The organism is Thalassotalea fonticola, assembly GCF_032911225.1.
GTDB classification, from domain to species: Bacteria; Pseudomonadota; Gammaproteobacteria; order Enterobacterales; family Alteromonadaceae; genus Thalassotalea_A; species Thalassotalea_A fonticola.
The window spans coordinates 3,229,603-3,344,945 of sequence record NZ_CP136600.1; the positions used below are offsets into that span (position 1 = coordinate 3,229,603).

Sequence of the window (115,343 nt, forward strand, 5' to 3'; positions counted from 1 at the left end):
TCTGAGCTGCTACTCAATTCAGCTTTGCGAAGTTTGCAGTCATCCCATAGTTAAACATTGTAATAATTTCATTTCCGGTTTGTGGCATATCTTGACCTAACCAATTGTACGACTAGGTCAAAACTGATAGGTAAAAGTGTCAGCTCAAATATGAGCTGCTACATTTGAATATATGGGCGAATTGTAATAAAGCTTATTTCTAATAATTGATTTTTGTCTAATTTTATAATTACAATAAATTCAAACTAATTATTAAGAGTTCAATGTTTATTAATTCCAACTAAACAACTTGCCCTGCCGCCCAGCCGCTCGACCAGGCCCATTGGAAATTGTAACCACCAAGCCAGCCGGTTACGTCGGCTACTTCACCAATAAAATATAAGCCAGAGGCCTTTTTACTTTCCATGGTTTTTGAGGATAGTTCGTCAGTATCGACGCCGCCTAAAGTGACCTCAGCAGTACGATAACCTTCGGTGCCATTAGGTTTTATTTGCCAATGATGAAAGTAATTAGCAATGTCTTTAAACTCATGATGGTTTAATTGATTCATTGGTTTATCTGGCAGTTCCTCTGCGTCATATAAACGTTCAATTAATCGCTTAGGCAACAAGTGGCTTAACACTGTTTTTAATGCTCGTTGTGGGCTTTCTTGGCGAATATCTTGCAGTCGCTGCTCTAAATCAAAATCAGGAATTAAATTGATACTCACTGATTGGCCAGCTTGCCAAAACGATGAAATTTGTAAAATTGCCGGGCCAGATAAGCCACGATGGGTAAATAAGATGTTTTCTCGAAAGCTAGTGCCATCTTCACTGCTAACAATGCTGTCGACACTGATGCCTGATAAGCCATCGAAGCGTTGCTTGTCTTGCTCATGCAAAGTAAAAGGCACTAAGGCTGCACATGTTGGTAAAACCTTTAAACCAAACTGCTCGGCAATTTTATAACCAATTGGGGTTGCACCAAGCTTCGGCATGGTTAATCCACCAGCAGCAACAACTAATGACTGACAGTGAAAATCTTTGCCATTAGTGGTAACAATATAACCATCATCAGTCTTGTTTACTTTATGCACTTCAGATTGAAGGTGAATACTTACTCCGGCCCAGTCGCACTCAGTTAAAAGCATATCAACAATATTATGTGCCGAGTCATCACAAAATAGCTGGCCTAAAGTTTTATGATGATATTCAACACCATGGCGTTCAACCATATCGATAAAATCGTATTGGGTGTAACGGCTCAGCGCCGACTTTACAAAGTGGGGATTAGTACAAAGGTAGTTATCCGGCTCGGCATTTTGATTGGTAAAATTACAACGACCGCCACCACTAATGATGATTTTTCGGCCGGGCTTTTTACCCATATCAACTACCGCAACGCTGCGGCCACGGTAGCCGGCATTAATAGCACACATTAGGCCGGCAGCGCCGGCGCCAATAACAACTACATCTACTTTTTCAAGTGCCATTTACATGCCTGGTTCAGGTACTGCTGAAGTTGAGCCTTGCTTAGCCATTTCAGCTAAATCCTTATCAACAAAGAATAATGCGTGACCATCGTTACCAACCAATTCAATTTTATCAATGATGCTTTTAAACAACGTTTCTTCTTCATGTTGTTCAGAAACAAACCATTGTAAAAAGTTAAAGGTTGAATAGTCTTGGTTTGTAAAAGCAAAATGCGCTAATGAGTTAATTTTCTCAGTAATTAAACACTCATGCTCATAAGTCGCCTGAAATACATCAACAAGAGATTTAAATTCATGCGGCGGAGCTTCGATAGCACCTAAAATTGGCATCGCGCCAGTTTCACTAACATAAGTGAAAAGACGGTTCATATGTTGCATTTCTTCAATAGCATGCTTATGCATGAATGCCGCAGCACCTTCAAAGCCTTTGTCTTCACACCAGGCACTCATTTGCAGGTACAAATTTGATGAATAAAATTCTAAATTAATTTGGCTGTTTAATTGCTGAACCATTTCTTTTTTTAACATAATAATCTCTTTACTATTTTTTATTAAAGTACGGCAAGTATGCTTTCAGCGGTACTTACTTCAAATTCTTTCGGTGCTTCTACATGAAGATGCGTAACAACACCGTTCTCAATTACCATGGCGTAACGTTGAGAACGCAAACCGCCAAAGCTTGCTGTATCCATTGTTAAGCCTAATGATTTGGTAAAGCTACCATCGCCATCAGCTAACATCATTAAGTGCTCAGCATTTTGAGCATTTCCCCATGCTTCCATTACAAAGGCATCATTTACCGATAAACATATAATTTGATCTACACCTTTGGCTTTAAATGCATCAAAGTTAACCACATAGCCAGGTAAGTGAGATACTGAACATGTTGGCGTAAATGCCCCCGGCACCGCAAACATCACTGTTTTTTTATTGGCAAATAATTCATCGCTGTTGTGATTTTCCATACCGCTAGCAGTGAGCTGTTGTAATGTGCCTGCTGGAATAGTGTCGTTTACTTTTATCATGAGAAACCTTTCTACTGTGTTATGAAGATGGGTATTGATTCAATTTTTTACATCAAGATTATAAGACGAATATTGTCATTTGTCTGAATTAATGTAATTAATCGCGTAAACTAATAGCAAAATAACTTTATAGATTAAATATTTCATGCCTGAAGCCTCTGGAAAAACCGTAGCAATTTTCGTCGATGTGCAAAACATTTATTATACCTGTCGCCAAGGGTTTAATCGCAGCTTTGACTACAATACGTTTTGGGCTTATGCCGGTGCTAATCATCAAATTATTAAGGCTAATGCCTATGCCATAGATTCAGGCAACGAAAAGCAGCGACAATTTCAAAACATTCTTCGGGCTATTGGTTTTGAGGTAAAACTTAAACCTTACATTCAGCGTAAAGACGGTAGTGCCAAAGGTGATTGGGATGTTGGCATAACATTAGATGCCATTGAATATGGGCCAAAAGCAGATAAAGTCATTTTATTGTCAGGCGATGGGGATTTTGATTTACTGGTAAATAAACTGCGCAGTAAATACAAATGCGAAGTTGAAGTAGTAGGAGTTGAACAATTGACAGCCAACTCACTACTAATAGCGTGTGATAAATTTACCCCTATCAAAGCCGATTTATTACTGTAGTTGCTATTTATCCCGAACTCAGTCTATTTACTCAAGAATGCCTGATAAGCTGGGTTATCAGTTTCTTCTTTATAGTTGAAACCTAAATCTTTTATGTGACGGAAAAATGCCAACTGATTTTCATTGTTCACTTCAATTCCGGCCAGAACTTGACCAAAGGCTGCGCCATGGTTTCGATAATGAAATAGCGATATATTCCACAGCTCACCCAAGGTATCTAAAAACTTCTCTAACGCACCTGGATATTCTGGAAATTCGAATCTAAATAATCGTTCATTTTGTGGTGCTGTCGCTTGCCCGCCAATCATATAACGTACATGCAGTTTAGCCAGTTCATTATCGGTAAAGTCACTGACTTGGTAGCCTTGCTCAGTTAAGTGCTGAATAAGCTGTTCAAGCTCAGCCTTACCTTCACTCAAACGCACACCAACGAAGATGTGTGCTTGTGATGCATCGGCATATCGATAATTAAATTCAGTGATCGCCTTGCCATTCAGAGACTGACAAAAACGGCGGAAACTGCCCTTTTCTTCTGGAATAACGACAGAGAGCACCGCTTCTTTTTGTTCACCTAACTCACAACGCTCTGAAACATAACGCAGTGAATGAAAATTCATATTAGCGCCAGACAGTACTGCCGCTAACTTTTCATTGCCAGAACTGGTTTGGCAATATTTAGTCAACCCGGCCAAAGATAAAGCTCCGGCGGGCTCGGCAATAACTCGAGTTTGCTCAAAAATATCTTTTATGGATGCGCAAATCTCATCACTGGAAACAGTAATAACTTCATCACAAAAATTCTTAATAAGCGAAAAGGTATTACTGCCAATACGCTTTACTGCCACACCATCAGCAAATAGGCCTACATGGTCTAAATCAACCGGTTTTCCAGCTACCATTGCCGCGGCTAGACACGCTGAATCTTCAGCTTCAACACCAATAACTTTAGTGTTTGGTGATAACTGCTTTAAATAAACCGCCATCCCGGCAAGCAGACCTCCGCCACCAACAGGAATAAAGACAACATCAGCATTGGGTAATTGTTGCATTAATTCTTTGGCAACAGTTCCTTGTCCGGCAATCACATCTGGATCATCAAATGGGTGAATAATAGTTTTATTTTCTTGCTCAGCATATTCCATTGAGGCCTGCTGAGCTTCGTTAAAACTTTTACCAACTAAACGTACTTCCGCGCCAAAGCGGCGAACATTGTCGACTTTGATATCAGGCGTAGTGATAGGCATAAAAATAGTGGCTTTGATGCCTAGCTTTTTAGCCGCTAACGCTAAACCTTGCGCATGATTTCCTGCAGATGCGGCAATAACACCATGCTGGCTTTGCTCTTTCGGCAATTGCGCAAGCTTATTATAAGCACCGCGCAATTTAAATGAATGAACAGGTTGTTGATCTTCACGCTTCAAATAAATTTCGTTACCAAGTTTGGTAGATAGCTTTGTGCAACTGGTAAGTTCAGTTTCAACGGCAACATCGTAAACAGGAGCCATTAAAATTCGACGTAAATATTCTAAACCAATATCTCTCATCGCCTGTTCTCCTTTTTTAATAAGCGCATCTACCGCAGTATTGGTCGCCATGATTTCACCTATCCAACCTTAATAACCTAGCTGGTCTAGCAATTCACGATTTCTAACCGCACCTTTGTCAGCACTGGTTGCTAACATTGCATAATTCTTTAACGCATAACTAATTGGACGATCTCGATTCACCGGTGTCCAGGCATCTCTACCTTTTGCATCCATCGCCACACGACGTGCTGCAAGAACTTCTTCAGAAAGTTCTAATTTAATCGAACGGTTAGGAATATCGATATGAATAATGTCGCCTTGCTCAACTAAGCCAATAGTTCCACCGGCTGCAGCTTCTGGCGACACATGACCAATTGATAAACCTGACGTACCACCAGAGAAACGACCATCAGTTAACAACGCACATGCCTTACCTAAGCCCATCGATTTTAAATAAGTCGTTGGGTAAAGCATTTCTTGCATACCAGGACCACCTTTAGGGCCTTCATAACGTATAACAACTACTTCGCCAGCCACTACTTTGCCATCTAAAATACCCGCTACGGCAGCATCTTGGCTTTCAAAAATATGTGCCGGACCAGTAAAAGTCAGGTTATCGTCTGACACGCCAGCTGTTTTAACAACACAACCGTCGACAGCAATATTACCTGAGAGTACTGCTAAACCACCTTCTGTAGAAAAAGCATTTTCTAGATTACGAATACAACCATTTTCTCTGTCATCATCTAAGGTATCCCAGCGACAATCTTGGCTAAATGCTTTTGTGGTACGAATACCAGCAGGTCCTGCGCGGTAGAATTTTTTAACGTCTTCATCGTCTGTGACCGTAATATCATATTTAGCAATTACATCAGCTAATGTAGTACCTAATACATTTGGCACATCGGTAGTTAATAAATTAGCGCGTGCTAATTCACCTAAGATAGCGATTACCCCGCCGGCACGATGCACATCTTCCATATGATATTCAGGCGTTGATGGCGCAACTTTACATAACTGCGGCACAATGCGTGATAATTTATCCATGTCCTCCATGGTATAATCTATTTCAGCTTCTTGTGCTGTGGCGAGTAAATGCAAGATGGTATTGGTTGAACCGCCCATCGCAATATCGAGACACATGGCATTTGCAAAAGCAGCTTTATTGGCAATATTACGTGGTAGTGCTGACTCATCGTTATCTTGGTAGTAACGCTTAGTTAATTCAACGATCTGCTTACCGGCCTTTAAGAACAGTTTTTCACGATCGGCATGAGTGGCTAACATAGAGCCGTTACCCGGAAGCGCTAAACCTAATGCTTCGGCTAAACAGTTCATTGAGTTAGCGGTGAACATACCAGAGCATGAACCACAAGTTGGACAGGCTGAACGTTCTACTTGGTCAGATTGTGCGTCAGATACTGTTGGATCGGCACCTTGGATCATCGCATCAACTAAATCGAGTTTAATTATTTGGTCGGAAAGCTTAGTTTTACCGGCTTCCATTGGACCGCCAGAAACAAAAATAACAGGAATGTTAAGGCGCATCGCGGCCATCAACATGCCCGGGGTGATTTTGTCACAGTTTGAAATACATACCATGGCATCAGCGCAATGGGCATTTACCATATATTCTACAGAATCAGCTATAAGATCGCGCGACGGTAAACTGTAAAGCATACCGCTGTGTCCCATAGCAATACCGTCATCAACAGCAATGGTATTAAACTCTTTAGCTACACCACCTGCTTCTTCAATTGCGCCTGCCACTAACTGGCCCATGTCTTTTAAATGTACATGACCAGGAACAAATTGAGTGAATGAATTCACTACAGCAACAATTGGCTTGCCAAAGTCGCCATCTGTCATACCGGTAGCGCGCCATAAAGCACGTGCTCCCGCCATATTACGACCTTGGGTAGACGTTGCTGATTTCAATTTAGGCATTGTATTTCCTTTGTTTCTCTTTAAATTTAAGTGATTATTTAATCGGTTACTTAACTGGATCTAACCAGTTATCTGCAATCTCTGTTGTTCCATCGAACATACCAAAGAATGCATCTTGAATTTTCTTAGTGATTTCACCACGTTTACCACAACCAACTTGCATACCGTCAACAGTACTTACCGGTACAACTTCAGTTGCTGTGCCACACATAAAGAATTCATCGGCAAGGTATAGCGCTTCGCGAGCAATAAGTTCTTCGCGAACTTCATAGCCCATTTGTTTAGCTAAAGTAATTACCGTGTCGCGAGTCAGGCCGGGTAAAATTGAACAAGAACCTGGCGGTGTGTAAATGATACCCTTGCGAATTAAGAATAAGTTTTGACCGGCGCCTTCACTTACATAATTGTTAACATCTAATGCAATACCTTCTGTGTAACCATGACGAGCTGCTTCACGAGAAATTAGTTGCGATGATAAGTAGTTACCGCCGGCTTTAGCGGCAGTAGGGATTGTATTAGGTGCTATGCGATTCCATGAAGAAACACCTACGTTTACACCATTTTCCATAGCATCGGCGCCAAGGTACGCTTCCCAACTGAATGCTGCAACCATTAAGTCAGCTTGTGCATCATCAGCCGGTCGTAAGCCCATACCAATATCACCTAAAAATGCTAAAGGACGTAAATATGCAGAATCTAAACCGTTTTCAGCAACAGAATCTCGACATGCTTGCATTACTTCTTCACGCGTAAAAGGAATGTTCATTCGATAAATTTTCGCCGAATCAAACAAACGATCAATGTGCTCTTCTAAGCGAAATATACAAGTGCCCTTATGGGTTTTATATGCGCGAATACCTTCAAATACAGATGAACCATAATGCAATGCGTGACTCATTACATGTACTGTAGCGTTTTGCCACGGCATTAATTCTCCATTAAACCAAATTTGTTCAGCGTTAACTTTAGCCATTTCTCTTTCCTAATACTTTAATAATTGGTGATATTGCATGCAATAAAACCATAAATGAGTGTTGAGCCTGATCTTCAACGTTTATTTCTACAAAGTCGATACTTTAACTAAATTGACAACTCAGAAATTAACCAAATTGTCACAAAGTGCTGACACTTGCCTAAATAATGACTACACATCTCAATGAATGCACTGAGTTTAGCATAGCCACAGGCGGTACATTAAACCTTTAGTGTTATATATCTGTACTAAGATATAACGGTATTTATGCGCGAGCATTTTTTTGCAGCATAAACCTGCTGCGCGGTTGTCCGAATTTATTCGGACGATATAATAAAAAACCCCCCGGTTTTCTCAAAGCGGGGGGTTGATATTTGATTATTTAAACTAACTCAACGCCAAACCCGCAATGATTTATAAATCACTACGACAATATGGTTAATCAGAATCAGGTTAATTTTATTCATTATTTTTTGCTTTTTAATACGCTATTTTTGCAAGTCCCTAAGTTTTAACACAGCAATTGCAGCGCTACAAGCTTTTTGTTCGAATAATTACACTAATATTTATTCTTATTTACTGCATAACATTGCAAAACTGTATTTAAAAATTATTTTCACCTTATTTTTAAATGAAGACTAAACTTAAGTAACTAATGGAATAGTTATCAAACTAAATGGATTTAATATGACTCTCGCTTCTATATATACTCGCGCCCGAATTGGCCTTGAGTCTCCCCTTGTTTCAATTGAAATACATTTGAGTGCCGGTTTACCAGGTTTTCAAATTGTTGGTTTAGCGGAAACATCAGTTAAAGAATCAAAAAACCGGGTGCGAAGTGCAATTATTAATTGCGGCTTTGAATTCCCTTCGAAAAAAATCATTGTTAATTTAGCACCCGCCGATTTACCCAAAGAAGGCGGGCATTTTGATTTACCCATTGCCGTAGGAATTCTTGCCGCCTCAGATCAAATTCCTGGCAATGAACTAGATCACTATGAATTTGCCGGAGAGCTAGCGTTATCGGGAGAGCTCAGAGCAATTATCGGTGAAATACCGATCGCCATTGCCAGCAGAGATAGTAAGCGTACATTAGTACTACCTGAAGCCAACGCACAACTTGCAAGCAGAGTCGAGCAAGCAACAATTATCGCCATGCGGCACCTGGAACAATTGTTTCCACATTTTGCTCGTCAGCAACCATTGCCGTTAATAAGCTATGAAGCTCCTGAATCAACAAATGATGATCAGCATAAATCAATAAAAGATATCGCAGATGTAATGGGGCAGCCATTAGCAAAACGAGCGTTAGAACTAGCTGCTGCAGGCAGCCATAATTTACTATTTATAGGCCCTCCAGGGACCGGTAAAACCATGTTAGCAAGTAGATTGCCCGGCATACTCCCACCGATGACCACCAGTGAATCTCTTGAAACTGCAGCCATTCATTCTATTTGTACTACCGCAATTAACAATCAACATTGGTTGAAGCGCCCGTTTCGCGCTCCTCATCACACCGCCTCGTCAGCTGCGCTAGTTGGGGGTGGAAGCCAGCCTGTCCCCGGGGAAATATCACTTGCTCACAATGGCGTATTGTTTCTTGACGAATTGCCCGAATATGACAGGAAAGTTTTGGATGTTTTACGTGAGCCAATGGAGTCTGGTGAGGTAACGATATCAAGAGCCATGCATAAGACTACTTACCCAGCTAAATTCCAACTTGTTGCAGCAATGAATCCAAGCCCTACCGGATTTTATTTAGATAAACGCAGCACGCCTGAGCAAATATTACGTTACTTAAATAAGTTATCTGGCCCTTTTCTCGATCGTATTGATATTCAACTAGAAGTAAGTCGCTTACCGAAAGGCATGTGGAACAATAGCGAACACAATAATGAAACCAGCAGTACTATCAGAAGTAGAGTTCAAAACTGTCGCGAAATACAATTAGCCAGACAAGGAAAAGCAAATGCCTATTTAACCAGCCCTGAACTCAAACTGCATTGCTACTTAAATGACGCTGATTGTGAGTTTTTAGAGCTCGCCGTTGAAAAGCTAGGCCTGTCAACCAGAGCACATCACAAGTTATTAAAAATTGCCCGCACCATCGCTGATTTAAAAGCTGAACCGAAGATCAAACGTGAACACCTAATTGAAGCGTTGTCATATAGAGCAATGGACCGACTAATCCAGCACCTAACAGAGAGTATCTCTTGCTAGTGCCAGTATGAAAACTACTAACTTTCTAAAACAGTCGCCATAAATGCACTGATCACCGATTCATTCATACGTTTTTTCAAACAACAAATGCCAAGTTCAAATGGTTTCATTGCCGATGGCACAGTAAGTCTTTGTACTCGGTCTTTCACCGGGCTATTCTCTAATACAACTTCCGGCGCAACACCAACACCACAACCTAAAGCTACCATAGACACCAATGCTTCATGGCCAGAAACTGTGGCGTAAATATTAGGCTTGCCCTGGCCCTTTTGTCGATACCATTTTTCAAAGCGATTGCGAGCAGCACCATGCTCTGGCAATATTATCGGAATGTCATGCCAGTTAATTTGTCTTTGCTCAAGCTGCTGCTTCACTTTACAGTCTACTACGGGGGCAATAACCGATACCGGGATCTGTGCAATGGCATGAAAATAACAACTTTTTGCTAACGACTCAGGATGAGCTGCAATAGCAAAGTCTACTTGGCGGTCAATGACTTTACTCACCGCATCTTCGGCATTACCAGTTTCAAGCATGATTTCTATTTGTGGATACAAACGTCGAAAGCCATCTAATAATTGCGGCAAATGTGAGTAAGCCGCAGTTACTGAACAATAAATACTGAGTTTTCCGGTTAGCTGTGGTTGCTCAGCTAAGATATCGCCCTGAAACTCACGCCACTGCACCAGCTGTTGATTAGCATATTGCTCAAATTTAACCCCTGCTTTAGTTAAAATAACCGTACGATTATCTCGCTGTAATAACTTACAGCCAACCTCATCTTCAATACGTTGGATCATTCTTGATAACGTTGATGGACTCACATGATGTGCATGCGCAGTTTGGCCAAAATGCAGACTGCTCGCTAAATGGGCGAACACCTGAAAAGATTTTATATCCATATCCTTGCTATACCTAAGTTGGAGTTACATTGTTTCACATTATGCAACATAGTAATGCATATATATCACTTTAAGCAACCATCATGTTAGCGTAGTATTCAACCATCGCTACGATAAACACGTAGCACCAAAATTTAGGAGCGCCTCATGGCTAATTATTTCAATACATTAAGTTTACGCGAGCAATTATCGCAATTAGGCAAATGCCGTTTCATGCAACGTGACGAATTCAGCGATGGCTGTAATTTCATCAAAGGTTGGAATATCGTGATCGTAGGTTGTGGCGCACAAGGATTAAACCAAGGTTTAAACATGCGTGACTCAGGTTTGAATATTTCTTACGCATTACGTGATGCTGCTATTGCTGAGAAGCGTCAATCTTGGCAGTGGGCCACTGAAAACGGTTTTACTGTAGGCAACTACGAAGAATTAATTCCTCAAGCTGACTTAGTTTTAAACCTTACACCGGATAAACAGCATACTTCTGCGGTATCTGCGGTTATGCCATTAATGAAGCAAGGCTCAACGTTAGCTTATTCTCATGGTTTCAACATTGTTGAAGAAGGTATGCAAATTCGTAAAGACATTACTGTTGTAATGGTTGCACCTAAGTGTCCAGGTACGGAAGTACGTGAAGAATACAAACGTGGTTTTGGTGTACCAACATTAATTGCTGTTCATCCAGAAAACGATCCACAAGGTAATGGTTTTGCCATCGCTAAAGCTTATGCTTCAGCAACCGGTGGTGACCGTGCAGGTGTACTAGAGTCTTCGTTTATTGCTGAAGTTAAATCAGACTTAATGGGCGAGCAAACTATTCTATGTGGTATGTTGCAAACCGCTGCAGTTCTAGGACATCAACAACTAATTGCTCAAGGTATGGACGCAGCTTATGCTCGTAAATTGTTGCAATACGGTTTAGAAACTACAACTGAAGGCTTAAAGCACGGCGGTATCACTAACATGATGGACCGTTTATCAAACCCTGCAAAAGTTAAAGCGTTTGATATGGCTGAACAGTTAAAAGAAATTTTACGTCCATTATTTAACAAGCATATGGATGACATCATCGAAGGTGAATTCTCTGCAACTATGATGGCAGATTGGCATAACGATGACGCTAACCTATTAAAATGGCGTGCAGAAACAGCAGAAACTACATTTGAACAAGCTGCTGATTGTGATACTGAAATTACTGAACAAGAATACTACGACAAAGGAATTTTCGTTGTCGCTATGATCAAAGCCGGTGTTGAATTAGCGTTTGAAGCTATGGTTGCTGCCGGTATCATCGAAGAGTCTGCATATTACGAATCACTTCATGAAACGCCACTTATTGCGAACTGTATTGCTCGTAACAAGTTATATGAAATGAACGTAGTAATTTCTGATACTGCTGAGTACGGTAACTACTTATTTACACACGCTGCAGTACCTTTACTTGCTGATTTTGCTAAAAACCTAACTCTTGAAGAATTAGGTGAAGGCATTGCTTCTACATCGAATGGTGTTGATAACGTACGTTTAATCGAAGTAAATGATGCAATTCGCAACCACCCGGTTGAAATTGTAGGCAAAAAACTTCGTGGTTACATGACTGACATGAAACGTATTGTTGAAGCGAATCTGTAATAAGCAGTTAACTATTTAAAAGTTTACTCCTTGGCCTGCAGTTGTTGTTTTTTGACGCTGCAGGCAGTTTTTATTCCCCTCAAATTTAATTCTTTACAAAATATCTACTCTTATCTTTAGCTTGAACTCATACCAAGCCCAATAAAAAATTGATTTGCTCTATAATTCACTTAGAATGTGCGCCAAGCACGAATTAAAGTAAAGATATGCAAATGAACAATCCTATTAATAAAATTCTAGTGATCAACACTGGTGGCACGATCACCATGGCAGCAAAAGCGACAGGCGAATTGCAAGCCAGTAAAGGCGAAGTCCTTGTTGATCTTATTAAAGATTTAACCAGTGATTTATGTTCAACCATAGAAGTAAAACCATTAACGCTAGCCAACGGCGATGTGCTTGGCACCAGTGACTCTAGTGAAATTGGACCAAAGCATTGGGATGCGATGGCAAGCATGATCATTACTCTTAACGATGATTATGATGGTTTTGTTATTTTGCATGGCACCGATACTATGTCGTATACCGCTTCTGCGTTATCTTTTTGCTTGGCGCAAAATACCAAGCCTGTTGTTGTTACGGGTGCGCAAGTACCATTAAGCAAGCCAGGAAGTGACGGCTTACAAAACTTACGCTTAGCGCTTTATGTAGCAGACCAAGCTGGAAAATCGTTGTCACCTTTATCGGAAGTAATGATTTGTTTTGCCGGGCAATTACTGCGTGGCAATCGTTCGAGAAAATCGTCTACTCGTTCTGCTGTTGGCTTTTCGACTCCTAATGCACAAATATTAGGAGAGTTGTTTCCTGTACCAACCATATTTACTGAGCAACTTCGTCCATTGCCAAATAGCTACCCACCATTAAATACCAGCTCATTAGGCTTTAGCGATAAAGTATTGAGCATGAATTTAAACCCTGGATTCACCGGCGAATTATTATTAAAAATTATCATTGGTAGTGACATTGAAGGATTAGTATTGCGAGTATTTGGCAGTGGTACGGCACCCGATGATTTCAATTTGGCAAAGGTAGTCGCAGAGGCGCAGCAACAAACCAACAATCGCTTTAAATGTGCCATGATTGTGACCGATGTTTACAATGGCAGTTTAGATATTCACCGTTATGAAGCGGGTAAAAACTTGCGTTCTAAGTCTATTATTGATGGTAGAGATATGACACCCGAGGCGGCAAGTACCAAGCTAATGTGGGCATTAGGCAGTGAAGAGCGTCAACAACAGTTAGTGAAACTGTTAGGATCTGCGGTTTGTATGGAAATGACCGCGACTCGATAACCGGCTTAATCCCCACTTTTCGACAGTAGCGTTCGAATAAATGAGCCCTTCGGGGATACCGTCCGAATAAATTCGGACCAACCCATTTAATCTGGTTGATCTGAACTTACCTGCACGAGTATCGCTGTAAGGATTGCAAAAATTATTTAACGCGCGACTATCTTCGCTAAAAAGCTTCCTCTAGGAAGCTTTTTTTGTTTATAAAACATTATTTTATCGCTTTCGATTGTTGTAAATGAATACGTATGCAAAACCATCAAAATCAGCACTGTAACTTATGAATACGTATGTAAAAAACGTTAATTTGGATAAAAATAGACTAGGTTAGAAAGGTTAATAAAACAACAACAAAGGGTTTACCAAATGTTACCTACAACAATGAAAAAGCTGCTGATAGTAACCTCACTCTCCTGTGGTGTGCTTGCTTGTGACGGCTCTGATACAAATAATAATAATCCAACAGCAACATCTACCAACAACCAAGCACCAACGGTTGCCGAATTTACTGCATCGGTCGATCCGTCAGCTCCTTTGGTATACACCTATTCATGGTCAGTTTCCGACCCCGATGGTGATACTTTAACTTGTACATTAAATCCAGGTGATGGCCAACAAACACCAATAATTAATGATTGTGCTAATAATAATTCCATTGAAATTACTTATGAATCTGCAGGTGATTTCACCCCAAGTTTTCGTGCTAATGATAATGAAAATGCTTACGCTACGGCAGATATCGATATAAGTGTCTCTACAGGCATTGTTATGCCAGATCCGGTAATAGTTGCAAGTGCAAACCAATTGGTAGTTTTTTATAATCGCCCTGACAATACCTACACTGATTGGGTTTTGCATTTGTGGAACAATAGTGATTGTGAAGCATATGCTGATTTCGCCATAGATGGCGGAACTGATTGGAATACCGGTCAGGCACAAACAGGTATTGATCCTAATTATGGTGCTTACTGGGTCTTAGATCTAAAAGATAGTTATGGTGAATGTGCCAATTTTATTGTTCATAAGGGCGATGAAAAAGATTTAGGAGGTGGTGATCTTCGAGCTGACTTAACCGGCGAAAGAACATTTTGGACGCTATCAGGTAAAAGCTTCTTATACAATCAACCTACTTTGTTCCCTAAAGGTGCACAAATCGAAGATATTGCAGCTCATTGGGCAAACGTAAATACTATGTACTGGAATGTTCCAGCAGCAAACACTGCCAAGGTAAGAATTTACAGTTCTGCGTCTGATGACATGGGATTTGACAGTGCTGCAGGTATTGATGGTGATAATTACATCGAATACATGCCAGATATGTCAGAGACTCACCCAGCGACCACCTTGGGTATGCCTAGATACTCAGGACAAGCTGCCTTTACAACTAGCAACGCCAATGACACCAAAGCCAAGCAAATGCTTATGGGTAAATTATTAGCGATTGCTTATGACGTTACAGATAAACCTATTGCCGCAACTCATGTTCAAACACCACGCATTCTTGATGCGCTATATACCTCAGGAATGATGGATGCGGATGAAGCAGAGTTGGGCTTAGTGTACGATGGTAATGACATTATTAGTAATTTGTGGGCACCAACGGCTCAGAGCGTTATATTAAACGTTTTTAATGCTGATAAAATATTACAAACAAGCCACGAAATGAGCCTAAATACAGATACCGGTATTTGGTCATTCTCCGTGCCAAATACAGTTGATCGTTCTTTCTATCGTTTTGAGTTAACGCTATATCACCCACAAAACCACCGCTTTGAAACCGTACACGTTACTGACCCATATTCAGTGTCACTGTCAACCAATGGTATGTACTCACAATTTGTTAATTTAACCGACAGCGACTTAATGCCAACTGGTTGGGAAGAGCACATGATACCAACCGTTATGGATCCAGAAGATGCAATTATTTACGAAGGCCATATTCGCGACTTTAGTGTTCGAGATGCAAGTACCTCAGAAATAAACCGTGGTAAATATTTAGCCTTTACCGAAGAAAGCTCAGTTCCTGTTACGCATTTAAAATCTCTGGTTGCTGCTGGTTTAACGCATTTTCAAATGTTGCCAGCAAACGATATTGCCAGCATAAATGAAGACAGTTCAACTCGGGTAAACATTACCGATACCGTTGCAGATTTATGTGCACACAACAGCTCTGCACCTGTTTGTGGTGTTGAAGATAATGCCGCTACATTATTGTCAGTATTTGAAAGTTACGATGCCAACAGTAATGATGCACAAGCCTTATTACAAGCAATGCGTAAATTAGACAGCTTTAATTGGGGTTATGACCCAAAACATTACACCACCCCAGAGGGCAGCTATGCCTCTAACTCAGATGGTGCAACACGAATTTTAGAAATGCGCCAAATGAACCAAGCTCTACATGAAATGGGTTTACGCGTTGTGTTGGATGTTGTGTATAACCACACAAATTCCTCTGGTTTATTCGATGATTCAGTATTAGATAAAGTAGTACCTGGATATTACCATCGCCGTGATTTAGTAAGCGGAAATGTGATAACCGACACTTGTTGTCAAGATACCGCACCAGAGCACAAAATGATGGACAAGTTAATGTCTGATTCATTAATGACTTGGACCCAAGCTTATAAGTTTGACGGTTTCCGCTTTGATATCATGAGCAACAATTCAGTTGATTCAATTTTAAATGCTCGTGCAAGAGTACAAACAGTCGATGCTGATAACTACTTTTACGGTGAAGGTTGGACACGTGCAGACCAAGGTTATATCCAGGCCCAACAAAACAATATGGCCGGCACTGAAGTTGCAACCTTTAACGATCGCTCTCGCGACATTATTCGTGGTGGTGATTTATTTAATGGCTCTAGCAATTTAAATAATCTCGACATCATTCGTCTTGGCCTTGCTGGCACATTAGAAAACTACGAACTACAAGATAAAAACGGCATTAAAAAGCTGGGTAAAAATTTCTCTCAATCTGCCTATGCAAAAGACCCTGCCGATGTGATTAACTACGTTTCAAAACACGACAACGAAACCTTATGGGATCAGTTGCAATATGGTTTAGCCAGCGACATGTCGGTAAGCAACCGAGTTCGTGCGCAAAACATCGCCGCAACGTTACCATTAATCAGTCAAGGTATTCCATTCTTCCAACTTGGTGGTGATTTTATTCGCTCAAAGTCAATGGATCGTAATACTTACGATGCTGGTGATTGGTTTAACTATGTTGATTTCACCAAGTCTACCAACAACTGGAATGTAGGTTTGCCATTAGCCGAAGATAACAAAACCAAATGGGAAGATATTTCTGGTTTGATTAGCAATAGTGAATCAAGTGTACAAAGCAGTGATATTGAAATGGCCAGCATGGTGTTTAATGAATTTTTAAGCATTCGAAAAGCAAGCAAGCTATTTCGCTTAACCAGCGAAGCGGATGTCCTGCAACGTGTTGGTTTTCACAATACCGGGTCAAGCCAAACTCAAGGTTTGATTGTGATGAGCATCGACGATGGCTTAGGTTTGACTGATTTAGACGCTAATAACGACGCCATTGTGGTTATTGTTAATGGTTCGCCGCAAGAACAATCACATACTGTCGCAACTGCTGACGGTTTTGAGTTGCACGCTGTGCAACAAAATTCAGCCGACAGCACCGTGCAAATGGCTAGTTTTATCGCTGACATTGATTCAGGTACTTTTACTGTTCCAGCATTAACCACTGCGGTTTTTGTTAAACCTCAAGGTGATATGCAAAGCACGGGGTTAGCCGCTGATGCTACATCAAATCAACCAGACGTTGCCCCATATGGTGATGTTGTTGTGTACTTACGTGGTTCGATGAATAACTGGGGCAATGATGGTTTAACTGAAGCAGACAGTTTTGTCTATGAAGGCAATAATACTTATAGCTTAGACGTTACCTTAAGTGCAGGTCAGCAAACCTTTAAAATTGCCTCTAATGATTGGTCAGCGGTTAACTTAGGTTACAACGAAATGACTTACGCTGCAGATTCAGTAACAGTGTCAGATGATGGCGGTAACCTTACCTTTAACGTTGCATCCGACAGCTTATATACCTTTACCTTAGATGCCTCAACGACCACTCCGGTACTGGGCATTGTAGCTAAAAGTGAGACTGTTGATTGTACCGCACTCATTGACTCAGCCGATCCTGCACCGTTCACCATTGCCGGCAGTGGACAATTATATGTGCGCGGTTCGCACTCAGGTTGGAATGCAGAAGCCGATTACCAATTACACTACAAGGGTGATAATAAATACCAAGCCGTTGCAAACTTTGATGGTGAGTTCCAATTTAAACTGGCTTCTGATGATGGCAGTTGGACCACGCAATTATGGGCACAGGCTCCGGGGACTACTGACTTAAACGCTGAAAGCCTAGATCTTGGTGTAAGCTATGCAGTAGCTTATGATGATGGTGGTTTAGGTAATAATCAGGCTAACTTAGCTGCTGGACAATACAGTATATTATTGACGTTAAATTCAGAGAATCCAAGTAATGGGTTTGATATAGGCAGTATGATCATTCAGCAATGTCAAACTGAGTAATTAAGCATAAGAAATTATGCAGAAGATATGTTTCAGGCCATTCGTTAGAATGGCCTTTTATTATTCTCTGTAATTTAAGCAAAGTTTGCAGTAACAATTTATCGATAGTCGTCAATATTTCAATTATCGATAGAGCATACCCTTAATCTTATTTTCTTACCGCACCTTCACCAAACACAACAAACTTTTCTGTAGTTAAAGCTTCTAAGCCCATAGGTCCATAAGCATGCAGCTTGCTGGTAGATATACCAATTTCAGAGCCTAAACCCAGTTCGCCGCCGTCAGAAAATCTTGATGAAGCATTTACCATTACCACTGAAGAATTTATTCTGCGCACAAACTCATTAGCCCGAGAATAATCCTGAGTAACAATAACTTCAGTATGATCTGAGCTAAACTGTTGGATATGTGCAATCGCATGCTCATAATCACTCACTTGTTTTATCGCAATTTCTTGCGCTAAATATTCCGCATCATAATCATCATCTGTAGCTAAAATGGCGCCAGTAAATTTACCAAGGCTTTGCTCACACGCGTGTACTTTGACGCTAAATTCAGCCAAGGCGGTTGCTGCTATAGGTAAAAATTCCTCAGCAATATCTTGATGCACTAATAACGTTTCCAAAGAGTTACAAGCGCTTGGTCTTTGAGTTTTTCCATTGACCAAAATATTAACGGCTTTGTTGATATCTGCATACTTATCCACAAAAAGGTGACACACACCTTTGAAATGTTGAATAACTGGGATACGAGAATTATCACTTACATAACGAATTAACCCTTCGCCACCACGAGGAATAACCAAATCGATATCTTGATTCAAGGTTAATAATTTGGCAATTACATCTCGATCAGGGTCTGGCACTACACACACCATATCAGGCTGTAATGAGAACTCTTTTAATGTATCGTGCAGGATTGTGGCAATCGCTAAATTACTGTGTAAAGCCTCGCTCCCCCCTCTTAATATCACGCCATTACCTGACTTTAAGCAAAGTGCGGCGGCTTCCGCGGTAACATTTGGCCGCGCTTCATAAATCATCGCGATCACCCCTAGCGGGATACGCATTCTACCAACTTCAATTCCCGTTGGGCGATTAGTCATTGCTGAACGACTGCCTACTGGGTCTGGCAGGTTGACAATATCAATAATGGCATCGCTAATGCCCTGAATGCGCTCAGGAGTTAATAACAAACGGTCAAGCATGGCTGTGGATAAGCCTTTCGCTTCACCAGCGCTAATATCTTTGCTATTTTCAGCAATTATGGTGTTCTGCTCGGCAATGATATTGTTTGCCATTGCCGTTAATAACTTATTCTTTGTTTCACTATTCAATTGCGCCGCTTGCAAGGAAGCTTGTTTTGCTTTTTTGGCAAGACTGACAATATCGAACTTTGTATCATTACTCATAAATTTCTACTTACTTAATGTACTTACTTAATCACTTAAAATAGATTTAAGCATTAACTTCCAACAAAACTAAATCGTCTCGGTGAATAATTTCTTTACTTGGACAGTAACCTAAAATCTGATCGAAATCTGATGATTTCTTACCTTTAAGTTTAGCCAGATCTTGACTACTGTACTGACATATACCTTTTGCCAATACCCGCGTACCACAATGGGCGGTAATATTTACTGATTCGCCTTTGGCAAAATCGCCCCAAACTTCGGTAACGCCAGTAGCCAGTAGCGATGCTCCTTTGTTCAATAATGCATTAATCGCTCCTTCATCAATGACAATTGAACCATGGCTTTTCAAGGTATGTTTTAACCAATTCTTTTTTGCTTTTACCGCAGAGCTCTTGGCAATAAAACGAGTACCGGGGTTTTCATTTCGTAATAATTTATCAAAAACATCAGACTTGCTGCCATTTAAGATGTACGTTTCAATACCATGCTCAGTGGCTTTTTCTGCCGCTTGAATTTTAGTTTTCATACCGCCAGTAGCAATATGATTGGATGTACCACCTGCCATGTCATATAACGCATCATCAATGGTATCAATTTCACTAAAGAGTTTAGCATCTGGATTGGAGCGTGGATCGCAATCAAATACGCCATCAACATCACTTAAAATAAAGAAACAATCAGCATCGCTCACCATCGCAACTAATGCGGCTAAATTGTCGTTGTCACCCACTTTTAATTCTTGCGTTGCAACGGTGTCATTTTCATTAACGATCGGCAGAATGTTGTTCTCTAATAACATTCTTAAAGTGTTTTTAATATTGATATAACGCTTTCTGTCTTTTAAGTCACCATGAGTGATCAGTAGCTGTGAACAGGCGGTATCAAAAAAACGCTGCCAATTGGCCATCATTTGCATTTGACCTACTGAAGCCATTGCTTGTTTGGCTGCAATAGAGGGGTTGGGAGAGCCATGATGGATTAATTGACGACCGGCAGCAACACTGCCAGAAGAAACTAAAATAACTTCTTTGCCTCTGCTGTGGCATTCGGTAATAAAACGGGCAATAGCCAGTAAATATTTACCACTACAGCCCTTCCCATCAGGAGCAACTAAAGCGCTGCCTACCTTGATCACAACTCGTTTAAAATTCATTCCTCAACCCGTATATCTATTAGCTCCCCCTAAGAAAACAGATTGCGCCCTGAAGATCAAATAACTTTTTGAAAATGCGTAGATTAATTAACAATAAATTATAAAAAAACATGAAAAAATGCCGCTAAAGCTATTTTTATTGCCTAGCGCCACAATCAGCGCTAATCTGAACCATTATTAAATAGTTGTAAGATTACGAGAATATATGTCTGAATTGATCCAACAGTGGCTAACAATAAGCGGTATTAGTGAGTCTCTTATCCAACCAGTTTCGGCCATGATAGGCCTGATATTATTGCTGACTATTTGTTGGATTAGTTATTACATAACCAAACACCTAGTGCTTAAATTTGTGCATAAAATAGTCACTCGCACTACCAATGAATGGGATGATTTATTAATCTCACAAAAAGTGTTTGATCGCATATCCTGGTTAATCCCAGCAGTATTATTATTGGCTTTCATGCCATTTTTTATCAGTGCTAACCCACAGCTGGTTGATGCTTTAACAGTATTTGCCAAAATAGCCATAGCATTACAAGTAGCGCGTAGTTTAAGTTCATTATTAAATGTTGCGAATAATTTATTTCAAGAATCGAGTAAAGAAAAATACTTGCCGCTAAATGCCACCATTCAACTACTAAAGCTCGCCATCTACATAGTGGCAATAATACTAGCTATTTCAATACTTATTGATCGGTCACCAATTTATCTACTCAGCGGTTTGGGTGCTTTAACCGCCGTTTTATTATTAGTATTTCAAGATACCATTAAAGGTTTAGTCGCCAGTATTCAAATATCGGCCAACAAAATGGTCGCGCCAGGTGATTGGATTGAAATGCCGCAATACGGTGCCGATGGTGACGTGCTGGAAATAGCCTTGAATACCGTAAAAGTGCAAAATTGGGATAATACGGTTACGACCATTCCGACTTATGCGTTAATTAGTGAATCATTTAAAAACTGGCGCGGTATGTCCAGCTCAGGTGGAAGACGGATAAAACGCAGTATCAGTATCGACATTTCCAGTATTCACTTTTGTTCAGCTGAGTTAATGGAAAAACTGCAAAAATTTGAGTTTCTAAATGAATATTTGAATAGCAAAAATAATGATATTAGCGCATTTCATCAGCAAAAAGGTATTAACGACATTACCGATCCTAATAGCAGACGTTTAACTAATATTGGCACATTTAGGGCTTATATCTCCGCATATTTGCAGCAACATCCAAATGTGCATAACGATATGACTTGCATGGTTAGACAATTAAAACCCACTGAGATTGGGGTTGCGTTAGAATTATACTTTTTCAGTAATGATATTAATTGGGTAAATTATGAAGCTATTCAAGCTGATATTTTTGATCACTTATTTGCCATAGCACCACTGTTTGAATTAAGAATATTTCAAACTCCAACTGGCCATGATTGGCAAGCACGAGCGTGAGTCAGGCAAACACTAAAAATTCTGGCAGTATTTACTTAAATAACTAATACTGCCTAATCACGCCTTCTTGTGCGGTAGAAGCAACAAGCTGACCTTGTTGGTTATAAATTTTGCCACGTACCAAACCTCGACCACCGCTTGCTGAAGGGCTATCAATATCGTACAACAACCAATCGTCAAATCTAAAATCTCGATGGAACCACATAGAGTGATCAATGGTCGCTATTTGGAAGTCTTTAGACCAAACACTACGCCCGTGCGGGTGTACTGCAGTTGGTAAAAAATTATAGTCCGAAGCATACCCCAGAACGTATTTATGAATACGTAAATCATTGGGCAAGTCACCTTTAGCTTTCATCCAAATTTGATTTTTTGACGATGATTTTTTGGGATTTAACCAGTCGTATTCTTTCACTGGGCGAAACTCAATGGGTCGCTCAGCAAAAATAGTGCTGTGCATAGCAGCTGGAATTACATCCTTATGCTGTAATTGCAATTCCTGAATAGTGGCAAGACCTTCAGGACCAACAACAGCAGGCATATCATCTTGGTGCTCAAAACCAAGCTCTTCAATTTGAAATGATGCCGTTAAATTAAATATAGCTCTGCCATTTTGCATCGCCTGAACGCGTCTGGTACTAAAACTTTTACCATCGCGAGTAATTTCTACAATGTAGGTAACCGGCTTTTTTGCATCGCCTGGACGCAGAAAATAAGAGTGAAACGAGTGTAGTTGTCGCTCTTGCGCTAATGTTTGTTTAGCTGCCGACAGAGCTTGACCAATAACTTGACCACCGAAAAGTGCTTTAAAACCTAGATCCTGGCTTTGACCAATAAATAAGTTTTCATCTAATTTTTCTAACTCTAATAGGCCTAAAAGCTCATTCAAAACTTTACTCATTAACTTTCCTAATCATTTTAAAACCTATTCAGTATGCCATGATAAAGCCATAAGCCCCTATAAATAAACGAAAACAACCTAAAATCCGATTAAATTTATGTTAAAAGGTTTACAGAAACGTTAATTTGACTATAATCACTGTTAGGGCTACTTAGCTCGTCCAAGGCAAACCTAGTGAAAACTAGGGACGCAAAGTTACCGGTCTAAAGATATTTTTGTTGTTTAAAAATATTTATGACAGCGGGACTGCCGACTAAGATATTGCGGGGGCTTATCTTTATTTGCAATCCTTGTTACGATCGATTCTTTGCGTGCCTTGTCTTATCTTCCTTATTTTATTCTCAGCTTCCTTGCTTTAAATTCAAATTTACACCAATTCCATTAATTATCTGCTCATTTTTACTGTTCTGTATAATCTCTAATTAATTGCTCAAGGGTAAGCTCACTATAGACAGCAATACCATGTTCACTAAGTAATTTAGCGGTTACGCCTTGGCCATCAACTTTAGTGCCATTAAAGTGACCGTTATATATTTGACTGCTGCCACATGAAGGACTGTATTCTTTTAAAAGTGCGAATTTAATTTGCTGTTTTTGGCATAGCTCAAGAGCATAACTGGCCCCTCGTTGAAATTGCTCTGTTACATCAACAGCAAACTCATCGATAACTTTACTGCCCACTTGTTCTGCCCGAGCTCTAGGTACAGGTAAACCACCAGACATTTCAGGGCAAATAACAACTAAGCAACCTTGTTGCTGCCAAGTGGTTATTTGCGGGTCAACCAGTACTTTAGTTTGGCCATCATACCTAACTTTATTGCCTAAAAAGCAGCTACTGATTAATATTTTATTCATCATGATCTCGTTTAAACAGGGTTTCCAGTTCAGCTCGACCTTGATGACTTATTTTTATTAACTCTTTCATATCAAATTTATTATTCGCCAGATAAGACTTTTCAAGCATTTCTTCATCATGGGCTTTAAACACTTTAACCATATGCTCGGCTTTAGCTTGATCAAAGCCATATTCTTCGAGCAAAATTTTTGCCGCAACAAGACTACTGTCAAACATTTCTCGCACATTAGTATCTACCCCAATATCTCGATACTTGAGTACACTTAAGCGACTTTTAGCACGGGCAATTATTTTAATATGAGGGAAATGCTGTTTAACCGTTTTTGCGATATCAAAGCCATGTTTATCAGAATCGGCGGCAATAAACATAATACGAACATGCTCAACCCCTGCAGCTTTTAGTAGCTTCAAATTAGTGGCATCACCAAAAAATACCTTATTGCCAAATTGCTTTAAAAATTCAATGTGCTCAGCATTATTGTCAAGCGCAGTAAAATGAATATTATTAGCAGTTAAAATTCGACCCGCAATTTGACCAAAGCGGCCAAAGCCGGCAATTATAACTTCCGGTTCAAGTACGTCTGATTCAGTGTCATATTCAGGAACTTGTGTTTTACGCTGCTGTAATTTTTCATATAAAATCACCAAGGGTGATGTTAATGCCATTGAGATACCAACAATCAGGGTTGCTTTGCCTGCTAAGTCTCCAGGTAATAAAGAATCGGTAACAGCAACGTTAAATATAACAAAGGCAAATTCACCGCCTTGAGACAACATTAGCGCCAGTCTTAAGGGATGAGTATGGGGTTGATTGTTAAACCTTAATAAACCATAAATAATGGCACTTTTAATAGCAATTAAAGCTAAGCTTGCACCAATGATCATTACCGGTTGAGCAATCAGTAAATCCAGTTCTAAATTCATTCCAATAGCGATAAAGAATAAGCCAAGCAACAACCCTTTAAATGGGGCTATCTCAACTTCCAATTGGTGTCGAAAGCTAGAGTTAGCCAGTAATACCCCGGCAAGAAAAGCTCCTAGCCCCATCGATAAACCAACTAACTGCATAACCAATGCAGTGGCAATCACAATTAATAGCACTGCCGCAGTCATTACTTCAGAACTGCCATAACGGGACATAATTCTTAACAAAGGGTTGACCAAATATCTGCCAGAAATTAGCACACCAATAATAACTAAAATACTAATATACCAGGCTGGATCATTGGGATTACTAGAACCCGACAAAGTAGCCACTAACAGCAATATAGGGATCACAGCTAAATCTTGCATCAGTAAAATTGAGAAGCCTTTTTGCCCTAAAGGTGTGGTAAGTAAGCGTTTTTCTTCCATCAATTGAATTGCAAAAGCGGTTGACGACAAACCGAACGCTAAACCGAGAACGAGGGAAATTTTCCAATCAAAAGAAAGCAGCAATAAAATTGCCGTGATCGCTAACGCACAAAATAGTAACTGCCCACCACCAATAAATATGATTTGATTGCGCATTCTCATCAACTTATCGGGATCTAATTCTAAACCGATAACAAACAATAAAAATACCACGCCCAATTCAGCAAAGTGCAGTATTTGTACAGGATCATTAATTAAGCCTAATACAGATGGGCCGATAATTAAGCCAGCAGCCAGATAGCCTAAAATAGCCCCGAGCTTAAAACGAGTGAAAATGGGAACTGCAATAACAGCAGCGCTTAGAAAGATAACACCAGAGGTGAGGGCGCTCATCAGAAATCCTGTTTATGAATGAATTATATAGCTACATGTATAATATATTATTTTAAAGAAATGTTTTTCAATAATCCTAGGTCTATCAAAATAATACCATTTAAAATTAATTTATATAGAGAGTGTAACGTGCAAAAAATATTAACATTTATAGCATTACTAAGCATTAGTCTGAACGTGCTAGCAAAACCGATTGCTGAAACTCAAGATTTGGTTTCACCTTTACTACCTGGGCAATCAGTACCTAGCACCATAACTACAACGATTAACAATGAAAAAGTTGATTTAGTTAAGTTAATAAAAGGCAAACCAACGGTACTCTTTTTTTATCGTGGCGGTTGGTGCCCATTTTGTAATGTACAAATGGGGCAACTACAAGCAATTGAGGGTGATTTAAAAAAACTCGGTTTTCAGTTAATAGGTATTTCAACTGACTCACCAAATGATTTGCAAAAAAGTATTAACAATAAAAAGCTCAGTTACCAGCTTTTTTCTGATTACAACAGTACCGTTAGCCAAACGTTCGGTTTAGCTTTTTATGCCTCACAAGAAGTCACTGATCGCTATTTAGCTAAAATGAACTTGCAAAACCCTTTGCAAAAGAATGCTGCTGGCGACGAACGCTTAGTACTGCCAGCCCCGGCAGTGTATGTAATCGACGCGAAAGGCTTGATACAGTTCCAATATGTTAACCCAAATTATAAAACCCGCTTAGCGCCAGAATTATTATTACACGCAGCAAAACTCGCTAAATAAACAAAGCTACAGGCTCAAGAGTCTGTAGCTTTTCCTTTATACGAATCAAAGGTTATTAGAAAATGTACGAATAAAGGTAACCCGCGCCAACTGCCATAGATAGAATTACCGTTAAAAATGCTATAACCATTTCATTCTTGAAAATAGATTTAAGTAAGACTACTTCCGTTAAACTAGCTCCTGCACTACCAATGATTAACGCCATTACCGCACCAAGTCCCATACCTTTCGCTGCTAATGCTGCACTAAGAGGAATAACAGCTTCAGCTCTTATGTATAAAGGAATACCAATTACCGCTGCAATAGGAACTGCAAATGGATTTTCTTCACTCGCAACATTGGCAACAAACTCTGTTGGCATAAAACCATATATAAATGAGCCAAGAGCAATACCACCAATCAGATAAGGTAAAACCTTTTTAAAGTCACTCCAGGTACTGTTCCAAATGCGAGTCCATTTGCTTACTGGGTTACCATTTTTTCCACAACTACTTGCGCAGCTACTAGCTTCTGGCTCAAAGTATGCCTCAGGTTTAATGTATTTCTCAAACCCAAGTTTCTCTAATAAGTAACCAGCAGCAACAGACACTCCCATTGCAATGGCAAAATAAAATGCAGTCACTTTTAAACCAAAGGTTATCGAAAATAAACCAATGATAATTGGGTTCAGCAATGGACTTGCAAATAGGAAGACCATCATAGTACCAAAACCCGCCTTTGCTCTTAGTAAACCTTTTAAAAAAGGAATTGTTGAACATGAGCAAAATGGCGTGATAGACCCTAATAACCCAGCAATGACATAGCCTTTGCCGTTTTTACTGCTTAATATTTTTTGAATTTTTCTAGGTGGAATATATTCCTGTAAAACTCCGACAATATAACTAATTAGTAAAAATAGTATGGTTAATTCAATTGCTAAAAAAGCAAACATGTTAAAGGTATCGAGTACCATTTGTTGTGTAATAGACATAATTCAAATCTCTACATTTCTAGATTTGTCGAATTATATAGAAAAAACTTTCCCCGTCAACATATTTCTAGTAATATCGAATTATCTATTATATTGTGATTAATTAAAGAGAGCGTTATGGATATTGAAATTATAGCTAAAGCTTTAAAAGAGCTAGGCCACCCAACTCGGTTAGCTATTTTTAAACGTTTAGTCAAATCAGGTGAGCAAGGAGTTGCTGTTGGTGTAGTGCAGGAAGAACTAAAAGTGCCAGGTTCTACATTATCGCACCACATTTCTGGCTTGGCTTCAGCTGGTTTAATCAAACAACGACGAGAAGGAAGAGTACTTTATTGTGTTGTTGAATATGAAAAGCTCTTATCTGTTATTGCCTTCCTTCAAGACGAATGCTGTATTGATGAACAATAAAAGAAGGCTGCATTGCTGAACAGGAAAGTTAATCATCTCGGTAAAATATGCTCATATATTATCGGAGTGCTCATGTTAACCTCATTGCTGATTTGAACCGAATTTAAGTAACTGTTTTTAGCTGCAGCCATACTTTCATTTGAATCTGCGTGAACTCTTCCGATAACATCACCAGCGTTAACCTTATTGCCCACATGAATGATTTGATCAAAGCCGACACTATGATCTATTTCTTGTTCATTTGATAATCGCCCTCCACCTAAAGTAACTACGGCCATTCCAATATCACGAGTTTGCATAGCACTAATAACACCACTTGTTGGTGCTTTGATATCTTCAATAACGTTAGCTACTGGCATGTATTTATCGGGTACTGAAAATAAATCATTCGGCCCGCCCATCAGGGCAATCATTTTGGCGAAGACTTCTGCCGCCTGGCCGTTCGATAGAACATTACTTACAAGTTGTGTAGCGTCTTGTTTATTTTTAGCTAGCCCTGCATCAATCAACATTGCACAAGCTAACGCATTCACGACTTCGTGCAGTCTAGGCTCTTGATACTCACCACTTAAATAATCCAACGTTTCTTTGATTTCAAGAGCGTTACCTGCGCTATTTCCCAGCACTTGATTCATGTCAGTAATTATTGCCTGGGTTTTAACTCCTGCACCATTGGCTACATCAACAATGCTTTGTGCCAACTCTTTTGCTGCTTTCATCTCTGTCATCATGGCACCATTTCCTACTTTAACGTCCATAACTAACGCATTTAAACCAGCAGATAACTTTTTCGATAAAATGGAAGCAGTAATTAACGGTACTGATTCAACCGTCGCAGTAATATCGCGAATTGAATATAAGCGTTTATCGGCGGGGGCAATATTGCTAGTTTGGCCAATAATTGCCATACCGACATCTTTTACTATACGTTTAAACTCTTCCTTGTTTGGCTGTACATTAAAACCAGCAATACTTTCTAATTTGTCTACCGTACCGCCAGTATGACCTAATCCTCGTCCAGAAATCATCGGGACATAGGCGCCATTCGCGGCAACGATTGCCGCCAACATAAAGCTTACTTTATCGCCAACACCACCAGTTGAGTGCTTATCTACAATTGGCCCATCAAGATCAGGCCAATGCAGCACATCACCAGAATTCATCATTTGTTGTGTTAAGGCGACGGTTTCATCAACGTTCATCCCCTGTTGCACAATTGCCATTGCCATAGCCCCTACTTGGGCATCATTAAAGCTACCATCGACCAAGCCAGTCACAAAGCCTTGAATTTCAACTGCAGATAGCGCTTTTCCATCACGTTTTTGACGAATAATTTCCTGTGGAATAATCATAGTATTCTCTACACTAAATCTTTAGGGGTAAAAGCGTCGGGCAATAACTGCTTAACGGTCCAGCTTATTTGTTGCTCAAGGTGATTAACGACTGTAACTACAGCAGATTGCTCTAAGAATTCAGCAATAACTTGTCTACATGCACCACAAGGTGGGGTTAACTTTTCTTGCTCGGTATAAATGACTAAAGTCTGAAACTCTTGCTCGCCATTGATAATCGCTTGCGCAATACAATTTCGTTCAGCGCAAACAGTTAATCCATAAGAGGCATTTTCAACATTACAGCCACTAACAATGTTGCCAGCTTTTGTTAAGGCTGCAGCACCAACAAAAAAATTACTATAGGGAGCATAGGCATTGTTATATGCCTTTTTCGCGGCCAGTTTAAGGGCACTAATTTTTAGTGTTTGCTGTACCTTCGGCAATAGATATCCTTAGTTAAATTAATTTATTATCAACAAGTTTAGCAAAAGATAAATTCCTCACATTACAGGTTTACATTTAATTATCAAACTAAAACATTGTTAGCCTATTATCATCATAAAAGCACAACTATACTTAAGCTGAGTAAATTAAAAAAATAACATTCAATAGACCTAATAATTCTGGGAAAAGCAATGAGAAGAGCGTTAGTAATATTATCTTCATTTATTTTCATCGCTGCGACAGCGCTATTTTTGATGTCCGATTTTTTTCCCAAAAAAACAGATAAAACTACAGAAGAACAAGTGTCTCGGCCAACACCTTCAAAGAATAATACAGACCCCAAGACCAAAGAGAACATAACTAACGACACTAGTGAAATTGCTGTTAATGATGCTACAACTACCAACCAATCAGCTAAAGTGAAAACAGATATTGCTAAGGTTTTGGCGGAGCAAAAAATTAGTTACCTCCGTCATAGTCATTACTTTAACAATCAAAGAAATATCTTTGCTTTAAGTAATCGTAGTGAAGAAGAGAAGGCCGTAGATGCATTACAATTTAACCCTTATTGGGGCTTGGAAGCTGATTTTGCCAACTTAAAAAGCGCCCACAAAGGTCAGGGTGCTGCACTGGATAAAGCCAGTGAAGTACGCTTTAGAGATAGCGCTGAATCATCCGCTATGATGATCAACATCATTGGGTTAATTCCACTCACCGACAAATCATCATTTTTTGCCAAAGTGGGGGTGAACAACTGGGAAATAGAAGAAAGCCAAGCAAACGAATTAAGTGCTAACCAACGTCCTGTTTATGGCCAACCTGGAATGAACTCTGATTTAGACGGTGGTACTGATATGTTTTATGGCATTGGTTTTAAATATGACTATGACAGTTTTATTTTAAAATCGGAGATGCAAGTATTTGAAATCAATGGTGAAGAGCATGAAGTATTTACTATTGGTGGTGATTTTAAGTTCTAGCTATTTACTCAAAAGGTTTCAGCATAGGGAGCAATAATGCTCCCTTTGTTATAACAGGTTAGCCGGAGAATATTGATCGGTTAATACTTTATATTCTTCTGCCGGTAGTTTCTCTATTTCCAAAAATGCCAGCATGTTCATAAGTTTAATATTGTAGTCTGCTAACCTTGGCTCTAATTTTATCAGTCGCTGAGACAACTCAGCATTAGATGGTTTTATTTTTGGGATCATAATCACTCGATTTCCCTGATTGTAGCCTTTTTGTAGCGAGTAAAAATCACCAAATACCGCATGGTATGTAGCCGTTTCATGATGATAAAGCTTACTGCTAGAAAAAGTATTGGCAACCAGTACACCGTCATCAGCAAGCAAGCTTTGAGTTTCTTCTAAAAATTCTTTGGTTAACAAATGTTCGGGAATATATTCACCATTAAATGCATCTAGAATTATCAGATCATATTGCTGCTTTTTACGCTTTGCCCGTTTAATAAAAATTCGACCATCTTGGGCATGACTTTTAACGTTATCGGTTGTTTTAAAATCAAAATACTGCAAGGCAACTCGTATTACTGCCGGATCAATTTCAACATTATCAATCACAATTTCTGGGAATAACTCTAACAGGCTATTTGATAGTGTGCCGCCACCCAACCCAATAATAAGCACCCTTTTAGGTGATGGGTTAAATAACAACGAAGACATTACATATTTGGTGTAATCAAATACTAACGCTTTGGGTTTGCTTTTATCTATGCATGATTGACTGCTTTTATTGCGTTTAACTGAAAACTTTAAACAGCGAATATCACCTTTATCTTCAACAATAATGTTGCGGTATAAAGAACGCTCTTCTTTAATAACCTTAGCTTGCAGACTAAAAGGCAATACAAATATTATTGCCAATAATCCTAATAACTTATGATTGAATTTGCATATGTGCATCTTTAAATTCCATTTTGTATAAACAAATAGCCAAGGTTCCTAACACCATTAACAGCAAACAAAAACTTAAAATTATCGTGTTTACTTCAAACCAAAGTACTAAATAAAACGATGTCGCTAACGTGCCCAGAGCAGAGCCAAGAGTAGAGACAAAATACAACATTCCCGCAACATGACCACTTTCCGCTTGGCTAGTAACTAAAAGGCGTACAGAGTAGGGCGAAATCATCCCCAATATAATTGTTGGTATAAAAAACAACAGCATAGAGGCAACTAAAGAGCCATAACGGCTATCTTCAATATTATCAAAAACGAATTCCAGCATAGGCGTGGCAAAATAAGCTAATGGTAATAATGTCAGGCCAGCAAACAAAAATATTGAGCCATAGCGCTGCAATGAAGGATTAGATAACGATAACCGTCCACCAAGTAAATAACCAAACGATAGTGACAGCATAAATACGGTAATGATACTGCCCCATACATGTACGCTTGAACCAAAATAAGGGGCTAAAATTCGGCCACCAAGTAACTCAATGCCCATGATAGAAAAACCACTACTAAAGGCGAGTAAGTAAATAAAATAGTTATGAAAAGTTCTATTCATAGCACTGCAAATTAAACAAGTTATCTGTCTAATTTAACAGTACGATATAGGGCAGGCAAGGTTAAATTAACTAATCTCAACAATTATATATTGGTTGAACCACGTTCGATTAATTGGCTCGGGATCAACATGGTTTTCGGTTCTTCACCGGCAATGAGGTTTAATAAATTATCAACCAATAATTTGCCCGCAAGCATAGTATCTTGTTTTGCAGTGGTCAGAGGCGGGTTTACAAAGTTAGCCATAGGAATATCATCAAAACCAACAACGGCTACATCGTCAGGAATTTTTAAACCATGCTCTTTAATCGCCCGAATTGCCCCTATGGCAATAAGATCACAGGCGCCAAATAAAGAGTCAAAACTTACCCCTTGGGCTAACAGCTCTTTGGTTGCCAGATAACCCGCTTCTTCGGTATATAGAGCATCAACTTGTAAATCTGCATCCACCGTTTTCCCTGCTTTTTTTAGTGCTTTAACGTGACCTTTGTAGCGATCATTAAATTCTGGCGCGTGGCGTGACGCTGTGCCAATGAAGGCACAATGCTCCCGGCCTTTATGCATTAGATGTTGAGTTAGTTGCATACCGCCATGAATGTTATCACACCCTAGGGTAGCTACTTGCATGTCTTTTACTTCAGCCCCCCAACGGACAAAATGCGTACCTTGCTCGTGCAATTGGACCAGCTTTTTCTTATATTCTACGTAATCGCCATAACCTAAAAGAATAATACCGTCAGCTTTATTGGTATCTTCAAACTCGGCATGCCAGTCATTGTCCATTTGTTGAAAAGAAACTAGTAAGTCATAACCTTTATTGGCACAAGCACGGGTAATACTACCAAGCATAGAAAGGAAAAATGGATTTATTTGCGAGTCGTCGGAGGTGGAATCTTCAAACAATAAAAGAGCTATGGTGTTACTTTGCTGAGAACGTAAATTACGGGCGTTTTTGTCGACTTTGTAATTTAATTCTTTGGCGATAGCCTGAACTTTAAGACGAGTTTCTTCATTAACCAAAGGGCTATTTCGCAGGGCTCTTGAAACCGTCGACTGAGAAACACCAGCACGGTAGGCAATGTCAAATGAAGTTGCTTTCATGTTAATATACATCTAAAAATATTCACTTAAAAAATAGTAACGCAAGATCATTGCAATGTATAGCAGATTAGATTTGCAGCAATGAGCCAAAATGAATCGTGACTCATTGCGCAAGTACAACAGACTTATTTAATTTTGCTCTTGGTCGTCCTTTACAAAATACACAGAGACACTGGCAAACAGCATTGAAACGCCAGCCAGCATAATTATGTAGATCGCTTCATTATTGAAAACGCTGCTTAAGATCCAACCAGAGAACAAACCGGAAACAATTTGTGGTGCGGCGATGGTGAAATTGAAAATCCCCATGTACACCCCAGTTTTAGCTGCTGGTAATGACCCGGCCAAAATAGCATAAGGCATTGCCAAAATTGCTGCCCATGAAATACCGACACCTATCATAGGAATAAATAAGTTAACTGCCGCTTGCGGCACAGTAACTGTAGTAATAAATAAATCAACGACTACTGGCTCTAGGTTATTGAACGCCATAAAACCAAAATAGCCCAAGGCACCGGCAAACAACGATAATGAGTACACTAATTTACGGCCAAACTTATCCGCCAATTTCGACAAGACTACCGAAAACACCGCAGCAAATAATGAGTAAGCGGCAAAAATAATACCGACCCAGTCACCAGCGGCTCCTTTTGCATCAAGAATCGCTTGCGGCACCGTGCCGACCGCATGTAAATAGTCGGGGTCAAACCATTTAGCCTCTACTCCCCAAATATACTGGGTAATTGCCGGCATAGAGTAAACCCACATGATGAACAAGGCAAACCAAGAGAAAAACTGTACAATGGCAAGTTGCTTCATCGTTTGTGGCATGGTTTTCATTAGCTTAAAAAACTCAGCCAGTGATCCCGTTAGCGATTTTTTTTGTTTTTGCTGTTGCTCAACTTCTTTGGCATCGATGCCGCGGTACGCATAAAAATCTTCAGGTGGATGTTCTTTGGTGCGAAACACTGTCCACAACACAGAGCCTAGCAATACTGTCGCACCAAGGTAAAATGCCCAGGTCACCGAAGGAGCAACTTCGCCAACTTTCGCAGTGTTTTCTAAACCAACAACATTAGTAAGCACAAACGGTAAAATCGAACCGATAACTGCACCAATATTAATCAATAGCGATTGGATGGAATAACCTAAATTGCGCTGTTTTGCCGGCACCATATCAGAAACCAGCGAGCGAAACGGCTGAAAGCTGACATTAAAGGAAGCATCCATTAGTGCCAAAATCATCGCGCCAAATAGCATAGGTGCAATAAAGGCAACAAAGATACCCGCATTAGGCATTAATACCATGCCGATGGCCGCGGCTATGGCCCCCGCTAAAATATAAGGTTTACGTCGGCCAAAGCGATTCCAAGTACGATCAGACGCTGAACCAACAAGAGGTTGCACAATCAATCCCATAATTGGTGCCACCAACCAAAACAGCGAAAGCGAATGCAAGTCGGCACCTAAATCCGATAAAATCCGACTGACATTGGCATTTTGCAAGGCAAAACCAAATTGCACACCTAAAAAGCCAAAACTGACATTCCATACCTGCCAAAACGATAACTGCGGTTTTTGCTTACTCATAATAGTTTCTTACTTAATTGCTTTAAAGCGGATGGCAACACCACCACTAGTCGCTAACGGTAGTGTTAGTGTATCTGTCTGTTTTACATTTTTTTGTTCAATAATCATCTCATAGGGATTATCAATCCAATTAGCATTTTCACCATCGCGATATATTTCGGCGATATATTGTTTATTTTCGGACAAAAAGTCTAACTTTATAGTTAGTGTGCGGCTATCTTCATCTGTTAGCGCCCCTAAATACCAATCATCACTATGCTTATCTTGACGAGCAAAAGCAACATAATCGCCCACCTCACCGGCAACCGCAGTTGATTTAGCCCAATCAGTTGGTACATCTAAAATGAATTGAAATGCTGGTAAGTTGGCTTCGTAGTTGCGCGGTAAATCTGCAGCCATTTGAATAGGACTATACAACACAACATATAGGGCTAATTGTTTAGCTAAAGTCGTTTGTGGTCGGTTAGTGTCTGCGCCTAAGCCATTGAAACCCATATTGAAGATACCAGGAGTGAAATCCATCGGTCCTGCCAGCATTCGAGTATATGGCAACATTGCCGCATGCTCAGGTGGATTAGGTGGAGTTCCCCAGGCATTAAATTCTTGTCCGCGTGCACCTTCACGGGCAATCCAGTTAGGGTAAGTACGACGCAAACCTGTGTCTTTTATCGGCTCATGGGTATTAATACTGATATTTCGTTTTGCAGCTTCAGTAATATTATGCAGATACTCATTAACCATAAACTGGCCATCATGCCATTCATGACGGGCAATGCCATTTTCATCAATACGCTTAATATTGCCACCATCGGCTACGTAACCCGTTTTCACCTGGGTAACGCCATGCTTTTGGTATAAATCTAACGCTGCGCCCATTTGGTTGCGGTAATTAGTGACATTACCTGAAGTTTCATGATGACCAATTAATTCTACACCAATTTTTTTACCATGTTGGCTAATCGCATTAATGTCAAAGTCATCATAAGGCTTGGTGAAATTAAACACATCACCGTTAAAGAACCAGTCACCATCCCAACCAACATTCCAGCCTTCTACTAGTACCCCTTTAAAGCCATACTTAGCGGCAAAGTCCATATAACGTTTAACTTCAGATGTAGTTGCTCCGTGTGTTTCTCCGCTGCCCCAAGTTGTTTCTTTTACATGCATGCCCCACCAAATACCCACATATTTGCCTGGCTCTACCCAACTTACATCACCGAGTTTATTTGCCTCATTTAGATTTAAGATCAAGTTAGAATTTAATAAACCTACCGCATCTTTACTGATTTGAATTGTACGCCAAGGGGTTTTAAAGTTTGCTGCGGTTTTTACCAGAATACCGTCTGACCAAGGGGCTAAATCGGCTTTTAATACACCAGGGCGACGCTGGTTTAGAGACATTCCAGCATAATCGACTAGAGCTGCTTCATGAATGCTCATATGCACGCCAGAACCTAACGTAAAGGAGAATGGCGTATGAGCAATGCTCACTTCTTCAAATTCAGTGCTGTTATAAACATACTCATAACGATTGTACTTGCGCGACGGGATCCAATAAGCGGTAGACTGTTTAAAGTCTTTAATGGCAAATTCTGTTAACTCATTGGTGATATTAACCTTGTCTAAACCATTTTGTTCAGGCACTTCATAGCGAAAGCCTAAACCATCATTAAATACCCGCACTCTTACTGTATAAGTATTCACCGTAGCTCTATCAGCAACTAAGGTTACTGCCAATTCATTATGATGATCGGTAATGTTTTTTTGCTCTCCCCAAGGCTGCTGCCAAGTTGAATTTACTGATGTTGTTTTACTGTTTTTAATGGCAAAACCATCAGCTAAATAAGGGCCGTCTTTAAACACCAAGCCAAGCTTTGAAGGCGCAACAATCTCTTCACCATTAAATGACACTTTATATTGCACAACTTGGTCTTTATCTAACAAGGTAAACACAATTTTGCCATCAGGAGAGGTAACATTGGCTTCTTTAGCTACAAGACCTGGACTGGAAAATAATATTATCAAGGTTACTACTTTAATTAACGCTTTCATTGGAAATCCTATTGCTATGATGTTATTTCACAAACACTGCTGTGCTAAATTTTTTGACGGTAAAGCCCTGTTCATTGGCTAAACTTGTTTGTATTACTTGATCTGAACTTGCCGCTTGTACTGGGTGTAATTTAAATTTTTCTGCGCCAGTAAAATTGAAGGTTTGTTGCTCGGCAGAACTGTTAAATATCACCACTATTTGCTGATAATTTGCATCAAGATTAGTTTTATCTGTGAGGCTCATAACAATTAAGCCCATTTGCTGTTCACTACCGGTATTGTGAAATTTAACTTGTGCCTGAATTGCTTTTGCCGTGGTTAAACGAAATAACTTGGATGAATTTCTTATCTTTAATAATTCAATAAATCGATCGCGACTAAATTGAATATGCTCTGCTTTAGCTAAATCCCTATCCGAATTTTTATTGAGAATTTTGCTAATCACTTGCCAGTTTTGCTGGTCTTTTTCATGTGGTGGCAAGCCAACGTTATAGTTATTGTTTTGCATCGAGAAATCGACTTTATTAAACCAATGACCATAATCATAACTGTCGCGTAAGTAAGACTTTGAACGCAATAACTCCGAACCCATATGCAAAAATGGAATACCTTGGGCAAGTAATGGATATGACAAACCTAATGTTTGCAAACGCACCCGATCATCAATACTTAAATTAAAGTCATTACGATATTGGTTATTATCCCAAAGTGTTTGGTTATCATGCTTAGATACATAATTAATGGTATCGGCAGGATCTAAGGCATAACCACTAGGCTGGTTGCCATAGGGAATATCTTTACCGCTAACTTGCTCATTTTGAGCATTTGTTAATGGGTAATTAGCCAAATTACCGGCCAAACCAACCCTAAGTTGGTCAGCTAGTAAGAGGTATTGTTCCCGGCTGTCTGCCTGGCTGCGCAATTCATTCGGTAAAGTATATAAACCATTACCTATGCCTTGCAGCTTTCGTATTTCATCACCGGATTCAGTCATACCACCACCACGAACTGCATCACGAAGTCTGTCGGTAAACGTACCAATTTGAGTACCGGCCAGCTCTAATTGACTTGCCTGCACAAAGCGCTCGTTATTAGCGACTTCGCCAAAATTCCAGCCTTCACCATAGAAATAAGTATCAGGATCAACAGCTTGTACAGCCTTTCTGGTTTTTAACATTACATCTTTTGGTTGATGGGCCATTAGGTCAAAACGAAAACCGTCAATTTTATAGTCTCGCGCCCAAACAACTAATGAATCGGTCATCAATTTCGCCATCATTTTTCGTTCAGTCGCGGTGTTATCGCAACAGGTTGATTGCTCGATTAACCCAGTTAAAGGATTTAAGCGCTGATAATAGCCAGGGACAATTTTATCTAAAACTGATGTGGCTTCTAGACCGGCTTGATGGGTGTGGTTGTACACCACGTCCATGATCACTCTAAACCCCAAGTTGTGCAGGTTTTTCACCATTTCACGAAACTCAACAATACGGGCGTTACCTTCAGGATTTTGCGCATAACTGCCTTCTGGAACTGTATAATGAAACGGATCGTAACCCCAATTGTAATCGTCAACAGGGCGTAATTGACTTACTAGTTTCTCCGCATCAGTGCTTGCCGGGTCATAACTGTTTAGTACCTCAAATAACGTTATATCTCTAGTTACATATTCTGCTTGGCAAAGAGTGTGCGCGGCATAAATAGAGCATAATTTTTCAACCGTATCGTTTAATCCAATACGCTTGTTTGTTACTTCATTAACAGTGCCAATATCAAACGCAGGCAATAAATGAATATTATTCAAACCTGCCTGTTGCAATAATTTTAAATGCTTTATGCCTTCGCTATTTTGCTCGGCAAAGGCTTTATATTTACCTTTAACTTGTGAATTTAAAATACTACTGTCAGTTGCACTGAAATCGCCAATATGCAGCTCATAAAAAATATTATCCTCAAAGTTTTCAACCTCTGGATTTGCTTGTTCATCCCAGCCCGAAGGTTTGGTGGTTTGATGATTTAAATCAGTAATTTGTGAATATTCACTATTAGCAGACAAGCTTAAAGAATATGGATCGGTCGTTAATAGCGTTTCAACTTTTTGGCTTTCGGGATGGAATATTTCGATTTTATATTGATAATAAGCTGCAAATAATGACTGCTTTACGATACCTTGCCAGGCGCCTGTTGTTAAATCTTGCTCAAGTATTATTTCGTTTAATGGATGTGCCGTTTTATCTTCATTAAACAATAACACACTGACGTTTTTAGCCGTGGGCGCCCACAGTTTAAATTGAGTACTTTTTTCCGTTAGCAATGCACCAAAATCAGTTATTTCATCGCCATCATCACTTTTTGATGTGTAAAGATCATCAATCACATTGCCGGTTTGCAGTTTTGAAATACTCACAACTGTTTGCTCATCATTAACGCCAACCACGAACAATTTTTGCTTTAAAAGCTGCTTAATTCTTTTGTTTGATACATTTTCATCGAATGTGAAAGCATGACCATGTGAGACCAAATGAGGAAAGTTCAGTTTACTATTTGCACTCAAAACAGTATTTTTTAACCGTATTTGTACCTGATTTTCGTCATCAGAAATCAAAGAGTATGCTAATTTTTTATTGGCAGTTGAATATAAAAACAATTCTTTTTCTGCCAACCAGTGAGCATTTGCTTTTACCTCCAAGCCACTGATATTTAATCCTTTAAAGTCGATTTCTTTGCTTGTATCTGGCAAACAGGCAGATATAAAGAGTAATAAAAATAATGATGAAAGTAGTAAACGCATTTGTTATCAACCTGTAATTAAAACTGAAAGTTGCATTAAATATTAATTGCAGGCAAGCATGATACAACTGAATTGAATAATCAATTGCATACGTATTCAGTACTTGCCCAGTATACTTATTAACCAGCCAATAACACTTCAAACCCTTGTTTTTATTAATTAAACCCTTTAAATGTTAATGAAAAGTAGCAATTCAACGGAAAGTTCCTGCATATTTATGAATACGTATGCAGATCATTCTCTTTGTAATCATTTGTAATTAACATAAAGGAAATCTTAAAAAGTTTGCGTACTTTTTAAACAACATATAACTTGGACATGACGTCTAAGTAAAATAAAAAGAATGGACTCAATGGGAGAGACAAATGTTAAACTTTAAACCGAGCAAACTGACAATGGCACTACTATCAGGTGGTCTATTATCAATGAGCTCTATCGCTCTTGCAGCTGAAGAAGCAACTGCAGAACAACAAGCAGAAGAAGAAGTTGAAGTTATTGAAGTAACTGGCTTTCGTCGCAGCCTTGTTGAGTCAATGAACACAAAACGTTATTCATCTAGCGTAGTAGAAGCCATTTCTGCTGAAGATATCGGTAAATTACCAGATTCTTCAATTGCTGAATCAATTGCCCGTCTACCTGGTCTTACTGCACAGCGCCTTGATGGTCGTGCAAGTAAAGTAAGCATTCGTGGTTTCGGTGAAAACGAAAGTGCCACTACATTCAACGGTCGTGAGCAAGTGTCAATTGATGATAACCGTGGTGTGCAATTCGATTTATACCCTTCAGAAATAATGAGCGGCGTTACAGTTTACAAAACTCCCGATGCAACAATTGAAGGCGAAGGTATTGCTGGCGTTGTTAACTTACAAACAGTCCGCCCTCTAAGTAAAGGCGAGCGTGTTATTCAAATAAACGGTCAATTAGAAAAAACCAGTTTTGATGAATTAAACCCAGACGCAGATAACACCGGTGAACGCGCAACAATTTCATACATAGATCAGTTTGCAGATGACACTATTGGTGTTGCCTTAGCTATTTCAACCATGAGTTCTCCTAATCAAGAAAAACGTTGGAACGCTTGGGGTTACCCTGAATTTACTGCGCCAAATGGAGATACCGTTTCTATATTAGGTGGTGCAAAACCATTCGTACGTTCTTCAATGTTAGAGCGTGATTCAGTAATGGGTGTTATTGAATTTGCCCCTACTGATGACTTACACATTACCGTAGATGCATTATATGTAGATTTTACTGATGAAAAAATCCTTCGCGGTATCGAAGTACCATTTGCATGGGGTCAAGGTTCAATCTCTGCTGATACTGCAGTAATCGATCCTGAAACAGGCTTTGTAACTAGTGCTATTACTGAAGGGCAACGCGTTGTTTTACGTAATGATTATGAAGAACGTCAAGCCGAATTAAACTCTTACGGCTTTAATGCTGAATACAATTTAAATGATAACTGGTCATTAGAGTTTGACGCTTCTTATTCAAATGTAGATCGTGAAATTTGGTCAATGGAAAGCTATGGCGGTACTGGCCGTGGCGATTCACGTGGTGCTGCAGACAATATTGGTTATGTATTTGATGGTGGCAACACTGGTGCAACGTTCTCACACGAATTAGATTATTCAGACTACAACCTAATGCAAATGGGTGGCCCATTATCTTGGGGTTGGAGTTCAGCGCTTAACGACAAGTACGGCATTACTGGTACTGAATACGAAAACCAAGCGCAAGACGGTTTCTTAAATACTCCAACAGTTGAAGATGAACTTACCTCACTTAGATTTGCCGCTACACAAGCACTTGAAAGTGAAGTGGTTTCTGCAGTTACTTATGGTGTTTCATACAAAGAACGTGAAAAGCAAAAGAAATCTGATGGTTTCTTCTTAACGGTTTCTTCTTTCTCTTTAGAAAACCCTGGCATGATGTCGGTACCAGAAGAATATCGTGATGGAACAGTTAACTTAGACTTTATTGGTATGGGCGATATGATTGCTTATGACTCTAGAGGTTTAGTTAAAGATGGCTACTACGATCTTCTCTCTGAATCATTAACCAACACTAGCCATGCAACTAAATCCTGGACTGTAAAAGAAGAGATCACCGCAGCATTCATTATGGCTGACCTAGACACTGAAATGTTTGGTTTACCACTTACAGGTAATGTAGGTGTACGTTATGTACATACAGACCAATCTTCACAAGGTAACGCATTTAACACGCAAGATGGCTTAGTAATTACAAGCCCAACTGACATTGAGCATGATTACTCACACGTTTTACCTAGCTTGAACTTATCTTTAGCGCTTGATGATAGCCAAACAATACGTTTTGGCGCTGCGAAAACAATTTCTCGTGCTCGCCTTGATGAAATGAATGCTTCTGTTAATGCCACTTACAATCAACAGCCTGATGACCAAGGTAATTATTGGAAAGTTGAAGGTGGTAACCCTGAATTAGAACCAAAAGAAGCAATTGGTTTAGATTTAACATACTCAAACTACTATTCAGCAGAAGGTTACTTCTCTGTTGCATTATTCCATAAAGATTTAAGTGAGTGGATTTTTGACGGTAACTATGAAGTAGATATGAGCGGTGTTGCTGACCCTGCAACCGGTGAAATCCCAGAAAACACTACTGGTACTGGTACTGGTAAAGTTAATGGCGGTGAAGGTACTTTATATGGTTATGAGTTATCTATAGCTCTACCGTTTAATGTATTTAGTGAAAGCCTTGACGGTTTTGGTTTAATCGCCAGCTACACTGGTGTTGAATCTGATATTGAAGATCATAACGGTGAAGACTATGAGTTACCGGGATTATCAGACAGCATCTCAAATGTTACCGCTTACTATGAAAACCACGGTTTCCAAATTCGTGCCAGCATGCGTCACCGTTCAGACTTTAAAGGTGATGTATATGGTTTAGGTTTTGACCAAGTACAGGTTGATATTGAAGGCGAAACTATTGTTGATGCTCAAATTGGCTACGACTTTGGTGAAGCCGGTTTCAAATCTCTTGAAGGTTTATCTATCTTCTTACAAGGTTACAACTTAACTGAAGAACCATTCACCTCATTATCAGGTGATAATTCTTTACAAGTTCGTGATTACCAAGACTACGGTAGAAGCTACTTGTTAGGTTTCAGCTACAAGCTGTAATTTGATTTATGTTTAGCTAAAAATTAAGAGCCCTTGTAATCCCTTTATTACAGGGGCTTTTTTATAGTATGTCGTTAAACGTGATTATTAATTTAATAGGCTATTTTAACCAAGACTCTTAAACTAGTTTAGAGTAGTTTATTAAATGTATAAAAAACAAAAAGTAAAAGGTGTTGATGTGAATACAGCTAATGTTAAAAACGTAGTCATAGTGGGCGGAGGCAGTGCCGGTTGGATCACTGCATCGTTATTAACTAGAGTACTTGGCAAAGTATTAAACATTACTTTGGTTGAATCTGAGCAAATAGGCACAGTTGGCGTTGGTGAAGCGACCATTCCACCCATTATCAATTTCAACAATGCCTTAGGCTTAAGTGAGCAAGAGTTTTTAAAAGCCACTAAAGGCACAATAAAACTCGGTATTGAGTTTGAAAATTGGAAGCAACAGGGGGACAGCTATATGCATGCTTTTGGCGGCATAGGCAAAGATTTTCCATTTTGTGACTTCTATCATTATTGGCTTAAATATCAAAAAATCTGTCAGGAAAATAACATAAAACCTGCTGATTTTTGGGACTTTTCATTAAACTATCAATCCGCAAAAAGTAATAAGTTCGCCAAGATTAGAAACATTGAGGGAACAACTCTTCCAGGATTAACCTATGCGTATCATTTTGACGCCAATTTATACGCACAGCTGTTAAGAAAATACAGTGAAGGTCAAGGCGTTAAGCGTATTGAAGGTAAAATCAATCAGGTACACTTGAACCAAGGTAATGGTTTTGTTGAATCGGTAGAGCTGGAAGATGGCAACAAAATTGCCGGGGATTTGTTCATAGATTGCACCGGTCAAGCGGCGTTATTAATCGAAAAAACCTTAAATACCGGTTATGTGGACTGGTCTCATTGGTTGCCTTGCGATAAAGCTATCGCAGTGCCTTGCGAAAACGTAGCGCCAATTTCACCTTATACTCGTTCAATTGCCCACGATGCCGGTTGGCAATGGCGTATCCCTCTACAACACCGAATAGGCAATGGTATTGTTTATTCAAGCAAGCATATGACTGATAAACAAGCTAAAGAACTACTATTAGCTAACATCGATGGTAAACCATTAGCTGAGCCAAAAGTAATTCCATTTAGAACCGGTCGTCGTTTGAAACAATGGAACAAAAATGTAGTCAGTATTGGCTTGTCCAGCGGTTTTTTAGAGCCATTAGAGTCAACCAGCATACATTTAATTCAGAGTGCGGCAACCCGTTTAATTAAAACCTTTCCACACCAGGGCATTGATGATGTCACTGTAGATGAATTTAATCGCCAGTCGGTCACTGAAATAGAACGCATTCGCGACTTTATTATTTTGCACTATAAAATCAATCAACGTGATGACAGCCCATTTTGGCAACAATGTCAGCGCATGGACATTCCACAAACATTACAGCGCAAGTTAGATTTATATAAAAAAACCGGTCAGTTGTTTCGAGAGCAAGATGACTTGTTTACCGAAATAGCCTGGCAACAAGTATTAATTGGTCAAGGCATGTTGCCTGAAGATCATCATGCTGTCGCCGATCAGCTGAGCGAAGAGCAATTAATCGATTTAATGAAAAATTTAAAAATATTAATGAATAACACTGTCGAAAAAATGCCATCGCATGACGAATTTTTACAGCAGTTTAATTAAAAATAGCAGGACGCATAAAGATGAAAACAACACAAATTGGTAATTTAACACAACCCTCTTCAAGATTGGTTTATGGCTGTATGCGCATTAATGGTGATAACTCACCTGGAGCCATAACGCAGGGCAAAACCGCCATTCGCAGTGCGATTGATGCTGGCTACAATCACTTTGATCACGCCGACATTTATGGTGGCGGTGAATGTGAACGCATCTTTGGGCAAGTAATGAAAGAAAGCCCTGAATTACGCGAGCAATTAATTGTGACATCAAAAGCTGGAATTCGTTTTGCTAATACGCCAAACGAAGGTGATGTCGGTCGCTATGATTTTTCAAAAGATTATTTAATCAAGCAAGTAGAAGGTTCATTAGAGCGACTCAACGTTGAGGCGTTAGACTTATTTTTGTTACATCGTCCAGATTATCTATTCGATCCGCAAGAAGTGGCAGAAACTTTCGAGCAGCTAAAACGACAAGGCAAGGTAAAGCACTTTGGCGTCAGCAATTTTAGTCCTTCACAAGTAAGTCTATTACAAGCAGCCACTACTGAAAAACTAATAGTTAACCAGGTTGAAATTAATATTCATAACATCAGCTCATTTACCGATGGTACGCTTGATCAATGTTTACAACATGACATAACACCAATGGCATGGTGCCCAATAGCAACTGTTGTGTACGAAGCATGGGGCAATACCTTTAGCATCGATGATGTAAACCGGATTCATCAAGAGTTTGATCGCCAAGCACAATTTTACGACTGCGAAAAATGGATAATTGCCTTTGCATGGTTATTAAAACATCCCGCCAAAATTTGCCCAATAGTTGGTTCAACAAATCCACAACGTATTGTTGCAGCAAAACAAGCCTTGGAACTTAATTACTCTCGAGAAGACTGGTACCGCTTATTACAAGCGAGAAACGGCCAAGCAGTTCCATAACCAATCACAAAATTAAAAATTTAATTTGGAAGCAATATGCTAGCAATACAACAGAATCTAAGTAAGCGCTTTTATGCGCTGCTTAGTTTACCATCTACTGCCATGGGCTTTGCCTTATCGGTGCAAATTTCAGCTCTCAGTTGGATATTAACCACCCAATATGGCTTAGACATTCACGAGGTAGGTTTGGTTTGGGCGGCAGGCCCAATTGCCGGGATTTTAGGCCAAGTACTGATCGGCATTATTTCTGACAATGTTTGGTTCTGGAATGGCCGTCGTCGACCATTTATTTTAATTGGGGGCGTATTAGCTGGCCTGATGTTATTGGCACTACCTAATATTGATATTGTATCGGCAAGCCTTGGTATTGACGCAATATTAGCTGTTGCTATAGCCATTGCTTTAACCCTTGATTTATCAATAAACATTGGCTTTAACCCAACTCGTTCAATTATTGCCGATGTAACACCCGAAGGTGAAAAGAGAACCTTGGGCTATACCTGGATGCAAACTATTTCAGGTACCTTTGGGGTGCTTGCCTACGCCATAGGCGCAATTTGGGGCAACTTTGTTTTAATTTATTTTGGTGCCGCATTAGTGCTGGTGTTATCAATCTTGCCACCATTTTTTATTACCGAGCCACAAGAGCTACCAAAAAGTGATAACGCATCAACTGAATCGTTATCCTTTAAAGAAATCATGATCAACATAAAACCGTTATGGGGTTTTATCATCTACGACATCTATGCCATGGCTCGGCAATTATCGGGCATAAGCGTTGATAATTATTACGCTGAGCTAGTCTGTGCACTACTTACAATTATCTGGGTAGTACAAACCATGAGCGCGAAAGAAGATGATAAATCTGAGCAGCAAGCGGGTTTGATTGGCTTTCGAAAAATACTCGCCGCGCACTCATTTAGCTGGATTGGCATTCAAACCATGTTCGTGTTTATTTTTGCTTTTTTACAGGACAAAATGACCGGCATTGGCGATGACGATTTAGGTAAAATCATCTCGATAAGCTTTCTCGTACTGAGCGCTGTATCTGCGTTATTACCGACACTATTACTTGAGCCTCTGGCGACAAAATTTGGTCGGGTAAAAGTGCACACCTACTGCATTGCATCAATGGCTGCAGGCTATTTTTTGGTAGCCTTCTTAGGTCACGCTGAATATACCTTATACGTTTTAATGGCCCTATTAGGCGTCGGTTGGTCGGCGGTGATCAGTTTAGTATTTGCTATCATGTCGGAAAAAATTGATCAAAATAAAATGGGCATGTATATGGGCTTATTCAATCTTTCTGTTGTTGTGCCGCAATTGTTAGTGAGCTTAGGCGTGGGCTTATTCATTTCACAAACCAATGACAAAAGCGCGATATTCATTCTTTGTGGTGTTGCATTGGCTATTTCAGCAATTTGCTGGGGCCGGGTAAAAGAACACAATAAATAATATCGGTTAACATTAAGGTTAAAATTTATGAATAGATTATTGTCATCATTAATACTCATCGCTTTGTCTTGTCATTGCCTTGCTGATGATCCAATTCCTGTGGTGAACAAAGGATCCATTGAACGTATTGAGCCATTTAAATCCACGTTAATTAACTCGAGATATATCGATGTTTGGTTGCCTCCTGGTTACTCACAAAATTCTAAGTATGATGTGCTATACATGCATGACGGGCGTATGCTTTTTGATGCAAACATCACTTGGAACAAGCAAGAATGGATGGTTGATGAAGTAGCTGGCAGTTTGATTGAACAAAAGAAAGTTAGACCTTTTATTGTCGTAGCGATTCCTAATGCTGTAAAAAATCGCCACAGTGAATTTTTTCCGCAACAACCTTTTGAACAATTAAGCAAGCAACAGCAAGCACAAATGTATCAACTTGACAAAAGTGCAGATCTACCATTGTTTAACACTAAAGTATATTCAGATAGATATTTGGAATTTATTGTCACTGATATCGTCCCTTTTATTGAAGCTAATTATTCTGTAAATAAGGGCGGTAAGCATCGATATTTAGCAGGTTCAAGCATGGGCGGGTTAATTTCCTGGTACGGTTTGCTGCAATACCCGAATGAATTCGCCGGTGCCATTTGCATGTCGACCCACTGGCCCGGAATTTTTACCGACAATAAGCCTATTTTCGATGCTTTTAAAGCTTATATAGAAAAACATTTACCGGCACTTAGTACGCAAAAAATATATTTCGACTATGGCGATCAAACCTTAGATGCTATGTACCCGAAATTACAAACACAAATTGATGCCGTGTTTAACCAGCAACAATACCCTAAAAGCCAATGGCAAAGCCTGTTTTTTGAAGGAGAAAATCATAGCGAACAAGCCTGGAGTAAGCGCCTGCATATCCCGCTTGAGTTTATCTTTGCCCAATGAAAACTAGGGTCAGAGTCAAGTTATCAATTTAACTTGACTCTGACTCTGGAATTTTAGCCTTCATCCTGAAATATCTGTTCAATGGTTAATTAAAATAAGTACGATCTTTATTCTGACTCCGCCCAAATAATATTGGCAACGCTATTAAATTATTATTATTTTTCAATACTTTAAGTTTTTTTAAGAAAATTTAAGTTAACTATTTACGGGTAAAAAGCTAAATATGTAGCTACTTAAATTAAAGAAATAGGTAACCACATAATGCGTTTTATAAAACTGATTTTACCACTGCTTACAGCTCTTTGTTCCATTAACTTAAATGCCGCGCCAGCAGCTCCTGATTTTTGGAAGAATGCAACCGTCTACTTTATGTTAACCGACAGATTCAATAATGGCGATCATGGCAATGATCTCTCCTATAACCGTACGCAACCCCCAGCAAAACTCAGGGGATTTGAAGGCGGCGATATTAAAGGCATAATCGAAAAAATTGAAGATGGTTATTTTACTCGCTTAGGGGTGGATGCCATTTGGATGACCCCTTTAATTGAACAAGTACATGGTTATGATGAGTCGGCGGGGCTGACTTATTCATATCATGGCTATTGGCCGAAGGACTGGACCGCAGTTGATGCCAACTTCGGCACAGAAGCCGACTTGCAACAAATGATCAGCACTGCACACAAGCACAATATTAAAGTACTAATGGATGTCATTATTAATCATACCGGCCCGGAAACTCAAGCAGACTGGGCATGGCCGTCTGACTGGATCAGAACCAGCCCGATTTGTGAATGGAAAAACTATCAACAAAGTACTCAATGTGCTTTGGCAACGTCTCTAACTGATATCAAAACAGAAACTAACGCAGACGTTGAGCTGCCACAACAGTTACTCAATAAATGGCAAAAAGAAGGTCGCCAAGAGCAGGAGCTTGCTGAACTCGAGGAATTCTTTGAACGCACAGGGTATCCGCGGGCTCCCAAGTATTACATCGTCAAATGGCTGACTGACTGGGTCAAAGAATACGGTGTTGATGGCTTTCGAGTGGATACTGCCAAACATGTAGAAGCAGATATTTGGACCATATTAAAAAAAGAAAGTGAAATCGCTTTTAACTCCTGGAAAAGCAAAAACCCGCAATTAGTTACCGATGACTTGCCATTTTATATGGTAGGAGAGGTGTTTAACTGGGGAGTAAACGGTTTCAAAAATACGGCGCAAAATGGCCGTGCCTACGACTATGGCGACAAGCAAGTAGATTTCTTTGATTTCGGTTTTGATGCGTTAATTAATATGGGCTTTGTTGCCCATGCAGGACAACCAGCAGAGCAAATATTTGCTAGCTATTCACAAGCACTTAACCATGGTGCGCTAAGTGGTAGCGGTATTTTGAATTATATTGGCTCGCATGATGATCAGGACTCTTATGACAGAAAGCGAACAAAGCCATTTGAAACTGCTTTTAAATTATTGTTAGCGCCAGGTGGCGTACAAATTTACTACGGCGATGAATTATCTCGCCCGATGCATGCTGAAGCGGCATATGGTGATGCTAATATGCGCACTTTTATGAATTGGCAAGACTTAGCAAAAGCCGACACCAAAGCAATATTGGCCCATTGGCAAAAGTTAGGACAGTTTCGCCGGGCACATGATGCTGTTGGTTCAGGCGAACATCAACAGTTGAATCAATCTCCTTATATATTCAAACGTGAATTAGCAGGCAAAGATCGAGTCTTGGTTGCCGAAGGGCTGGCAAAAGGGAAGAAAACAATCTCTGTTTATCAGTTATTTAAAAATGACGAAGTGCTGTTTGACTATTACTCGAATCAATCTGTTGTCGTTACCAATGGCGCGATCACGCTTAATAATGACTTTACTTATGCGTTACTTGGCAAAGCCAACTAACCGTCAGTGGAGTTTACATGAATAAAGTAACATTATTGAAAAATCGGTTAAATGAAATAGCAGACAGCCTGAAATGCCATCCAAATGGACTTGGCTTGCTCGGGCTCGGCTCGGCCGGTAAAGAATTCAACCGGATGGATGAATATTCAGATTTGGATTTCTTTGCTATTGTTGGCGAAGGCCATAAGCAGCAGTTTATCGATAACTTGAGCTGGTTGGCACACATACATGAGATAGCCTGGTGTTTTAAAAATACTACTGATGGTTATAAATTATTATTTGCCGATGGTATATTTTGTGAGTTCGCCGTTTTTGAGCCTAAGGAATTACGCCATATTCCTTATTCTCAAGGGCACTTTATCTGGAGAGATGAGGGCCTTGCAGAACATAATTGTAAACCTGTGATAGCCGCTCCCCAACATTCATTTGATGAAGGCTTTTTACTGGGTGAACTATTAACTAACTTGTATGTTGGCCTATGTAGGTATAGGCGGGGAGAGCAATGTTCCGCAATGCGGTTTATTCAGGTATACGCTGTCGATCGCTTGATCCGCTTGCTCGATTTACTCCAGCAACATGACGAGGGTATTGATAAAGATAAATTTTGTTTGGACAGAAGAGTCGAGCAACGTCAGCCAGAATTTAAACAACTATTAATGCAATGCTCACAAGGCGCCGAAAAGTGTACTGAATCTGCGCACGCAATGTTGCAGTTTGTAAAACAGCACTACTCCATAGACAAAATATTGGAGCAAGAAATTAGACAGCTTATTTATTAATTTTACTGTTAATATAGAGTCACTACCTAGTTCATCTGCGGTTTTAATGAAATATCAAATTGGCACCTTTATTCTTGATACACAGGCGCGAACGCTAACTGATAAAGATAGCTGTCAGTCCATTCGGCCGAAAACCTTAGCATTGTTGCTTTATCTTACCGAACGATCCGGACAAATTGTCAGCAAACAGGAGTTACTGGATCGGGTTTGGGACGATGTAAACGTAGATGATGGCGTGATATTTCAGTCGGTTAGGGAAATTAGGAAATTATTTTCCAGCCCTAACATATTGCAAAATCATCCGCGCAAGGGATATGAGTTTACCGAAGAGCTCCGTTGCCTTAGTAAGGATACAGAATACCGACCCATAATATTATCTTGGTTAAAGTATATTCTTCCGGTCGCTTTGCTAGTGCTTATTTTGTCGCAAGTGGTAACACTAGATAGCGATAAAAGTATCGACATTAATTATGCACAAAGTATTGTTGTTTTGCCTGTTAAAAATCGTGTTCCCTATGCCCAAAACGATTGGGTGTATTTAGGTGCTATGGAGCAATTGATCGCTAATCTTAAAGGGTTGCCAAGTTCAATATTTGTCTATCAAGGGACTTATATTCCACGTTTAATGCACATTGCGGGACTGGACCGGGAATTTACTTCTGCTGATGTAAGTAAAGTATTTAATGTATCCGGTGCTTCGTTAATTATTGAAACTGAAATTCATGGCAATGTCTATGACTATAAATTGGTGTATAAATTTCATCTCGTTAACGATATGAAACAAGGGGTTATTCTTGATAGCTCTATTAATGGTGCTCTGGGCACCCTGTCAGAAAGAGTAGCAGCGTTTATCAATCATCCGCTACAAAGAAGTGACAATGTGCCGATGAAAGAATTTAGCGACGCCTTATTTGCCGAAGCAATGATCAGTTATGAATCAGATTGGCAAACCTCGATCAGCTTTTTTGAAAGTTATTTGGCATTAAACCCTAATTCGGTGATCGCCTTGATTTATTTAAGCAAGTTGTATTTGTGGAATGAAAGAGTCGAACAAGCCAGTCAACAAATTGAAAAAGCGTCTAAGCTCGATCGAGAAAATCCCCAACAAGCAGCACATATCGATTTAATAAAAGGTAGGATCGCCGCCAATAAAAGAGATTGGTCACAAGCAATGCCGCTTTATCAGCAAGCTGCGAAGAAACTTGAAAAAAATTCTGATTGGTTTCTCAAAGCAAATATTGCAGAAGCGCAAGGCTTGGCTTTTCTTGAACAGAGTTTGCTCGAACAATCGGCACAAGCATTTGATTTAGCGCTTTCTTTTTACCAGATAACCCAAAGCCAGATTGGTATCAACTCGACCCAGCTGCATTTGGCAAATGTTTATTTTCTGCAAGGTAAAATAGAGATAGCCACAGCAACCTACTTACAAGCCAAACAAAATATTCAGCGAATCAAACTTGAGTTTCTATACTCAATGTTAGACGACTACGAAGGAAAGTTTGACAAATATCAAGGTAACATTATCCAGTAAAGTTTAATTAAAACCAATATTGTTGCATCCGTTTTTTATAACTAGAGATGCTAATCTGATAGGGTGAGTGACCATATTGTCATGGCTTTAATGAAAACAAATTCAGAATATTTTTCTTTTAACTGTTTGACTCTCTGAATTTAAACTTCATCTTGAAATATCTGTTCAATGGTTAATTCAAATAATCGAGCCGCTTTAAATGCCAACGGTAAGCTTGGATCAAACTTGCCTTTTTCAATCGCATTAACCGTTTGCCGCGAAACTTCCAGAGCGTTAGCAAGATCTGCTTGGGTCCAGTCTCGCTCCGCGCGCAGTACTTTTAAACGGTTTTTCATCGGTATTTTGCTCCGCCTTTAATAATACCAATCATATAAGTTATACACATAACTATTACAAGGTGCGAAATCTCAGGTTCGAAGCTTATTAATTTTATGTCTTCCAAAAGTTCATAACTACAGCCTAAAACTAGACCAACACCCAGTGACAGAGCCATAGCTCCAGATTGAATTTTTTGCTGCATTTCATCTAAACCGTGTAAATGTTTTTTGTTCGCGAAGATCATCCCAAAGCCAACCAACACATTTATCACTACGGCAGTAACCGTGAGCAGAGTATTAAAGTCCCATATAAATTTTGGAGCAAATGCTGCGATTGCGGTGGTTACTACCCATGCAAATGTCCACATTCCTAAATTAATGGTATTTTTCTTGGTACGCGCTTGCCAGTTATTGGAGTTAGTTTCCTGCTTATTCATTAGTACACCTTGCTTGTCATAATGTAAAATACACTTTACTTTATTAACAAGGTAAACTTTTACCAGTCACATGTCAAGCAAACTTGACATAAAGACAAGTATATACAACTTATATAATGATTAGAAAAAGTACACCTAAAAAAACCGAAACAAAGTTCGGCTTTTCATCAAGTTTAATCGCTATGTGCTACAAGCTATTTCTTAGCTTTATAAATCGCATATGTTAATGGCGCTAGGTTCATGGTTACTACACCATTGTTTTCACTTTTGTCTTTAGCTAACACTACAGGTTTAAAGTCATTATATGACAAAGTCATAGTTTGCTTTTGCTCAGTTGTGGCCGTATTGGCAACAACTAAGTATTGCTCATTTTTAAAGGTGCGGGTAAAGGCATATAACCCAGGTGTTTGCTGTGAGTACACTTGCTCTTGCTTGCCATGGCGCAGCGCATCATGCTCTAGGTATAAACTAGCTAGATTTACCAAGTCTTGATACAACACATGGCTCTGATCAAAGTTTGCATCAGCAGTTGTTGCGTCAGTGCCGATAAGATCATCATCATTATAAATATCAACCTTTGAAGGCATCATATCTTGGCGGGAATTTTTATCGTTACCGTCACCAACAAAGCCTTGCTCATCACCATAATAAACTACCGGAATACCGCGAGAAAAATACATTAACGCGTTTGATAGTTTCACCCGAGCAAGCTTTTCCGGCTCACTCATTTCAGGGTTTTCTTTATCTAACAGGTGAGCAAAACGCCCCATGTCATGGTTACCAGTAAAGGTTACTAACATACTCGCATCGCTGTCTTCATCTTGATAATAATGATCACCATTGAAAATATTCTCAAGCTCATTAGTACCTTTATGCTCTACTAGTGTTTTTGATATAGCGCCTTGCACAGCAAAGTCGAGAATAGACTGCATTTTTCCTGTGGTCGTAAACGTACTGAGAAATTCAGGGGTAAAGTCATACACTTCACCAAACATAAAGAACTGCTCAATACCAATAGACTTAGCGTGTTCGACAATGGCAGGACTGAATTCACTCCAAAATTCCATGTTTACATGCTTGACGGTGTCAATTCTAAAACCATCCGGTTTAAATTCTGACACCACGTTTTTAAACACCTCAATTAATCCAGAAATCACTTCAGGGTTGGCGGTATCAATATCATCAAGACCAGCAAAGTCACCGTACACAGAGCTTTCACCTTCCCAAGTGCTGTCGCCTTGATTGTTGTAATACTTAGGGTCATTTAGCCATTGCGGCACCTTTATATCTTCACTTCCAGGTAATACAAAAGCACTGTAAGTATCGCCATTAGCAATTTGCTCTAACGTTTTGTAATCACATAAGCCTTTGGTTTCACCCAGTTGCTGATCACCGTTTTCACCATGGCATTCTTTATACTTAATAACATCGGCGCTGTGATTGGCGATGATGTCGAAAAATACTTTCATATTAAGCGCATGAGCTGCATCGATAAGATTTTTTAGATCTTGGTTTGAGCCTAAATGCGGGTCAATTTCGGTAAAATCTAATACCCAGTAACCGTGGTAACCTGAACTGTCACCCTGCACAGCCTGATTACGCATTATCGGTGTCATCCAAATAGAAGTGATACCCATTTCCTGCAAATAAGGTAATTTTTCTTTCAAGCCGATAATATCACCACCGTGGTAATGACCATTACTGCTTGGATCGAAACCACCTTGAGATTCTAAAATGGTGACAGAGCCATTGTCATTACTGGTATCGCCATTATGAAACCTGTCCGGCATGACAAAATAAAATACCTCGTCACGTATGTCGCGGGTCAAATAATGGGGGAGTTCGGCACTTATCTTCGCAGTTTTTATTTGTGTTTCAACTTGCTCACTGTCCGGCTTTACAGAGTCACATGCACTAAGCGCTAAGGCAAAAAAACCTAATATAACTATTTTTAATCTATTCATAATATGTCCTATACCAAAAGGGTTAGCCTTTTGGACGCTCCTGATTCATCACTGTAACTAAGTTATTCATATCTTGATGTTGCCAAAACTCTGCTATGGTATATGGCAAACGGCGACGCCAGTTTGGATGCTCATCGATTGTACCAGGTATGTTTACTTGCTCTTTTAAGCCTAAAGCATCTTCAAGTGGCACTAATAAAATGCGACTTGGCGCTTTGGCTAAAAATGCTTGTACAGCACGTGACAGCTCCGAATTCATAGTCGCCGGTTGTGTTTGCGGGAATTTCTCTTTGCTAAGCACACCTTCAAATTCAAGTGCGCCAAGTAACTGTTTACGATCAGTCACACGACCATTCCGTTCATCAATACCCATTTGTTCATTTGGATATAAATTTAGCTCTTGTCGCCATTTAAGGTCATTGCCTGTCCACCAACCAGCAATAGTTGATAAGTCATGCGTAGAAACCGTTACCATAGATTGTTCAGAGTAAACTTCAGGACGGAAAAACAAACCATTTTCCCAACGCTCAAAGAATAATACTTTGTATGAAAGTAGTCCTGCCGCCGCCATGATATCGCCAAAACCATCGGGAACATTACCTAAATCTTCACCGATAACCACACAATTATTACGACGTGACTCCAGCGCAATAATGCGGAAAATATCTTCCAGCGGGAAGGTAATATAAATACCTTGATCGGCAGCCATTCCTGGCGCGACCCAATATTGGCGCATTAACCCTAATACATGGTCAATACGCAAGGCACCGGCATGACGCATGTTACTGCGCAAGGCTTTTACTAACGGCATATAGCCTTTTTCTTGCAATGCTACGGGGTTAATTGGCGTTAGTCCCCAATCTTGCCCTAAAGTATTCATTGCATCTGGCGGAGCACCAACGGCCGCACCAGATACATAACTGTGTTTATCTGCCCACACTTCAGCGCCACTGCCATCACAACCTACCGCTAAATCTAAATATAAGCCTACTGGCATGTCATCAGATTTAGCTTGCTGGGCTGCCTCACCTAATTGGCTATCGGCAATAAATTGCAAAAACTGAAAGTAACCAATGCGCTCAACATTATCTTGTTTAAATTGCTCCACTGCGACACTGTGCGGGTCTTGAAACTCAACCGGCCAAGCTTTCCAGCCATAAGCATGTTCATCTATCTTTCTAAAGTGCTCATATAAAGTATCAAAGGTAGCGAGTTCAAATAAGTCATCACCCATTTGAGTAACAAAGTCTAAATATTGCTTAGCAAACTCAGTGCTTTTCGGTAAGTGATTAGCAACAAAGTCTTTATACAATAATTCTAATGCTTGAAACTTAAGGTGGGCAGCATGCGGGTAATCAATAAATTCCTGATCATTGGCTTGTGCTACTTGCTCGATAAAGTCTTTCGATTGAACCAGCGCCTGCGCTGGCTTACACGATTTAAAGTTAGCAACACTGGTTACATCAATATACAGAGTGTTTAAAAAACAACGACTCGTTGGTGAATATGGGCTGATATGAGCTGGATTATTTGGATATAATGGATGCAAAGGGTTCAAGCCTATTGCTGTTATACCTCGTTTTGCCGATTGCTTTACTAAGTTTTTCAGATCGCCAAAATCGCCCATCCCCCAACTGTTTTCAGATTTTACCGAGTATAATTGTGCAGCTAAGCCCCACATACGGTAATCGGCAGCATCATTTGGGCTATAACATTTTTGTGGTGCAACGATTAAATGCCCACTTGCCGTCTCATTGCCTAAAGTAATCGTTAATGAATGATAACCTTCAATAAGACTAGGTAAAACTACAGCAAGTTTTTTATATAAAGTGTCATCAACATTATGCTGAGCAAGTACTTCTAATTCAGACACGGCCACTTGGCCTGTTAACGTATCACCGTTTTCAAAATTGATAAGCCATTGCAAAGTATTGTTTAAATCAGCATTGGCAACGCTGATCCAGGCACTGTGAACAGCTTGCTCCGACTTTACCATTTGCATTGCCGGTAACAGTGAAACCCATGATGAATCACTTAATTGCTTAACACTCGCCAAAATAGCATCGTCGCATTCAACGTTGTAATTCATTGCGGTGAGTAATGCTTTTAATGCATCTTGATTGGCAGCAACCGAGTTACCGTAACTATCAATATAACTGGAGTGAAAACCTACCTGCTCGGCAAGTTGTTGAATGGCTGTCATTATTGTGTTCCCTGTGTATCATTTTGACTGTAAGTCAGGACCGAACAACTAAATGGAGCAACAGATAACAAGGTGCTATCTATCAATTTGTTAGTAATTTCGGCTGTGCTATCAGCGGTATTTATTATTTGCGACCAATTACCGGTTAAGTTTGGTAATTGAAAATTGCTTGCCACGTCAGCGGCATTAAAAATTATTAATAACGCATCATCGTTAAAAATGTTTGCTTCTTTTTTAGCATCGAAGGTGCTGGTATCAGCAAGCATCATGGCAAAACTTTTCAGCGCCTTGTTGTGCCAATTACTTTCGTCCATAGCCTCGCCATGGCAATTAAACCAACTGATATCCGGCAAACCTGTTTTTGCTGAAACCTGTTGACCGTGTTGATAATTTAATCGGTTAAGTAACGGATGTTGTTTACGCAGCTTAATCAGTTGCTGCACAAATTTAACTTGTTCTTCGTCTTCAACATGCCAATTAAGCCAAGTAATTTCATTGTCTTGGCAATAGGCATTGTTATTGCCGTATTGACTGTTATTACGCTCATCGCCCGCGAGCAGCATAGGCGTACCCTGCGACAAAAATAACGTCGCTAAAATATTACGTTTTTGTTGATTGCGTATTTGATTGATATCAGCATCAGTGGTTTCACCTTCTACGCCGTAATTACGGCTAAAGTTACTCTGATGGCCATCTCTGTTCTGTTCGCCATTGGCTTGATTATGACGTTGCTCATAGGTCACTAAGTCATGCAAGGTATAACCATCATGAGTAGTTATTACGTTAACGCTGGCATAGGGACGCCTGCCGTGATGTTCAAAAATATCACCGCTACCATGTAATCTTCGGGCAAACTCGGCGATCATGTTGCCTTCACCACGCCAAAAGCGACGAACAGCATCACGATATCTGTCGTTCCACTCGTACCAATTCCCCGGAAATTGACCAAGTTGATAACCGCCATGGCCAATATCCCAGGGCTCAGCGATCAGCTTTACATGAGCTAAAACAGGATCTTGGCGAAGCGCGGCAAAGAAGCTGGCATGAGTATAAAAATTATCATTACCCGGTTGATCCTGGCGACCTAAAATGGGGGCTAAATCAAAACGGAAACCGTCAACGCCCATCACTTCAACCCAGTAACGTAAACTGTCCATAACCATTTGCAAAACGCGCGGGTGAGCTAAGTTTAAGGTGTTGCCACAACCTGAATGGTTTATATAAAAGCGCTTGTCTTGTGTTTCTAAACGATAATAACTGGCGTTATCTATGCCTTTAAAACTGTACGTTGGCCCCATGTGATTACCTTCAGCGGTATGGTTATAAACCACGTCTAATATCACTTGCATTCCGGCTTGATGAAAGGCATCAACCATCTGTTGAAACTCAGCTAAATCTTGTTGTTGACAATATCTTGGCTCTGGCGCAAAAAAGGCAATAGAGTTATAACCCCAGTAGTTTTTCAAGTCTTTTTCTAAGGCGAATGATTCATCAAAAAAGCCATGAACAGGAAGGAGCTCAACGCTGGTAACGCCTAAATCAGTCAAGTATTTAATTACCGAGGGCTCTGCTAATCCTTTGAACGTACCACGCATTTCAATCGGCACAGCAGGATTTAACTTGGTAAAGCCCTTTACATGGACTTCATAAATAATGGTTTCATTGTCGCTAACAGTTACGGCATTATTTAAGCCCGTTAACGGCGCAACCACAACACATTTGGGCATGCAGGCAGCGTTGTCATTGTTATCTATCATTAAATCCTGGGCACAGGAATTGATATCAAAACCATAATGACTTTCTGACCAAGTAAAACTTTTATTTAATTGCCTTGCGTAAGGGTCGAGCAGTAATTTAGCCGAGTTAAAGCGATGACCATTATGCGGTTCATAGGGACCATGTACTCGGTAACCGTATAACGTACCCGCCTGCACTTCTGGTAAATAACCATGCCAAACTTCATCGGTATATTCAGTTAACTCAACTCGGCTTAATTCAGTTTCGGTAACGTTATCGAACAAACAAAGTTCAACCTTTGTGGCGTTAGCAGAGAACAAGGCAAAGTTGGTGCCGCTACCATCAAAGGTTGCACCTAAAGGATAATTTTTACCGGGTTTTACTAACTGAGCCATGGTCATCAATATTTAACCTTGTAACTCAAAAATAACAGTAGCAAGTGGCGGTACAGTGATTTCAATTGAATCATCACGTCCCTGCCAAGGGGTGTTGTTTGATTGTGCGCCTAACGGGTTACCAACATTACTGCCACCGTAAATGGCTGCGTCTGAATTGAATATTTCTCTATGGTAGCCGGCTTTTGGTGTACCAAGACGAAATGCATGCTGTACTGTTGGAGTAAAATTACACACCACTAAAACAGGATTAGTCCCATCTCGGCCATAGCGTACAAAGCTATAAATAGATTGCTCAGCGTTATCATGATCAACCCAATCAAAACCGTCCTTTTCACAATCTAGCTGATGCAACGCCGGCATGCTTTTATAAAGATGGTTTAAGTCTTTAATTAATTGTTGCACACCATGGTGGTTGTCGTTTTCTAACAAATGCCAATCTAAGCCTTGCTCGAAGTTCCACTCCGCGCGTTGACCAAACTCACAACCCATAAACAATAATTTTTTACCTGGATGCGTCCACATAAAACCGTAATAGGCACGTAAGTTGGCAAACTGTTGCCATTCATCGCCAGGCATACGGGTTAAAATAGAACCTTTGCCATGTACTACTTCATCGTGACTCAATGGTAAAACAAAGTTTTCATCAAACGCATAGACTAAACCAAAGCTCAGTTCATTATGGTGGTGTTGACGATAGATAGGGTCGCGTTTCATGTACGCAAGCGAGTCATTCATCCACCCCATGTTCCACTTGTAACCAAAGCCCAAGCCACCATCAGACGTTGGCCGAGAAACACCCGGCCAAGAAGTAGACTCTTCGGCAACAGAAAACGCACCGGGATAATCGGCATAAAGCTCTTCGTTGAATTCCTTTAGGAATGCAACGGCTTCCAGATTTTCGTTACCGCCGTATTCATTCGGGATCCATTCGCCATCGTTACGGCTGTAATCCAAATACAACATCGAGGCGACTGCATCTACTCGAATGCCATCAACATGATAAGTATCGAGCCAGTGCATTGCACTCGCGCGTAAAAAGTTTGCCACTTCAGTACGACCATAATTGTAAATTAGGGTGTTCCAATCAGGATGAAAGCCTTTACGTAAATCTTCATGTTCAAATAAGCAAGTACCATCAAACTTTGCCAGGCCATGTTCATCAATGGGGAAATGACCAGGTACCCAGTCAATCAATAAACCAAGGCCAGCGTTGTGGCAGGCCTGGACAAAATATTTGAAATCTTCGGCACTACCAAAACGTGCCGTAGGGGCGAATAAACCTACAGGTTGATAGCCCCAAGAGCCATCATAAGGAAATTCACTTACCGGCATGAGTTGAATATGGGTAAAGCCCATATCTAAAGTGTATGGAATTAAACGCTCGGCAATGTCGCGATAATTTAAAAACTCATTATTGTGGTCACGTTGCCAAGAGCCCAAGTGCAATTCATAAATTGAGATCGGGCTACTTTTGTCATTACGTAACTGACGAGAGTTCATCCAATGATGATCGTTCCAGTCGAATTCTACTTCAGCAGAAATGACTGACGATGTATCAGGGCGCATTTGCGCTTGTACACCGTATGGATCTGCTTTTAACGCCAACAAATTACCGTTTGAATCTTTTACTTCAAATTTGTAATGACCACCTGCAGTAACTGGAGAATAAGCGGAATTTTCAGCAATAAATATTTCCCAAATACCGCACTCCAAGCGTTTACGCATTGGGTGCAGTCGCCCGTCCCAATGATTAAACTCACCAACCACAGCAACATGGCTGGCGTTGGGGGCCCAAACGGCGAATGTAACGCCTTTCACCCCATCATGTTCGACACAATGAGCTCCAAGTTTTTGATATAACTTTTTATGTTTACCTTCATTAAAAAGATAAATGTCTAAATCGTCTAATACAGGAGAGCATGCAAACGGATCAGTTATGATTCGCTCGCCTTGCTCTGTTTTAACGTTTAATTGGTATGAAAAACGTTTTTTACGACGAGTCGTCTTACTAAAAAAACCACTGTCATCGAGTTTATCCAGCTTAGCTACAACCTTGCCTTTTTCATCTAACAATGACACCTGCATGGCATCGGGTAAAAACGTATTTATTTGCAAATAGCCCTTATCGTTAGCGTGCAAACCTAAAAAACCATAAGGGTTTGGGTGGTTGGCATGGGCTATTGCCTGAGCTTCATCCAAAACTGTGGTCTGATGATTATTTTGCATTATCTGTATCTTCCTAACGGTGTCATTGGTTATCGCTAAAACTTAGTTTTTCGAATTCATCGGCGTTAACTTCCAGATGTTGTCTACATAATCTTGAATAGAGCGGTCAGAAGTAAATTTACCCATTTTTGCGGTATTAATAATGGCCATACGAGCCCAGCGCGTTTTGTCTTTATAAGCTTGATCAAGGGCAGTATTGGCTTTTGCGTAATCAGCAAAATCAGCCAATAATCGATATGGATCACCACCATCAAGTAAACTGTGCGCTATTGCCGACAATTCACCTGGCTTACCAGGAGTAAAGTAATCAGTGTGCAGCCAATCTAAACAGGCCTTAATTTCTTCGTCGTTATTGTAGTAGTCATAAGGGTTATAACCATTCGCTGCTAACGCTTTAATGTCGTCAACGGTGTTACCAAAAATGAAAATATTGTCATCACCAACTTCTTCAGCAATTTCAACATTAGCGCCATCTAACGTGCCGATTGTTACCGCACCGTTAAGAGCCAGTTTCATATTACCGGTACCTGAAGCCTCTTTACCGGCAGTAGAGATTTGTTCTGATACATCGGCCGCAGGAATGATTTTTTCAGCAAGCGTAACTCGGTAGTTTGGCATAAACACGACCTTCAACTTGCCGTTAATTCGGTCATCATTATTAATTTTGTCGGCAACTTTATTAATTGCATAAATGATCTCTTTGGCTAAGTAATAACCTGGAGCTGCTTTTGCACCAAAGATATAAACACGTGGATGCATATCGTAATCAGGATCTGCCAACAAACGGCGATATAGGGCAAGAATATGTAAGAAGCTTAAATGTTGACGCTTGTACTCATGCAAGCGCTTAATTTGCACATCAAAAATTGCATCCGGGCTAACTACAACGCCTGTGCTTGCTAGAATTTCTTCAGCAAGTTTTACTTTGTTGTTATGCTTTATCGACATGAATTCTTGTTGAAATTTCTCATCATCAGCAAATTTAGCCACTGTGCTTAGTGATGATAGATTTTTAGCCCAATCAGTTTTCACCTTACTATCTAATAATTTAGAAAGCTCAGGGTTACAGGCCTTTAACCAGCGACGAGGGGTTACACCATTGGTCACATTGGTTAATTTATTTGGGTATAATTGATTAAATTCTGGAAATAAATCACTCTTAACCAAATCAGAGTGAATTTGCGCTACACCATTAACTTTGAACGAAGTCACCACACATAAGTGCGCCATACGCACCATTTTTTCTGGGCCTTCCTCAATAATTGATAACCTGCCACGCATTTGATGATCATTTGGCCACAACTTTGCAACTTCTTCATTTAAGAAGAATTCGTTAATAGAGAATAAAATTTCTAAATGACGCGGGAGCACTCTATCGAACAATGCTACTGACCATTTTTCTAATGCTTCCGGCAATAAAGTATGGTTCGTATAAGCAAAAATTTCACGACACATTGCGAATGCATCATTCCAGGCAAAGTCATACTCATCGATTAAAGTACGCATCAATTCTAAAATGGCAATAGTCGGGTGAGTATCGTTTAATTGAATAACGACTTGCTTACTAAATTGTGACCAATCATCACCGAATTGCTCTTGGTAACGCTTAATAATATCTTTTATTGAACAGGCACAGAAAAAGTATTGCTGAATAAAGCGTAACTCTTTACCGGCGTCGGTTTCGTCATTTGGATAAAGTACTTTTGAAATAGTTTCCGCATGATTTTGCGCCGAATGTGCATCTTGATAGGCGCCAGAATTAAACTGGTCCCAATCGAAATGGCTTGATGCGCGCGATTCCCATAAACGCAGTACATTTACGGTTTTCGAGTTATAACCAACAATAGGAACATCCCAAGGCACACCTTTTATCGTTTGACCGCTATGCCAAACTTTTTTCACGCTACCATCATTATTGGCAATGCTTTCAACATGACCAAATAATGGGATGTATTGCACTGCTTCTGGACGACATACTTCCCAAGGGTTGCCATATTCACGCCATTCATCTGGGGTTTCAATTTGACGACCTTGATGAAATTGCTGTTTGAATAAGCCATGCTCATAATGGATGCCATAACCAACAGCATTAAAGTCCATTGTTGCCAGTGAATCTAAGAAGCAGGCTGCTAAACGACCTAAGCCGCCGTTACCTAAAGCTAAATCATGGCCCTCTTCAAAGATGTCTTCAATTTCAAAACCAAGACTGGCGACGGCTTTTTGGGCAACATCAAATAAATCTAAATTATGTAAGTTGTTCGATAACATACGGCCCATTAAATACTCTAATGAAAGGTAATTAATTGAGCGGCTTTTATGTTCTTTATGGTATTTATTGGTTTCGGTTAGTTTTTCATAAACTACTTCATTAACGGTTAAACAAACCGCTTTTAAAACCGCTGTCGGGTTTTGCGCTAAATCATCTTGTGATGATGTGAAGTTTAAATGTTGTAATACTTTCTTTTTAAACTGTGCTGTAGTTAACGGCTTTTTAATTGCTGTCGCCATAATAAATAGATTCTCTTTAGAAATTAAGCAGAACAATCCTCAATGCTTAATATTGGTAATTTAACAACCGCGCTATCAATGCTATAAAACTGTTTAGTTTTTTCAGCGGTTGCCCTTAAAATTGGCAATTTAATAATCTACCTATAAAGTTACGACAAATTAACAATTCTGTGCAAATGACTACATACGTATGCATAGCCAAAAAGCCATGCATACGTATGCAAAATCAGATAAAACCCTGTTGTGATTCATTAATTAGGAGAGAACAAATTGAAAGTCGATTAAATTGCGACGAAATTTTAATTTTTATTGCTTGGTTTGCGGGGGACTTTGTTGATTAAACCACCCAAATTAAAAGTTAATTTAGGTGGTTTAAATTGAGTCATCGATAATAAATTATTTACTACGACGGTTAGAGCGTTTTTTGATTTTATATTGACCTTTAAAGCCTAAATGTATGGTCCAAATAAACCCAGTTAATGATAGCCACAAAGTAATAAAGGCAAACAACATCATTTGCACACTATTAAATCCGCCTACGTTGCCATAGTCCATAAAATGCAGCATGAAGAATATATCAGCAAAACGTTTGTCATCATCACTATGCCCTACAACGCGCCCAGACTCTGCTTCTATATAAACACTGGTGTTAATATTATCGGAAAAGTTAATTTGCCACGAAGCGTTTTTTTGTTTGGGCAAATCCTCTAACGGATAGGCTAAAAGGTTAGCGGCAATAACATCTCCTGGTCCTGTATATGATTGTTTTGCCAACTTCACGGCGAGGCTTTCATCAAGAACTAACTTTTCACCAGTATAGGCATTAACCAAAGTATAATGATTTTTGAAATGTTTATATAAGCCCTTGGTGTGAGTTAACAAATAGTAAGGTTTACCAAGCAATTGCGTTGGCACTAACGAAACACTAGATTTATTAGCTTGTAACACAACCACAGGGTCAATTAAGGAAGCCTGCTCAACTTCAACATGCTGATGTTCACGGTTTTTATAAGTATTACCTGCGGCTTTAGTATGATCCATCATATTAAAAAATATACCACTGAGCAGCCAAAGCAATAGTTGAATACCAATGATTACTGAAACCCATTTATGAATTTTTCGAATCAATCTCATTAGCTGCGACCTTCTAGCTTAATTGATCTAGTGATCTTTCTTGTTTTGTTCGATTTAAACACACGAAAATAAGTTAAGATAAGACCAAAAATTGCAGCTGCAATGCCAAATAAAGCGAAGCAAAACAATAATAAGTTTTCAATATTCTCACCGTCATCATAATCCATTACATGAAAACGAAACATCCAATCAAACAGTCGCCAAAACTCATGACGTTTACCCACCAATTTGCCAGTTTGCGCCGACACATAAATTGATGGCGCGCCAAAGTCATCGAAATTTATTCGCCATGCAGGTAACGCTCTACGGCTTAATTCAAAGGGAGGATTTTCAGTAAATAGCTCTACCTCGTGCACTTCGCCATCGCCTGAATAATAGTACTTAGCAGCTCTAACTGCCGTTGCTTTATCTAATGGTGAAAGCAAGTCACCATTATTCGCATTAACCATATGACTCTCATCATGGCTGGTAAAATAATACACTTCGGTATCGATAAACCTGCCTACGCTGACATTCGCAGCATCAGGATATTGTTGTTGCAACTCAGCCAGTGAAAGGTGAATGTTTTTCACATTAATTTTATCTTGATGATTAACAACCAAGCTGTCGCCATGGATATAATCAATATCAAAAAACACCATATACGCACCGCTTATCGACCATATAACAAATTGCACACCACAAAAGAGCATTAACCATTTATGATATTTTCTTGCCGTATTTACCAAGCTTTTAGGCTTTCTTTTTTCAGATGTATAAAAGATCAACAGTATTAGCCTTATTTTTTAAATGCTGCTTTATTTAACAGATAATACGCACAAGGGATCACTAGCATGGAAACTAATGGGCTGACAATCATGCCGCCAACCATAGGTGCGGCAATACGTTGCATAACCTCATTACCACTACCGCTACCAAGCATAATCGGTAATAACCCAGCAATAATGGTTAATACCGTCATTGCTTTTGGCCTAACACGTTGTACAGCGCCATACTCAATTCTTGCCAGTAAAAAGGCGCGAGTGGGTTCGGTATTCGTTGCTAATGCCTGGTTTAAATAGATAAGCATAATTACGCCAAACTCGGCAGCGACACCAGCTAGAGCAATCATCCCCACAGCAAGAGCCACCGACATTTGATAATCAAGTAAATAGACAAACCAAAGTGAACCGGCAAGGGCAACCGGCAGAGTGATCATAACAAGCAACGCCTGTTGCACAGAGCTAAACGTCATATAAAGCAGAATAAAAATGATTAATATGGTGATCGGCACCACTAATTGCATTTTTGCTTCAACGCGCTGCATATATTCATACTGCCCAGCAAAGCTAATCGCATACTTTGCCGGTAAATCGACTTTATCTGTTAAAACTTGTTCGGCATTTTTAATATAATCACCGATTGATGTACCAGGCTCTAAGTCAACAAACACCCAAGCAATATTTCGGCCATTTTCGCTTTTCAGCATGGCCGGCCCTTGCTTTATTTCAACACTGGCTACTTGCGATAACGTTACCCAAGCACCACTTGGGGTAACAAAGGGCAAATTGTTCAAGCTGTCTAAATGTTCGCGATAACGTCGCGGGTAGCGTAGGTTAATTTGGTAACGTTCTTTGCCTTTGACTAATTCATCAACGTTAGCGCCGCCGACAGCATACATAATGACTTGTTGAATATCATTTATGTTTAACCCATATTTAGCCGCTTCGATTCGGTTTGGCGCAATATCTATATAGCGACCAGATTGGGCTCGTTCTGCATATACACTACGGGTTCCGGCTAGGCCAGATAGCGCATTTTCAATATCTTCACCAATAGATTCTAACGTTGCCGTTTGTTCACCTGAAATTTTAATCCCTACCGGTGTTTTTATGCCGGTTGAAAGCATATCAATACGAGTTTTTATTGGTTGCACCCAAGCATTCGTTAACCCGGGAAACTGCACTTTTTGCTCAAGTTCAGCAATAATATCTTGTAGAGTTAGTCCTTCGCGCCATTCACTTTTTGGTTTTAAGGTAATGGTAGTTTCTAACATCGTTAATGGCGCTGGATCTGTGGCAGTATCGGCACGACCAACTTTACCAAATACTGTATCGACCTCTGCCACTGTTTTGATTAAGCGATCGGTTTGTTGCAAGATTTTACCGGCTTCACTGATGGAAACCCCTGGCAAAGTGGTTGGCATGTAGAGCAAATCACCCTCTTCCAACTCAGGCATAAATTCGCTGCCCATTTTGCTGATCGGGTAATAACTTGAAGCAGCCAGAGCAACAGCAAATAAAATCACCAGTACCGGGACTTTTAAAGCAAGTCGTAAAAATGGTTTATAGAGCAAAATTAATACTCGATTCAATGGATTTTTATGCTCACTTGGCACTTTACCCTTGATGAAGTAGCCCATTAATACCGGAACTAAAGTAACCGAGACTAACGCTGCTGCTGCCATAACGAGGGTTTTGGTAAATGCTAATGGAGTGAATAACCTGCCTTCTTGTGCTTCGAGGGCAAATACCGGTAAAAAGCTGAAGGTAATTAATAATAATGTTAAGAACAACGCTGGGCCAACTTCACTGGCAGCGGTTGCGACTAAACGCCAATGATGTTGACCTTTAGCATACTCACCATGACGCTGGTAATATTGCTGTAAGTGCTTGTGCTGATTTTCTACCATAACAATTGCGGCATCAACCAATGCGCCTATGGCAATAGCAATACCACCTAAGCTCATTATGTTGGCATTAATGCCTAACCGCTGCATCACAATAAAACCAATTAACACCGATAACGGTAAACAAATTACCGCTACTAATGTTGAACGTATATGCAGTAAAAACGCAAAACAGACTAATACTACAACGATGATTTCTTCTATCAGCTTTTCTTTAAGTGTAGTAACTGAGCGCTCGATTAAACTGGAACGGTCATACGTTGTGGTGATTTTAACGCCTTTAGGTAAGCCTTGTTGCAACTGAGCCAGTTTAGCTTTAACCGCGTCAATGGTTTTAAGGGCATTTTCGCCATGGCGCATCACCACAATACCACCAACCACTTCGCCTTCACCATCAAGTTCAGCAATACCGCGACGCATTTGCGGTCCATGTCTAACTGTTGCAACATGTTCGAGCAACAACGGTGTGTTTTGTTCGTTATTAATCCCAAGCGGGATCATTTTTATATCATCAATACTTTGCAAATAGCCTTTCGAGCGGATCATATATTCCGCTTCACTCATTTCAAGAACCGAACCACCCACATCGCCATTGCCATTTTTAATGACTCTTTCAACATCGGCTAAGGTTAAGCCGTATTGCATCAAACGCAGCGGCTCTACCACCACTTGGTAAGTTAATTCCATGCCGCCAACAGTGGCCACTTCACTTACGCCGGCAACAGATTGCAATTCTAGCTTTAAAAACCAATCTTGCAGGGTTTTTAATTGTGATAAATCGTAGCCACCATCAGGTGCAGATAAAGCATATTGATATACCCAGCCGACACCAGAGGAATCGGGACCTATTCTTGGTTTTGCCGTTTTAGGTAATATATCGGCGGCTTGATCAAGGTATTCTAAAACCCGTGAACGAGCCCAATATAAATCAGTGTCATCCTCAAAAATCACGTAAACATAAGAGTCTCCAAAAAAAGAAAAACCACGAACAGTTTTTGCTTTTGGTACTGACAGTAAAGTGCTTGATAACGGGTAGGTGACCTGTTGTTCAACCAACTCAGGGGCTTGTCCAGGGTAGGTCGTTTTAACAATGACTTGAATGTCACTTAAATCAGGTAATGCATCCAAGGGGGTATCCAACATGGCGCGATAACCAAGTACCGCCAAAATAGCCGAAAAGATCAGCACTAAAACACGATGCTTTAATGACTGATTAATCAAATAAGTTAACATCTCGCCTCCTAGTGGTTGTGACCATTTTGTTGTGGGTTATTTTGCATGCCTTGATTAGACATCTGCTGTATAGCCGACTGAATATTGGCTTCAGAGTCTATTAAGAATTGTCCGGAGGTAACCACAACATCATCAGCATTTAATCCTGAAATGATCTCGGCTCTACCTTGGCTTACGGTGCCCACTGCTACATGTTTAACGATAAATTTATCATCACTAGTTTTTACAATTACCCTGTTTTGCTGTTCCGTTTGAATCAAGGCTTGCACGGGTACATTAAGCACCTCTTCAGTTGCACCACCATAAATACGCACATTAGCGATCATTTCAGGTTTAAAGGCGCCATCAGGGTTATTCAGTGATAAACGTACTTTTAACGTTCTGGTGATCGGATCAAGAGCAGGGTAGATATATTCAACTTTACCTTCACGGGCAAAAATACCGAGCGCGGGTAAGTCAAACTCGACCCATTTACCGGTTTTAACCCAGTCCATTTGATGCTCAAACACATCGACTATTACCCATACTTTAGCGGTATCGGCGATCATCATTAATTCATTTTCAGGGTTTACGAACATGCCTTCTCGAAGATCTAACTTAGCAACAATACCATTACTTGGTGCGTAATATGGCACACGATAAAATGACTGGTTACGCTGTTCTAATTTATTGATAAAAGCATCATTTAAACCCAGCAAATTTAATCGGGTTCGCCCACGTTTCTTCAGATTTTTACCGACAGTTTTGTCGCGATATAAACTTAAATATTCATCTTGCGCGAGTAATAGTTCTGGCGAGTAGATCTCATACAGCAATTGGCCTTTGTTAACGTTCTCACCTAAGGTTTTTACGGTTAATTTTTCAACCCAGCCTGTGGTGCGCGGGTGCAAATGCACTTGTCCATTTTCATCATATTTAACCGAACCAAATGTTTCTATGAAACGCCATAACACTGAGGTTTCGGCTCGTTCCGTGGTGAGCGCCATATTCTGTTGAATATGACCAGGGACAGTAACTTCAACGGTTGTATCAGGAGCATGAGAGCGAACAACTTCCACCAGATCCATACCACAAATAGGGCATTTTCCGGGGTGGTCTTTAATAATATGTGAATGCATAGGGCAAACATACTGGCTAGCTTGTACTTGGGTTGGCTCGGTTAGTTTACTGAACTCTTCAGCAATGTGTTCTTCTGCATGCCCGGTTAAAACTGGGCCAGACAATAGAAAAGTTAATACAATTAATTTAAAAATACGGGTAATACACATAATAATCCTCGTTCGAAAACGATAAAAACAAAAAAATAATGGAGCTAGTTTTTGGGATTATGCGATTGGTGGAATTAACCACTCTTGCGTAGGTGCAGTGATTTCAGGGGGGAGCAGAGATAAAATTCTATCATTATAACTTGCCGTAGCAACATGCATAGTATCAATTGGTAGGGCACTTACAGAACCCATATAAACATCACAATCACTACAATTGCTGTGATCGATATTAACAATGCTTGTTTGGGCTTGCTGCTGACAACAGTCATGATCACTCATGTCTGTATTTTCATGGTCCATAACATGGCCTTGATGACCTTGCATCGACATCATTTGTGATTGATCCATTGCGCACACATGCACGTTCGCCTTAGCCACATTGGCAAAAGCAAAAGTCATCATTATCAGTAATAATATATATTTACGCATAGTAATCATAAGACATACTATAAAAGATAAATCTTTCAGGGGCTAGAAAAAAAATAACGCCATACCCCTTAAACTAATTACCTATATGTTTTTTAAGGAACTTTTCTAAGCGTTGATGCAGTTCAAATACGTTATCAAGATCATAAAAACCATGACCTTCATCATCTTTCACCAGAGACTCATATTTTATGCCGCGTTTATCCAACGCTTCTGCTAGCGCTTCGTATTGTTCAATAGGACAACGAGGGTCGTCTTCGCCATGCACTAAAAACAGTGGTGCTTTCAATTTATCTAAATGGTAAATAGGCGAGCGCTCTTTAACAAATTCCTCATCATAAGCATTCCAGGCGTCAGCTAAAAATTTGCGTCCTCCTTCAAAGTTGGCTGTGTCACTTTCATCTTTTTGGATGGCAATATCATATACACCAACATAAGGAATGGCGCATTTATATAAATCAGGCTCTTTTACCACTGCCATCATTGCGGCGTAGCCACCATAACTTGCCCCAAAAATACAAATTCTGTCTTTATTGGCGATGCCTTGTTCAATTGCCCACAACGTACCATCGGTTAAATCATCCTGCATTTCAGCGCCCATCTTTTGATAGTTGCTTTTTATAAAATCATTACCTCTACCGCCTGAGCCACGATAGTTTATTTGTAATACCGCATAGCCTCTATTTGCCATAAATTGTACACGGCTGTCGTAACCCCATTCGTCTTTTATGCCGTATGGTCCACCATGTACATATACCACCATTGGCAGGTCTTTGGCTTTGCCTAAAGGCCTAGTTAGAAAGCCCGTGATCTCTAAGCCATCTCTGGCTTGATAACTGATGGGCTCCATAGGTGCGGTCTTTTTCGGGTCAACCCAAGCTTTAGTATTGAGCAAATAGCTCATCTTAGGATTTTTTAAATCGAATAAATAAAATGACGTTGGATTTAAATCTGAGAATGTTTTGATCACGGCAAAGTCTTTATCTTCCGTGAAACCGCTAAAGCGGACAATTTGTCCGGGAAATGAGGCAGCAACAGAGCGGTATAATTTAACCGCGTCACTTTTGGCATCAAACAATTCTGCTTCAAGTTTACCTTTTTGGCGTAAAATGCCGATAATGTCCAACGCTTCATTATAAAGAAAACCATCGATAGTCTCTTCGCCATCAATAGCATGAATAAGTTTGGTTGATTTATTTTTTACATCATAATGGTAAATACCTTTACCTTCTGCCCCTTTAGCAATATAAACCTGCATGCCGGTTTCATCGAATGTGCCCATAGGACTAAATCGACCTTCATTCTCATCGCGACTATCCAGTTCTTGCCAATCGCCACGGTTATCAGCCCGATAATGAATTATTGTTCGAGAAACGCCATCATCTTCTTCATAACCAATGGCAATACGTACTTGCTCATTATCATCAACCATGAAAGATGCACTTTTAGTTGGGCTTTTCGCCACTTTGCGAATTTTACCGGTATATACATTCAATTTATGCACATAGCTGCGCTCCCAGTTTGAAAGCTCAATCAAAATATTGCGCTTATCATCTTTTAAACGACTTAAAATAGTATGTGCGCCCCAGAAATAAAAGCCATTACCGTGCGGGCCAAGCAATTGAATTTTCTTACTACCATCTATGTTGCCAGCAAATAATACGCCTGTACCTCTGGGTTTATCTAACGGGCCAGCTTGCGTACTCATACTGGCATACACGCGTTCTTCGTTTAACCAACCAAATTCATGCAATTCACTTTTATCTTTATTAAACGATAACAGCTGAATTGGTTTCATCGTTTTGCGCTCTAGAATAGCCAGCTGAAACAAACCATCAATTTTGACTTTACCGGCAAAATATTCTCCGGTTGGCGATATTTTTAAATCAACAATATCGGAGCGATTGAAGAAATATTCCAGTGGTAGCTTTTCTGTGGTTGTTTTAGCGCTTGAGATATTACTAAAGACGATGAAAAACAAGATTGTAAGGGGAAAGTATTTGAACAAAATGGTTAAATCCGTTTAAAAGTATTTTTTTATTTGTACACTTTACCAATTTTTTATTTAAGTTTAAATTGCTAAACAATCTTTTTATCAAACAGACATTTTGGATCTTTATTCAAAAATTTATCGAAAACAATTAACAAATATAAATTTAACGTTATGCTATTAGGAAAAAGCAAATGCGCCTATAAAAATGAGAACCATATGACCGAGCAGGCTAGCTGTGAATTTTCTAATCTAGAAATAAGCAAAGATGATATGCCGAAATTACAGGCATTAAACTATACCGAGCTATCTGAAAAATACGCACCAACGCATAGACTGGTTAGCCTAGTTACGACCGTTATTATGATGTTGATATTAGTATGTATTAGTTACCAACCATTTTTCGATGTCCCTAAAGATGTGGTAAACACCTTGCAATATCCTATTTGGGGCATAGGTACATTAGGTCTCGTAGTTAGCCTATACCACTCTCTTGCCGACCCCAAAAAGCGCTATGCCCTAAGAGAACAAGACATTAGCTATCAATCAGGTTTAGTGTTTCGTAAAACCGTAAGTCAGCCGATTTTACGAGTACAACATGTTGAACTAAAACGCGGCCCAGTCGATCGCAAAGTTGGTCTGGCCAACCTACAGGTTTTTAGTGCCGGTGGCGCCATGCATACTTTTGAGATTCCCGGTTTAGACTTTGAAACTGCCGAAGATATCCGCCAATTTATATTGGCTCATAAGGATATAAATTTGCATGGATAAAGAAATAAATTCAACTATGAATGAAGTAGCAAGCACTAATGACATACCGTTAGAGCAGCAAATGACTAGTACACATAAATGGCAAAGAATTTCACCTATTGCATTAATTTATTTTGTCTTAATGTTCATCAAGAATATCTTTGGCAATTTCATTTACGTTGCGCCAGCATTACTCATTGGCTATAACAAAGCCATGGAAGATCCGAGTTTTTGGCTACCATTTTTCTATGGTTTATCTGCCTTGTTAGGCTTAGCGTCATTATTGAGTTACTACTTTTTTCAGTATCGATTAACCAATCAACAAATTGAAATTCGTTCTGGTGTGTTTGCCAAAAAATACGTTAATTTACCATTTTCCCGCATTCAAAATGTGGAGCTGACTGAGCCATTGTATTATCGCCCGTTCGGTTATACCTGCATGCAACTTGATACAGCAGGTTCAGTGAAGCAAGAAGCGAAAGTAGTAGCGTTAAAAAAATCATTTGCACAGCAACTTAAGCATGAAATTCTTGCCGCACATTTAGTGCAAAGCAACCAGGTAGAGCAAATAAATAATGAACGTTCAGCCGCTGATGAACAAACTAGCTCAATCATTCCCAATGAAGATGATGAAACAGTACTCGATCGTCGAAATTTAGATGACTTGGTTATTCATGGTTTAACCAATAACCGAGTGTGGATATTTTTAGGTGGTCTGGCACCATTTATCGATAAAATATCAGCACAAATTGGTGATTGGTTAATGATATTTGGTATTAATGTAAATCAATACTTTGAATTTGAAGGCCGTTCAGGTTGGCAAATTGCCAGTACAGTGTTGTCGACATTTTTAATCGTCATGTTAATTATTAGTCTTTTCTCAGTGCTTGGTTCAATAATCTCGTTCCATGATTTTAAACTGAGTAAAATTGGTGATCGTTACATTCGGCGCAGTGGCTTATTTACTAAAACAGAAGTCACCATGCGTTTATCTCGTTTACAAATGATAGTTTGCCAACAAGATTGGTTAGACATTTTATTAAGACGTATCAACCTTAAATTTGAACAATCCAATGCCAATTTTAATAATGCGCAAGCAGGGCAACTTACCAATAAAATTATTGTACCGTCGGTAACCAATAAAGAGTGCCAGCACTTGATGCTTGATGCCTACCCAGACAATCAATTAAAAAACACAGTATTTAAGCGAGTAAATCCGCGCTTATTAATTAGAAATATTTGTCTGTTTTTATTACCATTAAGCTGTTTCGTCGCTTGGATATTTGTTGAAAATGAAAATATTGAAGGCTTACCTTATCTGGGCGCTGGCGCGCTATTTGTCGGTCTTTTAATGGTGATGCGCTATTCTCGTTGGGGATACGCCAAAGATGATAACTTTATTTACGTTCGCAAGGGCTGTATAGGTGTTGATTACTACACCTTTCCTATCTATAAAATTCAGCAAACCTCGTTTAAGCAAAGTTGGTTTTTAAAACGCAAACAATTGTGTTCGATAGAGTTTGTACTTGCTGCTGGCGCCGTTAATGTGCCTTATTTAGCGGAAGCAGATGGACTGGAGTTAATTGATACTTGCTTGTATGAAGTAGAAGAAAGTAAGCGCAGTTGGATGTAGAAAATAGAAACCGGCCTGGGCCGTCCCGTACTTGATACGGGATCTAAAGAAATAGAAGATTAAAACTGCCGTTGCTTTAGCTTCGGCAGTTTTAAATAGTTTATTTGTTTAGATGTGTAGCATGAAAACGCAAGTGCGCTTCAATAAAACTCGAGATAAAGTAGTAGCTGTGGTCATACCCTTGATGAAGGTTTATTTCCAGCGGATAGCCACTCGCTTTTGCTGCTGCCTCTAACATTTCAGGTTTTAACTGTTCAGTCAAAAAGTCATCCGACTCACCCTGATCAACTTTTGCCGGTACAAATCGTTTCGCTTGTCGCATTAATTCACTGGCATCATGGATTCGCCAAAACGCTTTATCCTTGCCTAAATAGGCAGTAAATGCCTTTTGACCCCAAGGACAGTTCATTGGATTACTGATCGGACTAAACGCTGACATCGATTGATAACGGTCTGGATTTAACATTGCAATAGTCAAAGCACCATGCCCCCCCATAGAATGTCCAGCAATAGAGCGTTGCTCATTAACCGGAAATGTAGATTCTATTAATTCAGGTAACTCCTTCACAATATAATCGTACATCTGGTAATGGCGGCTCCACGGAGCTTCAGTGGCATTCACGTAAAATCCCGCACCTTTACCTAAATCATAGCCCTCATCATCAGCAACATCTTCACCACGCGGACTGGTATCAGGCGCAACAATCGCTACTCCTAATTCAGCAGCAATGCGTTGTGCCCCGGCTTTTTGCATGAAATTTTCATCCGTACAAGTTAAGCCTGAAAGCCAGTACAACACCGGGACTTTCTGATTATTTGTTGCTTGCGGTGGTAAATATATAGCAAAGCGCATATTACAATTTAGCACCGCCGACTGGTGAGTATATTGTTTGTGCCAACCGTCGAATACTTTATTACTACTTACATTTTCAATGATCATAATGAATCCTTGCCTGTCTTTAAGATAATACCAAGTCCATTATTTAATGGAATTGGTATGGGCCAGGCGTTATCTGGGTAAATAAAAAGCTGGCTATTTATCGAAATGAATAACGCTGCGGATACTTTCGCCTTTATGCATCAACTCAAATGATTCATTAATGTCTTCTAACCCCATAGTATGAGTAATAAAGTCACTTAATTTGAATTCACCTTGTAAGTAACGCTCTACATAATCAGGTAATTCAGTGCGACCTTTAACACCGCCAAACGCTGAACCGCGCCATACACGACCAGTCACTAATTGAAATGGACGAGTTGAAATTTCTTGTCCGGCACCAGCAACTCCAATAACCACGGACTCGCCCCAACCTTTGTGACAACACTCTAATGCTGAACGCATTAAGTTTACGTTACCAACACATTCAAACGAGTAATCGACACCACCATCGGTTAATTCAACAATGACATCTTGAATTGGTTTGTCGTAATCTTTTGGATTAATGCAATCAGTTGCACCCAATTTTTTCGCCAATTCAAACTTACTTTCGTTAATATCGATAGCGATAATACGGCCCGCTTTTGCCATAGTTGCGCCAATAACGGCTGAAAGACCAATGCCACCAAGACCAAAAATGGCAACTGTTGCGCCTTCTTCAACTTTAGCGGTATTCATTACCGCGCCCATACCGGTAGTAACACCACAACCTAATAAACAAACTTCTTCTAATGGGGCTTCTTTATTTACTTTCGCTAACGAAATTTCTGGCAATACTGTGTATTCAGAAAACGTTGAACAACCCATGTAGTGGAAAATCGGCTGACCGTCTTTATAAAAACGAGTAGTTCCGTCTGGCATTAAACCTTTACCTTGGGTTTCACGAATTTGCTGACAAAGATTCGTTTTACCCGACAAACAGAATTTACACTCACCACATTCTGGTGTGTATAAGGGAATTACGTGATCACCAACTTGTACGCTAGTAACGCCTTCACCAACTTGCTCGACAATACCACCGCCTTCATGGCCTAAAATAACCGGAAAAATCCCTTCTGGATCATCACCCGATAAGGTAAATGCATCGGTATGACATACGCCTGACGCAATAACCTTGACGAGTACTTCACCTTTGCGTGGTAGCATTACATCCACTTCTTCAATTGAAAGCGGTTGTCCTGCTCCCCAGGCGATAGCGGCTTTCGATTTAATAAATTTATCTGACATTTGATTTCTCACTTTGTATTTAAATGAATAGTTACCCCTATTCAAAGTTAGGGTTATCGCAGCAGCAATAATTGCGCTGCAATTAAAATAAAATTAATGGCTGTGCCCATTTGAAACGTTAATTATAGCAACTCCTACAGCGACTAAAGCCATACCAAACCAAGTTGTTGAGTCAAGGTGCTGTCGATATATAACCGTCGACAATAATGTGACGGTAACAATCGCCAGTCCAGCCCATAAAGCATGCACAATACCTACTGGCATACCTTTCATTGCTTGGCCTAAAAAGACGAACGCAGCCAAGTGCCCTAATAGCACTAATATGCTTGGTATTGGTCTGCTAAACCCATCAGTTTCTTTCAAGGCAACATGTGACATAGCTTCAGCAGCTACACCGAATAAAAGAAATAACCAACTCATATATGTTCCTAATGTTTTTATGCAACAGAGCAATTATTCAATTGCGCCCAACCACAGCCAACTTGGCTTCACGGTTTTTTATTATGGGGTGTATTATAATTGTTTCTTAAAGAATGATAATATAGCGAATTAGTAAATCACTTTTACAGCTGAGTAACAATAATGAAATGGGAAGGCATTAGCGAATTTGTTCATGTAGCGGAATCGGAAAGCTTTACACAGGCGTCCAAAAAGTTGCAAATATCTACCGCGCAGGTAAGTCGTCAGGTGAGTGCATTAGAGCAACGACTTAATATTAAATTACTTTATCGCACCACGCGTAAAGTATCTTTAACTCAGGAGGGGCATTTATTTTATCAGCATTGTCGTGGCGTTCTCGATGGCTTAGATGAAGCGGAACGGGCGATCACAAATTTACAATCCAGGCCGCAAGGTAAGATAAAGCTCACCGCACCAGTCACCTACGGTGAACAACATATACTGCCTTTATTAAATGATTTCATGTTGAAATATAGTGACATTGAAATTTCTGCATACCTGAGTAACCAACAGGTCGATTTAGTAGAGGAAGGCTATGATTTAGCTATTCGCATCGGCAAGTTAAGTGACTCGACGATGATGGCAAAAAAGTTAGGGCAAAGAACTAATTATGTTTGCGCCTCTCCCAGCTATTTAAAGAAGTATGGTACGCCACATTCTCTTTCCGAACTTGCTAAACATCATTGTCTGGTGGGTACTCTAGATTACTGGCGGTTTACCGAAGCAGGAAAAGAAAAAAGCATTCGTATCAGTGGTGGTATTCGTTACAACAGTGGGCTGGGCTTAGTTGATGCCGTGTTAAAGGGGTTAGGTGTCGTTCATTTACCTGATTACTATGTTAATCAACATATAAAAAATGGAAATTTAGTCAGCATACTCGACCAATTCAGGGAGCCTGAAGAGGGCATTTGGGCTATCTATCCACAAAATCGCCATTTATCACCAAAAATAAGATTGCTTGTGGATTACCTCAATGAGTATCTAAGTTAAAATGGTTGCTGATAAACATTTAGTCTGATTAGCAACCTAGATAGGACAGTTAATCATCATTAGTATATACTTTTGAAATAGTACAAAAATAACACAATGAATTAACTAATATTACATCTACTAAGGTAGTTTTTCATGAATTCAATTCACTCCCATTCACAGCCATCACTCGAATTGTTTCAAGCAGTACTCGATGCGCTACCATTTTGTGTGTTTTGGAAAGACCGAGACAGTATTGGTCTTGGTTGTAACCAAGCGCTTGCTGATGTTGCCGGACTTAATTCACCAAAAGATTATCTGGGCAAAACTGATTATGACTTACCCTGGACTACAGAAGAAGCCGATTTTTTTCGTGAATGTGATCGCCGAGTTATGGAGTCAGGCAAAGCCGAAGTCAATATTATAGAAAGCCAAAGACAAGCCGACGGACGACTTGCCTGGCTTGAGACCAGCAAGATACCTTTAACCGATAGTAATGGCGATATAATTGGAATATTAGGCGCGTTTCACGACATTACCGAACGAAAACGACTCGAAGATGAAAGTATTGCCAATCAAAAACTCAATTCTCTCGGCACCCTTGCCGCCGGCTTAGCCCATGATTTCAATAATATTTTAATGATGATCCTAGGCTCCAGTCAGTTAGCTAAAATGAAAATGGTTAATGGGGCTGATAAGGAGGAAATTGAAAAGCATTTAGATAATATTGAAAATGCCACATCACAAGCCTCTGTGCTCACCGAAAAATTTATGAATTATTCAGAACGTGGCGCTGTTACCAAAACGGTCTGTAATCTCTCCGAGATGCTCGAAGAAATGACTTCTTTTGCGCAATCTAGCATTAACTCTAAGATCAAATACGAGGTTGGTGATAACAAAGGCCTCTTGTATGCAGACGTGAACCAAATTAATCAGGTTATGAATAATCTTCTCATCAACGCGGCTCAGGCTTCGACCAATAATGAAGAGATCACTGTATCTATTAAAAATTGTGAAATTAAGCCCGAAGAGCACCCAGAGCTCCGCTCTGGCAACTACTTTGCAATTTCTATTAAAGATAATGGTGTTGGTATTGAAAAAGAGATCACAGAGGACATATTCAAACCGTATTTTTCCACTAAGGAGTTTGGCCATGGGCTCGGCTTAAGTTCTTGTGTAACCATAGTTAAAAATCATAACGGTTCGATTCAAGTAGAATCCGAAGTTGGCACAGGTTCTACGTTTACTGTTTACCTGCCAATATTAGAAAAAAATCATAGCATCGAGCCTATGCACCAGCCTTTTTCAAACGAGATAATGCAAGGTTCAGGACGTATTCTTTACATTGAAGATGATCCAAATACACAAGCAGCTACTTTTGAAATGCTGGAAGAATTAGGCTATGAGGTGAAATGCTATTCGAATGTACAGCCAGCAATTGATTATATAAAACAAAATCCAGATGATTTTGACCTCGTTATCAGCGATTTTATTATTGGTGATGTTTTACAAGGTGGCACTGAAATTCTCGACAATGTTCGTCAAGTAAGACCCGATTGTCCGGTGGTTTTGATCACTGGCTATTTTCAAAAGCTAGAGAAACGAGCTGATTCTAATAACCAGTTTTCTTTCATTGCGCAAAAACCTATTGGTATTGCCAAAATCAGTCAAATCGTTAATAGGTTTATCGGAAATACAGACAATACCGCAATAAAACCAATAGCAGAGAACGCTAAAACAATTCTTATTGTCGACGATGAACCATTAATTATTAAATTTTTAGCCTGTTTTTTAAGCTTCCACGATTACAATGTAATTACTGCTAAAAGTGGCCAACTTGCTCTAGATAAGCTTAAGCAAGAAGCTGTGGATTTAATTATTACCGATCAAAATATGCCCGACATGAAGGGGATAGAACTCAGTCAGGAAATTAAACAATTATTCCCGAATACTCCCATCATTATTAGCTCTGGCTATAGTGATGAAATAGGTGAGCACAATATTAATGAATTTGGCATTAGTCACTTTCATAAAAAGGGTTCCAACACTGAAGAATTAATAAAATCTATAAACAACCTGTTGTCGTGATTTTATTCCTTCATTCACTAAAGTTTGTGCGCTGTTAGAGACGCCGAAAGACTACATCCATGAAGTAAAAACAAAAAACTGCTCCTCGATAACTGCTCCTGCGTTATTCTATCTACATACGTCCCTGTATTAGTGCGTTTTTGTCATATAGCACTTCCTTGCTTTACAAACTTAATACCGTCCTTAGTAGTTTGCATACCTTCATCCATGAAGGTAAAAAAAAGGGAAAGCAAATGCTTTCCCAAAAAACCTCGTTTCGGCGATTAAGCCATAGGCGAATTGACGAGGAGAAAGTTAAACCCTTAACTAGAGTACATATTTCACAGAAAATTGTACGTAATCTGAATCTGCATCTAAATCAACCGCTTCAAAATTTCCTACTTCTAAACCGTAAGACAATTCTTTAGTTATATTGTTAAAAATATTAATGGCAATATGAGTACGTTCACGATCTGACTCTTCAGTTTCAGTGCTACCGTAATAAACATTTGAGCGCCATGTTTCAGTCCAAAAGTGACGATAAGAAACCATGATTGAAGTAGTTTCTTCAACTTCTTCACCAACTAAATCGGTTGCTGCAGCAGCGCCTACATAACGACCGGTATTACCACCGTGAAAGGCAAAACGGATATCATCTTTACCAAAAGAGTTAATTCGACCAGATACGCCATAGCCAACGCCTGTTTCAGATTCACCACCAACAGTATTTAATTGTTTTGCAACTGCAGATACAGCAACATTACCCCAATCACCTTTGAAGGTATATTTACCTACTACATCAGGCACTGAATCTTGATCACCATAACCAGCATCACCTGTCTCTCCACCGTAAGATTCAGGGTTCTCAATGGCAATTTGTAAGCCACCATTGGTATAACGAATTTGGTCTTGGCGGATAAACGCGGAAGCATTAAGTGGCCCAGCAAAGTCAGCTGATTCAGCTAAGGCACTAGTGTTCATGAAAGTCGACCACGTTTGTCCAACAGTCCAATTTTTATACTTAATAAATGCATGACGAAGTCTTGGGTGTCTTGAGTTTGTTAGTTTTTCATTACCGCCACCACCATAAAAATCCATTTCAATAAAACCAGTGACATCGCCATGGACATACTTGGTATTAAAACGACTAGAGTTAGCATTAAAATTAACATTACTTTGCTCATCTGCAGCAACATGGCCAATCCAGAAGTCATCATTGGTAAGTGGCGAGCTAAGGTCACCATCAACGTAACGAATATCGCCTTGAATATAACCTCCAAAAGTAATGGTATCTTTATCAGTTAATTTGATCGTATATCCTGCATGCGCGCTACTTGCTAAAAAGACTAAGCCTGTTGCGAACGCTAGTTTATTTCGTGTTAACATTGTTTTGCTCCCCATCGTCATCCAAGGTAAGACTACTAACATGCCTTAAAGCGATTATTGTTTCGTTAGAATTAATTTTTTGTTTTTTGGGGGCTAAGCCCCCTTATTTTTATGTTGTAAAACTTTTTACTTTGTTAGTGATTTGGTTACTCTTCTAAAGTACTTAAATCACCTTCATCTTGTCCTAATGCTCGCGCTTTAAGCACACGGCGCATTATTTTTCCTGAGCGAGTTTTCGGTAATGATTCAACAAACTCGACACACTCTGGCATCGCAATCTTGCCCATTTCACTGCCCACATGAGCTCTTAGCTCTTGCTCCAGCTTTTTATCTCCAACTATGCCTGCCTGCAAAATTACATAGGTATGAATGGCATTACCTTTAAGCTCGTGTGGCAAACCAACAGCCGCAGCTTCAGTTACCATAGGATGGCTTACCAATGCACTTTCAACTTCAGAGGTGCCTAAACGATAACCGCTTACTTTCAGTACCTCATCCATGCGACCAATAACCCAGATGTAATCATCTTCATCTTTTTTGGCGCTATCACCGGCTAAGTAAATCCATTTGCCATCTTTGTCCTGACTCCAATATAAGTCGGCATATCGTTGATCATCTTTAAATACCGTACGGGCCATACCCGGCCATGGATTTTTGACGATCAATTTACCTTCTTCGTTGGTGCCAACTTCATTGCCATCGTCATCAACAATAGCCATTTCATTACCAAAGAATGGTTTAGTCGCCGAACCAGGTTTCAATGGCGTGATAGGCAGTGGACAGATCATGAAACCACCGGTTTCTGTTTGCCACCAAGTATCAATAATTGGACATTTATCGTTACCAATTACATGGTGATACCATTTCCAGGCTTCGGGGTTAATCGGCTCACCAACGCTTCCCAGTAAACGTAAACTTGAAAGGTCATGTTTTTTCGGCCAACGTTCACCAAAGCGCATTAAGCCACGGATTGCTGTCGGCGAGGTATACAGAATATTGATGCCGTAGTTTTCAATAATTTGCCACCAACGATTCGGGTAAGGGTAATTTGGCGCACCTTCATAAAGCATGATAGTTGCACCATTAATTAATGGTCCGTAAACGATGTAACTGTGACCCGTGATCCAACCCGGATCGGCCGCACACCACCATCGGTCTTGCGGCTTAATGTCAAATGCCATGCGATGGGTGGTTGAGGTATAAACAGCGTAGCCGCCATGAGTATGCAGCATACCTTTTGGCGTACCTGTAGTTCCTGATGTGTATAGAATAAATAATGGGTCTTCAGAGCTGGTTTGCTCGGTTTCGCACTTGCTACCAGCAATTGGCAGAGCTTTTAAATCATGCAACCAAAAATCACGCGTTGGCTCCATTTCAACATCAAGTTCATTGTTTTTAACACAGATACACACTTCAATGCTTGGTGAACGCTGCATCGCTTCATTGGCAATAGACTTTAGATCTATTTGCTTACCACGACGCCAGCCACCATCCGCTGTAATAAGTACTCGAGAATGTGCATCATCAATACGAGAAGCAAGCGCTTCTGTACTAAAGCCACCGTAAACAACTGAGTGCACAGCACCAATTTTGGCACAGGCTAACATAGCAAATACCAGCTCTGGAATTTGTGGCATGTAGATAGTAACGATATCGCCTTTTTCTACTCCCATGCTTTTTAAGACATTGGCAAACTGGCAAACTTCACGGTTTAAGCCGTTATATGAAAAGTTACGTTTTTGACCATTTTCACCTTCCCAGATAATCGCCATTTTATTGCGGTTCGCATTTTCGAGATGACGATCAATAGCATTATGAACGATGTTTATTTCAGCGCCATCAAACCATTTATAGAAAGGCGCATTCGATTCATCTAATACTGAGTCCCACTTTTTATACCAACCTAATGTGTCAGCTTGTTCAGCCCAAAACTCTTCACGATTTTCGACCGAGTATTGGTACATTTTTTCGTATTCACTAACGTTAGCTTGATCTACTACGTCTTGACCCGGGTAAAACATATCTGGGTTAACCGATGCGTTCATAATGCTCTCCACCTTTGTGTGCTGACGAAGATTCATATTCAGGAAAAGCGTCAGCCAATTTCATTTGTAAATTTCTTGTTGCATACAAAGGTAGGCGGGTATGGCAAGAGAAGATATTAGACCTAAGTCTAAAACTGCCATTTTAAGCATTAGACTTTAGTCTAAGAGCGTTGATTTAATTGATGTTTTATTTGCTGATTTATAAAGCTACTTACTGATAAATTCTTTTAAAGGGGTAGCAAAACCGTGATGATAATGACGCATTTGCGCTAAAAAAAGCTCTCCTGTGGCAACGGCATCATTTAAGGCATTATGCTCATGGTGAGCTGGTAGGCCGTAAGAATGACGTAGATTAATTAATCTTAACTGATACGGGTCATAAGCAGTGTCAGCTCTGTCTAATCGTTTTTTAGCTAAAGCTAGGGTATCAATTATTGGCCAAACAGGTGCCATGCCATAGAGCTGAATACAGGCTTGTTGTAAAAAGGTACGCTCGATTGTGGCGTAATGAACCAACATAACCTTCCCAGCTAACGCCTTAAGCATTTTTTCAACAACCAGCTCTAACGCCAAACCCTTGGATTTTTCATCATCTGTAATTTGGTGAATCACCACATTATCTTTATGCAAGTCTCCCGTTGATTGAATGATTTCATGTTCACTTTCACCGAGTTTTATCAAACCATGCTCGATCAGTACATAGCCGACACTGAGTAACTGATCTGTTTTGGCATTTAAGCCGGTAGTTTCAAAATCTACAGCAAGAATATCCAAGTCAGCGATTGCCGTTCTATTGTCGGGAAAGGGCACCGACAAAAACTGTTTTAGTGGTCCTTCTGGAGCTTTTGCCAATAACGTTAATCGTTGTGCATTTATACTTCTAAAGCTATTAATAAAGTGCGTTAACTTTTTAATCATAATAACTAACCGTAGGTGCTTTGGCGGTTAGATTGCATGGTTTTAATTACCTTAAACGCGTCTTTTAAGTGTTCTCGTTCTAATCGTGAAATTTCTTTTGGCGCTAAAAAGTTATCAGGCTCTATACCATCGAGTAGCTGTCTGGCTTGATGCTCAGCTCGCAACATACCAAGAAATTCATAGGCATCAATTAAATTAGCCGCAGACGTCTTACTTAATGAAGGCGTTCCAGATGCCTGTTTCAACCGTTCGATGGTGTTGACCGCAGTGATCCCCTCCGAAAGAGCATAAATTCGCGCTAAATCAACAATTGGCGCAATACCATTATGTTTTAAATCCAGGGCTTTTATGTTTTTGCCGCTGGAGACTAAAACAAAGTCTCTAAAAAAGCCCAGTGGCGGTCTAAGCTTTAAAGCATTTCCAGATAAATGTGCAATAAACAATGTGTTACGTTGCGTTTGTTTGAGCATATTCGCTTGCACTTCTTTGAGCAAATTGACATCACCAAACACACAATTTAAATCAAAAAACACGCTGGAATGCATCAATGCCATTGGCTCAGGGGTATTAACCCAGCGGTCAAAATAATTTTGCCAAATACGCTGAGGTTGTCGCCATTTATCGTTTGTCGCCATCACATCCCCCGGACAATAAATAAATCCGCAGGCAGCAAGGCCATCACTGACTAGCGTGGCCATGTTCTTAAACCATATATCATCTTCAGGCTGCATATCATTGGAAATAATCAACGCATTATCTTGATCTGAATGAGCAAATTGCTCTTGTCGTGCCTGCGAACCTGCCGCTAGCCAAGCAAAAGGGACAGGCTCTGGCCCATATTTTTGTTTGGCCATTTTGATCAGCCTAACGGTAAAGGCACAAGTAATGGCACTTATGGTTTTACCGACATGATCAGCAGTAGTGCCTAGTTTAGCCATTCTAATTTGCAGTTTGGGCAACATTTTACTAATACTAATCAGCTCTTCCACAGACGTTGCCTTGCCAATGGTACTCGACATATTAACCGCATTTAACCCTTCCTGATTCATTAAATCGGTTACCGTGATCATCCCGGCTAATTCACCATTTTTCATCACCGGTAAATGATGAATGTGCTGGCTCGTCATTTTAATTAAGGCATCATGGGCACTATAGTTGATATCAATAACTTCCATATTGGGCGTCATAATGTCGCTAACCGGCAGGTTAAAATCTAAGCCTTGAGCCACGCAACGCCGGCGTAAATCTTTATCAGTCACTATGCCCGCCAATTTATCGCCATCTACAACCACAAGACAGGAATAATTTAACTCTGTCATTTTAAATGCGGCCTCTTTTATTGAAGCGCATTGCTCAATAGTCACCACCGGGGCATGATAAAAATCTTCAATTGAAGTATTCATTAACGTAGAAGCCATAATCGCTTCTTCATTAATTTTAACCACCTGCTGCTTTAACCTCTGCGCGCCTGTTTGCATAAAAAAACGCAACACACTCGGGAAGTCATTAACTACCGACTTTAAATCATCGCAGGCAATAGCACACAGCAATGTATCTTCTTCAGGAATGACTTTAACGGTTAAATTTTCGTCGGGTTTGCAAAATACTGTACATATATCGCCTTCACCGTACTTGCCTAATAATTCATCTTGCTCGGTAAAATAGGCAAGAGCGCCCTTGCGTAAAAAATAAAGCATAGGTTGTTGTACGCCAGCTGGTGGTAATTGCTCACCAGCACGCACATAACAAATACTAATATTACGGACTATGCTGGCAATACTTGCATCGGGTAATTGGTCAAATGGTTCAATAGCCTTAATGAAATCATGAATATCGGCCAGTTCTGTACTCATTATAATGCTCTTAATATTAACAATATTGCTTATCTTAGTTTTATAGTAGGTTGGTAATTAACACAACCATTTAACCGCTAAACTAGACCAAGGTCTAATGTTATTTCTTGTCTTTGGTTGCTAGTGTGATAGATAGAAAAAGATTTTTACCAAAAGAATCAGAGGTAAATAAAACTCTGCCTTTCGATAAATATCTTCTTCATTACAACTTGAATTTATAAAAATATAAAAAACAAAATATCAATTGGTATTAATAATTTTAAAATAGTTAGGAGAGCATTGTGGAGAGTAATAACAGTTACTGGCAAGAAAACCTTCGCCTGATACTCATCTGCCTTGTCATTTGGTTTGTAGTTTCATTTGGCTTTGGTTTGTTATTAGTAGAACCGTTAAACGAGATACGTGTTGGAGGTTATAAACTAGGTTTCTGGTTTGCCCAACAAGGATCTATTTACACGTTTGTTGGTTTAGTTTTCTGGTATTCATCACAGATGAACAAACTAGATAAAAAACATGACGTAGAAGAGGAATAAATAATGGATGAGTTAAAGCTTTATACTTATATTGCCGTATTTGGTTCGTTCGGTGTTTATTTTGCGATCGCCTGGTGGGCGCGAGCTGGTTCAACAAGTGACTTCTATGTTGCCGGTGGTGGTGTTACACCAATGCAAAATGGCATGGCAATTGGTGCCGATTGGATGAGTGCCGCATCGTTTATTTCAATGGCTGGTCTTATTGCCTTTTTAGGTTACGGTGGTTCAGTCTTCTTAATGGGTTGGACCGGTGGTTATGTACTGCTCGCCATGTTGCTAGCCCCTTACTTGCGTAAGCATGGTAAATTTACCGTACCAGAGTTTATCTTCGACAGGTATTACTCGAAAACAGCGCGTATTGTTGCCGTTGTATGTTTAATTATTGCGTCATTAACTTACATCATAGGTCAAATGAAAGGTGTAGGCGTCGCATTCTCACGCTTCTTAGAAGTTGACTACGGTTTAGGCTTAGGCATAGGTATGATGGTTGTTTGGGTATATGCAGTACTAGGTGGTATGAAAGGTATTACTTACACCCAAATTGCGCAGTATTGTGTACTTATTTTTGCTTACACTATTCCTGCAGTATTCATCTCATTACAACTTACTGGCAATCCAATTCCACAACTTGGTTTAGGTTCAACCCTTGCTGATGGCAGTGGCGTATATCTATTAGACAAATTAGATTTGGTTGTTACCGACCTTGGTTTTAAAGAGTACACTACCGATAACATGGGTGGCACATTAAACATGTTCGCTTATACCTTATCATTAATGATTGGTACTGCTGGTTTACCACACGTAATTATGCGTTTCTTCACTGTTCCTTCAGTGAAAGCTGCACGTGCTTCAGCGGGTTATGCCTTAGTATTTATCGCCTTACTTTATACTGTAGCTCCTGCAGTTGGTGCCATGGCACGCTTAAACTTAATGAACACGATTGAACCTACTGCTGGTGAAAACATGGTTTATGCTGAGCGTCCGCAATGGTTTAAAGACTGGGAAAATACTGGTTTATTAAAATTTGAAGATAAAAACGGTGACGGTAAAGTTCAATACGTAGCAGATAAAGAAACGAATGAAATGGTTAAAGTTGACCGTGACATTATGGTTCTTGCTAACCCTGCTATCGCTAACTTACCAAACTGGGTTATCGCTCTAGTTGCTGCCGGTGGTTTAGCCGCTGCCCTGTCTACTGCTGCAGGATTATTATTGGCGATATCATCCTCTATTTCCCATGATTTAATGAAAGGGGTATTAACACCTGACTTGTCAGAAAAATCGGAATTAAGAGCGAGTCGAATCGTGATGACAATCTCAATACTGGTGTCTGGTTATCTCGGTCTCAATCCACCAGGGTTTGCCGCTGGTACCGTAGCCTTAGCCTTTGGTTTAGCTGCATCGTCAATATTCCCGGCCTTAATGATGGGTATATTCTCGAAGAAAATGAGTGGTAAAGCTGCGGTTGCGGGTATGGTTTCAGGTATTGGTATTACTATGCTGTACGTATTCCAACACAAAGGCATCATGTTTATTCCAGGCACATCGTTCTTAGGTGGTCTAGAACAAAACTGGTTCTTCGGTATTTCACCAAATGCATTCGGTGCAGTAGGTGCACTAGTTAACTTTGCCGTAGCGTTTGGCGTATGTAAATTAACTGGCGATGCGCCAGAGCATATCCAACACATGGTTGAAAACTTCCGTATTCCAAAAGGTGCTGGTGAAGCTCACGCTCACTAATCTTTAGATGCTTAAAATAACAAAGACTCCATGGTTGTAATTAGCCTGGGGTCTTTATTTTTTAAAGTAACCGTTAAAATAACTTCTTATCAACTCTATCAAGGTTTGAGCTTTTATTAGAGTTATTAAAATGTTAAAACTATTAGCGTACTAATAATTCAATTTTTTGAATGTTTTTTATTAGTACCCAAAGGACCTAAGACAATGAATAAGCATACAAAATTAGCGTTTGCGATTGCCCCTTTACTCGCTTTGGGTGGTTATATTGCCTCCGACATCTGGGCAGAAAACGATGCGCAAAAGAATCGTGTTTTTCAAATGGCTCCAGAACAATCTTGTGATGTATTAGCGGGTAAATGTGTACTGCTTGCTGATGATTTTAAAATTAATATTTTTGATGAAAATGGTAAAACCACAATTAACTCAACATTTCCATTAGACACGGCAACGCTATTTTTAGTTGATAGCAACGATGAGGCAACACCTTATCAATTACAAATGAGCGACACCCCATACTACTGGTTTAGACAAACACCATTAAGAGATAAGGTTAGCGCGACAGGTAATACCTATAAACTGCGTATTATTGCCACCATAAAAGGTGGAAAATACATTAGTGAGTTTTACACGCAAACCGCAGATCAAAGCTAGCGAATATTCGATAATAACAAAATAGAGGTAATATGTTTCACAATTGGCAATTAGTCATTATCGCATTAGCCTATATTGGTTTATTATTCGTCATTGCATATTTAGGTGACAAATATCGCCACAAAATATTTGGCAAGAGCCAAGCCATTGTTTATGCCTTAACCTTAGGTGTTTATTGTACGTCATGGAGCTTCCTAGGCACCACAGGGCAAACAGCTACAAATATCTTTTCACATATACCGATTTACCTTGGGCCAATATTGTTATTTATGTTTGCCTGGCCGTTTATCAAACGAATTATCCGAGTAAGTTTAAAATTAAACCTAACCTCAATTGCCGATTTACTGTCTTCACGTTTTGGTAAATCACACAATTTAGCAATATTAGTGACTATGGTCGCCTTAATTGGTACTTTGCCTTATATGGCGCTGCAACTTAAAGCCATTGTTTATTCCTTTGAGTTGTTACAAATTAAGCAAGAAGTTAGTAACTGGCAGCTAGGTTTAATCACCTCAATTACCATGGCCGGTTTCACCATTTTTTTTGGTATTCGCAACATTGATGTAACCGAACGTCACCCGGGGGTAATGTTAGCGATTGCCTTTGAATCATTAATCAAAATCATTGCCTTTGTGGCTATTGCTATATTTGTCTGTTTTTTCCTGTTTGACTCACCATCAGACCTTTGGAAACAGGCTAATGTAGATATAAATCAACAATTTAATTGGCCTAACATATCTTCAATGCTAGGCATGCTAGTAATTGTTATGGCGGCATTTTTATCTTTACCGCGTCAGTTTCAGGTGATGATAGTTGAACTTAAAGATAAGAAAGACACCCGTTTTGCGCGCCGAATATTCCCTTTTTATCTACTAATTTTTGCTGTTTTGGCTATCCCACTAGGTTTAGCTGGGCATTTGCTTTTTAACGGCAGTATTGCTGCTGATGCTTATGTGTTAATGCTACCGGTAAAAAATCAGCAAGTATGGCTTGCGTCACTGACTTTTTTAGGCGCAATTTCTGCTGCCAGTTCAATGATCATTATTTCTGCTATCGCCTTAAGTACGATGCTCAGTAATGAAATTGTTTTTCCTTTACTGTTTCGCCGCAACAATCAGCAGGGCAATGATTATGAGCGCTTTCGTCTAAAACTACTAAACATTAGAAAGTTATTAGTTTTGATCATAATTTTAATGGGTTATGGAGCATTTCTACTAGCCTCTGATGATACGCTTGCGTCATTAGGTGCCATTGCTTTTGGTTGTATTGCCCAACTTACTCCGGCGTTAATTGCTGCATTTTATTGGCGCCATGCCAGTTTAACGGGTGTTTATAGTGGTATTGCTACTGGCTTTTCCTTGTGGTTTCTATTAAACCTGCTGCCTAATTTAGGTTTTTATGATCAATCGATATTTCTCGGCGAATTATCAAACAACACTACCGCTACCTTGATCAGTTTTGCCAGCAATATTTTTGTTATGTGGTCAATATCTTTATTAAGCCGACAAAATGTGCATGAACGCGTACAAGCAGCATTTTTTAACGAAGATATTGAGGATTTTGAATTACCAACGCTTAAGAAAAAACAAATCACTGGCTCTGAATTACAGCTATTGATCTCGCGCTTTATTGGTGAAGAAAAAGCCAGCGTCAGCTTTGCTAGTTTTGAACAAAAACATGCTTCCTTACAACTGGATGAAAAACAACTGCACCAGTCTTTAATAAATCACTGTGAAAATACGTTAGGCACAGTAATGGGCTCAGCTTCTGCGCGACTAGTAATTAATTCGGCTATGCAAGGCAGAAACATCAATTTAAATGAGCTGGCGCAATTAGTTGAAGAAACATCAACACAGCAGCAGCAGGATAACCAGCACTTATTACAAAGTGCGATAGAGAATGCCAGTGAAGGTTTTTCAATTATTGACAGCCAACTTAATTTAGTCGCCTGGAACAAGCGCTATCTTGAGTTGTTTAACTACCCTGAAGATATGGTGTATGCCGGTTGCAAAATTGAACGATTAATTCGCTATAATGCCGAACAAGGGTTGTGTGGGCAAGGTGAAATAGAGCAGCAAGTAAGCCGACGATTACACTATTTACGTAACGGTAGCTCACATACATCAGAGCGACAACTGGCAACAGGGCAAATAATTCGCATCGAAGGTAGCCCTTTGCCTGACGGCGGTTTTGTTATGATTTTTAAAAATATAACCGCGTTTCGTGAAACAGAAATGGTACTAAAAGCAGAAAACCTGGACTTAGAGTCTATAGTTACTGAACGCACCCAAAAACTTGAATTGGTAAATCAACAATTAGCTGTTGCCCGAGAAAAATCTGAACAAGCCCACCTTAAAAAGAGCCAATATTTGAAAGCGATTAGTCATGATTTAATGCAACCGCTGGAAGCTGCACGGTTATTCACTTCGGCATTAGCGGATCAAAATAAGCTCAATGATAGCCAAAAACGGCAAGTTCAGAATATTGATCATTCGTTAAAAGTGGCCAACGATTTATTAATAAACCTGGCGGAAGTTGCCCGCATTGAAAGCGGTAATATTAGCCCGAATATTGAGGTTTTTTGTCTGGCTGATTTACTCAAGCAATTAGAACAAGAATTTTCGGCTTCGGCTGATGAATATCAAATAGAGCTTAAAGTGTTTGATAGTGAATATTGGGTGAAATCCGATAAGCATTTATTACGCAGAATATTACAAAATTTACTCACCAATGCCTTTCGATATGCAAGTCCTGGGCGAGTTGTACTGGCGGTACAATTAGAAAGTGAGCAATTAAAAATACAAGTTGTTGATGATGGTCCAGGCATAGCTGAAGACAAGCAACAATTAGTCTTTGAACAGTTTACCCAATTGGATAACGGTAAGAATCATGCCAGCAATGGTTTAGGGTTAGGCTTAAACATAACCAGGTCTTTATCACAAATACTTGGCCATACCTTGCATTTAGTCTCTGAGCCAGATTGCGGTTGTAATTTCTCTATTTCAGTGCCCAAAGCAGAGCCAATCTCACAAGCAGAGCAGGCACCTACTCAACAAATTGGCTTACAAGGTGTTTCTGTCTTGTGTATCGACAACGATCCAAAAGTGCTTGAAGGTATGTTAGCACTATTAACAGCATGGCAATGTAAAGTTTATGGTGCAAGTGGCACGAAAGAAGCAAAAGAAGTGTTCAGTCGCCATAATGATGAAATTGAAATATTACTTGTTGATTATCAACTCGACAATAATGATAACGGCATTGATTTAATCAAAGAGTTGCGGGTGTTGGGACAGCGTCAGATACCTGCTATTTTAATTACCGCCACCACCGACCCAGACATCGAGAATAAAACATCAAAGGCCAATGTAGGGTATATGCGTAAGATGGTAAAACCGGCCGCCCTTAGAGCAATGATGAGCGCCATGTTGACCAGTATATTAAAAGCTAACTACATGCCGAAGCAATAATACCAATCAGATTTAAGAATTAAATTGATATTAAAGGTTATTGAGTAAGTTCTTGGGTGAACTCACCTTCGGTTAAATCTAATTGCCCTAGACAAATGACCGCTTGTGTGCGGTTACGAACATTTAATTTTCTAAAAATCGCAGTCGCATGAGCTTTGATGGTAGCTTCTGACACATTTAAATCATAAGCGATTTGTTTATTTAATAAGCCTTCGGCAAACATTAACAAAATTTTATATTGTTGCTGGGTAAGGCTAGCAATACGCTCTGCCATTTCAGCTTTACTGTCATTAGCCGTACCATCATTTAATGACTCAGGTGTCCATAGTTCACCCGCTAAAACCTGATTTATCGCAGTGAAAATAGTACCAACATCGGTAGATTTTGGTACAAACCCCGCAGCGCCATAACTCATCGCTTTATTAATGGTGTCACTGTCTTCATAAGCAGATACAACAACAACCGGGATTTGTGGAAAATGATTACGAACATGAATTAGGGTATTGAAACCATGAGCACCTGGAATGTTCAAATCTAAAAGCAAAAGATCAGCGTCAGTGTTTTGTTTTAATAATGCGTCGAGCTCTTCTACAGTTTCGGCTTGTAACCAATTAGTAGTAGCTAATCTTTCCTTTAATGTTTCTAACAATGCTCGTCGAAACAAAGGGTGATCATCAGCTATAATCACTTTATCTGGTAAAAACATATTCTTCATCCATAATATTGCCCCACTAATATAATACTCGCAATGTAAATAAAATGTTATTAGACTTTTGGCTAAATTAGTTAAATTAATCTAGATCAAGGCTTTCTTTAGCGCTCTTTTATTAAAGCGAGTAAATCGGCCAACAGAGGCTGTGTTTGAAACGTTAGGGTATTTTTGGGGATTAATACCCAGTCAGGAGCACTTTTAAGCCATAAGTGAGCTTTCGGTGTATAGTTGGCAGAGTTTGCTAATGTTCCTGTTTTAAGGCGAATAATATCGGGTTTATTGGGGTTTTGATGATATATACGGTTACCACAATCACCACAAAAATATGCTCGATTAATATTTCCGCTATCTGAGCTACGCTGCCAAACTTTCAAAGCTCCTTTAGTAAGGTGGAAATCATGTTGATCTATCAGCACTGTCATAGTGCCATAGCCTGCAGATACCTTATGGCATTCGGTGCAGTAGCACATCAACGTTGCTAACAATTCACCTTTAATTTGATAGTGGATGGCACCACATTGGCATTGACCAGTAACATTCATCGCTATATCTCATTCTTATATCAAGATTTTGGTTCGACAATTAAATATGCAACCGTTGTATCACCAATATTTAATACTTCATGCCATTCAACCCCATTCGAAGTATAACTGCTGCCAGTTTTTAATGTTACTTCCCGGATTCCATTAGCAGATGTTAACCGCATTTTTCCACCCGATAGGGCATAACCAAAGTGTGCTTTGTGAAAATGTTTTTCATGGCCAACACCCGGTTCAAATGTGCAGCGCAGTATACGTTGTTGTTCATCTTCGTGTAGCCGTTCACATACTTTCTCACCTTGCCAGCCGGCGGTAAGTGGATCAGCTAATTCATTAGCATGGCTCGTTGATAGCAAAGCAATAAATATAACCAACGATATTATTAAAGATATATTCAAATTTTTCATCGTCTTCCTTGTAACATCGCTAGGTTAATCACAACAACTATTGCCTTGCTGAATTGGTGGGCATTTAACAGTGCCAAATGAACAAAACACACAACAATCACCATGCAATGGCTTAAGAATAGTATGACAATGGCTGCATTCATAAAAATACTGACATGCATCAGTAGGCATGGTTTCAGTTTTTTTAAAATCACACTTAGGACAGGTAATTTCAGAATCTAGAATTAATTTACTCATCGTGACTCTTTGTTAGTCATAAATGCTACTTATAAACATTGGGTTGATGTAATTCCATAAATAAATTTGGTGAAGCTAAAGGTTCAAAGCCAAACTGTTCATAGAGTTTGTGTGCGTCACTGGTTGCTAAGGCTATACGGCGTAACCCTTGTAAGTCAGGATGTTGGATAATGGTTTGCATTAGCCACTTGCTTATTCCTTTTCCCCTATGTTGCTCTAATACAAACACATCAGCAAGATAGGCGAATGTAGCAGAATCGGTAACCAAACGAGCAAAACCAACTTGTGCCCCCTGTTCAGTAAAGGCACCAAAACATAACGAGTTATCTATCGCTTTTGCCATAGTGTTCAACGGAATATTTTCAGCCCAATATGAACGTGAGATATAATCATGAATAACGCCAATATCCATGTCTTTGGTATTTGAACTAATTTTATAACCTGAGATCAAAACTAAATGTCCTCTTGAGTAAATGTATTAATGCCAGCGTGATGGCTATAACTTTTCATGTTTATTGCGTTAACCACCGGGCAATATTACTGAGTGTTTTTTGAAATAAACTCATTGGAACAACAATGAATTTAGCAAATATAACTTTATGCTTTTCATCCGATTCTTGCAGCTGTGTATGTAACGCAGCTAAGTCTTCAGCCGTTAAAACAAGAGAAGACTCATTAGGTTGGTAAGTTGTGCCGATTGGATAATATTCGCCTGCTTTATCGGTCATCTCAATATGCGCCCCCAATACAGCGCTTACTTCATGCGTACTGGAAAATTCGACTAACTTAGCAATACTATTTTTGTACGTATTCCAATTTTTAACGTATACATAACCTGGATAAAAAGTATCGCCGGTAAGTAGCCATTTTGTTTGGTTATCGTAAACGGAAATAGCTTCCTCTTGATGACCTGGCGTTGAAATTATGGTTAATTCTCGCCCGCCCAAATCAATATTCAGTTCACCACTTTCATTAAAAGTAAAAAATTTAGCTACGGCATCAGCATTTGGCTCTACCAGAGTAATATTGGCTTGCCCTTTGAACTGTTCATCCCCTGAATAGTGATCACTGTGACTATGAGAGTGAATAACCAATAACTCTCGATTTGTATTTCCATCAAGGTTTGAATGCTCCGCAATTAACGATTTAATCGTCTTATATATTGGGAATTCCTGCGCACTTTCAGTTGCACCGGTATCTAGAACAACAATTTTCTCATCACCAAAGAGCACATAGATAAAAGGAGCTTCAAAGTTTAAGCACTTATTTTGACGAAGTATGTAGCTTGCTTGTTCGTAACGAAAAACTTCAATTGCTGGATCAGTGTTCGTTGTACAGTCAGAGGCACCATGAATCCATTTCTTTTCTTGTAATATTGAGCCTGTAACCTTAAAACTATTGTTAGACTTATCTCTGGCATCTACAGTTTGTATAGAGCTACAACCTGTCGAGAAAAGGATTATCCCTGAAAGTAATATCTGTCTCATGCATTTACCTTGATTCAATAACGACTCTAACTTTATACAATATTTTTTGACATAAACATACTGTAAGGATCTTCTTGATAATTACCAAATGGACCACACTCTACAAACCCGAATCGCTGATAAAGTTTTTGCGCCGGTAAAAAGGCTTCCATAGTGCCAGTTTCCAGGCTTAATTTTTTATATGAGCGCTCATTTGCCTGTTTGATAATATGCTCCAGTAATATGCGGGCAATACCCTTGCGCAAATGATGCTTTGACGTGCGCATCGACTTTATTTCGCCGTGTTCTTTGTCGAGTTCTTTTAAAGCACCAATACCTGCTAATTCTTGATTAATCCATAGACTCCAAAACGTCACATCTCGCTGTTCAAGCGCACCTAAGTCTAATGCGTGCACACTTTCAGGAGGAGAATGCGACAACATATCCTGATGATGCTCTTCTAATAGAGTAATAACCGCTTTATTTCTTAATTCTCCAATACGAATATCCATTTAAATCCTCGGTTTGACTGTATAACTAGCGCCTCAATCATGGCCTACGTAATACTTGTTAAAATGTGAAATGCAGCGGCACCAGCAAACTTTACTGTTCCGCTTTAATTGTTTTGTGACTAACTAGTTTCTGCTAGGCTCAAATGAATTGTACCTTGGTAGGTTCGCACCAAGATCTTCCCAATTAGCTTTTGAGGTGACAAAATTATGTGAAATTGGCCGTTCTGTTATGTCGGAGTCGAGAATACCTAATCTTATTCTAAAGCGAGTTGGATCTTGTTCATTCGAGCTGTAAACAGGAGAGCCACATTTTGAACAAAAGTGCCTATTTCGACCAGGTTTAAATGAAAAAGTACTTAGGCTTTTTTCGCCTGTAGTAATTTCAAACTCAGCTGAATTTATAAACCCATTGGTGGCAAATGCTGTGCCGCTATTTTTTCTACACAAAGAACAGTGACAATGAATAATATCACTTATCTTGCCATTTATTTTTATCTGCACTTCTCCGCACAAACATTTTCCACTATACATTATTTGAAGTTACTCCAGCTCTTTAACGCCTTGTTATCGGTCAGTAATATCGTTTGGAAGAATGAAGACAGCCCACTTTGTAAGGATGTTTCTATGCCTTAATAGCAATCAATGCTCCGGTTGAAACCATCATTGTGCCCGCCGTTTTATTTATTACTGATGTAGCATTTGGTGACTTAAACATTTTTTTAGCTCTAACCGCTAATAGCGCATAAAATACATTTACACTGCCAAAAGCGAGTGCTGCAACGCCCATGATTATTAATACATCTATTGCAACCACTTGGTTAACATTTATAAATGCAGGAAATAACGCGATATAAAATAAAATAGCCTTGGGATTACCTAAATTTATTAGCAAGCCGGTCATTAGATTAGAAAGGAAGGAAGATTCATCAGAAGCATCAAGTTCTAAAGAGCTGGCTTTAGATCTAATTAAGTTAATTCCTAACCATAATAGATATGCTGCACTTACGTATTTAAGAATAAAAAATGCTGTCCCCATAACTTCAGCAATTGCCGACAAACCAAATAAAGCAAGCAGGATGAAGACAAAATCGCCTAAAGTTATACCTATAATCATTAATAGCCCGCGACTAAAACCTGAAGAAAAAGATCGAGCAATTACCGCAAAAACAGCAGGGCCTGGTACAATAGCCAGTAACAGCATTGCTCCAAATAATGCTAAATAATTACCTGATGACACAGTTTTATCTCCTTAAGGCTAATGCCCAATGATAGGGCAATAATATAGTTGGCTATACACGACTTACCGATAATCGAGTAAGCTCAGTTGTTCTTTTTCGCAAACAGTGATAATTGCATCATGTTTAGCTAAATTACAAAGGTACTTGGCAAGGTTATGAAATGCCAGTGGCGGTTTTTTAAATTCATCTGCCCATACCGCCAACATAAACAGAAAATAATCGCAGACTGTAACGGTTTGACCAACTAAAAACTCTTTATTTTCCAGTTCATTGTCTAAGAGCTCAAACATCTCTGTTATTCTATTTTCTTGTGCGCTAACAATGCTGGGGGCTAACGCTGTATTGGTTGTATGATTTTGAGGATAAAAATAAACCATTAATTCAGCTTGTACCGTATTTGTTAAATACATCATCCACTGGAAGAACTTGGCTCTTAATTTATCACCTACCTTGGGTATTAAATTTGCACACGGGTTAGATTCTGCTAGATGGATACAAATCGCCGGGCTTTCAAAAATCACCAATTCATTGTCTATTAAGGAAGGAATTCTGCCTGCTGGATTTAGTGCTAAGTAGTCCTTAGACTTTTGCGCGTTATTCTTTCGATCAACCAAGATCAATTCAAAATCAACGTTTAATGCTTCTAGTACGAAATGAGGCGCCATACTGGCATTTAGCGGATAATAGTATAATTGGTACAACTTACTCTCCTGTTGACGTTGATTTTAATGGTGTTACTACACAATCAACCTCGGTTTCCACTAACCATTGTTTATCAATGAATCGTTTTATCTCAACGAAGGTACAAGCCGGTTTAATTGCAGAGAATAATTCTCCATGTGCTTGTGCAGCTTCTTTCCAACGAGATATGTCAGTAAGCATTATTCGCGTTCTGATCACATCTTGAATATTTCCGCCAGCTTCTTCTACAGCTAAGATAGACAGCTCAAGACAATATTTTGTTTGGCTATATACGTCACCAATATGAACTGTTTCACCTTTGCTTATGGGGGCGGTACCAGAAACCGAGATATAATCACCAATTCTACAAGCACGAGAAAATCCAATGGACTCTTCGAGGTGTGAATCTGAACCAACGAGTTTTTTCATAAGATTCCTAGTAACTAGAATACTTTGTTAACTTACATGTAAACAGAGTAACTTAAGTTGCTCATTGTAAGCTACTTGATTGTAATTGTTTGAGTAATAATTCATAAAACCATGCAAGTGAGCAACTTTAATAGCTGTTACGTTCTGCTTTTTAGACAATTTAGATTGAAGCTCTAAAACATCAAAATGTGGCTCACTTTTTGGAAATACTAATTCAATTGCAAACTTTGGCTTAACCTCAGTTAAATTTCTAATTTGTGAGCCATAGTAGCAAATGGCATGCTTTACCACATTAGATGATACCTTGTCAGATAGCGCCCAAATTGCCGAAGCTCCAACGCTAAAGCCAATTAAAATGCTATTAGGATAGTTTGATTCAATCGTTTTTTGTAATATCGCTAAATAGGCATTAAACCCGACGTTCTCGATGAAATACGCATATGCCTCAGCCTCACTCTTAAAGCCCATATCTACCCCATTATAAGGGTCTACAATGATGCTCACTTTCAGTTCTTCGCACAGGCTTATTAATGCTGAAGTTTTTCCGAAAACATCTGATACGACGATTGCACTCATAAGCCAGCTTCGTTTACTTCAGCAGCATTGAAGTTACTTTTAAAAGTAAACGCATAAGGAGTATCACCATTGGCACGTAAGTAAGTTAAACGATCAATTGCTTCCTCAATACTTGGAACCGATCCAACTGGCACCCACCATAATACATAACTGTCTTCGGGTAACTTATGAAACCACTCTTTTTTACGACGAAGAAAATCTTTATGGTGCGTTCTAAACATAAAGTTTTTAAGGGCATCAACTGATTCCCAAATAGACATGTTTACAATAATATTGGGATCTGAAAAAGCTTGAATATCTGTTGCGTCACCGCTTTCATCTTTTAACCGCCAAATAAAACCATCACTCTGTTCGGCTAATTCATTTACTGGATCTAAGTTATCAATAAACTCTTTAATTTCTGGTGCATCTAATTGGTATTTAGCTTTCGCGATATTTAATTGTGCTAAGTGCATGTAATCCTCCATGTATCCTGTTGCCTTGCTAAGCAGCAAAAAACCGTTGGCTAACATTGCAATTAACGAGCACAGCCAACAGTTATGTGTAAGTTTGTTAATAAACTAGTTATAAATCAGTTTTTACACTAGCCTGAATTATTAGCAGTTCAATTTCCGAATCAGAGTCATTAAGCAACCCATGAGTACCACCAGGTTTATTTAGCACCATATCTCCTACACCTACGCGTTGCTCTTGTCCCTCAATAGTCATAAGGCCCTCACCTTTGAGGATTATGTACATCTCTTCATCTTGACCATGTTCATGAATTCCCATTGATGAATTGGGAGGCATAATTACTCGTAAGGCAAAGTCCCAGCCTCCTTGAAAGTCATCACGTCGAAATACCTTTTGTAGTTCTATTTCGCCGATGCCGTCATGGCTGTTTTGGTATGTTTCACTTTTACATGTGAGAAAATTTCTAATCATGTTGAGTCCTTGAATAGTTTATAGCGCTCTTGTTGAAATATTTGAAACATAGATTATCCAAAATACCTCATTCACCTACTTGTTAACTGCAATTTTAATTGAGCCACTTTTTGACCGGTATTATCCATTCAGGAAGAGGGTTATAAAATGCTCCATGCTCTTTTCCGGTACTTATTGAAATCTCTTCAAAAGTTTTAACACTGTTACTGCGATCAATTAAAAACTGGCAAGATCCCACACCATCGGAAGTTTCAAATACAGAAAACACATTACCGAACACTTCTAATTCAGGGTTATTTTTAACGAACCTTGAACAACCCGCTAAAATAACAAAATTTACTTGATCAGAAGCTAAATAATTTGAAGTTAATATTGTTATCGCTCCGCCTCGAGAAAAACCAATAAAGGTTATATTTTCAGGTTTAACACCTTGGTTAATCAGAGTGGTGGCATTGTTAGCCAATTTTTTAGCAAATGCTCTTGGATCGGTGTCTTTTGGTCGATGATAGGCGATAAGGTTATAACTCTCATCTGCGAGTTTTTCTTTAATCTTTGGAAAGTCATACATCCCCCAACGAGGATTTACCGGGGTAGGATTAGTACCTTCCACGATAAAACCATGAGAGTAGAATACGTATTTCTCATTGGGGTTAATTTCACTAGGAAAGTTTTCATATACGGTGTTAGCAACGCAGCTTGATGAAAACAACAAGCCGATGACAGCAAAGAGTAGAGTTTTGATAATGACTTCCTTTAGTAACGCCACGTTAAGCGGCTAAATATAGTTGCTCGAAAAATATTGAAGAACAAAAACAACCTGCTGTTTTTATCCTTAATCATTAGCTTGGTAGGATTATATTTTACCTTGCCAATAGCCCACATCTAACCAATGGTTAAATTTGTAGCCAACCTCTTTAAAGTGGGCGGCTTGAGTCATGCCAAATTTCTCGTGTAAACCGACACTTGCCTCATTTGGTAAGGTAATACCACCAATTACCGTATGAATATTTCTAAGTTTTAGTTCAGAAAATAAAGATTTATATAGCGCAGTACCCAAACCTTTACGTGCACGCTTTGCTGACAAATATACGGTTATTTCTACTGAAAACCGATAGGCAAAACGCTCTCTCCATTTGCTCGCATAAGCGTAACCGATAATGCTTCCTGATCCGTCCTCTGCAACAAGCCATGGCAAATTGTCGGATTGTACTTTAGAGATACGCTCTAACATATTACTTGTAGAGATAACTTCGGTCTCAAAAGTAGCCGTAGTTTCAGAAATATAATAATTATAAATTTCAACGATAGAACTAACATCCTCATTGCCTACGGTTCGAATCACCAGAGCTCCTTAAAATCTAATACATTGATAATAACTAACGGGACTTTATCATATTAAACAGCTTGTTAGGACTAACTTTAGATGAATTTGCACATGCCGTTGCCTAGTGAACCATTGGGTCTTAACGTGTAACCAAAACGTGAATAAAATTCTTCTTTTCCCTTTGCTGCTAAAAGCCCAATGGTTGAGCCTTTTTTTGCTACTTCTAATAAGTAGCTTTCTATGTGATCCATTACAGCTTTACCAATGCCTTGTTTTTGATAATCAGGATCAACGACAACATCTTGAACGTAAAAGTACATTGCGCCATCACCAATCACACGGCCCATTCCAATAAGTTTAGTGTTGTCTCGAATCACCACGTGGAATAAAGAATTAGTTAAACTATTTTTAGCCATTTCAACATCAGACTCTCCCCAACCAACTTTAGTCCTTAATAGAGAAAACTCCTCAACAGAGGGGCTTTCAAAAATTATTGAATATGCATTTAAATTCATTGCGGCTCCAATTAACCCTATAGTTCACAAATATATAACTGTTGCCGACAGGCGATTTTATCAATTACTGCCATGCTAAATTTGCACCATAGTAATTTAGCCGCTTGCTATCAGCCTGCCCAAGAGATTATGTAATCAGCCAACTCTTGTGGTTTTTCCAAAGGCAACATATGGCCCGAACCCGATGTACAAATAACTGACAAATTTGCGCTGCAATCACGAAGTTCATTAAACAATGGTGCGTTCACCAATCGATCACATTCGCTATAATAAAAATGAGTCTTAAACGGGGCCTGACTTAAAGCTAGAGAAAGATCGGCTCTTTGTGAAGTATATTGATATTGGCTAACAAACTCCTCTTCACCCAGTTCTTTGTCCATATTCAAAACTAAATCTACAAGCTCATCAGTCTGATTAATCACATCGAATAAGTTAACAACTTTATTCCTGCCAATTCCTTTATAGCCATATTTATTCACCCACTTTAAAATATCATCTCGTTGCTGCAACTCATCAGAAGGCAAGCTGGTAGGGCTATTCGATATAATAAATAATTTATTTATGCGCTCAGGGTATTTAAGTGAGAAATAGGTAGCAATATACCCTCCTAGTGAGAAACCTATTAGATTCAATTTTTCACTGCCAAGTATATTATTGTAATGCTCTGCTATCTCATCAAAGCTCTTTTCCCGAGGTATATCCAAATAAATCAGTTCAAATGAACTGTGTAAATACGGTATAAGTAGCGACCATAATTGCTCATTGCACATTGTTCCTGGAATTAGATGCAACTTTTCACGCATAACCTCTCCAAGGGGCATAATCCCTTAATAAGCTCATTAAAAATCATCGAAGTATAGAACGGTTCGAACAGCTTATTATACGCTGCCTTCTGCTTCGATTACCAAGATCCTCGCTTCACCTCTTGGATGAGCCACATGCTCTGTACCCACTGAGGCATAGAAAATATCACCAGTGTTTAACAAGGTAAATTGCTCTAAGCCGTTGTCTTTATAAAGCATCTTAACAACACCATCTAAAACAACAAATACTTCTTCGCCATCATTAATGTGCCATTTATAAGGCTTGTCAGTCCAATGCAAACGAGTTGTAATCCCGTTCATATTAGCGATATCTTTAGCTCCCCAAGCTCGAGATGCGGTGAATTTTTTACTTCTGATTATTTCCACAATTCTTCCTAGTTAACTATTAAATGTGCAAATGTTTGAGCAATTACTAGAAAAAGCTTACAACCAATAATAAGCCAACGACTATTGCACACAAATACATTGTTTTACCTAAAGCAGAGTTTCCCTTTAGAGTTTCTTGATGCTGCCTTTTAAATTCAGCCAATTGGCAATCATTGAGGTTTGCACAATGAGCACATTGCCCTAATGTTTTGCTATAAAAAAGACCACACCTTTTACAGCGTTTCTTTTTTGGCTGCATTGTTCTCCATGCAGCACTCATTCCTAATGACATTGTATTTCCTTTCCACACTTTGCGTTTTGTTATATTAAATTTTCACTTAATCTACAGCACAACCATAACGCTTTTGATTAATGTCTGCTGCTTTATTTTTCTTTTTTAATTTTGCGATTAACCCAAAATAAATACACACAAGCAACATAACTGAGCACCAAACTATAGCAAAACAGAATTTCAGCGGATTGCTACAAAGCTACAGGTTAAAAAGTGATTAACCTGTGCTTGAAAGTACATCGCAGACCCTGGCTCGAAGCTTGGGCAATAGTTCATCCTTGAACCAAGGGTTACGTTTCAACCATAAATTGTTTCTTGGGCTAGGGTGAGGCAGCACAATGGTGTCTGGCCAATTGCTTTGCCAATCATGAACGATGTCGGTAAGGTTTTTCTTTTCCTTTGGCAGGTGATATGCAATTGCATATTGGCCTATTATCAATGTAAGTTGAATGTTTGTTAGAGAAGAAAGTAATGTGCTTCTCCATTTTTTTGCGCACTCTGCTCGAGGTGCTAAATCGCCTGACTTCCCAGTTCCAGGGTAGCAAAATCCCATTGGTAATATAGCAATTTGTTCTGGGTCGTAAAACGTTTCTTTGGAAATACCTAGCCATTCTCGCAGCCTATCTCCACTTGGGTCATTGAATGGAATACCTGTTTCATGAACTTTTTTACCTGGAGCTTGCCCTGCAATTAATATGCGAGATCTTTTATCTATTTGTATTACGGGACGCGGGTCAAAAGGGAGGTGTTCAGAGCAAACTGAGCAGTTTTTAATATTTTCCTTTAAAGATATAATGGAGTCCATGGCTCTATACCTAGTTCAATTAAAGCCCGGTAAAGGGTAAATATTGAGTGAAGAGAAAATAGTTGATCGTATTTCTATCGTTTGCACGGCTTAAGCATTAGTACACCGCATTAATTTAATACCATCTACATCCGTTGAGAAACCAAAACTTGAATAGAATACTTCCATTTCTGGTAAACAATATAACTCAAAGTGTTTTACCTTTTTTAATTTCTCATGATTTTTAACTATGTTTATCAGCTTTTGACCTAGGCCCTTACCTCGGTGCTCTGCTCTAACCATTACATCAAAAATAAAAGCCTTGTATATATAATCACTTATGATGCGAGTAAAACCAATTAGGTTGTTATCTTTATCAACGATACCAATACAAACTTGCGAACCATGTACACAATTTGAAACGTCTTCAAGTGAACGGTTTTGACCCCAGCCCATTTCGTTGTACAGCAGGCAGAGTTGTTTAATATGATGTTCTGAAAAAGTATAAATTATTGTCATAGCGACTTAATGTTTGGTTGAGTTAAATACATATGAATTAATTGATGCTCGCCAACTTGTTTAATGTATTGAAATCCAGGCTTAACAGCTTGATATACTTACACTATTACCTTGGCGTAACTTGCACGTTCAATATCAACAACTTCAATTGTTAATGAACAATTAGCTAGCTTTAGCTTTTTTAATTGCTCTAATACAAATTGAGATAACATTGATTTTTGCTCGATATTACGTCCTGAAAGTATCCTTAAAGTAACATGGACAAAATCAATTTTATCAGTGCCTGATTGATGATTAGTAAAAGGCAATGCTCTTACTTTAATATCACCTCCATCAGCTTCAAATAATTCAGACAGTAATGCCCCTGAAAACACTTGTGCGATTAAAGCATCTGCGCTTATTGATGATGAATGCTCTATGACACAATGTGGCATCATACTCTCCTTATTTTTAACTGCCTTGTAATTGCTGGGCTATCTTTTTTTACATCTAATCACTATTTCTATTTTTTCATCTTCAGATTTGTCCATCCAGCCAGCAATCTCTGATGCAGATCTATAGCACCCCATACAAATATCATATTTATCAAGATCGCATTGACCTACACAAGGGGTAATTACATTTTTATTATTTCCAATAAACATCTCAGTCATACTCTAATAGTGAACAAAATACATTATACCAATTCCGATAATTTATTGGTTAAAATAACAAAGGAAGTGAGGATAACCAACAATGATTAGCCCCTCTGCAATTTTTTGTTAGGTAAATTTACTTCGGGGCTAACCCCATATCATCAAGACGTAATAAAATTTCGGTTTTTTGAGTGTTGGCTATTTCTTGCCAATGTTTATCTTCTCTAGCGCCAATGATTGCATAAATAGAATTTAAGCCGGTACCTTTTACATTCAATTTTAATTGCTTATAGAGCACAAATGGATCTATTTCCATAAACTCATCAACAGAATTAATATTAACTTTTGCTAGGATTTCTTCACTTTTAGGGCCGAACCCTTTTAAATCTCTTAACCGCATAACACCTCTATATGACTGATACACCTAACGCCTAGTAAGCGCCGATAAATAGTTGGCTAAAATTTAGCGAAGAATGAGCACTAGCCAACGGTTTAGCGTCCGTTTGAAGTTCATGTTACAGAGCATAATCAATCGACATTGCCAGTTTTTGTATACCATGAGATGGAGTCCATCTTTTAAATTCAACAAAACCATGTTTCTTGTATAAATTTATTGCAGGTATATTTGCAACAGCTGTTTCAACAATAGCTTCTGAAAAATCAATTACCTCTAGAATATGGCTTATTAATTGGTTTGCAATACCTTTCCTAAAATAACTTGGGTCAACAGTTAAACTGTTAATTTCTAGGCGTTTATCTTCTATAGCAATTTCTATAATTGCTGCGAGACATTCATTTTCAAAAAAACCATAAAATAATGTTTTTGAATTTTCGATGTCTTTAGCGCTGCGCAGTAGCGGCGGAAAATCAAGAGTGCCTATAAGTTGAGCTTCAACCTTATAAGAATTTTGAAAAACAGTGAAAATTTGCTTTGCAATTTCTTTATTAAAATTATCAAGTTTTTGTATCATACTAGGCCTAGCCTCAAAATTTACATTGCTCTTTAAAGCTCTGTTAAAGGAAAATTCAGTTGGTTAAAATAATGAGCGAAACGAAAACAGCCAACTATTGTTTGTCCCGGATGAACAGCTTAGCCGTAGATTGCTCGCTGCTTTGCATCTCGATTTTTATCTGGATCTTCTATACATTCAATAGATTCAATCACAGCAAGGTAGTCAATAGGTACTTCAGTTTCCTTTGCTCCAATTATAACGTGGTTGAGGTACCAAGAATAAGGCTTTAATGAAGCGTCTATTTTGATGGCATAATATGTTAATGCCTCAAAGGATTCACCCGAACTATTTTCTACAAAGACTAATTTTTCTTCATAACCAAACCCCAAGCTTTCTGCTCGATCTAAAACCCATTTTTCATTTTTGTTTATCTCAAAGAGAGCTCCTATTACTATATCTTCGTGATTATTGGTTTGAAAAGAGTCACATTTTCCAGAGCCATCAATACTACTCATATGAAAACGTAGTTGGTGATTTTTAAGCGTTACTATTTCAAGCTTTCTAGCACTTGGTACTCGCTCTTGAAGTCTATTAAGTGACATATTTGAACCGTATGCAAAATACTTCACCAAACCTCCTATACCGTTAACGCCCATTTAAGGGACAAATAATAGCTTGCTAAAATGTTTAGCGTAACGAAACCGAGCAAGCTGTTGGCAGTCCCGTCTTAATTGGCTTGTTATAGTACTGAGCTAAGCCTCAGTCAGGCTTTTTTCACAAATTTTGCTGTCACCATCATGATGCCCGCTCCGTCAACTTTGCAATCTAATTGATGATCCTTGCCGTCAACAATTCGCCTGATGACTGCTTTTGTTCCAATTTTGAGTACTTGAGAACTGCCCTTTACTTTGAGATCTTTAGCTAAGGTGATCTTATCACCTTCATCTAGTAGCGTGCCGTTGGCATCTTTAATCGTTAAAGCTTGTTCACAAAGAATTTCTGCAGGATTCCACTCATGGCCACACTCTGGGCAAATCAAGTGATTTTGATCCTGGTAAACGAATTCAGATTTACAACTTGGACAAGGAGGAAAAGACATACATTACCACTTATAAAAAATTAGTCTGCGTTACATAGTAATAGCTCTCGTTTAATTTAGCGAGTTCATTACATCGGATTTTAAAGTTGGAGGCTGTTGTGCGCAAAACACCCATTTAAGACGCTGATAATAGTTTGCTAAATTCGTGTAGCGAAGTGAAACCGAGCAAACTGATAGCAGTCCCGCTTTAAATTCTTGTTATAAATACCTACACCAAACCTACTTTTCTTGTGGGTATGCTTGCCCTTCATCTTGGTTTGAAGCTGGTGAAGATGCATGTCTATGAAGCCATACCCATCGCTCTGTTTTTCTTAACGCTACACTCCAGCGAATTGGTATTTCTAAATTATTTCCTTGATATTCAAGATGAATAACCAAAGCGATGGCAACTACCGCATAATTATTTGAAATTATGATGTTTGACCACAGCCATTCAAACTCATTTGCTGTGGCTTCAGCAAAGTTTCTAATAAACAGCTCCCTGACAGAGTCCCTTCCTGTACAAAGTTCGTCAGCACCAGTGCCAATGACAGAAATATTATTACTGTCGTCAAAGACTTCCATTAAGGAATCAATATCTTTTGCACAATATGCTTTTGCATAATCTTCTAAAGTGGATTTAATTTCTTGTTCTTCAGTCATATTACACCTTGAGCCAATTTTGATTGCAGGATTCGAAGTACTTATAACGCCCCAATAAGGGACTAAAAATTGTTTGCTAAAATATGTAGCGAAGCGGAACCGAGCAAACTGTAAAAAGTCCCGTTTGAATTGTTTGTTAGCTGAATTTTTCCATGACAAAATTTGTTAATGTCTGGTCACGAGTATTCACTTGCTGTTCTTTAACAACTCTAAAGCCAAAGTGTTCAAAAAAAGGCCTTGCCGTGATGCTTACGTGAGAATAAAACCGCTTAATGCCTTTTCTCTCACCTTCTCTTTTTAAACTTTTCATCAAAGCTTTTCCTATGCCTTTTCCTTGATGCTGCCAATGGCAAAAAAAGTGATCTACATATCCATCATCTTGTATATCTGCGTAACCAACAACTTCATCGTTTATACATGCAACAAAAGGGTTTATTGAAGAAATACGTTTAGACCATTCGTTCAGACTATAATCGTCAGGGGCCCAAGCTTTAACTTGCGCTTCAGAATAGTCCTTTATATTTACATTGCGAATGGTATTAAAAAATATTTCACGCAATGCCAGCTCGTCACCTGATTGATATTTTCTGATAGTAACCACTAGATCCCCCTTATTCAGTTAACGCCCAACTAATGGGCTGATAATAGTTTGCTAAAATTGAAGCGAAGCGTAACCGAGCAAACTATTAGCAGTCCCGCTTTAAATTATTGTGAGCTGACGCCGTAGAGTGTTTCGCCAAGCATTATCCTTTGAGAATATAAATATAAGTCGCAACAACAGATCCGTCCTCAAGTATTGCTGATGTGACGACCCGTTCATAGCCCTCACCCTCAAACTCATCTAGTCGAGTCCAATGCCTAGATAATTCCTCGGAGCAGAAAATGAACCCATGAACTTCTTCTCCTAGTTCATCCAAGACAATGCCAGGATAACCAAGTGCTGCTCCCCAGCCTTCTTGGAGCAGCTTGCCCTTTACTATTGCGGATTCCCACGTGCCAGGAACCTCTGCCAGCACATGCTCGTTAGTCCTGCCAGGGGCGAGTGTTCCGTATACAAATAGTCGAACGTTCATAAATGTCCTAGGTAGCTAACGCCTTGATAAGAGGCAATAATATTAGCATTGCTTTTGCGTTTTATGCAAAAGCCTTATGATACTCAACATTTCCGTTTGGAATGTCCCCACTAAAAATTAATGACAGAAAATATTCTGGCGGTACACCTTTGAAAACTAAATTATCAAAGGCTTTGAAGCCAAATTTATTATAATAATCTGGTTCACCAAGAAGTACGCAACCTTTCGCGTTTAGCCCTCGAATAGCATCTAAACCTGAAAATATTAGTTTAGAGCCTACTCCTTGATTCTGATATTTGGGTTTTACTGAAACAGGAGCTAACCCATACCACTGAATAAATTCATTATTTATTTTTACTTTAGAGAAAGCGATATGACCAACTACCGTATTATTAATTATTGCAACTAGCGATACTGCCAGAGCATCATTATCACGTAATGTAGTGATAATCTCATGTTCAGTTTGATTACTATGAGGATGGTTTTTGAAAGCTTCAATTGTGATATTTTCAATATCATTAATGTCATCACTACATTCTGGTCGAATACTTATAGTCTGATTCATATGCTCAATCCAACGAAACGGTTAACGCCTTACTAAGAGGCTAATGATACTGGCACGTGGTTTTGCATTTTTGCAAAAAACATGGCGATGTTACTTGTCCTATTGAGTAACGTGTTATGCATCAAACTTCTACAACAGCATCGACTTCTATTTCAATAAGCCATTCAGGGTTAATAAATTGACTAACTTGCATGACAGTATCGACAGGGCGAATATCTTTAAAATACTCACCTCTAACAGCAGCAACTTCTTTCCAGTTATCAATGTTAGTTAGCAGCATACGAGTTCTTACTACATCATTCAAAGTTGCACCAGCTTCTTCCAGCGCCGCAATAATCGTTTTTATACATTGCCTAGTTTGTGCCGCGGGATCGCCAACACCAATGGTGACCCCATTTTCATCGATTGGCGCGGTTCCACCAATAGAAATAAAGTTACCTACCTTAACGGCTCGGGAAAAACCCAATTTTGAAGCATAAGGACTTGTACTCGGAATTAGAACACGACTCATAACCACTCCTTGATGTATAACGCCCACGTTAAGGGGCTTTTTATTAGTTTGCTAAAATTGTCTAGAGAAGCGAAACCGAGCAAACTGTAAAAAGTCCCGCTTGTACTGCTTGTACTGCTTGTTAAGGCTACGATCCAACATTCCAGCGGAAAAGGCCCTTGACATCAAGGTTAGCACCTAAACGCTCATAAAACTTTATTGCGCCATGATTGTCCTGTTCAACTTCCCACTTGATTCGGCTGGCTCCCTTAGCTACACATACTTCTTTAGCTTTTAACATTAAGGATTCACCTATCTGCTTGCCTCGAAATTTTTCCCACACGAATACATCATCAATATTCATATAGGATGAACCAAGCCAAATTGAATAATTCCACGTAAAAGAACAATAACCAGCCACTTTACCATCAACTTCTGCTACCAGTACGCCGAATAATGGGCTGTCCCCAAATCCAGAGTTAATCAATTCCTCTTTGGTAGTTACTACGTATTGTTCTTGGTTATGGTGCTTTGCGATAGCAATAATCAAATCATGGACAATATTGACATCAGATAGTGTCGCTTCTCTAACAGTTACCACTGAACTCTCCTAGTAGGTTTAACGCCCATTTAAGGCGCTGCTAATAGCTTGCTAAAATGTGTAGCTGGGCGGAACTTAGCCAAATGTTAAAAAACCTGTTTGAATGGCTTGTTCTGCATTTTTCAAGAAATCAGCGATGAAAAATAGCAATTTTATTCCCATCCAAATCTCTAAAGTACGCTCCATAATACGCTCCTCCATTTCTTTCTCCAGGTCCTCCTTCGCTGGTGGCCCCCAACTTTAAAGCCATTAAAAACACTTCGTCCACCTTTTTGGTACTATTGAGAGTAAATGCTACCATTGTTCCATTTCCATTAGTGGCAAGCTCCCCATCAAATGGGACTGTGAGCGCCAGTTTTGAACTGCCTTCTTCAAATTCCCAAAAAATCACAGTATCTGATTTGTATATTTGTGTACCACCAAGTGCATTCAGTATTTCAAAATAGAAAGCGCCAGCTTTGTCTAAATTATTAGTGCCTAATGTAGTGTGCGAAATCATAGGTTAATTCCATCTGATGCATAACGCCTCGTTAAGAGGCAAAAAATTGTTGGCTAAAATTAGCGTCGGAGGAGAAAAAGCCAACTGTTTTTTGTCCTTTTAAACGACTTGTTATGCCGAATCCCACTTATTTGGGCTTTTCTTCGTTAACAAGCATGTTCATGAATTTTGAGAACCGTCTTAGTCTGGTTTCGGGTTTCTTCGCACTTATCAATCCGTATGCGATTATAAAACGACTCGATTTATTGAGAGTTTCAAAAAAATTTTTAGCATTCGGCTTGCTCTCCAGTGCGACTATGAAGTCCGCGGGCACTTCCATTTCACTTGCCACATAGGCTTTTTCCCAACGACCATCCGCTTTTGCAGCACGAATATGCACTAGCCCTGATTCCATCATCCTGCTCTCACTTATCAAACGTTCCGCGTGCTCTGTGTTTCTTTTAGACCAATTACTTCGAGCTTTTCTGGGAGTAATTCGCTGAAGATAGGCTCGGTCATCGATTGACTTCTTAACACCGTCGATCCATCCCCAACATAGAGACTCGATCACGACATCATTCCAAGTCACACTCTGAATCCCAGTATTTTTCTTGTATATCTTCACCCATAGTTCACTTTCAGAAGCGTAATTTACCTTGAGCCACTGGCCAAGATCTTTTGGTGTTACAAATGTCATGGTTCTCAATGGATCAGGTTCAGGCATCAAATTAGATTCTCTTCGGCATAACGCTTAATTAACAGGCAAAAAAGTTGTTGGCTAAAATATGTGAGGAACAAACAAAAGCCAACTGTAAATTGTCCTTTTGAATGCCTTGTTATGTGTATATTATTACAGTTTTTCGAATTTCATAACTCTATAATATTCGCCAGAAGCTTTACATTTGTAGTTGCTATCATTGATGCCCCCACCCTTAATTTTTTCTAAGGTTCTATTTTCAAAGTAGCATGTATTAAATGTACTTGTAAAAGTGGCTTCACCTCTAAAATGATTAAAACCAGCATAAACAGGAGCACCGTTTTCAGTCATTTGAGATATTGCGGATATAAATCTATGCTTCTTCGCCAAAATTATCGTGCCTCTTGATACAAATAACGCCCATTTAAAGGGCTGATAATAGTTGGCTAAAATGTGTAGCGAAGCGATACCTAGCCAACTGTTAACAGTCCCGCTTGAATGACTTGTTATGTGGCAGATACGCACTGACTTGGAAATGATACCTCCATAACCAAGCAATCTTCCTCACAAATGAACGGGCCATGAACCTCACCAGGTGGGCGACTAGCAAAATGTCCCGCTTCTAACCATTGTTGGAAAGCAACATCGTAAAGCCGACCAGAAATTATAAAGATTTCCTCTGGGTAATCATGAGATTTGCCACCAAATATCTTTGTATCTGCACCGGCTTTAAAACGGGTAAGTCGTGTGTAATCTCCCGTTTTCTTGTCGAAAGCAAGGGTTAGCTGATCCAGCATTCCTGCGCTCCCTTCAATCGGCTCCCATTTATCTTTATTTTCTTCAGCTAAGACATTCCAATATGTTTCTGTACTTTTCGACACGACATTCCTTTTGACCACATAAAGCCCCGACTTGATTAGTTTGTTAGGTTAATTTTACGATTATTTCTGTAGTTTTTTGTTTAGTGTATCCATATCCGGCATTGTGGAGTATTGTATAGCATCACCGCTAACCACATCCCAGCTTGCTTTAGACTCAACAAATAAGTGAGCCGTCACCATACTATCAGCATCTTGTTCAAGCAATCCAGCTGGGATCCAGTATTGCACTTCATTTTGCATTAAATGAGGAACAGTACTGCCGCAGCGTTTACAGAAATCAGAGCGGTAACCTGATTCAAGAATAAATGAACTTATAGCATCAGTCCCTTTTACCCACTGAAACTGCTCAATATTTAAAAAAGTTGCAGTGTCTGATGTTGAGCCAGATAACTTTCTGCAAAGTGAACAGTGACACTGATATAAATTAGGAAGACAGCCCAATACTTTAAATGCGATATATCTACATAAACATTGCCCAACCATACTCTTCTCCATGCAGTTAACCTAACGCCCAGTTAAGGGGCTGATAATGTTTGGCTAAACTTGTGAAGCGAAGCGGAACCGAGCCAAACTTTAGCAGTCCCGCTTGAACAGCTTGTTAGCCGTTTTCCATTAAAGCTAGTTTTGAACCAAAGCCGATAAATACAACGCCAGTTATTGAGTTTAACCACTTCTTAAACATAGCATTGTTAGTTGCATTTTTAACGCGTGACAGCATAAGAATCATGACTGAGAACCATACGAAATTAACCAATGAATGAGCTGTAACTAAGGCGTATGCGTTTATTGCATTGTCGCTTACAGATATGAATTGTGGAAAGGCTGCTAAATAAAACATCGATACTTTGGGATTAAGTATATTGGTTAAAAAGCCTTCCGAAAATGCAACACGTATTGAAACGGATTTATCATATTTTTGAGGAGAGTTTAATTGGTTCGAGCTATTATCTTTAACAGCACTAATAAGTGCTTTTATTCCAATCCAGATCAAATAGGCTGCGCCTAGCATTTTAAAAATAAAGAATGCTTGAGCTGACTGTACAAGAAGCATCGAAATACCAAAAATGGATAATGTGCCATGCACATAAAAAGCTGCAACAAACCCCCATATATTAGCAAAGCCTGCTTTTTGTCCTGATATTGGAACTGTTTTAGCAATAAGAAAACCATTAGGACCTGGAGATATGACCAATAAGGTAGCTACTGCTATAAAAGTTAATATGTTGTTTATATCCATTTGTTATCCTACTAAAAATGTTGATTTTGCGAAGACGGCTAACGCCTTATCAAGGGGCTGATAATAGTTTGCTAAAATTGTGTAGCGAAACCGAGCAAGCGTTACGTGTCCCTGTTTATTTACTTGTTAGGTGTCTTTTTCGTAGCTAGAGATTATTGTTGCACTACCTACAGACTCTACAAAATAGGTTTCTTTGACTACTAAATATTTTGAGTCTGAGAAAAAACCTTCCATTTTGCTTTTACTAACAAAGTTGATTGTAAATACTCTATTAATATCCGCATTACCTTCTGAAATTAAAACATCAGAAACTTTAAAATCATAACCAAAGCGTCCTTCATAATCAGAAAGGATTGGTTTCATTTCCGTACGATAAGCATCATATTTAAGATCATCCAATAC

General features: G+C 39.4%; 106 protein-coding genes and 1 riboswitch (1 of these 107 running past the window's edge). Of the genes, 25 read left to right on the forward strand and 81 right to left on the reverse strand.

Annotated features, from left to right (window positions below; all coding sequences use genetic code 11):
* Positions 1-280: 280 nt before the first annotated feature.
* Genes RI844_RS13015 through RI844_RS13025 form a run of 3 tightly spaced genes read right to left on the reverse strand, consistent with a single transcriptional unit; the run spans position 281 to position 2,496 of the window.
* Entirely contained in the window at positions 281-1,471 is a 1,191-nt protein-coding gene (locus RI844_RS13015) for a BaiN/RdsA family NAD(P)/FAD-dependent oxidoreductase (protein WP_348395103.1), read from the reverse strand.
* A complete protein-coding gene (ftnA, locus tag RI844_RS13020; RefSeq protein ID WP_348395104.1) occupies positions 1,472-1,999 on the reverse strand; it encodes a non-heme ferritin in 528 nt (175 codons plus the stop codon).
* A gap of 23 nt (positions 2,000-2,022) precedes the next feature.
* Positions 2,023-2,496, reverse strand: a complete 474-nt coding sequence (locus RI844_RS13025) for a peroxiredoxin (RefSeq protein WP_348395105.1) — start codon at positions 2,494-2,496, stop codon at positions 2,023-2,025.
* Positions 2,497-2,641: 145 nt separating this feature from the next.
* Between RI844_RS13025 and RI844_RS13030 the strand changes: the two genes are divergently transcribed.
* Positions 2,642-3,130, forward strand: coding sequence for a LabA-like NYN domain-containing protein (locus tag RI844_RS13030; RefSeq protein WP_348395106.1), 489 nt, complete (start codon positions 2,642-2,644; stop codon positions 3,128-3,130).
* Positions 3,131-3,153: 23 nt separating this feature from the next.
* On the opposite strand, the gene ilvA is transcribed toward RI844_RS13030, so the two are convergent.
* The 3 genes from ilvA to RI844_RS13045 form a co-directional block, all read right to left on the reverse strand.
* Positions 3,154-4,674, reverse strand: a complete 1,521-nt coding sequence (gene ilvA / locus RI844_RS13035; RefSeq protein ID WP_348398353.1) for a threonine ammonia-lyase, biosynthetic — start codon at positions 4,672-4,674, stop codon at positions 3,154-3,156.
* A gap of 69 nt (positions 4,675-4,743) precedes the next feature.
* Positions 4,744-6,603, reverse strand: a complete 1,860-nt coding sequence (ilvD, locus tag RI844_RS13040) for a dihydroxy-acid dehydratase (RefSeq protein ID WP_348395107.1) — start codon at positions 6,601-6,603, stop codon at positions 4,744-4,746.
* Between the two features lie 46 nt (positions 6,604-6,649).
* Positions 6,650-7,576: a branched-chain amino acid transaminase gene (locus tag RI844_RS13045; protein WP_348395108.1), complete on the reverse strand. Its 927-nt coding sequence runs from the start codon at positions 7,574-7,576 to the stop codon at positions 6,650-6,652.
* 687 nt (positions 7,577-8,263) lie between these two features.
* Between RI844_RS13045 and RI844_RS13050 the strand changes: the two genes are divergently transcribed.
* On the forward strand, positions 8,264-9,796 hold the full coding sequence (locus RI844_RS13050) for a YifB family Mg chelatase-like AAA ATPase (protein ID WP_348395109.1): 1,533 nt from the start codon (positions 8,264-8,266) through the stop codon (positions 9,794-9,796).
* A gap of 17 nt (positions 9,797-9,813) precedes the next feature.
* Here the strand turns inward: RI844_RS13050 and ilvY are convergent, their stop codons facing one another.
* Positions 9,814-10,698, reverse strand: a complete 885-nt coding sequence (gene ilvY, locus RI844_RS13055; RefSeq protein ID WP_348395110.1) for an HTH-type transcriptional activator IlvY — start codon at positions 10,696-10,698, stop codon at positions 9,814-9,816.
* Between the two features lie 147 nt (positions 10,699-10,845).
* On the opposite strand from ilvY, the gene ilvC reads away from it, so the two are divergent.
* The 3 genes from ilvC to RI844_RS13070 all read left to right on the forward strand — a co-directional run bounded on the left by ilvC (position 10,846) and on the right by RI844_RS13070 (position 18,191).
* On the forward strand, positions 10,846-12,330 hold the full coding sequence (gene ilvC, locus RI844_RS13060; protein WP_348395111.1) for a ketol-acid reductoisomerase: 1,485 nt from the start codon (positions 10,846-10,848) through the stop codon (positions 12,328-12,330).
* A gap of 212 nt (positions 12,331-12,542) precedes the next feature.
* Complete coding sequence (locus RI844_RS13065) at positions 12,543-13,622, forward strand: asparaginase (protein WP_348395112.1); 1,080 nt, start codon at positions 12,543-12,545, stop codon at positions 13,620-13,622.
* Between the two features lie 363 nt (positions 13,623-13,985).
* Positions 13,986-18,191 (forward strand): alpha-1,6-glucosidase domain-containing protein, encoded by a 4,206-nt coding sequence (locus tag RI844_RS13070; RefSeq protein WP_348395113.1) that lies wholly within the window; start codon positions 13,986-13,988, stop codon positions 18,189-18,191.
* A 148-nt stretch (positions 18,192-18,339) separates the two neighbouring features.
* On the opposite strand, the gene RI844_RS13075 is transcribed toward RI844_RS13070, so the two are convergent.
* Positions 18,340-19,602, reverse strand: a complete 1,263-nt coding sequence (locus RI844_RS13075; RefSeq protein ID WP_348395114.1) for a glutamate-5-semialdehyde dehydrogenase — start codon at positions 19,600-19,602, stop codon at positions 18,340-18,342.
* Positions 19,603-19,648: 46 nt separating this feature from the next.
* The gene (gene proB, locus RI844_RS13080; RefSeq protein WP_348395115.1) at positions 19,649-20,758 is read right to left on the reverse strand and encodes a glutamate 5-kinase; all 1,110 of its coding nucleotides are present in this window, start codon (positions 20,756-20,758) and stop codon (positions 19,649-19,651) included.
* A gap of 205 nt (positions 20,759-20,963) precedes the next feature.
* On the opposite strand from proB, the gene RI844_RS13085 reads away from it, so the two are divergent.
* Positions 20,964-22,205 (forward strand): mechanosensitive ion channel family protein, encoded by a 1,242-nt coding sequence (locus RI844_RS13085; protein WP_348395116.1) that lies wholly within the window; start codon positions 20,964-20,966, stop codon positions 22,203-22,205.
* Between the two features lie 43 nt (positions 22,206-22,248).
* Here RI844_RS13085 and tesB read toward each other — a convergent pair whose 3' ends face one another.
* From tesB to RI844_RS13100, 3 genes are all read right to left on the reverse strand, one after another.
* The gene (tesB, locus tag RI844_RS13090) at positions 22,249-23,106 is read right to left on the reverse strand and encodes an acyl-CoA thioesterase II (protein ID WP_348395117.1); all 858 of its coding nucleotides are present in this window, start codon (positions 23,104-23,106) and stop codon (positions 22,249-22,251) included.
* Between the two features lie 154 nt (positions 23,107-23,260).
* Positions 23,261-23,360, forward strand: a riboswitch (cyclic di-GMP riboswitch).
* A 145-nt stretch (positions 23,361-23,505) separates the two neighbouring features.
* Positions 23,506-23,961, reverse strand: coding sequence for a DUF523 domain-containing protein (locus tag RI844_RS13095; RefSeq protein ID WP_348395118.1), 456 nt, complete (start codon positions 23,959-23,961; stop codon positions 23,506-23,508).
* On the reverse strand, positions 23,954-25,708 hold the full coding sequence (locus RI844_RS13100) for a monovalent cation:proton antiporter-2 (CPA2) family protein (RefSeq protein WP_348395119.1): 1,755 nt from the start codon (positions 25,706-25,708) through the stop codon (positions 23,954-23,956). The genes RI844_RS13095 and RI844_RS13100 overlap by 8 nt, the downstream gene beginning before the upstream one ends.
* A 129-nt stretch (positions 25,709-25,837) precedes the next feature.
* Here RI844_RS13100 and RI844_RS13105 point away from each other — a divergent pair, with 129 nt between their 5' ends.
* Positions 25,838-26,464 carry a peroxiredoxin-like family protein gene (locus RI844_RS13105; protein WP_348395120.1) on the forward strand — a complete coding sequence of 209 codons (627 nt, stop codon included), beginning with the start codon at positions 25,838-25,840 and terminating at the stop codon, positions 26,462-26,464.
* A gap of 55 nt (positions 26,465-26,519) precedes the next feature.
* Here RI844_RS13105 and RI844_RS13110 read toward each other — a convergent pair whose 3' ends face one another.
* A complete protein-coding gene (locus RI844_RS13110) occupies positions 26,520-27,434 on the reverse strand; it encodes a permease (protein WP_348395121.1) in 915 nt (304 codons plus the stop codon).
* Positions 27,435-27,551: 117 nt separating this feature from the next.
* Here RI844_RS13110 and RI844_RS13115 point away from each other — a divergent pair, with 117 nt between their 5' ends.
* A complete protein-coding gene (locus RI844_RS13115) occupies positions 27,552-27,842 on the forward strand; it encodes an ArsR/SmtB family transcription factor (protein WP_348395122.1) in 291 nt (96 codons plus the stop codon).
* Between the two features lie 32 nt (positions 27,843-27,874).
* Here RI844_RS13115 and deoA read toward each other — a convergent pair whose 3' ends face one another.
* Positions 27,875-29,194, reverse strand: coding sequence for a thymidine phosphorylase (gene deoA / locus RI844_RS13120; protein ID WP_348395123.1), 1,320 nt, complete (start codon positions 29,192-29,194; stop codon positions 27,875-27,877).
* A gap of 8 nt (positions 29,195-29,202) precedes the next feature.
* The gene (locus tag RI844_RS13125; protein WP_348395124.1) at positions 29,203-29,619 is read right to left on the reverse strand and encodes a cytidine deaminase; all 417 of its coding nucleotides are present in this window, start codon (positions 29,617-29,619) and stop codon (positions 29,203-29,205) included.
* Positions 29,620-29,811: 192 nt separating this feature from the next.
* Here RI844_RS13125 and RI844_RS13130 point away from each other — a divergent pair, with 192 nt between their 5' ends.
* Positions 29,812-30,600 (forward strand): hypothetical protein, encoded by a 789-nt coding sequence (locus RI844_RS13130; RefSeq protein ID WP_348395125.1) that lies wholly within the window; start codon positions 29,812-29,814, stop codon positions 30,598-30,600.
* 48 nt (positions 30,601-30,648) lie between these two features.
* On the opposite strand, the gene RI844_RS13135 is transcribed toward RI844_RS13130, so the two are convergent.
* The 6 genes from RI844_RS13135 to pulA all read right to left on the reverse strand — a co-directional run bounded on the left by RI844_RS13135 (position 30,649) and on the right by pulA (position 39,682).
* The gene (locus RI844_RS13135; protein WP_348395126.1) at positions 30,649-31,542 is read right to left on the reverse strand and encodes a spermidine synthase; all 894 of its coding nucleotides are present in this window, start codon (positions 31,540-31,542) and stop codon (positions 30,649-30,651) included.
* A complete protein-coding gene (locus RI844_RS13140; RefSeq protein WP_348395127.1) occupies positions 31,517-32,149 on the reverse strand; it encodes a fused MFS/spermidine synthase in 633 nt (210 codons plus the stop codon). Before RI844_RS13140 ends, RI844_RS13135 begins: the two co-directional genes overlap by 26 nt.
* Positions 32,150-32,232: 83 nt before the next feature.
* Positions 32,233-33,255, reverse strand: coding sequence for a LacI family DNA-binding transcriptional regulator (locus tag RI844_RS13145; protein ID WP_348398354.1), 1,023 nt, complete (start codon positions 33,253-33,255; stop codon positions 32,233-32,235).
* Positions 33,256-33,378: 123 nt separating this feature from the next.
* Positions 33,379-34,839 carry an MFS transporter gene (locus tag RI844_RS13150; protein WP_348395128.1) on the reverse strand — a complete coding sequence of 487 codons (1,461 nt, stop codon included), beginning with the start codon at positions 34,837-34,839 and terminating at the stop codon, positions 33,379-33,381.
* A gap of 9 nt (positions 34,840-34,848) precedes the next feature.
* Complete coding sequence (locus RI844_RS13155; protein WP_405054487.1) at positions 34,849-36,879, reverse strand: glycoside hydrolase family 97 protein; 2,031 nt, start codon at positions 36,877-36,879, stop codon at positions 34,849-34,851.
* A 34-nt stretch (positions 36,880-36,913) separates the two neighbouring features.
* Positions 36,914-39,682 (reverse strand): pullulanase-type alpha-1,6-glucosidase, encoded by a 2,769-nt coding sequence (pulA, locus tag RI844_RS13160; protein ID WP_348395130.1) that lies wholly within the window; start codon positions 39,680-39,682, stop codon positions 36,914-36,916.
* A 365-nt stretch (positions 39,683-40,047) separates the two neighbouring features.
* Here pulA and RI844_RS13165 point away from each other — a divergent pair, with 365 nt between their 5' ends.
* The 8 genes from RI844_RS13165 (at position 40,048) to RI844_RS13200 (ending at position 52,101) form a co-directional block, all read left to right on the forward strand.
* Positions 40,048-42,849 (forward strand): TonB-dependent receptor, encoded by a 2,802-nt coding sequence (locus RI844_RS13165; RefSeq protein ID WP_348395131.1) that lies wholly within the window; start codon positions 40,048-40,050, stop codon positions 42,847-42,849.
* Between the two features lie 145 nt (positions 42,850-42,994).
* A complete protein-coding gene (locus RI844_RS13170; RefSeq protein WP_348395132.1) occupies positions 42,995-44,536 on the forward strand; it encodes a tryptophan halogenase family protein in 1,542 nt (513 codons plus the stop codon).
* 20 nt (positions 44,537-44,556) lie between these two features.
* Positions 44,557-45,474: an aldo/keto reductase gene (locus tag RI844_RS13175; protein WP_348395133.1), complete on the forward strand. Its 918-nt coding sequence runs from the start codon at positions 44,557-44,559 to the stop codon at positions 45,472-45,474.
* A 36-nt stretch (positions 45,475-45,510) separates the two neighbouring features.
* Positions 45,511-46,929: an MFS transporter gene (locus RI844_RS13180; protein ID WP_348395134.1), complete on the forward strand. Its 1,419-nt coding sequence runs from the start codon at positions 45,511-45,513 to the stop codon at positions 46,927-46,929.
* Between the two features lie 27 nt (positions 46,930-46,956).
* A complete protein-coding gene (locus RI844_RS13185; RefSeq protein ID WP_348395135.1) occupies positions 46,957-47,880 on the forward strand; it encodes an alpha/beta hydrolase in 924 nt (307 codons plus the stop codon).
* A 261-nt stretch (positions 47,881-48,141) separates the two neighbouring features.
* Positions 48,142-49,791: an alpha-amylase family glycosyl hydrolase gene (locus RI844_RS13190; RefSeq protein ID WP_348395136.1), complete on the forward strand. Its 1,650-nt coding sequence runs from the start codon at positions 48,142-48,144 to the stop codon at positions 49,789-49,791.
* A 17-nt stretch (positions 49,792-49,808) separates the two neighbouring features.
* Positions 49,809-50,570: a hypothetical protein gene (locus RI844_RS13195; protein ID WP_348395137.1), complete on the forward strand. Its 762-nt coding sequence runs from the start codon at positions 49,809-49,811 to the stop codon at positions 50,568-50,570.
* Positions 50,571-50,616: 46 nt separating this feature from the next.
* Positions 50,617-52,101, forward strand: a complete 1,485-nt coding sequence (locus RI844_RS13200) for a winged helix-turn-helix domain-containing protein (RefSeq protein ID WP_348395138.1) — start codon at positions 50,617-50,619, stop codon at positions 52,099-52,101.
* 140 nt (positions 52,102-52,241) lie between these two features.
* On the opposite strand, the gene RI844_RS13205 is transcribed toward RI844_RS13200, so the two are convergent.
* The 13 genes from RI844_RS13205 to RI844_RS13265 all read right to left on the reverse strand — a co-directional run bounded on the left by RI844_RS13205 (position 52,242) and on the right by RI844_RS13265 (position 72,628).
* A complete protein-coding gene (locus tag RI844_RS13205) occupies positions 52,242-52,436 on the reverse strand; it encodes a helix-turn-helix transcriptional regulator (RefSeq protein WP_348395139.1) in 195 nt (64 codons plus the stop codon).
* Positions 52,433-52,855, reverse strand: a complete 423-nt coding sequence (locus RI844_RS13210) for a hypothetical protein (protein ID WP_348395140.1) — start codon at positions 52,853-52,855, stop codon at positions 52,433-52,435. The genes RI844_RS13205 and RI844_RS13210 overlap by 4 nt, the downstream gene beginning before the upstream one ends.
* A 194-nt stretch (positions 52,856-53,049) precedes the next feature.
* A complete protein-coding gene (locus RI844_RS13215) occupies positions 53,050-54,819 on the reverse strand; it encodes an alpha-amylase family glycosyl hydrolase (protein ID WP_348395141.1) in 1,770 nt (589 codons plus the stop codon).
* A gap of 22 nt (positions 54,820-54,841) precedes the next feature.
* A complete protein-coding gene (malQ, locus tag RI844_RS13220; RefSeq protein ID WP_348395142.1) occupies positions 54,842-57,022 on the reverse strand; it encodes a 4-alpha-glucanotransferase in 2,181 nt (726 codons plus the stop codon).
* A complete protein-coding gene (glgX, locus tag RI844_RS13225; RefSeq protein ID WP_451923625.1) occupies positions 57,022-59,160 on the reverse strand; it encodes a glycogen debranching protein GlgX in 2,139 nt (712 codons plus the stop codon). Before glgX ends, malQ begins: the two co-directional genes overlap by 1 nt.
* A 6-nt stretch (positions 59,161-59,166) precedes the next feature.
* Entirely contained in the window at positions 59,167-61,383 is a 2,217-nt protein-coding gene (gene glgB, locus RI844_RS13230) for a 1,4-alpha-glucan branching protein GlgB (protein WP_348395144.1), read from the reverse strand.
* A gap of 42 nt (positions 61,384-61,425) precedes the next feature.
* Positions 61,426-63,891 (reverse strand): glycogen/starch/alpha-glucan phosphorylase, encoded by a 2,466-nt coding sequence (locus tag RI844_RS13235; RefSeq protein ID WP_348395145.1) that lies wholly within the window; start codon positions 63,889-63,891, stop codon positions 61,426-61,428.
* 396 nt (positions 63,892-64,287) lie between these two features.
* Complete coding sequence (locus RI844_RS13240; protein WP_348395146.1) at positions 64,288-65,025, reverse strand: PepSY domain-containing protein; 738 nt, start codon at positions 65,023-65,025, stop codon at positions 64,288-64,290.
* Positions 65,025-65,792: a PepSY domain-containing protein gene (locus RI844_RS13245; protein ID WP_348395147.1), complete on the reverse strand. Its 768-nt coding sequence runs from the start codon at positions 65,790-65,792 to the stop codon at positions 65,025-65,027. Before RI844_RS13245 ends, RI844_RS13240 begins: the two co-directional genes overlap by 1 nt.
* 11 nt (positions 65,793-65,803) lie before the next feature.
* Complete coding sequence (locus RI844_RS13250) at positions 65,804-68,926, reverse strand: efflux RND transporter permease subunit (protein ID WP_348395148.1); 3,123 nt, start codon at positions 68,924-68,926, stop codon at positions 65,804-65,806.
* 8 nt (positions 68,927-68,934) lie between these two features.
* Positions 68,935-70,194, reverse strand: a complete 1,260-nt coding sequence (locus RI844_RS13255; protein ID WP_348395149.1) for an efflux RND transporter periplasmic adaptor subunit — start codon at positions 70,192-70,194, stop codon at positions 68,935-68,937.
* A gap of 57 nt (positions 70,195-70,251) precedes the next feature.
* Entirely contained in the window at positions 70,252-70,623 is a 372-nt protein-coding gene (locus RI844_RS13260) for a hypothetical protein (RefSeq protein WP_348395150.1), read from the reverse strand.
* Positions 70,624-70,696: 73 nt separating this feature from the next.
* Entirely contained in the window at positions 70,697-72,628 is a 1,932-nt protein-coding gene (locus tag RI844_RS13265) for an alpha/beta hydrolase family protein (protein ID WP_348395151.1), read from the reverse strand.
* 201 nt (positions 72,629-72,829) lie between these two features.
* Here RI844_RS13265 and RI844_RS13270 point away from each other — a divergent pair, with 201 nt between their 5' ends.
* Both RI844_RS13270 and RI844_RS13275 read left to right on the forward strand, forming a co-directional pair.
* The gene (locus RI844_RS13270; RefSeq protein WP_348395152.1) at positions 72,830-73,381 is read left to right on the forward strand and encodes a PH domain-containing protein; all 552 of its coding nucleotides are present in this window, start codon (positions 72,830-72,832) and stop codon (positions 73,379-73,381) included.
* The gene (locus tag RI844_RS13275) at positions 73,374-74,993 is read left to right on the forward strand and encodes a PH domain-containing protein (protein WP_348395153.1); all 1,620 of its coding nucleotides are present in this window, start codon (positions 73,374-73,376) and stop codon (positions 74,991-74,993) included. Before RI844_RS13270 ends, RI844_RS13275 begins: the two co-directional genes overlap by 8 nt.
* 100 nt (positions 74,994-75,093) lie before the next feature.
* Here the strand turns inward: RI844_RS13275 and fghA are convergent, their stop codons facing one another.
* The 3 genes from fghA to RI844_RS13290 form a co-directional block, all read right to left on the reverse strand.
* The gene (gene fghA / locus RI844_RS13280) at positions 75,094-75,933 is read right to left on the reverse strand and encodes an S-formylglutathione hydrolase (RefSeq protein WP_348395154.1); all 840 of its coding nucleotides are present in this window, start codon (positions 75,931-75,933) and stop codon (positions 75,094-75,096) included.
* Between the two features lie 93 nt (positions 75,934-76,026).
* The gene (locus RI844_RS13285) at positions 76,027-77,157 is read right to left on the reverse strand and encodes an S-(hydroxymethyl)glutathione dehydrogenase/class III alcohol dehydrogenase (RefSeq protein WP_348395155.1); all 1,131 of its coding nucleotides are present in this window, start codon (positions 77,155-77,157) and stop codon (positions 76,027-76,029) included.
* Positions 77,158-77,250: 93 nt separating this feature from the next.
* Positions 77,251-77,577, reverse strand: a complete 327-nt coding sequence (locus tag RI844_RS13290; RefSeq protein WP_348395156.1) for a DMT family transporter — start codon at positions 77,575-77,577, stop codon at positions 77,251-77,253.
* Between the two features lie 162 nt (positions 77,578-77,739).
* On the opposite strand from RI844_RS13290, the gene RI844_RS13295 reads away from it, so the two are divergent.
* Both RI844_RS13295 and RI844_RS13300 read left to right on the forward strand, forming a co-directional pair.
* Positions 77,740-78,606 carry a LysR family transcriptional regulator gene (locus tag RI844_RS13295; protein ID WP_348395157.1) on the forward strand — a complete coding sequence of 289 codons (867 nt, stop codon included), beginning with the start codon at positions 77,740-77,742 and terminating at the stop codon, positions 78,604-78,606.
* Positions 78,607-78,741: 135 nt separating this feature from the next.
* Positions 78,742-80,673, forward strand: a complete 1,932-nt coding sequence (locus RI844_RS13300) for a response regulator (RefSeq protein ID WP_348395158.1) — start codon at positions 78,742-78,744, stop codon at positions 80,671-80,673.
* A 306-nt stretch (positions 80,674-80,979) separates the two neighbouring features.
* On the opposite strand, the gene RI844_RS13305 is transcribed toward RI844_RS13300, so the two are convergent.
* The 4 genes from RI844_RS13305 to RI844_RS13320 form a co-directional block, all read right to left on the reverse strand.
* On the reverse strand, positions 80,980-82,038 hold the full coding sequence (locus RI844_RS13305) for a DcaP family trimeric outer membrane transporter (protein ID WP_348395159.1): 1,059 nt from the start codon (positions 82,036-82,038) through the stop codon (positions 80,980-80,982).
* 146 nt (positions 82,039-82,184) lie between these two features.
* On the reverse strand, positions 82,185-84,083 hold the full coding sequence (gene acs / locus RI844_RS13310; RefSeq protein ID WP_348395160.1) for an acetate--CoA ligase: 1,899 nt from the start codon (positions 84,081-84,083) through the stop codon (positions 82,185-82,187).
* A gap of 207 nt (positions 84,084-84,290) precedes the next feature.
* Positions 84,291-85,001, reverse strand: a complete 711-nt coding sequence (locus RI844_RS13315) for an exonuclease domain-containing protein (RefSeq protein ID WP_348395161.1) — start codon at positions 84,999-85,001, stop codon at positions 84,291-84,293.
* A 5-nt stretch (positions 85,002-85,006) separates the two neighbouring features.
* A complete protein-coding gene (locus RI844_RS13320) occupies positions 85,007-86,854 on the reverse strand; it encodes a putative nucleotidyltransferase substrate binding domain-containing protein (RefSeq protein WP_348395162.1) in 1,848 nt (615 codons plus the stop codon).
* A 281-nt stretch (positions 86,855-87,135) separates the two neighbouring features.
* Between RI844_RS13320 and RI844_RS13325 the strand changes: the two genes are divergently transcribed.
* The 4 genes from RI844_RS13325 (at position 87,136) to RI844_RS13340 (ending at position 93,245) form a co-directional block, all read left to right on the forward strand.
* On the forward strand, positions 87,136-87,387 hold the full coding sequence (locus RI844_RS13325) for a DUF4212 domain-containing protein (protein WP_348387818.1): 252 nt from the start codon (positions 87,136-87,138) through the stop codon (positions 87,385-87,387).
* A 3-nt stretch (positions 87,388-87,390) separates the two neighbouring features.
* Entirely contained in the window at positions 87,391-89,127 is a 1,737-nt protein-coding gene (locus tag RI844_RS13330; protein ID WP_348395163.1) for a sodium:solute symporter family protein, read from the forward strand.
* A 204-nt stretch (positions 89,128-89,331) separates the two neighbouring features.
* On the forward strand, positions 89,332-89,778 hold the full coding sequence (locus RI844_RS13335) for a hypothetical protein (RefSeq protein ID WP_348395164.1): 447 nt from the start codon (positions 89,332-89,334) through the stop codon (positions 89,776-89,778).
* A gap of 32 nt (positions 89,779-89,810) precedes the next feature.
* Positions 89,811-93,245, forward strand: coding sequence for a hybrid sensor histidine kinase/response regulator (locus RI844_RS13340; protein WP_348395165.1), 3,435 nt, complete (start codon positions 89,811-89,813; stop codon positions 93,243-93,245).
* A gap of 37 nt (positions 93,246-93,282) precedes the next feature.
* On the opposite strand, the gene RI844_RS13345 is transcribed toward RI844_RS13340, so the two are convergent.
* The 40 genes from RI844_RS13345 to RI844_RS13540 form a co-directional block, all read right to left on the reverse strand.
* A complete protein-coding gene (locus RI844_RS13345) occupies positions 93,283-93,951 on the reverse strand; it encodes a response regulator transcription factor (RefSeq protein WP_348398355.1) in 669 nt (222 codons plus the stop codon).
* 107 nt (positions 93,952-94,058) lie between these two features.
* Entirely contained in the window at positions 94,059-94,499 is a 441-nt protein-coding gene (locus tag RI844_RS13350; protein ID WP_348395166.1) for a GFA family protein, read from the reverse strand.
* Positions 94,500-94,519: 20 nt separating this feature from the next.
* A complete protein-coding gene (locus tag RI844_RS13355; protein WP_348395167.1) occupies positions 94,520-94,903 on the reverse strand; it encodes a cupin domain-containing protein in 384 nt (127 codons plus the stop codon).
* A gap of 24 nt (positions 94,904-94,927) precedes the next feature.
* Positions 94,928-95,140, reverse strand: a complete 213-nt coding sequence (locus RI844_RS13360; RefSeq protein ID WP_348395168.1) for a GDCCVxC domain-containing (seleno)protein — start codon at positions 95,138-95,140, stop codon at positions 94,928-94,930.
* 25 nt (positions 95,141-95,165) lie between these two features.
* Positions 95,166-95,591: a GNAT family N-acetyltransferase gene (locus RI844_RS13365; protein WP_348395169.1), complete on the reverse strand. Its 426-nt coding sequence runs from the start codon at positions 95,589-95,591 to the stop codon at positions 95,166-95,168.
* 61 nt (positions 95,592-95,652) lie between these two features.
* Positions 95,653-96,627 carry an MBL fold metallo-hydrolase gene (locus tag RI844_RS13370; RefSeq protein ID WP_348395170.1) on the reverse strand — a complete coding sequence of 325 codons (975 nt, stop codon included), beginning with the start codon at positions 96,625-96,627 and terminating at the stop codon, positions 95,653-95,655.
* Positions 96,628-96,659: 32 nt separating this feature from the next.
* The gene (locus tag RI844_RS13375) at positions 96,660-97,118 is read right to left on the reverse strand and encodes a GNAT family N-acetyltransferase (RefSeq protein WP_348395171.1); all 459 of its coding nucleotides are present in this window, start codon (positions 97,116-97,118) and stop codon (positions 96,660-96,662) included.
* Positions 97,119-97,241: 123 nt separating this feature from the next.
* A complete protein-coding gene (locus RI844_RS13380) occupies positions 97,242-97,649 on the reverse strand; it encodes a GFA family protein (RefSeq protein WP_348395172.1) in 408 nt (135 codons plus the stop codon).
* 91 nt (positions 97,650-97,740) lie between these two features.
* Positions 97,741-98,355 (reverse strand): LysE family translocator, encoded by a 615-nt coding sequence (locus RI844_RS13385; RefSeq protein ID WP_348395173.1) that lies wholly within the window; start codon positions 98,353-98,355, stop codon positions 97,741-97,743.
* A 63-nt stretch (positions 98,356-98,418) separates the two neighbouring features.
* Positions 98,419-99,057: a glutathione S-transferase family protein gene (locus tag RI844_RS13390; RefSeq protein WP_348395174.1), complete on the reverse strand. Its 639-nt coding sequence runs from the start codon at positions 99,055-99,057 to the stop codon at positions 98,419-98,421.
* Position 99,058: 1 nt separating this feature from the next.
* On the reverse strand, positions 99,059-99,466 hold the full coding sequence (locus RI844_RS13395; protein WP_348395175.1) for a RidA family protein: 408 nt from the start codon (positions 99,464-99,466) through the stop codon (positions 99,059-99,061).
* 27 nt (positions 99,467-99,493) lie between these two features.
* Complete coding sequence (locus RI844_RS13400; protein ID WP_348395176.1) at positions 99,494-100,042, reverse strand: dienelactone hydrolase family protein; 549 nt, start codon at positions 100,040-100,042, stop codon at positions 99,494-99,496.
* Complete coding sequence (locus tag RI844_RS13405) at positions 100,039-100,497, reverse strand: DUF3291 domain-containing protein (protein ID WP_348395177.1); 459 nt, start codon at positions 100,495-100,497, stop codon at positions 100,039-100,041. Before RI844_RS13405 ends, RI844_RS13400 begins: the two co-directional genes overlap by 4 nt.
* A 109-nt stretch (positions 100,498-100,606) precedes the next feature.
* Positions 100,607-100,966 carry a cupin domain-containing protein gene (locus RI844_RS13410; protein ID WP_348395178.1) on the reverse strand — a complete coding sequence of 120 codons (360 nt, stop codon included), beginning with the start codon at positions 100,964-100,966 and terminating at the stop codon, positions 100,607-100,609.
* 94 nt (positions 100,967-101,060) lie between these two features.
* Complete coding sequence (locus RI844_RS13415) at positions 101,061-101,732, reverse strand: alpha/beta hydrolase family protein (RefSeq protein WP_348395179.1); 672 nt, start codon at positions 101,730-101,732, stop codon at positions 101,061-101,063.
* An 87-nt stretch (positions 101,733-101,819) separates the two neighbouring features.
* Positions 101,820-102,308, reverse strand: a complete 489-nt coding sequence (locus RI844_RS13420; protein WP_348395180.1) for a GNAT family N-acetyltransferase — start codon at positions 102,306-102,308, stop codon at positions 101,820-101,822.
* A gap of 77 nt (positions 102,309-102,385) precedes the next feature.
* Positions 102,386-102,805 carry a GNAT family N-acetyltransferase gene (locus RI844_RS13425; RefSeq protein WP_348395181.1) on the reverse strand — a complete coding sequence of 140 codons (420 nt, stop codon included), beginning with the start codon at positions 102,803-102,805 and terminating at the stop codon, positions 102,386-102,388.
* A gap of 110 nt (positions 102,806-102,915) precedes the next feature.
* A complete protein-coding gene (locus RI844_RS13430) occupies positions 102,916-103,608 on the reverse strand; it encodes an alpha/beta fold hydrolase (protein WP_348395182.1) in 693 nt (230 codons plus the stop codon).
* Between the two features lie 75 nt (positions 103,609-103,683).
* Positions 103,684-103,995, reverse strand: a complete 312-nt coding sequence (locus RI844_RS13435; RefSeq protein ID WP_348395183.1) for a cupin domain-containing protein — start codon at positions 103,993-103,995, stop codon at positions 103,684-103,686.
* Between the two features lie 509 nt (positions 103,996-104,504).
* Positions 104,505-105,092 carry a uracil-DNA glycosylase family protein gene (locus RI844_RS13440; RefSeq protein WP_348395184.1) on the reverse strand — a complete coding sequence of 196 codons (588 nt, stop codon included), beginning with the start codon at positions 105,090-105,092 and terminating at the stop codon, positions 104,505-104,507.
* A gap of 90 nt (positions 105,093-105,182) precedes the next feature.
* Positions 105,183-105,590 (reverse strand): GNAT family N-acetyltransferase, encoded by a 408-nt coding sequence (locus RI844_RS13445; RefSeq protein ID WP_348395185.1) that lies wholly within the window; start codon positions 105,588-105,590, stop codon positions 105,183-105,185.
* 98 nt (positions 105,591-105,688) lie between these two features.
* On the reverse strand, positions 105,689-106,024 hold the full coding sequence (locus RI844_RS13450; RefSeq protein WP_348395186.1) for a 5-carboxymethyl-2-hydroxymuconate Delta-isomerase: 336 nt from the start codon (positions 106,022-106,024) through the stop codon (positions 105,689-105,691).
* Between the two features lie 39 nt (positions 106,025-106,063).
* Positions 106,064-106,243, reverse strand: coding sequence for a DUF1289 domain-containing protein (locus RI844_RS13455; protein WP_348395187.1), 180 nt, complete (start codon positions 106,241-106,243; stop codon positions 106,064-106,066).
* 118 nt (positions 106,244-106,361) lie between these two features.
* Entirely contained in the window at positions 106,362-106,625 is a 264-nt protein-coding gene (locus RI844_RS13460) for a TfoX/Sxy family DNA transformation protein (protein ID WP_348395188.1), read from the reverse strand.
* Positions 106,626-106,740: 115 nt separating this feature from the next.
* Positions 106,741-107,196 carry a GNAT family N-acetyltransferase gene (locus RI844_RS13465; RefSeq protein WP_348395189.1) on the reverse strand — a complete coding sequence of 152 codons (456 nt, stop codon included), beginning with the start codon at positions 107,194-107,196 and terminating at the stop codon, positions 106,741-106,743.
* A gap of 119 nt (positions 107,197-107,315) precedes the next feature.
* Positions 107,316-107,807 carry a gamma-glutamylcyclotransferase family protein gene (locus RI844_RS13470; protein WP_348395190.1) on the reverse strand — a complete coding sequence of 164 codons (492 nt, stop codon included), beginning with the start codon at positions 107,805-107,807 and terminating at the stop codon, positions 107,316-107,318.
* A gap of 134 nt (positions 107,808-107,941) precedes the next feature.
* Positions 107,942-108,277 (reverse strand): zinc ribbon domain-containing protein YjdM, encoded by a 336-nt coding sequence (locus RI844_RS13475; protein WP_348395191.1) that lies wholly within the window; start codon positions 108,275-108,277, stop codon positions 107,942-107,944.
* Between the two features lie 219 nt (positions 108,278-108,496).
* Positions 108,497-108,919 carry a nuclear transport factor 2 family protein gene (locus tag RI844_RS13480; protein WP_348395192.1) on the reverse strand — a complete coding sequence of 141 codons (423 nt, stop codon included), beginning with the start codon at positions 108,917-108,919 and terminating at the stop codon, positions 108,497-108,499.
* A gap of 136 nt (positions 108,920-109,055) precedes the next feature.
* On the reverse strand, positions 109,056-109,520 hold the full coding sequence (locus tag RI844_RS13485) for a GNAT family N-acetyltransferase (protein WP_348395193.1): 465 nt from the start codon (positions 109,518-109,520) through the stop codon (positions 109,056-109,058).
* 142 nt (positions 109,521-109,662) lie between these two features.
* Positions 109,663-109,992, reverse strand: coding sequence for a gamma-glutamylcyclotransferase family protein (locus RI844_RS13490; RefSeq protein WP_348395194.1), 330 nt, complete (start codon positions 109,990-109,992; stop codon positions 109,663-109,665).
* A gap of 61 nt (positions 109,993-110,053) precedes the next feature.
* Positions 110,054-110,557: a GNAT family N-acetyltransferase gene (locus RI844_RS13495; protein WP_348395195.1), complete on the reverse strand. Its 504-nt coding sequence runs from the start codon at positions 110,555-110,557 to the stop codon at positions 110,054-110,056.
* Positions 110,558-110,678: 121 nt separating this feature from the next.
* Positions 110,679-111,068, reverse strand: coding sequence for a RidA family protein (locus RI844_RS13500; protein WP_348395196.1), 390 nt, complete (start codon positions 111,066-111,068; stop codon positions 110,679-110,681).
* A 127-nt stretch (positions 111,069-111,195) separates the two neighbouring features.
* The gene (locus RI844_RS13505) at positions 111,196-111,648 is read right to left on the reverse strand and encodes a GNAT family N-acetyltransferase (protein WP_348395197.1); all 453 of its coding nucleotides are present in this window, start codon (positions 111,646-111,648) and stop codon (positions 111,196-111,198) included.
* Between the two features lie 130 nt (positions 111,649-111,778).
* Positions 111,779-112,147, reverse strand: a complete 369-nt coding sequence (locus RI844_RS13510) for a VOC family protein (RefSeq protein ID WP_348395198.1) — start codon at positions 112,145-112,147, stop codon at positions 111,779-111,781.
* A gap of 127 nt (positions 112,148-112,274) precedes the next feature.
* A complete protein-coding gene (locus tag RI844_RS13515; RefSeq protein WP_348395199.1) occupies positions 112,275-112,850 on the reverse strand; it encodes a YdeI/OmpD-associated family protein in 576 nt (191 codons plus the stop codon).
* Positions 112,851-112,976: 126 nt separating this feature from the next.
* On the reverse strand, positions 112,977-113,213 hold the full coding sequence (locus RI844_RS13520) for a hypothetical protein (RefSeq protein ID WP_348395200.1): 237 nt from the start codon (positions 113,211-113,213) through the stop codon (positions 112,977-112,979).
* Between the two features lie 116 nt (positions 113,214-113,329).
* The gene (locus RI844_RS13525) at positions 113,330-113,704 is read right to left on the reverse strand and encodes a cupin domain-containing protein (protein WP_348395201.1); all 375 of its coding nucleotides are present in this window, start codon (positions 113,702-113,704) and stop codon (positions 113,330-113,332) included.
* A 60-nt stretch (positions 113,705-113,764) separates the two neighbouring features.
* Positions 113,765-114,199 (reverse strand): GFA family protein, encoded by a 435-nt coding sequence (locus tag RI844_RS13530; protein WP_348395202.1) that lies wholly within the window; start codon positions 114,197-114,199, stop codon positions 113,765-113,767.
* 103 nt (positions 114,200-114,302) lie between these two features.
* Positions 114,303-114,941, reverse strand: coding sequence for a LysE family translocator (locus tag RI844_RS13535; RefSeq protein WP_348395203.1), 639 nt, complete (start codon positions 114,939-114,941; stop codon positions 114,303-114,305).
* A 126-nt stretch (positions 114,942-115,067) separates the two neighbouring features.
* On the reverse strand, positions 115,068-115,343 hold the 3' portion of the coding sequence (locus RI844_RS13540; protein WP_348395204.1) for a DUF1330 domain-containing protein. 30 nt of this gene lie beyond the right edge of the window; only the last 276 of its 306 coding nucleotides appear in the window; its start codon lies beyond the right edge, outside the window; it ends in the stop codon at positions 115,068-115,070.

What these genes read in the sequence shown, in the direction of transcription:
- RI844_RS13300 (WP_348395158.1), top strand. Translation starts at nt 78,742, where the DNA reads ATGAATTCAATTCACTCCCATTCACAGCCATCACTCGAATTGTTTCAA.
- RI844_RS13340 (WP_348395165.1), top strand. Translation starts at nt 89,811, where the DNA reads ATGTTTCACAATTGGCAATTAGTCATTATCGCATTAGCCTATATTGGT.
- RI844_RS13215 (WP_348395141.1), bottom strand. Translation starts at nt 54,819, where the DNA reads ATGAATAGATTAAAAATAGTTATATTAGGTTTTTTTGCCTTAGCGCTT.
- RI844_RS13075 (WP_348395114.1), bottom strand. Translation starts at nt 19,602, where the DNA reads ATGAGTAATGATACAAAGTTCGATATTGTCAGTCTTGCCAAAAAAGCA.
- RI844_RS13295 (WP_348395157.1), top strand. Translation starts at nt 77,740, where the DNA reads ATGAAATGGGAAGGCATTAGCGAATTTGTTCATGTAGCGGAATCGGAA.
- RI844_RS13475 (WP_348395191.1), bottom strand. Translation starts at nt 108,277, where the DNA reads ATGTCTTTTCCTCCTTGTCCAAGTTGTAAATCTGAATTCGTTTACCAG.
- RI844_RS13240 (WP_348395146.1), bottom strand. Translation starts at nt 65,025, where the DNA reads ATGAGATTGATTCGAAAAATTCATAAATGGGTTTCAGTAATCATTGGT.
- RI844_RS13185 (WP_348395135.1), top strand. Translation starts at nt 46,957, where the DNA reads ATGAATAGATTATTGTCATCATTAATACTCATCGCTTTGTCTTGTCAT.
- RI844_RS13335 (WP_348395164.1), top strand. Translation starts at nt 89,332, where the DNA reads ATGAATAAGCATACAAAATTAGCGTTTGCGATTGCCCCTTTACTCGCT.
- malQ (WP_348395142.1), bottom strand. Translation starts at nt 57,022, where the DNA reads ATGACAGCCATTCAACAACTTGCCGAGCAGGTAGGTTTTCACTCCAGT.
- RI844_RS13045 (WP_348395108.1), bottom strand. Translation starts at nt 7,576, where the DNA reads ATGGCTAAAGTTAACGCTGAACAAATTTGGTTTAATGGAGAATTAATG.
- RI844_RS13180 (WP_348395134.1), top strand. Translation starts at nt 45,511, where the DNA reads ATGCTAGCAATACAACAGAATCTAAGTAAGCGCTTTTATGCGCTGCTT.
- RI844_RS13070 (WP_348395113.1), top strand. Translation starts at nt 13,986, where the DNA reads ATGTTACCTACAACAATGAAAAAGCTGCTGATAGTAACCTCACTCTCC.
- RI844_RS13110 (WP_348395121.1), bottom strand. Translation starts at nt 27,434, where the DNA reads ATGTCTATTACACAACAAATGGTACTCGATACCTTTAACATGTTTGCT.
- RI844_RS13190 (WP_348395136.1), top strand. Translation starts at nt 48,142, where the DNA reads ATGCGTTTTATAAAACTGATTTTACCACTGCTTACAGCTCTTTGTTCC.
- RI844_RS13400 (WP_348395176.1), bottom strand. Translation starts at nt 100,042, where the DNA reads ATGAGTGCAATCGTCGTATCAGATGTTTTCGGAAAAACTTCAGCATTA.
- RI844_RS13140 (WP_348395127.1), bottom strand. Translation starts at nt 32,149, where the DNA reads ATGAATAGAACTTTTCATAACTATTTTATTTACTTACTCGCCTTTAGT.
- RI844_RS13480 (WP_348395192.1), bottom strand. Translation starts at nt 108,919, where the DNA reads ATGACTGAAGAACAAGAAATTAAATCCACTTTAGAAGATTATGCAAAA.
- ftnA (WP_348395104.1), bottom strand. Translation starts at nt 1,999, where the DNA reads ATGTTAAAAAAAGAAATGGTTCAGCAATTAAACAGCCAAATTAATTTA.
- RI844_RS13530 (WP_348395202.1), bottom strand. Translation starts at nt 114,199, where the DNA reads ATGGAGAAGAGTATGGTTGGGCAATGTTTATGTAGATATATCGCATTT.
- deoA (WP_348395123.1), bottom strand. Translation starts at nt 29,194, where the DNA reads ATGATTATTCCACAGGAAATTATTCGTCAAAAACGTGATGGAAAAGCG.
- RI844_RS13270 (WP_348395152.1), top strand. Translation starts at nt 72,830, where the DNA reads ATGACCGAGCAGGCTAGCTGTGAATTTTCTAATCTAGAAATAAGCAAA.
- ilvD (WP_348395107.1), bottom strand. Translation starts at nt 6,603, where the DNA reads ATGCCTAAATTGAAATCAGCAACGTCTACCCAAGGTCGTAATATGGCG.
- RI844_RS13095 (WP_348395118.1), bottom strand. Translation starts at nt 23,961, where the DNA reads ATGAATAAAATATTAATCAGTAGCTGCTTTTTAGGCAATAAAGTTAGG.
- RI844_RS13285 (WP_348395155.1), bottom strand. Translation starts at nt 77,157, where the DNA reads ATGTCAGATAAATTTATTAAATCGAAAGCCGCTATCGCCTGGGGAGCA.
- RI844_RS13320 (WP_348395162.1), bottom strand. Translation starts at nt 86,854, where the DNA reads ATGAGTACAGAACTGGCCGATATTCATGATTTCATTAAGGCTATTGAA.
- RI844_RS13210 (WP_348395140.1), bottom strand. Translation starts at nt 52,855, where the DNA reads ATGAATAAGCAGGAAACTAACTCCAATAACTGGCAAGCGCGTACCAAG.
- RI844_RS13135 (WP_348395126.1), bottom strand. Translation starts at nt 31,542, where the DNA reads ATGCACATATGCAAATTCAATCATAAGTTATTAGGATTATTGGCAATA.
- RI844_RS13115 (WP_348395122.1), top strand. Translation starts at nt 27,552, where the DNA reads ATGGATATTGAAATTATAGCTAAAGCTTTAAAAGAGCTAGGCCACCCA.
- RI844_RS13065 (WP_348395112.1), top strand. Translation starts at nt 12,543, where the DNA reads ATGAACAATCCTATTAATAAAATTCTAGTGATCAACACTGGTGGCACG.
- RI844_RS13015 (WP_348395103.1), bottom strand. Translation starts at nt 1,471, where the DNA reads ATGGCACTTGAAAAAGTAGATGTAGTTGTTATTGGCGCCGGCGCTGCC.
- RI844_RS13235 (WP_348395145.1), bottom strand. Translation starts at nt 63,891, where the DNA reads ATGGCGACAGCAATTAAAAAGCCGTTAACTACAGCACAGTTTAAAAAG.
- proB (WP_348395115.1), bottom strand. Translation starts at nt 20,758, where the DNA reads ATGAATTTTAAACGAGTTGTGATCAAGGTAGGCAGCGCTTTAGTTGCT.
- RI844_RS13410 (WP_348395178.1), bottom strand. Translation starts at nt 100,966, where the DNA reads ATGATTAGAAATTTTCTCACATGTAAAAGTGAAACATACCAAAACAGC.
- RI844_RS13490 (WP_348395194.1), bottom strand. Translation starts at nt 109,992, where the DNA reads ATGAACGTTCGACTATTTGTATACGGAACACTCGCCCCTGGCAGGACT.
- RI844_RS13085 (WP_348395116.1), top strand. Translation starts at nt 20,964, where the DNA reads ATGTCTGAATTGATCCAACAGTGGCTAACAATAAGCGGTATTAGTGAG.
- RI844_RS13255 (WP_348395149.1), bottom strand. Translation starts at nt 70,194, where the DNA reads ATGTGTATTACCCGTATTTTTAAATTAATTGTATTAACTTTTCTATTG.
- RI844_RS13205 (WP_348395139.1), bottom strand. Translation starts at nt 52,436, where the DNA reads ATGAAAAACCGTTTAAAAGTACTGCGCGCGGAGCGAGACTGGACCCAA.
- RI844_RS13460 (WP_348395188.1), bottom strand. Translation starts at nt 106,625, where the DNA reads ATGCGGTTAAGAGATTTAAAAGGGTTCGGCCCTAAAAGTGAAGAAATC.
- ilvC (WP_348395111.1), top strand. Translation starts at nt 10,846, where the DNA reads ATGGCTAATTATTTCAATACATTAAGTTTACGCGAGCAATTATCGCAA.
- RI844_RS13465 (WP_348395189.1), bottom strand. Translation starts at nt 107,196, where the DNA reads ATGATACAAAAACTTGATAATTTTAATAAAGAAATTGCAAAGCAAATT.
- RI844_RS13515 (WP_348395199.1), bottom strand. Translation starts at nt 112,850, where the DNA reads ATGCCTGAACCTGATCCATTGAGAACCATGACATTTGTAACACCAAAA.
- RI844_RS13315 (WP_348395161.1), bottom strand. Translation starts at nt 85,001, where the DNA reads ATGATTAAAAAGTTAACGCACTTTATTAATAGCTTTAGAAGTATAAAT.
- RI844_RS13425 (WP_348395181.1), bottom strand. Translation starts at nt 102,805, where the DNA reads ATGAATTTAAATGCATATTCAATAATTTTTGAAAGCCCCTCTGTTGAG.
- RI844_RS13375 (WP_348395171.1), bottom strand. Translation starts at nt 97,118, where the DNA reads ATGGATATTCGTATTGGAGAATTAAGAAATAAAGCGGTTATTACTCTA.
- tesB (WP_348395117.1), bottom strand. Translation starts at nt 23,106, where the DNA reads ATGAGTAAAGTTTTGAATGAGCTTTTAGGCCTATTAGAGTTAGAAAAA.
- RI844_RS13025 (WP_348395105.1), bottom strand. Translation starts at nt 2,496, where the DNA reads ATGATAAAAGTAAACGACACTATTCCAGCAGGCACATTACAACAGCTC.
- RI844_RS13260 (WP_348395150.1), bottom strand. Translation starts at nt 70,623, where the DNA reads ATGCGTAAATATATATTATTACTGATAATGATGACTTTTGCTTTTGCC.
- acs (WP_348395160.1), bottom strand. Translation starts at nt 84,083, where the DNA reads ATGAACGCATCGGTTAACCCAGATATGTTTTACCCGGGTCAAGACGTA.
- RI844_RS13360 (WP_348395168.1), bottom strand. Translation starts at nt 95,140, where the DNA reads ATGAGTAAATTAATTCTAGATTCTGAAATTACCTGTCCTAAGTGTGAT.
- RI844_RS13395 (WP_348395175.1), bottom strand. Translation starts at nt 99,466, where the DNA reads ATGAAAAAACTCGTTGGTTCAGATTCACACCTCGAAGAGTCCATTGGA.
- RI844_RS13445 (WP_348395185.1), bottom strand. Translation starts at nt 105,590, where the DNA reads ATGACAATAATTTATACTTTTTCAGAACATCATATTAAACAACTCTGC.
- RI844_RS13355 (WP_348395167.1), bottom strand. Translation starts at nt 94,903, where the DNA reads ATGAAAAATTTGAATATATCTTTAATAATATCGTTGGTTATATTTATT.
- RI844_RS13500 (WP_348395196.1), bottom strand. Translation starts at nt 111,068, where the DNA reads ATGAGTCGTGTTCTAATTCCGAGTACAAGTCCTTATGCTTCAAAATTG.
- RI844_RS13130 (WP_348395125.1), top strand. Translation starts at nt 29,812, where the DNA reads ATGAGAAGAGCGTTAGTAATATTATCTTCATTTATTTTCATCGCTGCG.
- RI844_RS13275 (WP_348395153.1), top strand. Translation starts at nt 73,374, where the DNA reads ATGGATAAAGAAATAAATTCAACTATGAATGAAGTAGCAAGCACTAAT.
- RI844_RS13165 (WP_348395131.1), top strand. Translation starts at nt 40,048, where the DNA reads ATGTTAAACTTTAAACCGAGCAAACTGACAATGGCACTACTATCAGGT.
- RI844_RS13380 (WP_348395172.1), bottom strand. Translation starts at nt 97,649, where the DNA reads ATGTATAGTGGAAAATGTTTGTGCGGAGAAGTGCAGATAAAAATAAAT.
- RI844_RS13200 (WP_348395138.1), top strand. Translation starts at nt 50,617, where the DNA reads ATGAAATATCAAATTGGCACCTTTATTCTTGATACACAGGCGCGAACG.
- RI844_RS13195 (WP_348395137.1), top strand. Translation starts at nt 49,809, where the DNA reads ATGAATAAAGTAACATTATTGAAAAATCGGTTAAATGAAATAGCAGAC.
- pulA (WP_348395130.1), bottom strand. Translation starts at nt 39,682, where the DNA reads ATGCGTTTACTACTTTCATCATTATTTTTATTACTCTTTATATCTGCC.
- RI844_RS13170 (WP_348395132.1), top strand. Translation starts at nt 42,995, where the DNA reads ATGTATAAAAAACAAAAAGTAAAAGGTGTTGATGTGAATACAGCTAAT.
- RI844_RS13290 (WP_348395156.1), bottom strand. Translation starts at nt 77,577, where the DNA reads ATGAGTTGGTTATTTCTTTTATTCGGTGTAGCTGCTGAAGCTATGTCA.
- RI844_RS13455 (WP_348395187.1), bottom strand. Translation starts at nt 106,243, where the DNA reads ATGACTGAGATGTTTATTGGAAATAATAAAAATGTAATTACCCCTTGT.
- glgX (WP_451923625.1), bottom strand. Translation starts at nt 59,160, where the DNA reads ATGACCATGGCTCAGTTAGTAAAACCCGGTAAAAATTATCCTTTAGGT.
- RI844_RS13370 (WP_348395170.1), bottom strand. Translation starts at nt 96,627, where the DNA reads ATGAGACAGATATTACTTTCAGGGATAATCCTTTTCTCGACAGGTTGT.
- RI844_RS13450 (WP_348395186.1), bottom strand. Translation starts at nt 106,024, where the DNA reads ATGCCACATTGTGTCATAGAGCATTCATCATCAATAAGCGCAGATGCT.
- RI844_RS13510 (WP_348395198.1), bottom strand. Translation starts at nt 112,147, where the DNA reads ATGATTTCGCACACTACATTAGGCACTAATAATTTAGACAAAGCTGGC.
- RI844_RS13430 (WP_348395182.1), bottom strand. Translation starts at nt 103,608, where the DNA reads ATGCGTGAAAAGTTGCATCTAATTCCAGGAACAATGTGCAATGAGCAA.
- ilvY (WP_348395110.1), bottom strand. Translation starts at nt 10,698, where the DNA reads ATGGATATAAAATCTTTTCAGGTGTTCGCCCATTTAGCGAGCAGTCTG.
- RI844_RS13050 (WP_348395109.1), top strand. Translation starts at nt 8,264, where the DNA reads ATGACTCTCGCTTCTATATATACTCGCGCCCGAATTGGCCTTGAGTCT.
- RI844_RS13495 (WP_348395195.1), bottom strand. Translation starts at nt 110,557, where the DNA reads ATGAATCAGACTATAAGTATTCGACCAGAATGTAGTGATGACATTAAT.
- RI844_RS13030 (WP_348395106.1), top strand. Translation starts at nt 2,642, where the DNA reads ATGCCTGAAGCCTCTGGAAAAACCGTAGCAATTTTCGTCGATGTGCAA.
- RI844_RS13150 (WP_348395128.1), bottom strand. Translation starts at nt 34,839, where the DNA reads ATGAGTAAGCAAAAACCGCAGTTATCGTTTTGGCAGGTATGGAATGTC.
- RI844_RS13345 (WP_348398355.1), bottom strand. Translation starts at nt 93,951, where the DNA reads ATGTTTTTACCAGATAAAGTGATTATAGCTGATGATCACCCTTTGTTT.
- RI844_RS13440 (WP_348395184.1), bottom strand. Translation starts at nt 105,092, where the DNA reads ATGGACTCCATTATATCTTTAAAGGAAAATATTAAAAACTGCTCAGTT.
- RI844_RS13305 (WP_348395159.1), bottom strand. Translation starts at nt 82,038, where the DNA reads ATGTTAACACGAAATAAACTAGCGTTCGCAACAGGCTTAGTCTTTTTA.
- RI844_RS13405 (WP_348395177.1), bottom strand. Translation starts at nt 100,497, where the DNA reads ATGCACTTAGCACAATTAAATATCGCGAAAGCTAAATACCAATTAGAT.
- RI844_RS13535 (WP_348395203.1), bottom strand. Translation starts at nt 114,941, where the DNA reads ATGGATATAAACAACATATTAACTTTTATAGCAGTAGCTACCTTATTG.
- fghA (WP_348395154.1), bottom strand. Translation starts at nt 75,933, where the DNA reads ATGATCATTGAAAATGTAAGTAGTAATAAAGTATTCGACGGTTGGCAC.
- ilvA (WP_348398353.1), bottom strand. Translation starts at nt 4,674, where the DNA reads ATGAGAGATATTGGTTTAGAATATTTACGTCGAATTTTAATGGCTCCT.
- RI844_RS13250 (WP_348395148.1), bottom strand. Translation starts at nt 68,926, where the DNA reads ATGTTAACTTATTTGATTAATCAGTCATTAAAGCATCGTGTTTTAGTG.
- RI844_RS13100 (WP_348395119.1), bottom strand. Translation starts at nt 25,708, where the DNA reads ATGAGCGCCCTCACCTCTGGTGTTATCTTTCTAAGCGCTGCTGTTATT.
- RI844_RS13350 (WP_348395166.1), bottom strand. Translation starts at nt 94,499, where the DNA reads ATGAATGTTACTGGTCAATGCCAATGTGGTGCCATCCACTATCAAATT.
- RI844_RS13175 (WP_348395133.1), top strand. Translation starts at nt 44,557, where the DNA reads ATGAAAACAACACAAATTGGTAATTTAACACAACCCTCTTCAAGATTG.
- RI844_RS13330 (WP_348395163.1), top strand. Translation starts at nt 87,391, where the DNA reads ATGGATGAGTTAAAGCTTTATACTTATATTGCCGTATTTGGTTCGTTC.
- glgB (WP_348395144.1), bottom strand. Translation starts at nt 61,383, where the DNA reads ATGCAAAATAATCATCAGACCACAGTTTTGGATGAAGCTCAGGCAATA.